Source organism: Mesorhizobium temperatum, assembly GCF_002284575.1.
Taxonomy (GTDB): domain Bacteria; phylum Pseudomonadota; class Alphaproteobacteria; order Rhizobiales; family Rhizobiaceae; genus Mesorhizobium; species Mesorhizobium temperatum.
In genome coordinates this window covers 1-113270 of sequence record NZ_NPKJ01000057.1, presented here as the reverse complement: position 1 = coordinate 113270, position 113270 = coordinate 1, and the positions used below count along the sequence as shown (strand labels likewise).

Annotated in this window: 103 protein-coding genes, 23 pseudogenes and 1 riboswitch; of the genes and pseudogenes, 34 read left to right on the top strand and 92 right to left on the bottom strand. The window is 59.8% G+C overall.

Annotation, left to right across the window (positions count from 1 at the left end):
• Positions 1–332: 332 nt before the first annotated feature.
• From CIT26_RS20580 to CIT26_RS20390, 38 genes and pseudogenes are all read right to left on the bottom strand, one after another.
• Complete coding sequence (locus CIT26_RS20580) at positions 333–1718, bottom strand: CapA family protein (protein ID WP_167391484.1); 1386 nt, start codon at positions 1716–1718, stop codon at positions 333–335.
• A 145-nt stretch (positions 1719–1863) separates the two neighbouring features.
• A pseudogene (locus CIT26_RS37780) lies at positions 1864–2049 on the bottom strand (M20/M25/M40 family metallo-hydrolase); the annotation flags it as partial.
• Between the two features lies 1 nt (position 2050).
• Positions 2051–2233, bottom strand: a pseudogene (locus tag CIT26_RS20570) (pyridoxal-phosphate dependent enzyme); the annotation flags it as partial.
• A 266-nt stretch (positions 2234–2499) separates the two neighbouring features.
• Positions 2500–2679: pseudogene (locus CIT26_RS20560) on the bottom strand (exopolysaccharide production repressor protein); the annotation flags it as partial.
• Positions 2680–2707: 28 nt separating this feature from the next.
• A complete protein-coding gene (gene fdxB / locus CIT26_RS20555; protein ID WP_095494277.1) occupies positions 2708–3025 on the bottom strand; it encodes a ferredoxin III, nif-specific in 318 nt (105 codons plus the stop codon).
• On the bottom strand, positions 3022–3225 hold the full coding sequence (locus CIT26_RS20550; protein WP_095494304.1) for a CCE_0567 family metalloprotein: 204 nt from the start codon (positions 3223–3225) through the stop codon (positions 3022–3024). The genes fdxB and CIT26_RS20550 overlap by 4 nt, the downstream gene beginning before the upstream one ends.
• Positions 3209–3709 (bottom strand): NifX-associated nitrogen fixation protein, encoded by a 501-nt coding sequence (locus tag CIT26_RS20545; RefSeq protein WP_245319492.1) that lies wholly within the window; start codon positions 3707–3709, stop codon positions 3209–3211. Before CIT26_RS20545 ends, CIT26_RS20550 begins: the two co-directional genes overlap by 17 nt.
• Positions 3710–4032: 323 nt before the next feature.
• On the bottom strand, positions 4033–5220 hold the full coding sequence (locus tag CIT26_RS20540) for a TlpA disulfide reductase family protein (RefSeq protein WP_095494276.1): 1188 nt from the start codon (positions 5218–5220) through the stop codon (positions 4033–4035).
• A 536-nt stretch (positions 5221–5756) separates the two neighbouring features.
• Positions 5757–5897 (bottom strand): FixH family protein, encoded by a 141-nt coding sequence (locus CIT26_RS38535; RefSeq protein WP_342587025.1) that lies wholly within the window; start codon positions 5895–5897, stop codon positions 5757–5759.
• Between the two features lie 669 nt (positions 5898–6566).
• Positions 6567–7454: a universal stress protein gene (locus tag CIT26_RS20530; RefSeq protein WP_095494274.1), complete on the bottom strand. Its 888-nt coding sequence runs from the start codon at positions 7452–7454 to the stop codon at positions 6567–6569.
• A gap of 105 nt (positions 7455–7559) precedes the next feature.
• Positions 7560–8345 (bottom strand): response regulator transcription factor, encoded by a 786-nt coding sequence (locus CIT26_RS20525; RefSeq protein WP_095494273.1) that lies wholly within the window; start codon positions 8343–8345, stop codon positions 7560–7562.
• Between the two features lie 27 nt (positions 8346–8372).
• A complete protein-coding gene (locus tag CIT26_RS20520; RefSeq protein WP_095494272.1) occupies positions 8373–8852 on the bottom strand; it encodes a NifX-associated nitrogen fixation protein in 480 nt (159 codons plus the stop codon).
• Positions 8853–8869: 17 nt separating this feature from the next.
• On the bottom strand, positions 8870–9367 hold the full coding sequence (gene nifX / locus CIT26_RS20515; RefSeq protein ID WP_095494271.1) for a nitrogen fixation protein NifX: 498 nt from the start codon (positions 9365–9367) through the stop codon (positions 8870–8872).
• Positions 9333–10715 (bottom strand): nitrogenase iron-molybdenum cofactor biosynthesis protein NifN, encoded by a 1383-nt coding sequence (gene nifN, locus CIT26_RS20510; RefSeq protein ID WP_095494270.1) that lies wholly within the window; start codon positions 10713–10715, stop codon positions 9333–9335. Before nifN ends, nifX begins: the two co-directional genes overlap by 35 nt.
• A 9-nt stretch (positions 10716–10724) precedes the next feature.
• Positions 10725–12215, bottom strand: a complete 1491-nt coding sequence (nifE, locus tag CIT26_RS20505) for a nitrogenase iron-molybdenum cofactor biosynthesis protein NifE (RefSeq protein WP_095494269.1) — start codon at positions 12213–12215, stop codon at positions 10725–10727.
• 62 nt (positions 12216–12277) lie between these two features.
• Entirely contained in the window at positions 12278–13819 is a 1542-nt protein-coding gene (gene nifK, locus CIT26_RS20500; RefSeq protein WP_095494303.1) for a nitrogenase molybdenum-iron protein subunit beta, read from the bottom strand.
• A gap of 133 nt (positions 13820–13952) precedes the next feature.
• Entirely contained in the window at positions 13953–15455 is a 1503-nt protein-coding gene (gene nifD, locus CIT26_RS20495) for a nitrogenase molybdenum-iron protein alpha chain (protein WP_095494268.1), read from the bottom strand.
• Between the two features lie 98 nt (positions 15456–15553).
• Complete coding sequence (nifH, locus tag CIT26_RS20490) at positions 15554–16447, bottom strand: nitrogenase iron protein (RefSeq protein WP_095494267.1); 894 nt, start codon at positions 16445–16447, stop codon at positions 15554–15556.
• Positions 16448–17101: 654 nt separating this feature from the next.
• A pseudogene (locus CIT26_RS20485) lies at positions 17102–18151 on the bottom strand (plasmid partitioning protein); the annotation flags it as partial.
• Positions 18152–18162: 11 nt separating this feature from the next.
• Entirely contained in the window at positions 18163–19848 is a 1686-nt protein-coding gene (locus CIT26_RS20480; protein WP_095494266.1) for an enoyl-CoA hydratase-related protein, read from the bottom strand.
• Between the two features lie 9 nt (positions 19849–19857).
• Positions 19858–20907: a hydrogenase expression/formation protein HypE gene (gene hypE / locus CIT26_RS20475; RefSeq protein ID WP_167391483.1), complete on the bottom strand. Its 1050-nt coding sequence runs from the start codon at positions 20905–20907 to the stop codon at positions 19858–19860.
• Complete coding sequence (hypD, locus tag CIT26_RS20470; protein ID WP_095494265.1) at positions 20904–22061, bottom strand: hydrogenase formation protein HypD; 1158 nt, start codon at positions 22059–22061, stop codon at positions 20904–20906. Before hypD ends, hypE begins: the two co-directional genes overlap by 4 nt.
• A complete protein-coding gene (locus tag CIT26_RS20465) occupies positions 22058–22288 on the bottom strand; it encodes a HypC/HybG/HupF family hydrogenase formation chaperone (RefSeq protein ID WP_095494264.1) in 231 nt (76 codons plus the stop codon). The genes hypD and CIT26_RS20465 overlap by 4 nt, the downstream gene beginning before the upstream one ends.
• The gene (gene hypF, locus CIT26_RS20460) at positions 22279–24555 is read right to left on the bottom strand and encodes a carbamoyltransferase HypF (protein ID WP_095494263.1); all 2277 of its coding nucleotides are present in this window, start codon (positions 24553–24555) and stop codon (positions 22279–22281) included. The genes CIT26_RS20465 and hypF overlap by 10 nt, the downstream gene beginning before the upstream one ends.
• An 18-nt stretch (positions 24556–24573) precedes the next feature.
• Positions 24574–25461 carry a hydrogenase nickel incorporation protein HypB gene (hypB, locus tag CIT26_RS20455; RefSeq protein ID WP_095494262.1) on the bottom strand — a complete coding sequence of 296 codons (888 nt, stop codon included), beginning with the start codon at positions 25459–25461 and terminating at the stop codon, positions 24574–24576.
• Positions 25461–25802 carry a hydrogenase maturation nickel metallochaperone HypA gene (gene hypA / locus CIT26_RS20450; RefSeq protein ID WP_095494301.1) on the bottom strand — a complete coding sequence of 114 codons (342 nt, stop codon included), beginning with the start codon at positions 25800–25802 and terminating at the stop codon, positions 25461–25463. The genes hypB and hypA overlap by 1 nt, the downstream gene beginning before the upstream one ends.
• On the bottom strand, positions 25795–26904 hold the full coding sequence (locus CIT26_RS20445; protein ID WP_095494261.1) for a nickel-dependent hydrogenase large subunit: 1110 nt from the start codon (positions 26902–26904) through the stop codon (positions 25795–25797). The genes hypA and CIT26_RS20445 overlap by 8 nt, the downstream gene beginning before the upstream one ends.
• Complete coding sequence (gene hybE / locus CIT26_RS20440) at positions 26901–27425, bottom strand: [NiFe]-hydrogenase assembly chaperone HybE (protein ID WP_095494260.1); 525 nt, start codon at positions 27423–27425, stop codon at positions 26901–26903. Before hybE ends, CIT26_RS20445 begins: the two co-directional genes overlap by 4 nt.
• The gene (locus CIT26_RS20435; RefSeq protein ID WP_095494259.1) at positions 27415–27630 is read right to left on the bottom strand and encodes a rubredoxin; all 216 of its coding nucleotides are present in this window, start codon (positions 27628–27630) and stop codon (positions 27415–27417) included. The genes hybE and CIT26_RS20435 overlap by 11 nt, the downstream gene beginning before the upstream one ends.
• Positions 27627–28475, bottom strand: a complete 849-nt coding sequence (locus CIT26_RS20430; protein WP_095494258.1) for a hydrogenase expression/formation protein — start codon at positions 28473–28475, stop codon at positions 27627–27629. The genes CIT26_RS20435 and CIT26_RS20430 overlap by 4 nt, the downstream gene beginning before the upstream one ends.
• Complete coding sequence (locus tag CIT26_RS20425) at positions 28472–28921, bottom strand: thioredoxin domain-containing protein (protein ID WP_095494257.1); 450 nt, start codon at positions 28919–28921, stop codon at positions 28472–28474. The genes CIT26_RS20430 and CIT26_RS20425 overlap by 4 nt, the downstream gene beginning before the upstream one ends.
• Positions 28922–29086: 165 nt before the next feature.
• The gene (locus tag CIT26_RS20420) at positions 29087–29383 is read right to left on the bottom strand and encodes a HypC/HybG/HupF family hydrogenase formation chaperone (protein WP_095494256.1); all 297 of its coding nucleotides are present in this window, start codon (positions 29381–29383) and stop codon (positions 29087–29089) included.
• Between the two features lie 97 nt (positions 29384–29480).
• Entirely contained in the window at positions 29481–30050 is a 570-nt protein-coding gene (gene hupE / locus CIT26_RS20415; RefSeq protein WP_095494255.1) for a nickel permease HupE, read from the bottom strand.
• 10 nt (positions 30051–30060) lie between these two features.
• Entirely contained in the window at positions 30061–30669 is a 609-nt protein-coding gene (locus CIT26_RS20410; RefSeq protein WP_095494254.1) for a HyaD/HybD family hydrogenase maturation endopeptidase, read from the bottom strand.
• Complete coding sequence (gene cybH / locus CIT26_RS20405; RefSeq protein WP_095494253.1) at positions 30670–31392, bottom strand: Ni/Fe-hydrogenase, b-type cytochrome subunit; 723 nt, start codon at positions 31390–31392, stop codon at positions 30670–30672.
• A gap of 12 nt (positions 31393–31404) precedes the next feature.
• Positions 31405–33195 carry a nickel-dependent hydrogenase large subunit gene (locus tag CIT26_RS20400; protein ID WP_095494252.1) on the bottom strand — a complete coding sequence of 597 codons (1791 nt, stop codon included), beginning with the start codon at positions 33193–33195 and terminating at the stop codon, positions 31405–31407.
• Positions 33196–33219: 24 nt separating this feature from the next.
• Positions 33220–34305, bottom strand: a complete 1086-nt coding sequence (locus CIT26_RS20395) for a hydrogenase small subunit (protein ID WP_095494251.1) — start codon at positions 34303–34305, stop codon at positions 33220–33222.
• Between the two features lie 250 nt (positions 34306–34555).
• Positions 34556–34711 (bottom strand): annotated as a pseudogene (locus CIT26_RS20390) (nickel-dependent hydrogenase large subunit); the annotation flags it as partial.
• Positions 34712–34746: 35 nt separating this feature from the next.
• Between CIT26_RS20390 and CIT26_RS20385 the strand changes: the two are divergent.
• Positions 34747–34944, top strand: a complete 198-nt coding sequence (locus tag CIT26_RS20385; protein ID WP_167391482.1) for a transposase — start codon at positions 34747–34749, stop codon at positions 34942–34944.
• Here the strand turns inward: CIT26_RS20385 and CIT26_RS38320 are convergent.
• The 4 genes and pseudogenes from CIT26_RS38320 to CIT26_RS20370 form a co-directional block, all read right to left on the bottom strand.
• Complete coding sequence (locus tag CIT26_RS38320) at positions 34929–35063, bottom strand: hypothetical protein (protein ID WP_280951121.1); 135 nt, start codon at positions 35061–35063, stop codon at positions 34929–34931. The two genes, CIT26_RS20385 and CIT26_RS38320, sit on opposite strands and share 16 nt — an antisense overlap.
• Before the next feature lie 294 nt (positions 35064–35357).
• Positions 35358–35714: pseudogene (locus CIT26_RS20380) on the bottom strand (IS6 family transposase); the annotation flags it as partial.
• 198 nt (positions 35715–35912) lie between these two features.
• Positions 35913–36527, bottom strand: coding sequence for a 4'-phosphopantetheinyl transferase family protein (locus CIT26_RS20375; protein WP_095494249.1), 615 nt, complete (start codon positions 36525–36527; stop codon positions 35913–35915).
• Between the two features lie 127 nt (positions 36528–36654).
• On the bottom strand, positions 36655–37140 hold the full coding sequence (locus CIT26_RS20370; RefSeq protein ID WP_095494248.1) for an HIT family protein: 486 nt from the start codon (positions 37138–37140) through the stop codon (positions 36655–36657).
• A 257-nt stretch (positions 37141–37397) separates the two neighbouring features.
• Between CIT26_RS20370 and CIT26_RS20365 the strand changes: the two genes are divergently transcribed.
• The 9 genes and pseudogenes from CIT26_RS20365 (at position 37398) to CIT26_RS37765 (ending at position 45899) form a co-directional block, all read left to right on the top strand.
• A complete protein-coding gene (locus tag CIT26_RS20365; protein WP_095494247.1) occupies positions 37398–38375 on the top strand; it encodes a Bug family tripartite tricarboxylate transporter substrate binding protein in 978 nt (325 codons plus the stop codon).
• Between the two features lies 1 nt (position 38376).
• The gene (locus CIT26_RS20360) at positions 38377–38892 is read left to right on the top strand and encodes a tripartite tricarboxylate transporter TctB family protein (RefSeq protein ID WP_095494246.1); all 516 of its coding nucleotides are present in this window, start codon (positions 38377–38379) and stop codon (positions 38890–38892) included.
• Complete coding sequence (locus CIT26_RS20355) at positions 38885–40402, top strand: tripartite tricarboxylate transporter permease (protein ID WP_095494245.1); 1518 nt, start codon at positions 38885–38887, stop codon at positions 40400–40402. Before CIT26_RS20360 ends, CIT26_RS20355 begins: the two co-directional genes overlap by 8 nt.
• Positions 40403–41320 (top strand): LysR family transcriptional regulator, encoded by a 918-nt coding sequence (locus CIT26_RS20350; RefSeq protein ID WP_095494244.1) that lies wholly within the window; start codon positions 40403–40405, stop codon positions 41318–41320.
• A 157-nt stretch (positions 41321–41477) separates the two neighbouring features.
• Positions 41478–42671: a CaiB/BaiF CoA transferase family protein gene (locus CIT26_RS20345; RefSeq protein WP_095494243.1), complete on the top strand. Its 1194-nt coding sequence runs from the start codon at positions 41478–41480 to the stop codon at positions 42669–42671.
• A complete protein-coding gene (locus CIT26_RS20340; RefSeq protein ID WP_095494242.1) occupies positions 42668–43447 on the top strand; it encodes a citryl-CoA lyase in 780 nt (259 codons plus the stop codon). Before CIT26_RS20345 ends, CIT26_RS20340 begins: the two co-directional genes overlap by 4 nt.
• Positions 43448–43464: 17 nt before the next feature.
• Entirely contained in the window at positions 43465–44337 is an 873-nt protein-coding gene (locus CIT26_RS20335) for a phosphonopyruvate hydrolase (RefSeq protein WP_095494241.1), read from the top strand.
• Positions 44338–44509: 172 nt separating this feature from the next.
• A pseudogene (locus CIT26_RS37770) lies at positions 44510–45070 on the top strand (Na/Pi symporter); the annotation flags it as partial.
• A 67-nt stretch (positions 45071–45137) separates the two neighbouring features.
• A complete protein-coding gene (locus tag CIT26_RS37765; protein ID WP_245319491.1) occupies positions 45138–45899 on the top strand; it encodes a PhoU domain-containing protein in 762 nt (253 codons plus the stop codon).
• On the opposite strand, the gene CIT26_RS20320 is transcribed toward CIT26_RS37765, so the two are convergent.
• The 5 genes from CIT26_RS20320 to CIT26_RS20300 all read right to left on the bottom strand — a co-directional run bounded on the left by CIT26_RS20320 (position 45874) and on the right by CIT26_RS20300 (position 50160).
• Positions 45874–46707, bottom strand: coding sequence for a class I SAM-dependent methyltransferase (locus CIT26_RS20320; protein WP_095494239.1), 834 nt, complete (start codon positions 46705–46707; stop codon positions 45874–45876). The two genes, CIT26_RS37765 and CIT26_RS20320, sit on opposite strands and share 26 nt — an antisense overlap.
• A 48-nt stretch (positions 46708–46755) precedes the next feature.
• Positions 46756–48357, bottom strand: coding sequence for a homocitrate synthase/isopropylmalate synthase family protein (locus tag CIT26_RS20315; RefSeq protein ID WP_095494238.1), 1602 nt, complete (start codon positions 48355–48357; stop codon positions 46756–46758).
• Complete coding sequence (locus tag CIT26_RS20310) at positions 48341–48583, bottom strand: hypothetical protein (RefSeq protein ID WP_095494237.1); 243 nt, start codon at positions 48581–48583, stop codon at positions 48341–48343. The genes CIT26_RS20315 and CIT26_RS20310 overlap by 17 nt, the downstream gene beginning before the upstream one ends.
• A 57-nt stretch (positions 48584–48640) precedes the next feature.
• On the bottom strand, positions 48641–49474 hold the full coding sequence (aepX, locus tag CIT26_RS20305) for a phosphoenolpyruvate mutase (RefSeq protein WP_245319499.1): 834 nt from the start codon (positions 49472–49474) through the stop codon (positions 48641–48643).
• 461 nt (positions 49475–49935) lie between these two features.
• A complete protein-coding gene (locus tag CIT26_RS20300) occupies positions 49936–50160 on the bottom strand; it encodes a hypothetical protein (RefSeq protein WP_143747878.1) in 225 nt (74 codons plus the stop codon).
• 114 nt (positions 50161–50274) lie between these two features.
• On the opposite strand from CIT26_RS20300, the gene CIT26_RS20295 reads away from it, so the two are divergent.
• On the top strand, positions 50275–50718 hold the full coding sequence (locus tag CIT26_RS20295; protein WP_095494235.1) for a Fur family transcriptional regulator: 444 nt from the start codon (positions 50275–50277) through the stop codon (positions 50716–50718).
• 95 nt (positions 50719–50813) lie between these two features.
• Here the strand turns inward: CIT26_RS20295 and CIT26_RS20290 are convergent, their stop codons facing one another.
• The 5 genes and pseudogenes from CIT26_RS20290 to CIT26_RS20270 all read right to left on the bottom strand — a co-directional run bounded on the left by CIT26_RS20290 (position 50814) and on the right by CIT26_RS20270 (position 54797).
• Entirely contained in the window at positions 50814–51659 is an 846-nt protein-coding gene (locus CIT26_RS20290; RefSeq protein ID WP_095494234.1) for a metal ABC transporter permease, read from the bottom strand.
• Positions 51656–52504, bottom strand: a pseudogene (locus tag CIT26_RS20285) (metal ABC transporter permease). Before CIT26_RS20285 ends, CIT26_RS20290 begins: the two are co-directional and overlap by 4 nt.
• Complete coding sequence (locus CIT26_RS20280; protein ID WP_095494233.1) at positions 52501–53409, bottom strand: manganese/iron ABC transporter ATP-binding protein; 909 nt, start codon at positions 53407–53409, stop codon at positions 52501–52503. Before CIT26_RS20280 ends, CIT26_RS20285 begins: the two are co-directional and overlap by 4 nt.
• Positions 53406–54326 (bottom strand): metal ABC transporter substrate-binding protein, encoded by a 921-nt coding sequence (locus tag CIT26_RS20275; RefSeq protein ID WP_095494232.1) that lies wholly within the window; start codon positions 54324–54326, stop codon positions 53406–53408. The genes CIT26_RS20280 and CIT26_RS20275 overlap by 4 nt, the downstream gene beginning before the upstream one ends.
• 120 nt (positions 54327–54446) lie before the next feature.
• A complete protein-coding gene (locus CIT26_RS20270; protein WP_095494231.1) occupies positions 54447–54797 on the bottom strand; it encodes a hypothetical protein in 351 nt (116 codons plus the stop codon).
• 142 nt (positions 54798–54939) lie between these two features.
• Between CIT26_RS20270 and CIT26_RS37760 the strand changes: the two genes are divergently transcribed.
• Both CIT26_RS37760 and CIT26_RS20260 read left to right on the top strand, forming a co-directional pair.
• Positions 54940–55131, top strand: coding sequence for a hypothetical protein (locus CIT26_RS37760; protein ID WP_095494230.1), 192 nt, complete (start codon positions 54940–54942; stop codon positions 55129–55131).
• Between the two features lie 333 nt (positions 55132–55464).
• A complete protein-coding gene (locus tag CIT26_RS20260; RefSeq protein ID WP_095494229.1) occupies positions 55465–55941 on the top strand; it encodes a Ros/MucR family transcriptional regulator in 477 nt (158 codons plus the stop codon).
• A gap of 42 nt (positions 55942–55983) precedes the next feature.
• Here the strand turns inward: CIT26_RS20260 and CIT26_RS37755 are convergent, their stop codons facing one another.
• A complete protein-coding gene (locus CIT26_RS37755) occupies positions 55984–56268 on the bottom strand; it encodes a site-specific integrase (protein ID WP_245319490.1) in 285 nt (94 codons plus the stop codon).
• Between the two features lie 411 nt (positions 56269–56679).
• Positions 56680–56886 carry a DUF4158 domain-containing protein gene (locus tag CIT26_RS20250; RefSeq protein WP_095494228.1) on the bottom strand — a complete coding sequence of 69 codons (207 nt, stop codon included), beginning with the start codon at positions 56884–56886 and terminating at the stop codon, positions 56680–56682.
• Between the two features lie 109 nt (positions 56887–56995).
• On the opposite strand from CIT26_RS20250, the gene CIT26_RS20245 reads away from it, so the two are divergent.
• Positions 56996–57523 (top strand): transcriptional regulator, encoded by a 528-nt coding sequence (locus CIT26_RS20245; RefSeq protein WP_095494227.1) that lies wholly within the window; start codon positions 56996–56998, stop codon positions 57521–57523.
• A 61-nt stretch (positions 57524–57584) separates the two neighbouring features.
• The gene (locus CIT26_RS20240) at positions 57585–57959 is read left to right on the top strand and encodes a hypothetical protein (RefSeq protein WP_143747877.1); all 375 of its coding nucleotides are present in this window, start codon (positions 57585–57587) and stop codon (positions 57957–57959) included.
• 88 nt (positions 57960–58047) lie between these two features.
• On the opposite strand, the gene CIT26_RS37115 is transcribed toward CIT26_RS20240, so the two are convergent.
• The 5 genes from CIT26_RS37115 to CIT26_RS20215 form a co-directional block, all read right to left on the bottom strand.
• The gene (locus CIT26_RS37115; protein WP_206072786.1) at positions 58048–58788 is read right to left on the bottom strand and encodes a phage tail tape measure protein; all 741 of its coding nucleotides are present in this window, start codon (positions 58786–58788) and stop codon (positions 58048–58050) included.
• 226 nt (positions 58789–59014) lie between these two features.
• Positions 59015–59467: an Arm DNA-binding domain-containing protein gene (locus CIT26_RS37750; protein ID WP_095494225.1), complete on the bottom strand. Its 453-nt coding sequence runs from the start codon at positions 59465–59467 to the stop codon at positions 59015–59017.
• Positions 59468–59775: 308 nt separating this feature from the next.
• Positions 59776–59964: a hypothetical protein gene (locus tag CIT26_RS20225; RefSeq protein ID WP_095494224.1), complete on the bottom strand. Its 189-nt coding sequence runs from the start codon at positions 59962–59964 to the stop codon at positions 59776–59778.
• A gap of 97 nt (positions 59965–60061) precedes the next feature.
• Positions 60062–60550 carry an NAD-dependent epimerase/dehydratase family protein gene (locus CIT26_RS20220; protein WP_095494223.1) on the bottom strand — a complete coding sequence of 163 codons (489 nt, stop codon included), beginning with the start codon at positions 60548–60550 and terminating at the stop codon, positions 60062–60064.
• 237 nt (positions 60551–60787) lie between these two features.
• Positions 60788–61357, bottom strand: coding sequence for a cysteine hydrolase family protein (locus CIT26_RS20215; protein WP_245319489.1), 570 nt, complete (start codon positions 61355–61357; stop codon positions 60788–60790).
• Positions 61358–61751: 394 nt separating this feature from the next.
• A riboswitch (cobalamin riboswitch) is annotated at positions 61752–61988 on the top strand.
• Positions 61989–62068: 80 nt separating this feature from the next.
• Between CIT26_RS20215 and metE the strand changes: the two are divergent.
• Positions 62069–64393, top strand: a pseudogene (gene metE, locus CIT26_RS20210) (5-methyltetrahydropteroyltriglutamate--homocysteine S-methyltransferase); the annotation flags it as partial.
• A gap of 426 nt (positions 64394–64819) precedes the next feature.
• Positions 64820–65844 (top strand): annotated as a pseudogene (locus tag CIT26_RS20205) (IS110 family RNA-guided transposase).
• 383 nt (positions 65845–66227) lie between these two features.
• Here CIT26_RS20205 and CIT26_RS38875 read toward each other — a convergent pair.
• From CIT26_RS38875 to CIT26_RS20170, 7 genes and pseudogenes are all read right to left on the bottom strand, one after another.
• Positions 66228–66413, bottom strand: a pseudogene (locus CIT26_RS38875) (helix-turn-helix domain-containing protein); the annotation flags it as partial.
• 12 nt (positions 66414–66425) lie between these two features.
• Positions 66426–66662, bottom strand: a complete 237-nt coding sequence (locus tag CIT26_RS20195; RefSeq protein WP_095494220.1) for a helix-turn-helix domain-containing protein — start codon at positions 66660–66662, stop codon at positions 66426–66428.
• Complete coding sequence (locus tag CIT26_RS38870; protein ID WP_167391480.1) at positions 66662–67183, bottom strand: AraC family transcriptional regulator; 522 nt, start codon at positions 67181–67183, stop codon at positions 66662–66664. The genes CIT26_RS20195 and CIT26_RS38870 overlap by 1 nt, the downstream gene beginning before the upstream one ends.
• 159 nt (positions 67184–67342) lie before the next feature.
• A complete protein-coding gene (locus tag CIT26_RS20185) occupies positions 67343–68035 on the bottom strand; it encodes a corrinoid protein (RefSeq protein ID WP_095494218.1) in 693 nt (230 codons plus the stop codon).
• Positions 68036–68318: 283 nt separating this feature from the next.
• The gene (locus tag CIT26_RS20180) at positions 68319–69968 is read right to left on the bottom strand and encodes an ABC transporter substrate-binding protein (protein ID WP_095494217.1); all 1650 of its coding nucleotides are present in this window, start codon (positions 69966–69968) and stop codon (positions 68319–68321) included.
• Between the two features lie 78 nt (positions 69969–70046).
• Entirely contained in the window at positions 70047–71171 is a 1125-nt protein-coding gene (gene gcvT, locus CIT26_RS20175) for a glycine cleavage system aminomethyltransferase GcvT (protein WP_167391479.1), read from the bottom strand.
• 35 nt (positions 71172–71206) lie between these two features.
• Positions 71207–72811, bottom strand: coding sequence for a phytoene desaturase family protein (locus CIT26_RS20170; protein WP_095494215.1), 1605 nt, complete (start codon positions 72809–72811; stop codon positions 71207–71209).
• Between the two features lie 278 nt (positions 72812–73089).
• Here CIT26_RS20170 and CIT26_RS20165 point away from each other — a divergent pair, with 278 nt between their 5' ends.
• Positions 73090–74034 carry a LysR substrate-binding domain-containing protein gene (locus CIT26_RS20165; RefSeq protein ID WP_095494214.1) on the top strand — a complete coding sequence of 315 codons (945 nt, stop codon included), beginning with the start codon at positions 73090–73092 and terminating at the stop codon, positions 74032–74034.
• On the opposite strand, the gene CIT26_RS38865 is transcribed toward CIT26_RS20165, so the two are convergent.
• The 8 genes and pseudogenes from CIT26_RS38865 to CIT26_RS38855 form a co-directional block, all read right to left on the bottom strand.
• Entirely contained in the window at positions 74007–74384 is a 378-nt protein-coding gene (locus tag CIT26_RS38865) for an aminotransferase class III-fold pyridoxal phosphate-dependent enzyme (RefSeq protein ID WP_425350363.1), read from the bottom strand. The genes CIT26_RS20165 and CIT26_RS38865 overlap by 28 nt on opposite strands.
• A gap of 139 nt (positions 74385–74523) precedes the next feature.
• The gene (locus CIT26_RS38860; RefSeq protein WP_425350362.1) at positions 74524–74886 is read right to left on the bottom strand and encodes an aminotransferase class III-fold pyridoxal phosphate-dependent enzyme; all 363 of its coding nucleotides are present in this window, start codon (positions 74884–74886) and stop codon (positions 74524–74526) included.
• Between the two features lie 176 nt (positions 74887–75062).
• On the bottom strand, positions 75063–77519 hold the full coding sequence (locus tag CIT26_RS20155; protein ID WP_167391487.1) for a GcvT family protein: 2457 nt from the start codon (positions 77517–77519) through the stop codon (positions 75063–75065).
• Between the two features lie 194 nt (positions 77520–77713).
• Entirely contained in the window at positions 77714–78634 is a 921-nt protein-coding gene (locus CIT26_RS20150) for a beta-keto acid cleavage family enzyme (RefSeq protein ID WP_095494212.1), read from the bottom strand.
• A 136-nt stretch (positions 78635–78770) separates the two neighbouring features.
• Entirely contained in the window at positions 78771–80246 is a 1476-nt protein-coding gene (locus CIT26_RS20145) for a carnitine 3-dehydrogenase (RefSeq protein ID WP_095494211.1), read from the bottom strand.
• A gap of 1 nt (position 80247) precedes the next feature.
• Complete coding sequence (locus tag CIT26_RS20140) at positions 80248–82380, bottom strand: acetate--CoA ligase family protein (protein WP_167391478.1); 2133 nt, start codon at positions 82378–82380, stop codon at positions 80248–80250.
• Between the two features lies 1 nt (position 82381).
• On the bottom strand, positions 82382–83200 hold the full coding sequence (locus CIT26_RS20135) for an enoyl-CoA hydratase-related protein (RefSeq protein ID WP_095494209.1): 819 nt from the start codon (positions 83198–83200) through the stop codon (positions 82382–82384).
• A gap of 551 nt (positions 83201–83751) precedes the next feature.
• Positions 83752–83840: pseudogene (locus tag CIT26_RS38855) on the bottom strand (integrase); the annotation flags it as partial.
• 83 nt (positions 83841–83923) lie between these two features.
• Here CIT26_RS38855 and CIT26_RS20130 point away from each other — a divergent pair.
• Positions 83924–84168 (top strand): annotated as a pseudogene (locus tag CIT26_RS20130) (transposase); the annotation flags it as partial.
• Positions 84169–84472: 304 nt separating this feature from the next.
• Here the strand turns inward: CIT26_RS20130 and CIT26_RS38850 are convergent.
• The 3 genes and pseudogenes from CIT26_RS38850 to CIT26_RS20120 form a co-directional block, all read right to left on the bottom strand.
• A pseudogene (locus CIT26_RS38850) lies at positions 84473–84756 on the bottom strand (ISL3 family transposase); the annotation flags it as partial.
• Between the two features lie 236 nt (positions 84757–84992).
• Positions 84993–85177, bottom strand: a pseudogene (locus CIT26_RS38845) (hypothetical protein); the annotation flags it as partial.
• Between the two features lie 72 nt (positions 85178–85249).
• The gene (locus CIT26_RS20120) at positions 85250–85957 is read right to left on the bottom strand and encodes a class I SAM-dependent DNA methyltransferase (protein WP_095494208.1); all 708 of its coding nucleotides are present in this window, start codon (positions 85955–85957) and stop codon (positions 85250–85252) included.
• Between the two features lie 621 nt (positions 85958–86578).
• On the opposite strand from CIT26_RS20120, the pseudogene CIT26_RS20115 reads away from it, so the two are divergent.
• The 4 genes and pseudogenes from CIT26_RS20115 to CIT26_RS38840 form a co-directional block, all read left to right on the top strand.
• Positions 86579–86853: pseudogene (locus CIT26_RS20115) on the top strand (aminotransferase class III-fold pyridoxal phosphate-dependent enzyme); the annotation flags it as partial.
• Positions 86850–87040 (top strand): annotated as a pseudogene (locus CIT26_RS37740) (N-acetyltransferase); the annotation flags it as partial. The pseudogenes CIT26_RS20115 and CIT26_RS37740, both read left to right, overlap by 4 nt.
• Positions 87041–87042: 2 nt before the next feature.
• Entirely contained in the window at positions 87043–88074 is a 1032-nt protein-coding gene (locus CIT26_RS20105; RefSeq protein WP_095494207.1) for a histone deacetylase family protein, read from the top strand.
• An 80-nt stretch (positions 88075–88154) separates the two neighbouring features.
• A pseudogene (locus CIT26_RS38840) lies at positions 88155–88587 on the top strand (IS110 family RNA-guided transposase); the annotation flags it as partial.
• Positions 88588–88806: 219 nt separating this feature from the next.
• On the opposite strand, the gene CIT26_RS20095 reads toward CIT26_RS38840, so the two are convergent.
• Entirely contained in the window at positions 88807–89751 is a 945-nt protein-coding gene (locus CIT26_RS20095; protein ID WP_095494206.1) for a 3-hydroxyacyl-CoA dehydrogenase family protein, read from the bottom strand.
• 243 nt (positions 89752–89994) lie between these two features.
• On the opposite strand from CIT26_RS20095, the gene CIT26_RS20090 reads away from it, so the two are divergent.
• Positions 89995–90462: a hypothetical protein gene (locus CIT26_RS20090; protein WP_095494205.1), complete on the top strand. Its 468-nt coding sequence runs from the start codon at positions 89995–89997 to the stop codon at positions 90460–90462.
• A gap of 375 nt (positions 90463–90837) precedes the next feature.
• On the opposite strand, the gene CIT26_RS20085 is transcribed toward CIT26_RS20090, so the two are convergent.
• The 3 genes and pseudogenes from CIT26_RS20085 to CIT26_RS20075 form a co-directional block, all read right to left on the bottom strand.
• A complete protein-coding gene (locus CIT26_RS20085) occupies positions 90838–92115 on the bottom strand; it encodes a KamA family radical SAM protein (RefSeq protein ID WP_095494204.1) in 1278 nt (425 codons plus the stop codon).
• The gene (locus CIT26_RS38315; RefSeq protein ID WP_280951120.1) at positions 92112–92243 is read right to left on the bottom strand and encodes a hypothetical protein; all 132 of its coding nucleotides are present in this window, start codon (positions 92241–92243) and stop codon (positions 92112–92114) included. The genes CIT26_RS20085 and CIT26_RS38315 overlap by 4 nt, the downstream gene beginning before the upstream one ends.
• Positions 92244–93301: 1058 nt before the next feature.
• Positions 93302–94004: pseudogene (locus CIT26_RS20075) on the bottom strand (IS21 family transposase); the annotation flags it as partial.
• Positions 94005–94185: 181 nt separating this feature from the next.
• On the opposite strand from CIT26_RS20075, the pseudogene CIT26_RS20070 reads away from it, so the two are divergent.
• Positions 94186–94356 (top strand): annotated as a pseudogene (locus CIT26_RS20070) (MucR family transcriptional regulator); the annotation flags it as partial.
• Between the two features lie 70 nt (positions 94357–94426).
• Positions 94427–94925: pseudogene (locus CIT26_RS20065) on the top strand (peptide deformylase).
• 739 nt (positions 94926–95664) lie between these two features.
• Here the strand turns inward: CIT26_RS20065 and CIT26_RS20055 are convergent.
• Positions 95665–97377 carry a phospholipase D-like domain-containing protein gene (locus CIT26_RS20055; protein ID WP_095494201.1) on the bottom strand — a complete coding sequence of 571 codons (1713 nt, stop codon included), beginning with the start codon at positions 97375–97377 and terminating at the stop codon, positions 95665–95667.
• Positions 97378–98100: 723 nt separating this feature from the next.
• Between CIT26_RS20055 and CIT26_RS20050 the strand changes: the two genes are divergently transcribed.
• The 3 genes from CIT26_RS20050 to CIT26_RS20040 all read left to right on the top strand — a co-directional run bounded on the left by CIT26_RS20050 (position 98101) and on the right by CIT26_RS20040 (position 101226).
• Complete coding sequence (locus CIT26_RS20050; protein ID WP_167391477.1) at positions 98101–98520, top strand: NUDIX hydrolase; 420 nt, start codon at positions 98101–98103, stop codon at positions 98518–98520.
• A 69-nt stretch (positions 98521–98589) separates the two neighbouring features.
• Entirely contained in the window at positions 98590–99462 is an 873-nt protein-coding gene (locus tag CIT26_RS20045; protein ID WP_095494199.1) for a hypothetical protein, read from the top strand.
• A 171-nt stretch (positions 99463–99633) separates the two neighbouring features.
• Entirely contained in the window at positions 99634–101226 is a 1593-nt protein-coding gene (locus CIT26_RS20040; protein WP_095494297.1) for a DUF2235 domain-containing protein, read from the top strand.
• Positions 101227–101308: 82 nt separating this feature from the next.
• Here the strand turns inward: CIT26_RS20040 and CIT26_RS20035 are convergent, their stop codons facing one another.
• Positions 101309–101611 (bottom strand): hypothetical protein, encoded by a 303-nt coding sequence (locus tag CIT26_RS20035; protein ID WP_095494198.1) that lies wholly within the window; start codon positions 101609–101611, stop codon positions 101309–101311.
• 95 nt (positions 101612–101706) lie between these two features.
• On the opposite strand from CIT26_RS20035, the gene CIT26_RS20030 reads away from it, so the two are divergent.
• Together CIT26_RS20030 and CIT26_RS20025 are read left to right on the top strand one after the other, a co-directional pair.
• The gene (locus CIT26_RS20030; protein ID WP_143747876.1) at positions 101707–102333 is read left to right on the top strand and encodes a tetratricopeptide repeat protein; all 627 of its coding nucleotides are present in this window, start codon (positions 101707–101709) and stop codon (positions 102331–102333) included.
• Between the two features lie 110 nt (positions 102334–102443).
• Positions 102444–102990 (top strand): annotated as a pseudogene (locus tag CIT26_RS20025) (recombinase family protein).
• A gap of 73 nt (positions 102991–103063) precedes the next feature.
• Here the strand turns inward: CIT26_RS20025 and CIT26_RS36680 are convergent.
• Complete coding sequence (locus CIT26_RS36680) at positions 103064–103672, bottom strand: hypothetical protein (protein WP_167391471.1); 609 nt, start codon at positions 103670–103672, stop codon at positions 103064–103066.
• Positions 103673–104065: 393 nt separating this feature from the next.
• Between CIT26_RS36680 and CIT26_RS20010 the strand changes: the two genes are divergently transcribed.
• Positions 104066–104806 (top strand): NYN domain-containing protein, encoded by a 741-nt coding sequence (locus tag CIT26_RS20010; RefSeq protein ID WP_095494196.1) that lies wholly within the window; start codon positions 104066–104068, stop codon positions 104804–104806.
• Positions 104807–104885: 79 nt separating this feature from the next.
• Positions 104886–105377: a hypothetical protein gene (locus CIT26_RS20005; RefSeq protein ID WP_143747875.1), complete on the top strand. Its 492-nt coding sequence runs from the start codon at positions 104886–104888 to the stop codon at positions 105375–105377.
• A 30-nt stretch (positions 105378–105407) separates the two neighbouring features.
• On the opposite strand, the pseudogene CIT26_RS20000 reads toward CIT26_RS20005, so the two are convergent.
• From CIT26_RS20000 to CIT26_RS19975, 6 genes and pseudogenes are all read right to left on the bottom strand, one after another.
• Positions 105408–105632, bottom strand: a pseudogene (locus CIT26_RS20000) (DDE-type integrase/transposase/recombinase); the annotation flags it as partial.
• 139 nt (positions 105633–105771) lie between these two features.
• Complete coding sequence (locus CIT26_RS19995; protein WP_095494194.1) at positions 105772–108084, bottom strand: S9 family peptidase; 2313 nt, start codon at positions 108082–108084, stop codon at positions 105772–105774.
• Between the two features lie 353 nt (positions 108085–108437).
• On the bottom strand, positions 108438–108809 hold the full coding sequence (locus tag CIT26_RS19990) for a hypothetical protein (RefSeq protein WP_342587026.1): 372 nt from the start codon (positions 108807–108809) through the stop codon (positions 108438–108440).
• Entirely contained in the window at positions 108794–109153 is a 360-nt protein-coding gene (locus CIT26_RS19985; protein ID WP_167391476.1) for a transposase, read from the bottom strand. Before CIT26_RS19985 ends, CIT26_RS19990 begins: the two co-directional genes overlap by 16 nt.
• Before the next feature lie 115 nt (positions 109154–109268).
• Positions 109269–109556, bottom strand: coding sequence for a transposase (locus CIT26_RS38980; RefSeq protein ID WP_167391475.1), 288 nt, complete (start codon positions 109554–109556; stop codon positions 109269–109271).
• Between the two features lie 212 nt (positions 109557–109768).
• On the bottom strand, positions 109769–110386 hold the full coding sequence (locus CIT26_RS19975) for a methyltransferase domain-containing protein (protein ID WP_095494190.1): 618 nt from the start codon (positions 110384–110386) through the stop codon (positions 109769–109771).
• Positions 110387–110519: 133 nt separating this feature from the next.
• Between CIT26_RS19975 and CIT26_RS37730 the strand changes: the two genes are divergently transcribed.
• Positions 110520–110774, top strand: a complete 255-nt coding sequence (locus CIT26_RS37730; protein ID WP_245319487.1) for a hypothetical protein — start codon at positions 110520–110522, stop codon at positions 110772–110774.
• 40 nt (positions 110775–110814) lie between these two features.
• Here the strand turns inward: CIT26_RS37730 and CIT26_RS36670 are convergent, their stop codons facing one another.
• On the bottom strand, positions 110815–111063 hold the full coding sequence (locus CIT26_RS36670; protein ID WP_167391474.1) for a hypothetical protein: 249 nt from the start codon (positions 111061–111063) through the stop codon (positions 110815–110817).
• 550 nt (positions 111064–111613) lie between these two features.
• On the bottom strand, positions 111614–112993 hold the full coding sequence (locus tag CIT26_RS36665) for an AAA family ATPase (protein ID WP_167391473.1): 1380 nt from the start codon (positions 112991–112993) through the stop codon (positions 111614–111616).
• Positions 112994–113270 lie beyond the last annotated feature (277 nt).

The following is a 113270-nucleotide window of genomic DNA, read 5'->3' as shown; positions in this document are numbered from 1 at the left end:
ATATCGAGGTACCGCTCCAACCCCGCAGTTCCGGCTGACCCTCAACTCCTGCACGCTCAGCGCTGGCGCAACGCGCCGCATGCTGCCATGTTCCATGGCAGTCACGCGAACGTCAGGTTTCACAAAACAGATACCCCAATTATTTGCCGGTCAGTGGTTCAGGATCGATTGCTTGATCCGAACCGTTTGGCCGCACGCCCAAGCCGCCGCGATGGGCACCTCCGTTGCGCAACGGAGGTGATGAAGCGCGATGTACCATTTGGATACGGTGCCTGCCGCTTTCTCAACCCGTTGATCGCGAACGTGCGGCAATTACTCCGAGCCGAACCAGATTACTGTGGCGAGATAGGCTGCAATCTGATCACTCCAACGCCGTTGTCGATGGTAATTTCGGTCCCAAATGGCTTCGAGAGCTTCTGAAGACGCTCCAGAATAGTTCTTCCCTGAGCCGCCGAAGCAAGCCGCGGGACACCCCGATTGGCAAACCTCTTTGAGAAACCGAGCTCGATCGGATAGAGCCGCAATTCAGCAAGCTGGTTCTGCTCAAATCGGCTGACGGTGACAACGCTCTCGAAGAAGAGCGTGTCGACCGAGTCGCCGTTTGAGGCGATTGTCACCTCGGCATCCGTGTCGACTCGTGGGTCCTTACCGTAGACCTCGAACATGTCAGCCCCCACGGGCGACCGCAGGTCGTCCAAAAAGAAATTCCCCAAGCTATAAAAGATCGGCCGGCCCTTGTAGATCTCGATGCCGCGCAACTGATGCGGTCCGTGCCCGACATATGCGTCTGCTCCAGAATCGATGAGCTGATACGCAAACGACTGTTCGTAGTTAGCTGGCTCCTGGCTCCAATTCCCGGGCTGGTGACAATGGCTAGCTGCGATGCAGAAATCGGAGAACTGCTTACCCCGGCGAATGTTTCGTAGAATGTCGGTGACATCGCGCGGGTTGGGCTCATAGCTGTAACCGACCTTGTCGCCCGTTTCATATGTCACACCTCCATGGTAGGGATCCGGAGTGAATTCGACGCGTTTTGGATCCTGGCGGCTTGGATCCGGAGCGGGCACCGCGTTGCGTAGCTGCTTCAAGCTCTCGAGCATCTCCGGCGAGACCACGATGCTAACAGCTAAACGAAGGGCGTTGAGTCCTGGTCTGCCTGGCGCTTCCCCAGCGGGATCGCACGCACGAGACATAGGGGTGTACCTTGCAGCAAATGACACCAACGCCACGCGACCGCGTGCGGTCTCCAGAAAGCGGGCGGCGCCGGCTTGTGCGAGATTCTCGCCTGCACCTGCATGAACGATACCGTTCTCATCGAGCAGTCGGCTCGTCTCGCGCATGCCTTCAAGGCCCCAGTCAAGGGTATGATTGTTCGCGCGACTGACAATGTTGAATCCCATCGCCTTCAGGTCTGGTCCGATCTCTGGTGGGCTGGCAAGATATGCACCGCCGTACTCGGCCTGCGGACTTCCCTTGAACGATCGGATATCGAAGATGTTGGTTTCCATGTTGCCGAACGTGACATCAGCCTCATGGAGGATCGCGACGATGTCGCTGAAGCCGGGATGATGGCCTTTGGTCAGTGACCGCGACACAATGAGGTCGCCGACTGCAACCATCGTGAAGCCCTCTGCAACGTTCGTCGCAATCGAACCGACCTTATCAAAGCCACCCTGCCTGGCTGGATCATCGTCGGCTACGTGTGAATTACTTTCCATAACATTCTCCATATGCTGATAGTGTTGTTATTAGGCAGACGAGCCACTAGACAGTTCAGCGCTGAAATGTCCGGAAAACTCATCATCACAGGCTGGACTGCATGCTTATCTTTGAGACGGGCAGGCTGTATTGATCCAGGTCTCACTAAGTCGAATCAAGCTCATGGAGCAATGCAGCACCAGTACGAATTCCGCTATAGAAACAGCTGAGTTCCAAATTTTCGTTTGGTGCGTGGTTTGCTTCGTCGTGGTTTGCATAGGGCGTGACGAAGGCGGGGATTCCGAGAATTTTGGTCAACACATAGCCCGGCAGGCTGCCGAAGCCGGCTGGTCGCGTCGGGGATGATGTACTCGAGCTTGCGGAGCTTGTTTCCGCCAAACGCGAGACCGGAGTTGCAGTCCTCGCGTTTGGCGTAGATTTCCACCTTTCCTCCTAAGTGCTTGCCGAGGCGGTCGAGCTTCTCGATAGGCGTGGGTCCAAAGGTGAGCGGATAGCGTTCGAACTTTTCCAGCATGTTCTCTCCGACAACACGTGATCGAGTTGAAACCAGCTACGCACCGGTCATTCCAAGGGCGTGTTTGAGTTGAAGCGAGCTGCGTGCTCGGACGCTGCAGAAGAACCCAATCATTATATCAAGCGCCTTGTCGTCGAGACCAAGCAACCCGCATGCCGGCGTGCTGCAATAGGCAACCAACGCCCATGGAATCGAAAACTGTATCTCCCGGATTAGAACGACCGGAATGCGGTCGCCCACCGACCATATCAAGCACAGTATTGCCCCGCTCTGCTCGACCGCCAGATCAGAAAGAGCACGCTTGCGAAATAGGCCAACTGAAGGAGCAGCGAACAAGCCAGCGTCGTGACCACTACTAGACGAATGGAATGAGAAGCGAAGTAGACAGTCAGCGCGTTGCTGCACAGGGCCAACCACAGGACGCGATGAAAGAGTCTAAAGGGCAATGCCGTTCTCCTGGTTTGTCCCATCAGATCATGCTGCGACATGGTCGGCCGCAACATGGGTTTGGCAGTTCTTGGGGCAGACGCGGGCGCAGGCTCCGCAGCCAATGCAGCGGCCGGCATGATCGACGACCATGATCATGCGATTGAGCTCGCCGTCGAAATCGTCGTCTTCGCCGTCGCAGGCGCCGAGGATTTCACCCGCATCATCGACGCCGTGAAGGTGCATGACCTCGCGCGAGCAGACCTTGAAACAGCGCCCGCAGCCGATACAAGTCCTGGCATCTATAGCGGTCAGATATTCCGGCATCCATATGGAGCCGTCGCGGGTGGTGAATGTGCTCCTCATCGTAAATTCTTCATTGCAGCGAGCTCTCTCTTGGCACCATCCAACTCGGCAAAAACGGCGTACGCTTTCTCGGCAACTTCCTCTAACTCAGTCCATTGGACCGGGAGATCCTCTGCAAGGTCGCGCAATTTCATCTTGGCAACTGCCGCGCGCAGCTGAAGCTTTCGGACTTTCTTCCCCATCTCATCTAGGTTTGACATGAATCCTTCCTCGAATGGTTTCATCACGCCCGCGCCACGTCGGGATAGGCCGCAAGGCCGCAGCCGCATCGTCGACCAGTTTCGTACCGGCCTCCGCGAGTTTCCGGAACGTCTCGAAGCCGAACCGGTGGACGTCTCGACAGAACGACCAACCGCCCGACCGCGAAAAGCATGCGCCCGAAGGCCTCATGGGTTTCACTGGCGAGGTCATCAGGCCGGTGCGCTCCTCGATCGCGAGCCCGACGGCGGTGTAAAACATGTCAAGCCTCCACAGCACGTCCGGATCGGGATCGCCGATGACCGGGATCGCACGGCGCTGTTCCTTCGTGATGATGAAATCGGCCAGCAGCTCGGCGTCCGATTTGACCTCCCACGACCCGTAGGAATCCTGAGCACGGATCAGCCGCACGAGGCATTTGACGAACGGGGTGGCAAGGGCCGCCTCGTCCTCGTTGACAGCAGGGCCAACCGCGGCTTCAGACATTTCGCCTTCTCCTCATCGGTCCTCTTCCTCGAAGGACGATTTCTGTTTTCGGGTGCGCCTACTTCGGGCACACTTGCGCAGCCGACGTCCGGCTCGGGGCGGCCGATTCCACGCAATTGATGTCCCTGTGGCCGACCTTGAGCGCGTCCTCGACTGCGAGGTCTTCCACCGCGGCCAGAATTCGCGTCGAACATCACGTCTGCCGCGATGCGGCCGGAGGTCATCGCAAAATTCGAGCCTCGAAGCCGCTGCAAACGATCCACCAGGTGCGGCATGGACCCTGCTTGCTGCGGCCACGCATGGGGAAATGGACGAAATGGCCATTAAACAATTCCGACAATCACCTTCTTAAGTTTCCTTCTCGGCCGTCTACGCTTTGGCCCCGTCGGGAAATTGTTTTGCGGAGCCGCACACAGAGCGTCGTAACAGACCTTCTCACCCTTGTAGTTGGCCAGGGCCTGCAGCAAATCCGGTAGACGGCGCTGTTTCAGTCCGTCCGAGATGGTCGGACCGTCCAGCGACTTCAGTGCCAGCTCGACCAACTCGATTGCGCGATCTTTGTTGCCACTCTCATGATAGTACCGAGCAACTGCCGGATAAGACCAGAACTTAGGGCCGTCGCCTTGCGGGGGATTCAGTGCCAGGATGTGTTCGGAGAGCTCCTTGCCCATCGCAAAGCGCTCAGAACGCGGGAGATGGGAGTTGTCCATTCCGGGATCGAAGAGTTGGTTCAGGGCCATAACCAACCAATGCTCGGCCTCGAACTTTTTGCGGATCGCGTCCCGAACTAATTGGCCCATAACCGGCAAGCCGGTCTGCATGTCGCGTATTTTGTGAAGCAGTAGATTCGCATGAACCTCCCGGAAGTCCAAAATGTCAGGCATCAAGGCGACGCCCTCTTCGACAGCCGAGAGCGCCGCCGTCCAATCCTCGGCCTGCATCGCCGGCCGAAGTTTGGCGTATATCGGGTTGGTCAGCGTTAGTTCGCGCGCTTTGCGTTGGTGACTGGCAATCCGCTCCATATCGGCGGCTTTCGCTTCATCGCTAGTGCGCCAGCTGCCGTTAAGCACTTTCGGCAAAACCTCATCGAGTTGCATCGGATGACCGACAAAGGCGATGTGGCCGTCTCGGTCGACCACGAACGAGGCCGGAATCCCGATAGAAAAGCTGGGTTCCCTCCAAAGCTTGTTCATTTCGCCTGTGTGGTCGAACGCGATCCGATAGTTCAGATTCGAGCACTTTTCGGTCAACCACGCATCCAACTTGCTTCGGGCATCATCGGCCGTTGGAGCGTTTTCATCAGCCGCGACGCCGACGACCTCAAGTCCGCTGTCCTTGTATGTCTCCTGCAGCTGCACCAGATGGGGCATCGCCGCCACACATGGTCCGCACCAGGTTGCCCAAAATTCGACGATGTACACTTTGCCGGGCTGGAAGTTCGTGAGGGGCTCGCCACGCAGCCAGTCCTCCACTTTAATCGAAGGAGCCGGGGACTCCATCTGCAATACCATGTTGCTCTCCAAAGCTATTGCCAAACGGCTTTATGCGCGAGCTTGTTTCCCCTTAGAGACGGGGCACGAGGGTTCAAGGAAAGGAGAGCATCGCTCGTCTCGCGCGTCAGCGTGCGGTCAGCCTTCACTCAGTGTTGCCGTATCTCACGCAAAGGCCGTGCCAGCGCCCTCATCGCGCAATAAGCGCATGATTGCGCTTTGAAAAACCTCCATCTGCCCAAGATGGACGGTTGTATTGAACCCGACATGTTTTCTGCCGCTGTCAGGTTTTGGACACGCATCACGCCTTCGCGCCGCCAAAAAGCATGGCCAGGGACGACCCGGCAGGTATTCGGGTCGAGGAACGAGCAGATGGACATCATGACTGCGTTGGCTGCCGCCAGGCTCGTCATCATCGTCCGCTTCACGCCACCTGGCTTGAGCTTCTTGCCGTTCTGGTCCCTCAGGCGGTAGCGGATCTCGCCATTTGCGATTGCAAGGGGCCGCTCCGTCCGAGCGCCGCCTGTGCCCTGCCCTCTTCCCTTGCGATTGAATTCCTAGCTGGCGACACAGGAGTTCTTCATGACGAAGCCGGTCCAGCTGCGGCTCGCGAATACCGCCATCCTCAGATTGACGATGATCGTGGCGAAAAAGGCCAGGATGAGTGCCGGCATGTACCGGCCGGCGAACTCCGGCATTCCTGCTGTGTGTCGTTATCTTCTGTGTCCCCTGTGCACAGGCGCTACAGGGACCGCCTGATGCGAATGTGAGCGTTGTCGGAATTGACCAGCCCGAAAACCGCCCGGTCGCCACGCGGGTCGGGCCGGACCGACTGAAAAACGCTGAAGATGCGGCCGTTCTCGCCGCTACCCGGCTACCATCCCAGGCGATGACAACGTGATTGATGCCATCGATTCCCGGACGCCGGCAAGAGCACGACCGTCCCGACTCGAAGTTGAGGGCGTCGGCCGCGGCACGGTCATTGCGTTGTTCAGCTGCCGGCCAGTAGTCGGGAGAGATCGTGATAGCGCGCATACGATGCCGCGACGGATCCGAACTCGGCCTGCCGCGCTGAACGACTGTCCTTCTCGACCTGACGCCGTCCTGCGAAGCCATGGTTTTGGTTTTATTGAGGAGCGCCTCTAGCTCTGCGCGGCCGGTCTTCGCGTTGCGGATCATCTCGGGCGAGCAGCCCCCGAGAGCGCGCTAGACAGGTCCGGGATGGTCTCGGCGACGGCGCGTGCACATTGGCTCCGAAGAGCTTCGCGAAATTTCCCGCGTTCGCCGCGACATTTCCCCAATTGGCATCAGGATCGGTGACCCAGGGGAGTAGAGCTTCGGACAGCTCGGTGCTTCCCTGGAACCAGTCAGCGAGCCAAAAACAGCGGCAATGGCGGCTTCCCAACTATCCATCTCGTGACACCGCCGAAGAGCCGCTCACGCAGCCGGCGGCTGCCATAAGCGCCCATGACGATCATGTCTGCGGACGTGTCGATTGCGTGCTGCGCGAGCACCGTGGCCACCGGTTTGCCAGCGCTCGGCAGCCGGTCAACCGACACCCGAGCACCGTGCCGAGTGAGATAGGCAGCGATGTCGGCTCCCGGCTCGGCGCCGTATCCGTTGCAGGTCGCCTCCGGATCGACTAGTGCGACACGAACTTCGTCAGCACCGGATAGCAGATCCAGCGCTTCCCGAACCGCACGGGACGCCTCGACTCGCGAATCCCAGCCGACCAGCACGCGCCGCGGCGACAGTGTCGCCTCAGCGCCCTTTGGTACGACAAGCACCGGCTTTCCCGTGTCGAACAAGCTGCCGTTGATAACAAGAGGTCCGAGATTATTGTCGTTGAGAAGTGCGGTGCCGACGATCGTCAGGTCGGTGCAGTGCGCCCGCTGTCGCACCGCGTCACCAACGTTGGCCTGATCGCAGTAATCGGTATCGACGTCATAGCAAAGCGACGTGGCTCTCAGCAGTTTCTGGATTTCCCTGGATGTTTTTTCCAGACGGGCCATGTCCTGCGAAAATCTCTCGATCTGCCTAAAACGTTTGTCCAGCCTGGCAATGGCCTGTGCGCGTTGTCCAGGCCACTCGGGGATGCCATCGCCGAGCGACGGAGACGACATAACGAGCGGCGGAGGCGACATAATCAATACGGAAAGATACGCGCCGACCTCGGCACACAAGCCGGCAGCTGTCCTGACGTCCTGATCGGAGTGGTCAGAACCCGTGACACAGAGTACGCTTTTAAAACCCATCTGACTGCTTCTCTCTGAGTATGTCGTGCCTGGAGGCGCGTTTCGAAGCCGCAAGAGTTGTGCCACTCCTCATCTCCGTCGTGCTCAGGGCCACCGGTTCGCTATTCAGCCGTCCGGCTTCTCGAGCGAATAGCCGGCGGACCTGACGGTCCGAATGACGCTGCCGGGCGAGGCCGTCTTCAGCGCCTTTCTGATCCGGCTGATATGGACGTCGACGGTGCGTGCACCGATATGGATATTGTCCGGCCAGGCAGCGGCGATCAGCTCGTCTCGGCTGAAGACCTTGCCGGGCGCCTCAAGAAAATGCCGCAGTATGTTGAACTCGATCGGTCCGAGATGAATGTCGTGGCCATTACCGCGAACTCGGTGGGCATCGGGCTTCATCTCAAGGCTGCCGCAGCGGAGCCAGCCGCCGTCTGCGATCTCGTTTGAACCCGGCTTCGGCAGCGCCAGCTTCGTCCGTAGACAGTCAAGCAGCTTGGCCGGCGCGATCGGCCGCACAAAGCTCTCGTCGATGCCTGCCTTCAAGAGATCGAGGTGCTGGTTCTCGGCGCCGGGCGCGATCAGGGCAATAATGGGCAGTCCGCCGGTCCGGGGCTCCCGCTTGAGCCGGGCGCAGATTGCGGACCCGGTTATGCTCGTTGGCCCGCAGTCCAGCACAACGGCCCGGAAGTCCCGTTCGTCGGCCATTGCAAGTGCTTCCTTGGCGCCGCCTGCCGGCTCACTCGTGAAGCCGTCCACCTCCAGAATGTGACTAAGGAACAGATAGAACTCGGCATCTTGCGAACAGATCAGGATCAGTGGCTTCATCAGCGCTACCCCAAGAACCAGATCGGCCTCGACCGCCTCGGTTGAGTGGGCTGGCCATCGCAGCTCCTCAAGTCCTGACATGATCCCCTTGCCGGAAAATCGGTTTCATCACGCCCGTGCCAAGTCGGGGTAGGCTTCGATAGCCGCGAGCGCATCGTCGACCAGTTTGGTACCGGCCTCGGCGAGTTTCCGGTACGTCTCGAAGCCGAAGCGGTGGACATCGCGCAGGGTCTTCGACAGAACCACCAACCGCCCGGACGTGAACAGCACCCGCCCGAAGCCCTCATGGCTCATCTCCATCATCGGCGATGCCATGAGGCCGGAGCGCTCCTCGATCGCAAGCCCGACGGCGGTGTAAAACATGTCGAGCCTCCACAGCACGTCCGGATCGGGATCGCCGATGATCGGGATTGCACGGCGCTGTTGCCTGGTGATGATGAAGTCAGCCAGAAGCTCGGCATCCGGTTTGCCTTCCCATGATCCGTAGGAATCCTGAGCACGGATCAGCCGCACGAGGCATTTGACGAACGGGGTGGCAAGGGCCGCCTCGTCCTCGGCGACAGCAGGGCTAGCCGCGGCGTCAGACATTTGGCCTTCTCCTCATTTCAGTCCTCGTCCTCGAAGGACGGTTTCTTCTCGGCGACGCCTGCCTCCGCCAGCACCTTGCGCAGCCAGGGGGGAGGACACGTCCTGAGCATCATCTGCGTGCGCAACAGCACCTCTTGGATGCTTTGGGGCTGCGGCACCTTGATCGGATGGATTTTCGCCGAAACAACCTTGGCTGCCGAAGGTCCGCCGATCGCCAGACAAAACAGCAGATGGCAGCCCTTCAGCGCCTCCACCTTCGGCGTGATGCGGTCATCGCCCTCAGTGCGATGCTTCCCGCGCTCGTCGGAAACGTCGTCGAAGGCCACGGCTTCCACGAGATTCCATTCCTCGCGCGTCACGTCGTAGACAGCAAAGCGTCTGGCCGACCCGAAATGGGCATTGAGGTCCTTCATGTCTTGGGTAGCGATCGCCACGCGCAATGCGCCTGCTCGTCGTTCTGGCATCGGTGCGTGAACCTCGTCAGTGACGAGTGAGAGGCGACGAACGGGGCCCATCTGGCGTTTCTCGCTTGCGGAGGGGATCAAGTTCTTCAGGTGTCGGCGCCTGCCGGTAAGCCTGGAAAATGTTGGCAACCTCGAAGACCAGGTCGCGGGTGCCCTGATAGAGGATTGTGAGCTTGTGCTGGCTGCCAAGCCGGTCGAAGATCGGGAAGCCGACGCGCATGAGCGGAATGCCAAGGCGCTGCGCCGCTTGGCGGCCGTGGGAATGAGTGACGAGAAGATCGGCGCTCGCCGCAAGAGTCTCCAGATCGCCGAGATCACCGATCTGAACCGACTCCGCCGGTACTTTTTCCAGAATTTTCGACATATCGGTCGTGGCGACTGCCGCCGCGATTTCGGAGCCCATGCCGGTGAAGAAGGTCGCGAGTTGGTAAAGTTGGTCTGGTTCAGCAGCAATCGCAATTTTCTTGCCTCCGAAATGAAAATGTCCGTCGAGCAACGCATCCTGCAATTGCGCCCGGCGACGGCGCACCCCGGCCGGCACCGACGCACCCGAAATCGCGGACAGCAGCGAGACGAAACTGTCAGCGTCCTTCAATCCGGTCAGCGACTGGAACAGGACGTAAGGCACGCCGGTCACCTTCTGCAGCACCTCGGCCGGGCGGCGCATATGCTCGCCGATGGCGATGCAGTGCTCGGCCGTGCCAAGCTCGCGGATGTCCTCGACGCTGGTGCCGCCATAGGTGGTCGTGACCCAGCGGTCGGGCACCGTACCGTCGAGCGAGCCGGAGACGTCCGGCAAAATCACCGGCTTGAGCCCAAAGCTTTCAACCATCTCACGCAAATGCTCGATGTCAGCCACAGTGAGGTTCCAGCCGGGCAGGATTGCGATCTTCTTCGACTGCCGCACCTGCTCGCCGGGCCGTGTAATGCCTTCGATCATCGCGGTGACAGCCTTGGCCCAGCCCTCTTCGATCGCGCCGTCGAAATCCGGCGTGTTGGCCAGCACGATCTCCGTACCCGCGATTTCTTCTACGCGCTTCAGCTTGATGTCGGCGATGTCTCCTGCGGAATCTTCGCCACGGGTTTCCACGAGCGCCGTCGTGCAGACCCCAATCAGCTTTGGCTTCGTGCGGGTCTTGAGGTTGAGGATCGCCTCTTCCAGATTGTCGGCCCCGCCGAGGATCGTCGAAAGCTCGTCCATCGCCGTTGTCTGCAGGGGGATCGCTTCCTTGAAATGCCGCACGAAGAGCACGAGCGCGAAGCTGGTGCAGCCCTGGCTGCCGTGGAACAGCGGCATCGCACCGTCGACCCCAAGAAAGGCGAAGGCAGCGCCCAGCGGTTGCGAGGTTTTCAGCGGATTGACCGCCGCCGATTTGGTCTGGGGAAGGATGCGCGCCATCGGCTTTCCTCAACACTCGCCGAAGTCGTCGGCCGTCTTGCCGGCGAATTTCTTCAAAGTGTGCACGGTCGCCGTCTCGCTCGTTGTGCTCGGCGGTTCGTCCTTCACGGCAGGCTGGCAATCCCACGGTGCCGGCTCGCGCACCTGGCGCCAGATCGGGTTGTGAAGGGCGAGGTCGATCTGGCGTACGAGTTCCACCATGCCGTCATAGCCGGCATAAGGATGTTGGCGTTCCTGGTTGATGTCGAGCCAGGGTGTCTTGGCCTTCAGCGCGATGAATTGCGTGCGCCCGCCCGACAGCATGATATCGGCCTTGTGTTCTGAGAGCATGGCGTAAAGGTCGCGCGCTGCCATCTGCTCGAACATGTGGTTGTCGTCCTTCAGGATCTGCTTGATGCGCTCCTTGTCTTCGACTGTGGATTTCTTGACCGAGGTGCCGACGATCTCCATGCCGATCTCCATCAGAGCATGGACGACCGACCAGGACTTCACACCGCCTGTATTGAGCAGCACGCGCTTGCCTTGAAGCCGCCGCCGGTAAACCTGGAGCTTGTTCCATGCAATCGCCTCTTCCTCTACGATCAGCGTCTCTGTGCGGTCGAGGATCTCCGGATCGGCGCCCTTCCTCACGAGCAGCTCAGCGATATTCCGGAGTGCTTCCGAGGTGTCGGTGATGCCGTAGAAGGAGCCTTCGAAGAACGGGATGTCCCAGCGCTCCTCCATCTTGCGGGCTAGATTGATAAGCGCGGTCGAGCACACCATCATAGCCGCCCGGGCGCGGTGCGCGGAAGCAACGTCGAGGTAACGCGCGTCGCCCGGAATGCAGGCGCGCACCCGGATCCCGAGCCGATCAAGGAGCGGCTTCACCAGCCAGAATTCGCCGGAGAGGTTGAATTCGCCAAGGATGTTGATGTCGTACGGCCCGGCATCGTCGGGGTCGACGGTACCGATGACATGGTCGAGCAACGCCTCGCCGGCGAGCTTGTTGCCGAGGTTCTTGGAGCCGACCAAGCCCGGCGCGTTGATCGGCACCACGGCCAAGCCGAATTTTTCCTCCGCGCGTTTGCAGACGGCCTCGATGTCGTCGCCGATCAGGGCTGTCACGCAGGTCGAATAGACGAAGACCGCCGGCGGGGCATATGTTTCCTTGATCTCGCGGATCGCCTTGAAGAGCTTCCGCTCCCCCTGCCCCATCACCACGTCGAGTTCGGTGAGGTCGGTCGTGAAGCTCGTGCGCCACAGCGTTGCTCTGGAGGATGCGGCGCCGCGGTTGTCCCAGGAATTGCCCTCGCAGGCGAGCGGCGCATGGACCAGGTGTGCAACGTCGGTGATCGGCTGCAGCACGATCTTGGCGCCGTCGAAGGCGCAGCCGCCGGCTGCCGCCCCCGGCGTCAGCGGCTTCGAACAGCCCTCTTTGCGCGCCTTGGCATCCTTGCCGCGGTTCTTATCGCAGGCGGGCTCGTTGAAGACATCCTGGATTTTGGCGCTGGGCGAGGACATTACGTCGGTCTCCAAAGACCATTGGGGGACGGATGGCGTCGGCGAAAAGCCGGCCGCCGCTGTTAGCGGGTGAGGTCATAAGAATAGTCCGTCACGCCCGTCTCGCTTGTCTCGCGATCGAGCTTGTCGAAGATCTTGTCGAGGATCGTCGTCAGCACGCGCAGCCCGCCTTGGTAGCCCATGAGCGCAAAGCGATGGTGATGGTGCCGGTCGAAGATCGGAAACATCAGCCGGATCAGTGGCGTGCCGGTGTCGCGCTCCAGATACTTGCCATAGGAATTGCCGATCAGCAGGTCCACCGGCTCGGTGAAGAGCAGCGAACGCATCGCCCACAGGTCCTTGCCCGCCCAGACTTGAGCGTCCTTGCCGAAGGGCGAGGATGCAAGCAGTTCCTTCAACTCGGCTTCCCACGCGGCGGTGCCGTTGGTGGCGAGGCAATGGGTCGGCTCGCCGCCGGTCTCCATGACGAAGCGGGCCATGGCGTAGACGAAGTCCGGATCGCCGTAGATCGCGTATTTCTTGCCATGCAGCCAGGACTGGCTGTCCGCCATGGCGTCAATCAGTCGGCCGCGCTCCAGGCGGATTGTCTCGGGGATTTCCTTGCCGGAGATCGCCGAGAGCTCCATCAGGAATTCGTCGGTCGCCTGGACGCCGAGCGGGTAATGGAACGAGGCCGTCGCCTGCCCGACTTGCTCGCAATATTCCAGCGTTTTGCGGGTGTTGTAGTACTGCAGCGAAAGTGTCGCCTCGGCGTTGAGTGCCTTCTTCACGTCTTCGATCTTCGTGCCGCCATCGTACATGCGGTATTCGCCGTCCGACGGGGTGTCGAACTGGTCTGAGGCGTCCTGGATGAAAGTGTAGGATACGCCCATCAGGTCAAGGAGGCGTTTGAGCTCCCGGTTGTTGCCGACGCAGAAGCCGTCGAAACCCGGAATGATGTTGATGGTTCCCCCGGCTTGCGTGCGCTCCTGGCCTTTCCAGAAATGCTCCAAAATACCTTTGACCATGCCGTCATATCCGTCGACGTGGCTGCCGACGAAGGCCGGCGTGTGGGCAAAGGGCACGTCGAAGTCGCGCGGGACCGAGTTTTCGTCCTTGGCGTTCTCGATGAAGCTGTGCAGGTCGTCGCCAATGACCTCCGCCATACAAGTGGTCGAGACAGCGATCATCTTCGGGTCGTAGAGTTGGTACGTGTTGGCGAGCCCATCGACCATGTTCTTCAGGCCGCCAAATACTGCCGCATCCTCGGTCATCGAGGAGGAAACCGCCGAAGCAGGCTCCTTGAAATGGCGCGACAGGTGCGAGCGGTAATAGGCCACGCAGCCCTGGCTGCCGTGGACGAAGGACATGGTTCGCTCGAAGCCTGCGGCCGCGAACACCGCACCGAGCGGCTGGCAGGCCTTGGCGGGGTTCACGACAAGCGCTTCGCGGGCGAGGTTCTTTTCGCGGTATTCCCACGTCTTGGTGAATTCGCGTTGATCGGTAACGATCTCATCCGGGTGCGGACATTCGAAATTCAGCTTCTTTTCGGCAAGCATCTGCCTGTATTCCGGCTCACGGAACAGGGGGGCGTGGTCGAGAACTTTGTCAGCCGACTGCGGCATGGTGGTTACCTCTTTCATCTGGCCGCGCCATACGGCAGCTCAGGGACGTCGAGACGTTTTCAAGTCTCCCGCGGATCACGCGGCCGCGGGCCTTCGTTCGTCGTCTCCCTGGGGAGACGGGCTATGGCGGTGTCTATTCGGCAGCCATCGCTCGCCCACGGCTCGGGCTTGTTTTCCAGGGGGCCTGATATAGACCCCAGACCGGATTGTTGATGGCAAGGTCCACGTCGCGGGCGAAAATGGCGAAGCCGTCATAGCCGTGGTACGGTCCTGAATAATCCCAGGAATGCATCTGACGGAACGGTATGCCCATCTTCTGCACCGGGTATTTTTCCTTGATGCCCGAGCCGACGAGGTTAGGGCGAACCCCCTCGATGAACTTCTCCAACTCGTAACCGGTCACGTCATCATAGATCAGCGTGCCATTCTTCACGTAATGGCCCGTGCGCTGATAATCATCGTTGTGGGCGAACTCATAGCCGGTGCCGACGATCACCATGCCGAGGTCCTCGTAGGCGGTGATGACGTGGCGGGGGCGCAGGCCGCCAACGTAAAGCATGACGGTATTGCCTTCGAGGCGCGGCCGGTACTTGGCAATGACCGCATCAACAAGCGGTCTGTACTTGGCGATGACCTTCTCGGTCTTCTCCTCGATTTCGGGCCCAAAATGCTTGGCTATCTTGCGCAGAGAGGCTTCGATCTGGGAGGGGCCGAAGAAATTGTACTCCATCCAGGCGACGCCATACTTTTCCTCCATGTGCCGGCAGATGTAGTTCATCGACCTGTAGCAATGGATGAGGTTGAGCTTGGCCTTCGGCGCGCGCTCTATCTCGGCGAGTGTCGCGTCGCCCGACCAGTTGCCGACCACGCGCAGCCCTATCTCCTCGAGCAGGATGCGCGAGGCCCAGGCGTCGCCGCCGATATTGTAGTCACCGATCACGTTGACGTCGTACGGGCCGGCCTCGAACTCCACGTCCTTCTTCTCGAAGACCCAGTCGCGGATCGAGTCGTTGGCGATGTGATGGCCGAGTGATTGCGAGACGCCGCGGAAACCCTCGCAGCGCACTGGCACGATCGTCTTTTCGTGCTCCTTGGCCTTGTTACGGGAAACTGCTTCGGTGTCGTCGCCAATCAGGCCGATCGGGCATTCGGATTGCACGGTGATGCCATTGTTCAGCGGAAACAGTTCCTCAATCTCGTCGATGATCTGTTCCAGCTTCTTGTCGCCGCCGAAAACAATGTCCTTCTCCTGGAAATCGGAGGTGAACTGCATTGTCCCGAACGTGTCGATGCCCGTCGTGCCGACGTAGTAGTTGCGGCGCTGCGACCAGGAATATTGTCCGCAGCCGACCGGGCCGTGCGAGATATGGACCATATCCTTGACCGGGCCCCACACCACGCCCTTTGAGCCGGCATAGGCGCAGCCGCGAATCGTCATCACGCCGGGAATGGACTTGATGTTCGATTTGACGTCGCATTCGGAAAGGACCTCGCCTTCTTCGCCAGCCTCGTCCTCGCTCTTTGCGACGCTGAGGTGCTTTTTGCGGCGCTTCGCCGCCTTGTCGGGATATTGCGACAGCACCTCCTCGATAAGCTTCGCATGGAGAGCACCGTCATTCTCGTATTCCAGGCTCATGGGACCCCTTTCAAGGTTCGGGTGACGCCTCACCGACGAGGCGCCGTTCTTTGAAAGGCGCGCCAAGTCAAGGCCACGCCTCATGTCGGCAGCGCTCGTTACTGTGCGGCCGCCTTCGCCGCTTCCTTGGCCTGAAGCTCGGCAAGCATCTGCTCGTCGGTCTTCATGATGCCGAAGTCGAGCAGCATGTCCTCCAGCTCCTCCATGGTGATCGGGGTCGGGATGGTGCCCTGGCCCGAATTGGCATGGATCTTCTCGGCCAGCGCCCGGTATTCCCCGGCTTGCTTGGAGTCCGGCGCATACTGGATCACTGACATCTTCCTGAGTTCGGCGTGCTGGACGATGTTGTCGCGCGGCACGAAGTGGATGAGCTTGGAATTGAGCCTGGAAGCTAGCGCTTCGGCGAGGTCGAGCTCGCGGTCGGTTTGGCGCTCGTTGCAGATCAGGCCGCCGAGCCGCACGCCGCCCGAATGGGCATACTTCAGGATGCCCTTGGCGATGTTGTTGGCGGCATAGAGCGCCATCATCTCGCCGGACATGACAATGTAGATTTCCTGGGCCTTGCCCTCGCGGATCGGCATCGCGAAGCCGCCGCACACCACGTCCCCGAGCACGTCGTAGGAGACATAGTCGACATCGTCATAGGCGCCGTTCTCTTCGAGGAAGTTGATCGAGGTGATGACGCCGCGGCCGGCGCAGCCGACACCCGGCTCGGGGCCGCCGGATTCCACGCACTTGATGCCTTTATAGCCGACCTTGAGCACGTCCTGGAGTTCGAGGTCTTCGACCGAACCTTCCTGTGCCGCGAGGTGCAGGACCGTATCCTGCGCTTTCGAGTTCAGGATCAGGCGGGTGGAGTCGGCTTTGGGATCGCAGCCGACGATGAGGATCCTCTGCCCGAGGTCGACAAGGGCGGCGAGCGTATTTTGGGAGGTGGTGGACTTGCCGATGCCGCCCTTGCCGTAAAAGGCGATCTGACGCAGACCTGACATGTAGCTTTCCTTCCTTCGTTCCATCGATCGCGGCTGCCCGCGACATGAATGCCGGTCGGCAGCTCTCGCCGCCTCACACCAAAGGGTTTCAAGACTCATGCCAACTTGGCTGATCGGGTCGAAGAAAAATTTTGTTATTGTTTTTCAGCTATTTAGCCTGAGAGCAAACAAGTGATTGTCGGAACAAGCCCGTGTAGCGGACGCGACAAAGGCAACAGAAAGTGTCGGATGGCGCTGCTCGAGAAGCTACAGCTTGACCTCGGTAACCGGAGCAAGTTGGGACAGCGAGTCTAAGGCGACTTTCGTCGAGAGACCTGCTGCAGAGACCTCGGTCCATGCGTACCTGTGTATCGTTCTAGGCTGCTATTGATCCTGCGCGGTTCGGCGGCCGCAACATGGACACACAAGTCCATCGCCTTCGGCGGGGCCACAAGCACAACCCTGTGGCCCGTGGGAGAATTTGGCCAATCGCAAGCTCGGGCGAAATCAGCGAGCGGTGGCACAGAGCACGGGCAAATCACGGCGTCGATTGCGATTCCGACTCCATGAACTTATTCGCACCGTCGGCGAACCCCGCAACCTGCACCAAATGCGCCGAAGAATCCCAGATGTTGTCGCGTTCCAGACATAAAGTTGGCATGCGCATTGCCGCGCCGTGTCCTTCACCTTCTGGCGGGCAAGACCGGCGTATCCTTGCAAGAGGACTCCCGCGCCGGACGCGTCAGGCACGCGAGGTCCTCCTCCGTGCCCATGTTCGGGACGAACCCATCGGCGCCGATACTGTCGCCGGCGATCCGGGCGACGATGCCGGAGTCGGAAGGGTTCTCGCGGCACGACAGCACGTCGATCAGAACCGAGCGCGCCGCCTGCTGCAGCGTCTCGCGATCGAAGCCGAGCTTGCCGTCCTCGCCGATCAGCCGCACGGCATGACGTTCCATCCGGGCAAAGCCATAGACGTCATCCGAGGATCCCGAAGCGATGGTGACGTGGCGTCCGGCGAAGGCTAGCACCAGCAGCGCCAGCAAGATGTCGTCCTCGATCGGGGCACGCGCGAGTGCATCGTGCAGGGTGTCAGTGCGAAAATCGCCGATCATCGCCTGACCGGCGCGCGTCACATCTGGACGGGGCTTCGCCACGACGATTGGTTCGGCTGCGTCCCCGGCTGCGGCGCCCTTGGCTTTAGCTTCTTGGCCTCGGCATCCGATAGGCGACTGTCTGCACGCGCCCCTCGCGATCGAGATAGATCGCCGTGTAATCGGATTTCGACGGCTTGCCGTAGACCCGTTCGGCCTTTGGCGGCAGCTTTATCTCGCCCCAGTTGGTGGTCTCGGCGATGATGCCCTTCTTCGGCAGGTTGTCCGCCATCCACTCCTGCTGTGCGCCGAGATAGGCCTCGACATTGGTGGTGTAGCGGCTGTCCTCGTCGGCCGGCGCGAACAGGTCCTCGACCCACTCGATCCGTTTGGCCTGCGCGAGATCGCCGAATCTGTCGTGGCGCGCATACATGCGGGTCTTCTGCAGGCTCTGGGCTACACTCCACCACGAGACTTGCGGATCGCCCTTCGACGGCTTGTGCTTCTTCCAGACCTCCTTCTGCTCCTCGAGCGAAGCTGCTGCGATGGTGCGCAGTTGGCGCTCGTCGGGCATGTCACCCTTGGCCATGTGATCGAGCACCGCCGGAAGCACGTTGGCGAGAAGGCGCAGCAGCGGGTTCGTCATCGCATGGTGCTCCTACGGTCCGAATGGTCGGCGTTCGCGCGGTGGACAGCGAGCGTGACGGGCGTACGGGACTTGGGCGTCTTGCGGATAAAATTGTAGCGCGCCACGTGATAGCTCGGGTCGAAGCCGTAGAAATTGCGCCGCATCCGCCGCAGTTCCTCTTCCCGATAGGCGGCAAGCGGTTTCTCGGCCTCGTCGCCAGCGCGGCGCGCCCGTTTGGCAGCAATCCGCCGGGCAAGATCGGGAGAGGCCGCGAGTTCGGCGGCAGCGCGGAGCAGTTGCCAATCGGCGGATTCTACATTTCCCGGCAGGCGCCGGGTGGCGAGCCCCAGTTCAAGCGCCTCGTCGACCCCCATGGGCAGCCTTGCCTGGGTCACGCGGCGGGCTCGGTCCTCGCCGACCCGAGCCGGCAGCAGATAGGTCCAGTATTCCGAGCCGTAGAGATTGCCCATGTCCTTGTAGTGCGGATTGAGGATGACGCCCTCGCGCATCCAGACTTCGTCGGCGGCAAGCGACAGGAAGACGCCGCCAGCCCCGGCATTGCCGAGCACCGCGGCAATAACCAGACGGTCATCGGTCTCGATGATCTCGCACACCAAGTCGTTCATCGCGTTTATATTGCGCCAGGATTCGTCGGCGGCGCTGTCGGCGCCCTCGATGATGCCGAGATGGATGCCGTTCGACCAGCAATCCGCGTCGCCCCGCAGCACAAGAACCGGAAGCGAGCGTGCCTTGGCCCTCGTGATCGCCTCGCGCAAGGTATCGCAATCTTCCGACGACATCGCGCCGTTGTGGAAGCGGAATTCGAGAAGTCCGACGCCGTTCTCCTCCCGGTAACGGCAAGGTTTGGGTCCTTCGATGATGGGCAGATCGCTTGCTTCGGCACCGAGCAGCCGGAGCGCCGGCAGTTTCAGCGAGCGGAAATCCGGTCGCCGGAGATGGCCGATCCACAGCGCCCCCTCACGGAAGGCCATGGCGAGAGCGTGCTGCGAACGGCCGATGAGCGCGCCGGCAGGCCCCGGAACTCCTTCCGCACGCTCGGCGTCAAACACCAGGAAAGTCTGTCCGGCGATCGTCAGCGGAGCGCCGGGATCTCCGTCCGACGCCCGGATGATGCGTAGCGCTTCCTCGGCCGAGTGTCGGGTCGGGTCGAGAATACGGTCGGACCTCCGGCAGGCGGGTCGCTCCCACCCCCTGCCCCAGTTCGCCGGCAGCGCCGCCCCTTCCCTGCGCTCGATGCGGCCGATCGCTTCGAAGACGCAGGCTACGGCAGCCTGGGTCACTTCATGTCGGTAGAGGCTCGACTTCCGAGTGGGGCGCATCGGAAATTCCGCCCAAGCCCAGACAGGCCCCGCATCCATCTCCTCCCGAGCCTCGATCAGTGTGACGCCCCAGGTCGCTTCGCCGTCGAGGATCGCCCAGTCGAGGGCGCTCGGGCCGCGATCGCCACGGATGCCCGGATGGACGATCAGGCAGAGCGTTCCGCGCCAGACATCGGCCGGGATCGGCCGCTTGAGGAAGGGCGCGATCACGAGGTCGGGCGAAAAGAGAGCGACCGCCTCGCGAGTGAAGTCGTCATGGACGTCGAGCTCGACCGTCACTTCGTGACCAGCCCGTCTCAGTTCAACATGCAAGCGCTGGGAGAGCGAGTTGAAATTGTGGCAGAGAAGCAGGATGCGCATCGGCCTCTCTTAGCAGATCCGGGGCAGTTGTTCGCCCGACAGCCAGTCGACAATCCGGCCGCCGCACGAGGTCGTCATCTGGACAAAGCAGTTGTCGTCGGCCACGACGTGGCCGACCAGCGCCGCCTCACTGCCAAGCGGATGGGCGCGCATCGTCGCGAGCACGGCGTCAGCGCCCTCCGGCGCCACGACTGCCACCAGTTTCCCCTCATTGGCGACATTGAGCGGATCGAGGCCGAGGAACTCGCAGGCTGCAGCCACTTCCGGTTTGAGCGGGATCTTGTCTTCGTCGATGCGGAAGCCGACCCGAGACTGGCTGGCGATCTCGTTCAGCGTCGCGGCGATGCCGCCGCGCGTCGGATCGCGCATTAGCCGGATATGCGCCCCGCCAGCCGCGACCATGTCTGCTACCAGCCCGTGCAGGGCCGCGCTGTCGGAGACGATGTCGGTGTCGAATTCCAGGTTCTCGCGTTTCGACATCACGGCGACGCCATGGTCTCCGATCGAGCCGGAAATGATCACCGCATCGCCGGGCCGGGCGGCGTCCGACCGGAGATCGAGCCCGTCCGGAACCATGCCGACGCCGGCGGTCGAGATGAAGACGCCGTCGGCCTTGCCGCGCTCGACGACCTTGGTGTCGCCGGTGATGATCGGCACGCCGGCCTCGCGCGAGGCGGCGCCCATGCTCTGGGCGATGCGCTCGAGATAGGCGAACGGAAAACCTTCCTCGATGATGAAGCTCGCCGACAGATAGAGCGGTACCGCGCCCGCCATGGCGATGTCGTTGATCGTGCCGTGCACGGCGAGGGTGCCGATATTGCCGCCGGGGAAGAAAAGCGGCGAAACGACGTAGCCGTCCGTGGTCATCACCATCCGCCCGCCAGGCACCGAAAAGGCCGACTGGTCGTTGCCGGCCCTCAGCCAGTCATTGTCGAAAGCCTTGTGGAAAATGCCCTCGATCAACTGGCCCATGGCGCGCCCGCCGGCCCCGTGCGAGAGGTCGACACGGCCGTTCGCGACATCGAGCTTGCGCCTGTAGGCCTTGATCATCATGTTCATGCGACCGCCCTCCCCACATCCACCTGCCGCGCCTGCTCGCGGAAGCGGCCATAGGTCCAGTGCGCGGCGCAGGCGCCCTCCGATGACACCATGCAGGAGCCCATCGGCGTATCGGGCGTGCAGACCGTGCCGAACAGCTTGCAGTCGGCCGGCTTCTTGACGCCGCGCAGGATCGCGCCGCATTCGCAGGCCGGGTTGTCCTTCGCGGCGGGCGTCACCATCGAAAAGCGCTTCTCGGCGTCGTAGGCCACATATTGCGGCCGGAGCCGCAGCGCGCCATAGGGCACTTCGCCAAGGCCTCGCCACTCGAAGCTCTCGCGGAATTCGAAGAAATCCGCGACTTCCGCCTGGGCCTTCTCGTTGCCGAACGTTGTTACCGCGCGGATATACTGGTTCTCCACCTCATGCTTGCCGTCATTGACCTGGCGCACCAGCATCAGGATCGCCTGGATGACGTCGAGCGGCTCGAAGCCAGCCACCACCACCGGCTTCTTGAATTCCTCGGCGAAGAACTCGTAGGGTTCGGTGCCGATCACGGTCGAGACATGGGCCGGGCCGATGAAGCCATCGATCTTGATCGTGCCGAGCTTGCGCACATCCGGGCTTTCCAGGATGTTCTGGATCGCCGCCGGCGTCAGCACGTGGTTGCAGAAGATCGAGAAATTGCCGAGCCCCTTGGCGATCGCCGCCTTGAGCGCAAGCGCGGTCGGCGGCGTCGTGGTCTCGAAGCCGATGGCGAAGAACACCACTTCGCGGTCGGGTTCGGCCTCGGCGATCCTGAGCGCATCGAGCGTCGAATAGACCATGCGGATATCGGCGCCGGCCGCCTTGGCCTTCAAGAGGCTCGATCCGTTCGAGCCCGGCACCCGCATTAGGTCGCCATAGGTGCAGAGCGTGATTTCCGGCCGCATGGCGAGCGCGATCGCCGCGTCGATGCGACCGATCGGCAGCACGCAGACGGGACAGCCCGGTCCGTGGATCATCCGCACATTGGCGGGCAGCAGATCCTCGAGGCCGTAGCGGGAAATGGCATACGTATGCCCGCCGCAAAACTCCATGAAATGGTAGGACTGCGCCGGATCGGCGAGCGCGGCAATCTGCCGGGCGATGTCCTTGGCAAGCCTGCCGTCGCGATATTCGTCGATATATTTCATGCCGCATCTCCCATGGCAGCAGCTTGGCGGATGAGGGCGAGCGTCCTTTCCGCCTCCTCCGGATCGATCTTCGCGAGCGCATAGCCGACATGAAGGACGAGATAGTCGCCCGGCCGGACATCGTCGATCAGCGCGGTCGAAACGATCTTCGAGACGCCGTCGAGCGTGACCTTCGCAATGTTGTCGGGCAGTACTTCCTTGACCTGGACCGGTATCGCTAGGCACATGTCCGGCTCTCCTGCGCTGATGCATTCTCGTTCATGATGACCTGCCGCGCATGGGCGGCCTGGCCGAGCGCGATGCCGCCGTCATTGGCCGGCGCGAGACGTGGCAAATAAGGCTTGAGACCGCGGTCCCGAAGCGCTTGCGCAAGTCCGGCCGCAAGGACCCGATTCATCAAGCATCCGCCGCCGAGCGCGACCTGCGGGATGCCGAGGGGTGCCGCTTCCCTCGCAGCCCATTCCGCAAGTCCCGCGATCAGCGTACCGTGAAAGAGATCGGCCGCGTCAGCGCCGCTCGGTCCTTCCCGCGCAAGATGCAGGATGAGCGGCCGGAAATCGAGCACCCCGTCCCGGATTGCATAGCCGTCGCAGAGGCAGCGCGGCGCCCGGACCAGGGCCTCGAGCTCCATCGCCGCCTGCCCTTCATAGCTCTGGACGAGACGAATGGCTGCTATCGCCGCCGCGGCATCGAAGAGCCTGCCGAGGCTGGTTGTCCGGGACGGCTGCAGACCGCGTTCGAACATCGCCGTGAGCTGCGCAACACCCCGATGACCTGGCCAGAGCTGCGACGCGAAATCAATGCATCCGGCCTCCTGCAGGGCTGCGACCCCCATGCGCCAAGGCTCACGCGCCGCGCGGTCGCCACCGGGCAGCGGCAGCGATGCAAGCGCTCCCGCTCGGCGCCAATGACCCCCATCGACGATGAGCATTTCGCCCCCCCAACTCGTGCCATCGGCGCCGAAACCATGGCCATCGAGCGCAAGCCCGAGAACCGGGCCGGAAAGCCGATGCTCTGCCACCACGGCCGCGACATGGGCGACATGATGCTGGACTGCCACGACCGGCAGGCCCAGGCTCTCTGCCATCCGCACCGAACGGAAATCCGGATGCAGGTCCGAGGCCGCGAATTCCGGCTTCACGTCCAGGATCGAACAGAGATGGGTGATCGCCTCGCGCTGGAAACGGATCGCCTCGGCATTGTTGAGGCCGCCTATATGCTGCGAGAGAAAGGCCTCGCGCCCGCGTGTGACGCAGATAGTGTTCTTGAGGTCGGCGCCGGTGGCGATCACCGCAGGTCCATCCTCGCCGAGATCGACGGGCTCGGGCACGAAGCCGCGGGCGCGACGGATGAACGCGGGGGCGCCATCGATGACCTGCATGACGGAGTCGTCGGCGCGGACGGTGATGTCCCGATCATGGGTGACGATCAGATCTGCAATCGCGGCAAGGCGGCGCTCGGCGTCGGCGTTGTCGGCCACAAGGGGCTCACCGCCGGGATTGGCGCTGGTCGCGACCAGCGCTGCAGGTCGGTGCGGCGAATCGCAGGCGAGTTCGTCGAGCAGCACATGATGCAGTGGAGCATAGGCGAGCATCAGCCCAATCCGCGCGAGGCCGGGCGCGATGAGGTTGGAGAGCGCACCGGCACGTGCCTCGACCAACACGATCGGGCTCGCGGGCGAGGCCAGCAAGGCTTCTTCGGCTTCGCTCAGTCGTGCGAACTGCCGCGCCGCCTCGATGCCGGCGACCATGACGGCAAACGGCTTCTGGTCACGAGCCTTGCGCAGCCGGAGGAAATCGATCGCTGTATCGTTGCGGGCGTCGCAGAGCAGGTGGAAACCGCCAATGCCCTTGAGCGCGACGATGGCGCCGCCTTCGAGCCGCGCCGCAATCTCCGCGATCGAATGGCTGAGACTCGGGCCGCAATCGGGGCAGGCGACCGGCTCGGCATGGAAGCGCCGGTTCTCCGGATCGATATAGTCCGAGGCACAGGCCCGGCACATCGGAAACGATGCCATCGAGGTCTGCGTCCGGTCATAGGGCAGCGCGCGAGTGATGGTGAAGCGCGGGCCGCAATGGGTGCAGTTGACGAAGGGATAACCGAAGAAGCGGCTCGCGGGATCGGTCAGCTCACACCGGCATTCGGCGCAGGTCGCGGCATCCGCGCCGATCCGGGTCGCGCTCTTGCCGCCAAGGCTCTCGAGGATCTCGAACCGCTCGCCACCGGCTGGCGAGAGTTCGAGCACGTGGATCGAGTCGATGCGGGCTAGCGGCGGCGCCTGGGTCCGGATCGCGTCGGGAAAGCGGCCCGCATCCGGACCCTCGATCTCTATCAGCACGCCGGCACTGTCGTTCAGCACGAAGCCAGAAAGCCGCATAGTCCGCGCGATCCTGTAGGCGAAGGGCCGGAACCCGACGCCCTGCACGGCGCCGCGCACCCGGAGCCTGAGCCGCCGGATCGGGATTTCGATCGGTCGTGCGAGCGCCCTCGCCATGATTCATGCCACCTTCGGTCACGCGGACCGGTGGGCGGCGGATGCCTCGAGCCAGGTATAGAAGGCTTCCATGCCCTCTCCCGTGCGGGCGGAGACCGTCAGCGTCTGGAGGCGCGGATTGACGCGCAGGGCGTTGGCGATGCAGAGGCCGACATTGAAATCGAGATGCGGCAGCAGGTCGGCCTTGTTGAGGATCATCAGGTCGGCGGCGGCGAACATGTTGGGATATTTGAGCGGCTTGTCCTCACCTTCGGTGACTGACAGCACCACAACCTTGTGGGCCTCGCCGAGATCGAAGGCGGCGGGACAGACGAGGTTGCCGACATTCTCGATGAAGAGCGCAGAGCCTGGTTCGAGCGCGAGATCCTCAGCCGCGTGGCCCACCATGTGGGCGTCGAGGTGGCAGCCCTTGCCCGTGTTGATCTGGATGGCGCGGGCGCCGGTCTCGCGGATCCGAGCCGCGTCGTTCGAGGTCTGCTGGTCACCTTCGATAACCGAGATCGTGAGGCGGTCCTTTAGGTCACTGATCGTGCGGACCAGCAGGCTGGTCTTGCCCGAGCCGGGGCTGGAGACGAAGTTGAGCGCAAAGATGCCCTGGCGCTCAAGATATCGCCGGTTCTCTTCCGCATAGGCGTCGTTCTTGGAGAGGATGTCTCTCTCCACCTGGATGATCCGCTCCTGGCTCATGCCTGGCACATTGACGCCGGCGATCCCCTTGCCATAATGGACGCTGCAGTCCGCGGCATGGTGATGATCATGCCCGCCATCGCCATGGTGGTGGTGGTGGTGGTCGTGGTCATGGTCGTGGTCATGATCGTGATGATGGTCATGGCTGTGACGGTGCCCGCCCTCCTCGTGCTTGTGACCCTCGATGGAAGAAGTCCCGCAACCGCATACCGTGCACATCAGCTCACCTCCATATCCCTGATCTTCAATTCGTCGCCTGCCGTCATCTGGACCCGATGCCGTCCGCAGTCCGGGCAGGCGCCGAACCGCTCCTCCAAGGCGACCGTCTTGCCGCAGTCGAGACACCAGCCCTCGCCGGCAATGCGGTTGATCTCGAGCGTCGCCTCGTCCGCAATCGTGCCGTGTCGCACGGCCTCATAACAGAACATCAGCGCGTCCGGCTCGACGTTGCTCAGCACGCCGACATCGAGCCGGACCGACTTGACGCGTGTCGCGCCGTTCTGCCGCGCCGTGTCGCAGACGATCTCGATCACACTCTCCATCAGCGACATTTCATGCATGTGCGGCCTCGCGAACATTAACCTCCAAGGCCACGCAGGGATCGAACAGGACCGCGAGCCGCGACACCGATCTCACGGCGGCCTCATCGGTCCCGACGGGTGACGACAGCAGTGTCTCGACGAAGGGGCCGGCGGGATGAAAATTCCATTCGGTCGGGGCGAGGATGCGATAGGACGAAAGCCTGCCGTCGCCGCCGATCTCGGCCTGATGATAGAGCCGGCCACGCGCGCATTCCACAGCACCGTAGCCACCGGCGCCCGGCGTGGCCCCGCCGCAGGCAAGTGATGCTTCGTCGTACTTGCCGGTTGCTGCGAGAGCCGTCAGTTGTTTGAGGCAGAGGCTCACGTCGTTGATGCGGGCTAGCAGTCGTTGGACCAGATGGGAAGCCTCCACGTCATCGGCGGCGAGCCGGGCATACGCGCCCGTCTCCGCGACGCGGCCTTGGAGATGAGGCAGGCTTGCATAGCCGGGCTCATGGCAAAGCCGGGCGATGACTTCCGGATCGTCATTGATGGTCAATGGATCGGGCCGCCGGCCATTGAAGACCCGATCGTCGCCTATATCCTGCAACATCGCGGCGCAGGCTGATGCTGGCAAAGGTGTGTCGCCCTGGCTCGGGATGCCGAGCGCGCTGGCCGCCGCAGACAGCCGCGCAGCGGCGGCCGCCAAATGCGCCCTGTCGATTTGCCCGGCCTTGGCCGCGGCGATGATCTCTTGCGAAGCGGCCAGCGCTTCGCGGAGATGTCTACCGGCGGTTGCGCCGAGCGATGCCGGCAAGGGGGATGGCCAATGGAGGATGAGCGCCCGCAATGTTTCGAAAATCCGCTCGGCGAGCAATCCGGCGCCGGAGCCGATCCGTTCGTCCACTTTCATCGCCATATCCGCTGCATTCAGGACGGCGAGCCGCGCCGCTACGGATTGCGCAAAACCGCAGAGCGAATAGACTTGGCCGGCGAGAGGGGGCGCCTCTTCGGGCCTGCGGCCGACGAACATGCGCGTCAGCCCCTGCGGGCGGTTCGCCTTCACCGCGACGGAACAGGCAAGCGCGCGCGACACGGTTACGTCGATCCTTATCGTGCCTGCCCCGAGAAGGGATGTCATTCCGACGCCTCCTCGCACCTGCGGAAATGCCCGCGCAACAGGTCACGCCGGTTGACCGCTGCGGGCGGGGCGGGCGACGGTTCGAGCCTGGCAGGATCAAAGAAGGCCCGGGCCGCTTCCTCCGCTGTTTCGAGGGCAGCCTCCATCGTCGCGAACTCGAAGACCGGCGAAAACAGCGAGCAGGAATCGACACGGCCAATCGCATCGAGTTCACCGGCAATGAACCCGACCTCAACCGCGGGCAGGCCGACACGGAGGGTCGTACCGGCGGCAGCTGGGGCGGAGGAAGGGCCCTGCGGCAGGTCCGCTGCCACGAGATTCATGAACCATGGTGTAGTCACGATGCCGAACGCACGACCGCCGTGAGTCCGAAAACCGGTCGAGGCAATGCCAAGCGCGGGATTGCAGATCGGCACATCGGCCATGGCGGTCGCGTAAATGCGCCGGTAGCAGGCCTCGAGCCGCCGGCCGAGCGCCTGCGCGGGATCGATCTCGGCCCTCTCGGCGACGTCAGCGTCCATCACCTAGCCTCATGAACTTCGATTGCAGCGCATCGCAATTTGGGCAGCGCCAGTCTTCCGGCAGGTCTGCAAACGACGTCCCCGGAGCAATCTGCCAGACCGGGTCACCCTCAGCGGGATCATAGACATGCCAGCAGATACCGCATTCCATCTGGTCGTCGTCCGACACGGTCTCGCGCTTGCCGAAATTCTCGAAGGCGCTCATTTGAAATAGGCCTCCTCGATCTCACGCAGCCTCGCCTCGGAGTCGCGGAAATCATCCTCGGCGGCGATCGCGACCGAGGGAATGTCGCAGATCTCCAACGTATCGAGGATGATCGTGTCCATGGCGTTGTAGAACTGAACCGACCAGACATTGCGCGCGCCGGTCACCACGATGCGGCAGGTGCCATAGCCCCGCGAGGTGAGCTGCACCGGCCCGGCACCCAGCGTTTCCTGCAGGAAGGCCATGTCTTCCGGGCTCATCGGGAAGAGCGAGAAGGTGATGATATGGCCCGGATCACCGTCGCTGTAACGGGCGATGCGATCACCGACCTCGGTCAGCACGGGCATGACGTTCATGGCGCCGGTCGGCGCCGGCCCGTGGCTGATCGACTCCGGCAGCGCCGAGCACGCCTGTTTGACAGCGGCGGGAATGCTCGCGACCTCGACATAGTCGGCAATGAGCCGGCCCTCACCGTCGGTGAAACGGACGCGCCAGACGCCAGCCATCACCGCCTCCTGCATCTGGGCCGTGATGCCGTTCGCCAATGCCGCGACGCCGGCGACCTCGCCCTCGCCGAGAGTCTGGGCGATCAGTTCCTTGTCGTCGTCGGGAAAATCGGTGATGTCGAATAGCCGGCCCGGCCGGTCGGCCTTCTGAACGGCGAGCGCGTCAGCGAGTTCCGGCAGGAGCATCGCCGTCCGCCGACATCGGCGGATCATTTCCTCGGCGCTGCTGGTGGCGAGGAAATTGAGCTTGCGGGCACGCAGCGGCGGCTCGGCGCCGATCGGCATCACCGTCATCGCCGCATCCTCGCCCTCGGGGGCGACCCAGAAGCCGGCCTTCATCGCACGATCTCCTTGCCGGCATGGGTGATCTCGACCTTCGGTCGGCGCGAGGGCACCATGACCGGCGCGTCGGGCGCGAGCCAAGCGCTGATCTTCTCGACATAGTCGGACCAGTCGCGGATCTTGCCCAGCACGCCGACCGGTTGGTCTCGACGAGTCACGGCGAGGCTCGGCATCACAACGACGTTAAAGCGGGCCTTTAGCTTGTCTTCGGCCGTGCGGAGGACCACGGCGCCGCGCAAGCGGCCTTGGAAGGCCTGGAGGATATGCGGGAGGACGACGGCGACGTCATCGGCTTCCGGCCGCTGCGACGGATCGCCGGTGAAGAACAGCACGGCATTATCGGGTTCACCCGCCGCCGGAGCGAGGAAGGCATCGATATTCGTCTCGTCGATGAGGGGCAGGCGCGCCCGCCCGCTCAGGGCACGGACCAGAACAGATGGCATAGTCTCCTCCACAAATCACGATGCAAAACATTCCAAGGAAATGATAAGCAAGCGGCGTGCCAGACTTGGGACAGTTAGATTCCGTTGATCTGAAGACAAATTTCCGCCTTCACAAAGTATCGCGGGCATCTGGATGGAAAGTCCTTCCACTTTGGAAATTTTCTTTCACTCGCTACGCAGGTGCGGCGGCAGTTCCGGCTCGCGCGAGGTGAGATCGGCAAAGAGGGCGTCGAAAGCCCTCCCCTCGACAGCTTCAGCAAGACCCGCGAGTGCGTTGTCGATGGCGCGGGCCTCGTCGGCGTCCAGCACCCGGATGGCGGAGCCGAGATGGGTGAGTAGGTAGGTTCCCGGCGGTTGTGGGCCGACCAGCATGAGGGAGATCGAGGATATCCGGCCATGTCGCTCGCAGTGCGCGACGAACTCATTGCCGGCGACGGCCCGCATGGGAATGCCGATGCACATGATGCTCCTCCTCCGTCGTCCAGATCTTATGAAATCGGGAGCCGCGGGGCGCAGGGTGCCCACACGACTCCCGACCGGCCTCAGCCTTGGGAGAAGTTCAGCCGGCCAGCAGGACTGCACCGGCAAGGGTAAGGGCCACGCCGGCGGTCCGCGCGGCAACGCGCTGGGCGCTGCCGAACCTCAACAAGGCCAGCCCGGTGAGATGCAGGATGACCGTGGCAGCCATGAAGCCCGCCACATAGCCGCCCGCATGCGCCATCGCCGGAAGTTCGGTGCCATGGGCATGGCCATGGAAGAGCGCGCATGTTCCAACCACCGTCGCGGCGACTGACGTTGAAACCTTCACTTCGAAAGCCACCAGCAGACCTAGCAGCGCGACGGTCAGCGCGATCCCGGTTTCCACAGTCGGCAAAGCGAGGCCATAAATGCCCAGGGCGCCCCCGACCGCCATGACCGTCACGAAGGCCAAGGGAACGATCCATCGGGCATTACCGCCCAGCGTCAAGGCCCAGAAGCCGACCGCGACCATCGCCAGGATATGATCGAGACCGCTGAACGGATGGCTGAAGCCGGCAAGCGCGCCGTCGGTGTGAAGGCCGACATGCGCGTGGGCGATGCCCGGTAGCGCCATCGCGACGAGCGTCGCCGCAAACCTACGGAAATTCATGATATCCTCCTCAATAGCGCAATGCGGCCGATTCGGCTCGGCGCTCGTAACGTTCGAAATCGATGTCGTTTTCAAGTAGTGGCGGAACCGCTGCTCCTTCCGGTCGCGCAGTGACGGCGACGCCCCAGTGCCGCAATATTCCTACTGCCGCTTCGATTGCGCGCGGTATGACTGCCTTGACCGGCGTCGTCAGCGGGCCGCCCCAGTCCTGGAGATCTAGCGGCTGGCACCCGATAAGAACCAGCCGATCGGGATAGTGCCCCATGAGGTCAGCGGCGCTCAGCACCTCCTGGAAGCCGGTCTGATGCAGGCTCATCTTCTTGGCGCCAGTAAATTTCGGCACCTCGTCGCCTTCCACGATCTTCATCGTGCCCGGCTCGAGGCCGTAGTCGATGGCGTCGAACACGATCAAACGATCGTGTTCATTGACGAACTGCACGAGATAGAGCCCCTGCGTGCCGCCATCGAGGATGGTGACGTTGTCAGGCACCCAATACGCCTTGTGGAAGGCTTCCACCGCGCGCACGCCGAAGCCTTCATCGGCCCAGAGGATATTGCCGATGCCAAGCACGAGAATCCGCGGGGAAGGCGAAGATGCCAAGGGATTTGGGGCGACCATCTAGTCCTCCCTGTCCTTGAAGAGCCGTTCGCCGGAAATCATCGACGAGATGATGCTCTGGCGGCTCATAATGTCCTCGCGGATCGCCACATAGATGTGAACCATCACGAAGACGAGGATTACCCACATGCCGAGATGGTGGAATGTGTGGATGTCCTGGCTGTTGGGCCAGATCGAGAACACCCAGCCGAAGAGCGCATATTCCCAGCTGTCGCGGCCGGCACCCTCGCTATAGAGCGCAAAGCCGGTGATCACCATGAAGAAGAGCGGCAGGGTGAGCATCAGGAACATGGTGAACTGGGCAAGAGGATTGTGGCCGACATATTTCTTCGGCTGCCGGGCCAAGAACGTGTAGCACCGCACCTCATGCAGCCATTCCTTCCAGAAGCGGCCGCTCCAGAAGGGCACATGGAAGATCTGGCGGGCATAGATATTGCCGACAAAGGCCCAGTAGACCCTGAGGATCAGGAACACGGCAAGGACCTGCCCCGCCGCGAAGTGGATGAAGCGGATATACCCCATCAGGAAATTGGCGCTGGCCTCGCCCGGCACGGAAGGCAGCGGCGAGCCGATGAAATAGCCGGTTAGCGCGAGCGTCAGAATCGAGACGGCGTTGACCCAGTGCCAGATGCGCACCGGGGCTTCGTAAACATAGATGCTCTGGCGCTCGACGGCCTTTTCGCCGTGGGCGTCGGCGGCGGCGAGAGTTTCATGGATAGTCATGACTTATCCTCCTCACCGGACCTGGACCTTGGCCATTTCCTGACCGTCCGGGCTCATGACATGCGTCGAGCATGCTAGGCACGGATCGAAGGAATGGATGGTCCTGAGGATTTCGAGCGGTTGGGTGGGGTCTGACATCGGCGTATCCATCAACGAAGCCTCGAAGGCGCCAATATTTCCTGCCGGATCGCGGGGGCTGCCGTTCCATGTGGTGGGCACGACGCACTGGTAGTTGTCGATCTTGCCGTCCTTGATTTTGATCCAGTGCGCGAGCGCGCCGCGCGGGGCCTCGGTAAAGCCGACGCCCTTGACCTCCTTGGGCCAGGTTTCCGGCTTCCACTTGTCGACATGGGCCGTAGAGAAGTCGCCGGCCTTAATATTGGCGATCAGCTTGTTCCGGAAATAGCGCATCTGGTGGCCGGCCCAGCTCGATTCGAGCGCACGGGCTGCCGTGCGGCCGAGTGTCGAGAAGAGGGCTGAAACCGGAAGGCCGAGATCCTTGAGCACCTTTTCGACCGGGTCCTTGAACTCCGCCTTGTTCTGGGCGTAGCCGACGACCCAGCGGGCGAGCGGCCCGACCTCCATGGCATGGCCGCGCCAGCGCGGCGCCTTGATCCAGGAATATTTAGCGGCCTCGTCGAGCTGCTCGATATTGGTCTTCGTCCCCTTGGCGTTGGGGCCGAGTTCGTAATGTGGCTCGGTAACTCCGTCCCAGGGATGCAGGCCCTTTGTCTCGTCGGGATATTTGTACCAGGAATGGGTGACGAATTCCTGGATCTGCTCGGGATCCTCATGGTCGACCGGCAGCACTTCGGCGAGATTGCCATTGATGATCGCGCCGCGCGGCAGCTTCAGGCTTGCCTCGGAGTAGTCGTTGACGTGCTCGGGTACGTCGCCATAGGCTAGCACGTTCTTGCCCGACAGACCCCCTCCATAGAGCCAGTCCTTGTAGAAGGAGCCGATGGCCATGATGTCGGGAACGTATACCTTGTCGTTGAACTCGATAATCTGGTCGATGATCGAGGTGACCATGTTAAGCCGTTCCATGTTGATCGCGCCGACCGCACCAGTACCGTCGATATAGATCGGACAGTGTACCCCGCCGACCAGCCAGTTTGGATGCGGGTTCTTGCCGCCGAAGATCGTGTGGATCTTGACGATCTCCTTCTGGAAGTCGAGCGCCTCCAGATAATGCGTCACCGCCATGAGATTGGCCTCCGGCGGCAGCTTGTAGGATGCATTGCCCCAATAGCCGTTCTTGAAGGGTCCGAGCTGGCCTGACTCTACGAATTTCTTGAGCCGGGTCTGGATGTCTTTGAAATAGCCTGGAGAGGAAAGCGGCCAGTCGGACACGGACTGCGCGAGCGCCGAGGTCGCCTTCGGATCGGCCGAGATCGAAGAGACCACGTCCACCCAGTCGAGCGCATGAAGATGGTAGAAGTGCACGACATGGTCATGGACCTGCAGCGCCAGCTGCATCAGGTTGCGGATCGAATTGGCATTGTCCGGGATGGTGATGCCGAGCGCATTCTCGACCGCGCGTACAGAGGTTAGCGCATGCGTGCCGGTGCAGACGCCGCAGATGCGCTCCGTGAAGGCCCATGCGTCGCGGGGGTCGCGGTTCTTTAGGATGACTTCGATGCCGCGCCACATGGTGCCGGTCGAGACCGCATTCCGGATGATGTTGTTCTCGTCGACATTGACCTCCACCCGCATATGTCCCTCGATGCGGGTGACGGGATCGACGACGATGCGCTTGCCCGAATTGTCCAGTGTGAAACCGTTTGGTGTTTGAATTGTCACGATGCTGTTCCTCCCCGAGAGTGATTATGATGCGTCGGCTTTTTCGCGCTTGGTGGTCACGCGCTTGAAGGCGGTCACCGCGGCATGGGCGGCGATTGCGCCACCCACGATGCCGGCGGCGGTCATGCCGACCTTGTCGGCGTTGGCCTCGACGCCGAACTGGTGGAGGTTCGTCAGCCGGTCATAGAAGCTGCCGTTGTCCCAGAAGCCGTCTTCCGAGCAGCCGATGCAGCCGTGGCCTGACTGGATCGGGAAGGAAACGCCACCGTTCCAGCGCACGGTAGAGCAGGCATTGTAGGTGGTCGGGCCCTTACAGCCCATCTTGTAGAGACAGGAGCCCTTGCGTGCGCCCTCATCGTCCCACTCCTCGACAAACTGGCCGGCATCGAAATGCGGTCGGCGGTAGCACTTGTCGTGGATGCGCTGCGAATAGAACATCTTGGGCCGGCCCTGCCGGTCGAGTTCCGGCAGCTTGCCGAAGGTCGTGATGAAGGTGACGACCCCGGTCATCACCTCCGCGATCGGGGGACAGCCTGGTACCTTAATGATCGGCTTGTCGAGGATGACCTTGTCGATCGGTGTCGCCTGGGTCGGGTTCGGCTTGGCCGCCTGGACGCAGCCCCAAGAGGCGCAGGCGCCCCAGGCGATAATCGCCATGGCATCCTCGGCCATCCACTTCAGCTTCTTAACGAAGGGTTTGCCGCCGTCGATGCAGAACATGCCGTCCTCGTTGAGCGGCGGATTGCCCTCGACGGCGAGGATGTACTTGCCCTTGTATTTCTCCTTCGTCTCTTTGAGGATCGCCTCCGCTTGATGGCCGGCGGCCGCCATGATCGTATCGTCGTAGTCGAGCGAGATCATCGACAGCACGACGTCTTTGACGAGCGGATGGGCCGAGCGGATGAAGCTCTCCGAACAGCAGGTGCATTCGAGCCCATGCATCCAGATGACGGGAACGCGTTCCTTGGTCTCGAGTGCCTCAGCCATCGCTGTCGCGGCACCCGGGCCGAAACCGAGGCTCGCGGCCGTCAGGCTGCAGAACTTGGTGAAACTGCGCCGGGTGATCCCCTGGCGACGAATGACGTCATATAAGGTTTCGGCAGCTGCCATGTTGCTCCTCCAGCAATTTCATCCCCCATCGCATCGCCCGGATGGACGCCGGGCTCTGTCAGAAATGCTTGCTGCAAGAAGCGGACCAATTTACATCATTTCGACCATTCTCTTGCTACACATTTGAAATGTATGGCGTATTTTTTAAACGGCCGCTCGGTGGGCGGTCGGCATGGCGAAAAGTGGGCCGGAAAGTCGGCTTTCACCGCCGAAAACTGTCTTACCGCCGCCGCGCGGCGCCAACTGCATCTCAATGCGCGGTGCAGTCCATACAGGGATCGAAGGAGCGGATCATATGCTGCAGCACCGCGGACTTCGCGCCCAGTCCACCGGTATCGAGACCGGCAAGCGCCGCTTCGAGCGGCCCCGGAACACCCGCCGCGTCGCGCGGCGAGAAATTCCAAGTGGCAAGCATCTCGGCGCCGAGATCGGCTCATCGCGGTGCTGCACCGCTGGGGCCAGAACGTCAACTATCATCCCACCTCCATCGCATTGTGCCTGGCGGAGGTCTCTCACCCTGACGGCAGGCGCTGGATTTCCTGCCGGCCCGGCTTCTTCCTGCCGGTGCGCGTCCTGTCGCGCCTGTTTAGACGCCTCTTCCTGGAAGAACTACAGGCCGCTTATCAGCGGGCAGACTGAACTTCTTCGGCGAGATCGCCGATCTGACGGAGCCCGCCGCCTTCAGTCGCCGGCTTGCCGAGGTCCGCCGTCGCGAGTGCTGCGGTTGCCGCCGGTTCGCCAACGGGGTTCTGGCGCATGTCTGGACACCCGGCGGCCTAACAGGCTCTGCGCGACCACTACTTCGACGAGCTCGGTTTTCCCCGCCTCTATGTCTCCGCCCAAGCTTAATTCGGTCGAACCGTCGTGGTACGTGACCCGTATGCCCGGTGGTGGGAGGGGCACCGCCGCGAGGCGGCTCCTATCCGATCAATGTCGGATTTCCGACGATGTCAGATTTCCAACAGGATGGCAAATCCGCTAACTCATTGCGTTAATGAAATTCCAAGGTGGTGCCGGGCGGTGCGGTAGACCTTCATTCGCACCACGAGCAGGCCATGGCGCGCAAGAGCCTGACGAAAGAAGCGCTTCGCCGCCGATAGGTCACGGTTTTCGCTGAGGAAGAACTCCACCGTGTCGATGGCGCGATAGAGATACATCCATCGTCCGCGGATCTTGCTGTAAGTCTCATCCATATGCCACCTGCCAGTGACGGATCGCTTGCGCCGGTTGAACCGCTCCAGCAGTTGCGGCGAAAAGTGCACGACCCAGCGATGCACGGTGGAATGATCGACGCTCAGGCCGCGTTCGGCCATCATCTCTTCCCGGTCGCGAAGGCTGAGATTGTAGGCAAGGTACCAGCGCACGCACAGTAGGATGACAGATTGATCGAAATGACGGCCTTTGAACAAGACGGGCTCCTCAGAAACTGAAGTGCCGTCATGCCTGCATCAGCTTATCGAATAGTTTGCGACAGAACCGAGGTGGAAACGGGCGAAAACTCAGCGAGGCTCGCAGCGACGAGCCGTATTAGACTAGGAAGCCGGATATACGTCAGCAGTTGTGACCATCGATCCTGATTCCAGCCGGCCGTTGCAATCGGGCGGTGTTCATACATCCACACACGACTCTAAGTACGCCAAGCCGATCACATTCTTAGAATTATGTATCTCCAGCGGAAAGGTACAATTTGACTTCGTCACGTGGCCTAAGCGAGCGTACATATCAATTTCAACATCCTGAAATTCGAGAAATTTATTATATATCTGAAAATAAGCTTTATATACCGCTTCCTTCAAAACAATGAGATTCCGCTTCTGAAGCAGACGCAAGTCGTACATCCGCTCGCGCGGAGTAGCAATCAATTCGATTAAGTCCTTCGGCAAAGGGTCGTTAGGTTCAATGTCAATGCCAAGCGTTGCGATCCTTTTTTTCTCTACAATGGCGGCTGCTGCTACTGTATTGTGGTGAGCCAATGAGCCAACAATGCCGGCTGGCCAGGTCGGAACACCAGATCGTGTCTTAGCGATAGGCGTCGGTGGAAATCCCATTTGGCCAAGGAGTGTTCGAGCAATTATTCTAGCAGCACCGCTTTGGCGACGGACTTTGGTAACAGGGGGTCCTAGCGCGGCAACTTCTGAAGAGAACGAGGCGGTTTGGTCGCCGTTTTCTATCGGACGAATCCCGATGAGGATGTTCAGTTGATCAGACGGGATAATCTCCACGTATGCTCAACCACATTGCAACGAACTGATGTAGGCTGAGCTAGGGCGACCGCAACATCACATCGTCCATGACGGAAAGCGTCTAGACGAAGCTATTGCTGCTCGATCGCAGTCAAGGAATATGCAGCTAACCAATATGATCCCGCAATTGGCTGACCATTGATTGGTAGTCTTCGTCGGGTAGCACGATTTTACCAGCGTTCTGGAAAATCCGTGCGTGCCCCGGTCGGTCCACCAAAAAACGCGGCTTTATATGGCAGTGCAAATGCGGGACGACATTGCCCTGGATTTCGAGATTGATTTTGATGGGCGAGAGAACGCGTTGAAGCGCCTGGCTTGCATCAGCGATATCATCGACGAATTGGCCGCGGACTTCCTTCTCCAACTCGAACAGTTCGACCGCATGGCTGCTCAGGACAAGAATGCTATAGCCTCTGATATACTGATTTTGGCCGAGTATCCACCGTGACACCCTGAGGTCGGCGACCTTGTGCCCTTCCAAACTTACGGCCGTGTCGGCCTCAAGCAGAGTGCATAGTTCACACGCTGCGCCTGTAACACGGTCGTGCCACTTCTGGTCGAGTTTCCATTCTGCCTGTCTGTCGTCGGTCATTTGGCTTCAATGCCCGTTTCGGCGGCGGTATCGCCTCGGCCAACATCCCTACAGATGCAGCGACAAAGTAGTCGATCAAAATTTCCTTGTCCCGTCATCAGAGAAGCCGACAGACTAACCGCTTCACATGCACCACTTGTCGAACAACAAGTTTATTTTCATGGGCCTTGCGACCGGCAGCATTGAGATTGTCATGGGACTGTCAAGCAGATCGCGCAAGGAGGGTGCGCTTGACAGATCAGCAAGGGAGAGAAGACATGATCAATCGACGCAATATGCTTTTGGCGACTGCCGCTGTTTTTGGAACGGCGCTACTGAATGCACCTCGCCAAACTTTCGCTCAGGATTCGGCGTTTGACCGGTTCAGCCTGTTCGTGCCGTCCGGTGTCGGTGGCGGCTGGGACGGTGTGGCTCGGGCAATCGACCAAGTTGGGCGTAAGGCGGGACTGCTCTCGCAAATCACCATCGACAATGTTCCGGGTGCAGGCGGTACGGTCGGCCTGCCACTGTTCATAAATCAACATCGGGGCCGCGATAACTCCCTGATGATTGCAGGCAACGTAATGATGGGAGCCATCATCACGAACAAGACACTCTACGGATTGCAGGATGTTACTCCTGTCGCCAAGTTAACGCAGGAAGCCGATGTAATTGCCGTCGGTGCTTCCAGCCCCTACCAGACAATCGACGACCTGATTGCCGCGCTCAAAAAGAACCCGGGTCTGCCTATTGGGGGAGGGTCCGCTGGTGGAATCGACCACATTATCCTTGGCTTGACTCTGAAGGCGATCGGCGCCGACGTGACCAAGGCCAACTACGTCGCGTTCTCCGAAAAAGCCCAAGCTATTGCCTCGATGATGGGGAACCAGGTTCATGCTGCCTTGAGCGGTTACTCCGAGTATGCCGAACAAATCAGGGCCGGCAATCTGCGCGCGCTGGCGACAACTGGAGAGCTTCCGTTGGAAGGGGCCGGTGTTCCCACGCTCAAACAGATCGGTATTGACGTTGCACTGTCAAGTTGGCGCGGGGTTTTTGCTCCCCCGGACGTTTCAGAAGAACAAGTTGCTAGGTTGGTGGGGCTCATCACGGCGATTCACAACCAACCGGATTGGAAGCAAATACTCAAAGACCGGCAATGGGACGATGCATTTGCTACGGGCTCCGATCTCAAATCAGCCATCGCCAATGATCGTGCGGCTATACAAACGGCGCTGAAGGCAATCGGTCTAGCCTGAGATGCTCACGAAATTTGCGCGGCTACGACGTTCAGGGGCATTACCTGACGTCATCATCGGCCTTGCCATGGTGCTGCTCTCAGTGGCCATGGCAATGGCGATCACGACGATTAGGACGTCCCCGGGATATGCCTACGTTGGGCCCAAGGTGTTTCCGTTCGCGGTAGCCTTGTTCGTTGGCTTAGTGGGCGCGGGTCTCGCGATATCGGCATTTCTTGGCATAGCCGGGAGCGATTCTCCTGCTGTTCCCGACACGTCTACTGAAAAGCCAGGCCCAACCATGGCGTGGGTTGTTGGTGGTCTGATCGCCAATCTGGTTGGACTTGCTTTGCTCGGATTCGTGTTTGCGGCGATCATCCAATACGTCATGACCGCTCGTGGTTTTGGAAGTCGCAGATGGAGGCTCGACGCGGTCTGTGGGCTCGCGCTCGCTTCTTGTGCTTACTTCCTGTTCTCGGAGGTCCTCAAGGTAAACATACCTGCTGGTCCCTTACTGGAGCTGATACATAATGGATAATCTAGTTTCGCTCGCATATGGCTTCAGCCAAGCTATGACGCCCATCAACATCGCGTGGGCGTTCCTGGGTTGTTTCGTGGGTACAGCGATCGGGGTGCTCCCCGGCATCGGGCCCGCATTAACGATAGCGGTTCTATTGCCCATTACATCGCAGGTTCCGGCTAGCGCCGCGTTCATTTTTTTTGCCGGCATTTACTACGGTGCTGGCTATGGCGGCTCGACAACATCGATTCTGCTGAACATTCCGGGCGAAAGCTCAACGGTCATAACAGCAATTGAGGGTCACAAGATGGCTCTCAACGGGCGCGCTGGGCCTGCTTTGGCCACTGCGGCAATAGGGAGCTTCGTTGCCGGTACGATAGGAACAATTGCCCTCACTTTGTTTGGTCCGCTCGTGGCCCAAATCGGCCTTAAGTTCGGGCCGACCGAAATGTTTGCGATCATGATTTTGGCATTCATGACATCGGCTGCGGTTCTCGGCAATTCGATGCTCCGGGGTCTCGGATCGCTCGGCATTGGCTTAAGTTTGGGCATCGTGGGGGTCGATTTGCAGACAGGGCAATCCCGCCTAACCTTCGGCGTCCCAGAGCTTCTCGACGGAATTGACGTAATCATGGTTGCTGTCGCCCTGTTTGCAGTTGCCGAAACACTACACACAGCGTTGCTGTGGCGACCGGACGGAGTGACCGTGATCAAGCCTCAGGGGGCAATGTGGCTAACTCGTCGGGACTGGCAGCGGAGTTGGAAGCCTTGGTTGCGCGGAGCAGCGGTTGGCTTCCCGCTAGGCGCACTACCGCTGGGCGGCGGAGAAATTCCCACCTTTGTATCCTATGCTCTGGAGAAGCGCTTGTCCAAGCGGCCAGACAAATTTGGTCGCGGGGCCATCGAAGGCGTAGCTGGGCCTGAAGCCGCCAACAATGCAGCCGGCGCAGGTGTATTGGTGCCGATGCTAACTCTGGGTCTGCCGACCTCAACAACGGCGGCGCTGTTGCTGACGGCCTTTCAGAACTATGGGATTCAGCCTGGACCATTCTTATTTGCTACTCAAGGACCGCTAATCTGGACCTTGATTGCGAGTCTCTATATCGCCAACGTTATTTTGCTGGTGCTAAATCTGCCACTGATTGGCTTATGGGTGCGAATTCTGCGTATCCCCCCGCATCACTTCCTTGCCGGTGTCTTGATCTTCGTCACGATCGGCGTTTACGGCATCAGCGGTTCGATATTCGACGTTGCGCTTCTCTATCTTATCGGCGGAATCGGTCTTGTCATGCGCCGATATGGATTTCCACCTGCACCCGTCATTATAGGTTTGGTTCTGGGGCCATTGCTGGAGCAATCATTCAGACAATCAATCGCGATTGGCCAAGGTGATCCAGGGGTGTTCCTTTCTCGTCCGATCGCTTGCACTTTGCTGCTAATTGCTCTGATTATTCCTATTCTGATCGGTATCATGTCTCTAATTAATTGGATGAAGCAGCAGCCGGTCGTCGGAGAATCGGGATCCTGAATGCCGAAGAAGGACGCGCGGCTGAGAGCATTTCATACCGTTGTTACGCTCGGCAGCTTTACAAGAGCAGCGGACGCACTTTCGCTGAGTCAGCAGGCAGTGTCGTTCCAAGTCAAATCCCTCGAGGACGAACTTGGAACGCGGCTACTGCAAAGGCAGGGGAAGAACATCGGCCTAACCGAGACCGGGGAGATATTGTTTCGCTACGCCAAACAGATTCTCGATCTATATTCGGCCGCCGAAGACGCCTTGGCCAGGAAAACCGGATCGATCGGAGGATCATTGAGCATCGGGGCGACCGGAAGTATCGCCAAATATTGTCTGCCAAAAGCGATTGGAGAGTTCCGCAAGTCTCATCAATCGGTGACTGTCGCGGTCTCGGTGGCCAACTCGGAGCGGGTCGCCAAGCTTTTGTCTCAGGAGGCAATTGACTTAGGAATCATCAGCGGCGGCTCAGTAGAACTCAATCGCTTCATAGTTGAACCATTCTTCGAGGATGAGCTAGTTTTTGTGGCCGCGAGTAAAAATCCCTTAACGTCAAGAAAATCGTTGTCGTTGCATGAACTCTTGGCTTCCCAATTTATCATCCGCGAAAAAGGCTCAGGTACCAGAAACCTCATGGAAGGATATTTTCGCGATCGTGGCATTGATGTATCGGCACTTTCCGTGTCGACGATGATGGGCAGCACGGACGCTGTCAAAGCGTCCGTGGCGTCTTCAGACGGCATCGCCATGGTTTCCAAGCTATCTCTCGGGGGTCCAGGAAACGAGGATTTGACGATATTGGACGTCGATACCGGTCCCTTTTTTCGCAGTTTCTACATCGTACGGCTGCGCGATAGCTACTTGCGCCGTGTTCTTGATCACTTCGTTAGAGCATTGCGCACGAGCAATTCGTTTCGTTCCCCGGGCCACTAAGCGCGGTCCAATCATGCGGTGAAGCGCAGTTGGCGCGCACTTGGTTGCCATGCACGGATCGACTTTCCCACAATTTACTAGACTGGCCACAAAGACGATGTGTTAGATTTCGTCACCCTGCTCCGCCATTGTTCCTGCCATGAAATAGGAGGAACGCGTGCAAAAAGCAGCACTATCAGGAATAAGAGTTCTCGATTTATCGAGACTTGTTGCGGGGAACATGGCAACCCTGCAACTCGCCGACTTTGGCGCAGATGTCATTAAAGTTGAGCAGCCTGGAACTGGCGATCCACTTCGCCAGTGGCGGAAAAGCAATCTTGACCTGTGGTGGCGGGAATATGGTCGAAACAAGCGCAGCCTGTCTTTGAATCTGAAGTCACCGCGTGGCCGGACGCTTCTGCTCAAGCTCGTCGCGCAGTCGGATGTGCTCGTCGAGAACTTCATTCCCGGAAAGCTTAAAGGGATCGGGCTCTCGTACGATATTCTTCTTGAGACCAATCCCAAGCTCGTGATCCTCAGCATAACCGCCTGGGGACACAATGGCCCGTACCGGGATAAGCCTGGGTTCGGTACTCTCGTCGAGGCGATGAGCGGTTTTGCTTCCATGCTCGGCTTTCCAGACCGCCCACCAACCCTTCCACCCATTCCAATCGCCGACATGATCACCGGCCTTTATGGGGCGTTGGCTTGCATGACTGCCCTTCGCCACCGGGATGCGACAGGCGCGGGGCAGGTCATCGACCTGTCGCTGTTAGAAGCAATGTATTCTGTGTTGGGGCCGGTCGCGGCAGAGTACGAGAGAACAGGCAAGTATCCCAAAAGGAATGGAAACCGTTCGCCAAATTCCGCGCCGCGCAACAGCTACAAGACATCCGACGACAAATGGATTGCTCTTTCGGCTTCTACGCCGCTGATGACTGAGAAACTGTTCAAATCCGTCGGGTTGGAGGATGTGCTGCAGGACGAACGCTTTAGCACGAATGAGGCGCGAGTCCGAAATGGGGATGAGACCGACGCGATCGTGGCTGATGCGCTGCGAAAGTTCACTTTGTCCGATCTGATGGCGCTCTTCGACGAAACTGGAGTTGCCGGAGCACCAATTTACGAAGTTCCGCAATTCGTGGAGGATCCGCATGTTAAGGAGCGCGGTATCTTAATCGAGGTGGATGATCCGGAACTGGGATCATATAGGATGCATGCTCCACTGCCTCGCTTCAGCAGTTCCCCCGGCGCAATTCGCTTCCCCGGTGCTCGGCTCGGCGAGCACAATCAAGAGATATTGTCTTCCCTACTGAGTCTGGAGGAGGCTGATATCCACGAATTGCAAACAGCCGGAGTTATCGGATCATGAGCCGATCTCCCTTTGCATCCCCTGAGCTTTGGCCAACTGCGATCACGACTTTCGACCATGATGACATCTTCATCCGTGGTAAAAAGGTCGAAGACTTAATGGGACATGGCAGTTTCGGTGACATTGCCTTCCTGCTTCTGAGCGGCCGAATGCCGTCTTCCGCCGAGTCAATGGTCTGGAACGCGGTGATGATCGCGTCGTGTGATCACGGACCAACCTCGCCATCGACTTTCGCGGCAAGGGTCGTTGCAAGCGGTAACCGCCGAGCACCGGAGGCTGGCGTCGCCGCCGGAATTCTCGCTATCGGTGATGCTCATGGCGGGGCTGGTGAGGAGGCCATGACCTACATTCGCGAGGCGTTGGCGGTCAAAACGATCGAAGGTCTATCTAGCACTGCGGCCGCCGAGAAAATCGTAAATCGATACCGGGAGGCCGGGCGACGTCTGCCTGGCATGGGACATCGATTTCACGCCGTGGACCCTCGAACCAAGCGTCTTTGGGACCTTGCCCAACAGTGCGGCGTAGCGAGCGGGGGAACCGCCATGATGGCTGAAATACAACTGGCGCTCTCAGCCTCGGTCGGTCGCGATATGCCCGTAAACGTGGACGGGGCAATTGCGGCTGCCCTTGTAGACCTGGGTTTCGACCCTCCAATTGGACGCATGGCTTTTATTCTTGGAAGAGCTGCGGGCATTGCGTCGCACGTCCTTGAAGAACTTGCACGAGAAAAGCCGATGCGCTTCCGCTTCGACTTCTCCTATGACGGCCCTCAGTAATAGGTGGTGAACCGCAAATGGCAAAACTTTCCGCTTTGCGTGATGCGCTCGAGCAAAAGTCCCTCGTAAGAACAATGGCAGCCCACTCACCGCTGTCCGCTGTGCTGGCAGAGGAGGCTGGCTTCGATGCACTTTGGGCCTCCGGCTTCGAGCTCTCTGCGCTCTACGGCTTGGCCGATGTCAGCCTGATATCGATGACGCAGCACCTCGCCATGGTGCGGGCGATGGGTGAGCAATCGTCGCTGCCGATTATCGCCGATATCGATACCGGCTTTGGCAACGCCATCAACGTGATCTATGCCATCCAGCAGTATGAACGTGCCGGTGCTGCCGCCGTCGTCATCGAGGACAAGACCTTTCCGAAAGTGACTAGTCTCGTAGCCGACGGTCGCCAAGATTTGCTAAGGCTAGAGGAATTCCAGGGCAAGATTCGCGCAGCGCTCGCAACTCGGTCTGATCCTGACTTTCTGGTCATCGCTCGCACTGAGGCGCTGATCGCAGGACTTGGCGAGGAAGAGGCACTAAAGCGCGCCGCGGCTTATGAGGCGGCAGGCGCTGATATGATCCTTGTTCACTCCAAGCAGAAGACGCCGGACGAAATGGAGAGCTTCGTCCGCGCCTGGAGTGGGAAGGCGCCGATCGTAATCGTGCCGACAGCCTATCCGGAGATGAACGAGGAACGCATCAAGGCACTCGGTAAGATCGCCATCGTGATCTACGGCAATCACGCTATCCGTGCGTCGATCACGGCAATGAAGGACGCATTTGCCCGCATCCTGAAGGATCGCGGTATCCACAACGTCAACCGGGACATCGTCTCGGTAGAGGAGGTGTTCCGCCTGCAGAAGATGGATCAGGTCAAGGCCGACGAGAAGCGCTTCCTGGCCTGACACTGTTTGCGCCGAGCTGAAGTCTTCGAGAACCCTGCAATCGCTGTTCCCGTTGATGGCGCCGAGCCAGGCGGTCGTCAACTCGGCTCCATCTTAGGATCGTAACGATGCTTGACCTGATTGGCGCTGTCGCACTGCTTCTGTGGGGCCTTCGGATGGTGAAGATACCGGCATGAGTCGGGCGTTTGGCGCCCGTCTGCGCCGCCGGATCGCGGTCGGCACACGCAACCGGCTGATGGCTTGTGGCGTCGGCTTTGCCACTATGGCCCTGCAGAGCAGCACCGCCACTGCACTGATGACGGCGTCGTTTGCCGGCAGTGGCTTTATGAACTCGGCCATGGCCCAGGCCATCATGCTGGGCGCCAATATTGGTACCAGCTTGGTCATGCGGATTCTAGCCTTCGACATTCACGGGCTGGCGCCTCTGCTGATCGCCGCCGGTGTCGGTATGTTCACCGTCAGCGAAGCCAAGCCGCAAAAGGGGATCGCGCGGGCCGTGCTTGGTCTTGGCCTGATGCTCCTGTCCCTCCACCTTCTCGGACAATCGACCGAACCGATGGAAATGTCGGAAGTGCTGCGCGCCCTGATGGCATCGCTTGATGCGGTGCCAGTGTTGGGCGCCATTGTCGCTGCCGTGCTGGCGATCGCGTCATTGTCGAGTCTTGCATTTGTCATTCTCGTCATGTCGCTGGCCGCGAGGGGGACTATCGAGCCCAGTCTCGGCGTCGTTCTGGTTCTCGGCGCCAATAGCGGCGGCGCCATTCCTCCGCTGTTGGCAACGCTTGGTGATGGGCCGGCGTGTGACCGTCGGCAATCTCGCCGTCCGGCTGTTCGGCTGCGCGATCGTATTGCCCTTCTCCGATCAGGCGGCTTCAGCACTGTGCGGCTTCGCCTACAACCCGGCGCAACTCGTTGTCGACGCGCACATCGCGTTCAACTTGCTGCTCGCTGCGATCATGCTGCCGCTGCTCGATGCCTTTTCTTGGGCGATGCGCCGGCTGTTGCCGGAAGCGCCGATTCAGGGCGACGGTCCTCGCCATCTCGATCAGGCAAGTCTCGGCAATCCGGCAATGGCGCTTGCCGGTGCAGTCCGAGAGACGCTGCACATCGGCGACAGCGTGACCAGCATGCTGCAAATGAATTTGGAAGCGCTGCGCCGGAACGATACCAAGCTCTGCTCCGATATTGCTGCGATGGACGACGAGGTCGATCGCCTGAACGAACAGATCAAGCTCTATCTGTCCGAACTCAATCGGACCACCCTCGAAGGGGGAGACGAAAGACGTTCGGCCGAGATCGTCTCCTACGCCCATCAACCACGCAGACGGCGGTCTGTTCCATTGAGACATCCAGGGCTGCATACTCCGTCATGGCAGTTCTCCTTCTTGCGCTGCGGCGCTGACCGATTTCATCGACATGATCCGGTTGGGGCACTGCCGCCCGGAATGCGAGAGGCACCACCCGCGATTACGCTAAGTGGTGTAGCTGACGGCTGTGAGAGAATTTGTCGGTGTCATCTGAGTTTCTCGCTCGGCGCTACGGTTCTTTCGTTGCCACGATGAAAGTGTAGTCGCCGCAGCGAGAGGGATAATTTTCGATGACCTTCGCAATTTTTCCTGTGGCGATGTCGTTCTCGAGGCGTCGGCACCCCTCCGCAACACCGTCGCGGGGGGCTGCGTTACGAAAGCGTGTAATGCCGTGGCGAACGTCGGGGCTTAGATAGACCTCCGGTTGATGTTTCCCGCCGTAGAGAAAGTAGTCGATCATGTCTTCGGGAATGAGCCAAGTATCTACCTCGACGCGGCTGAACCCGGCTTGCCTGAGAGCATGAACGATCCTGGTAATCGGCGGCATCAGACTCTCGTTTGCGCGCATCAATTCCGGGAAGTATCCGTTGAGCCAGAAAGTATCGGTTTGAGATCGTTCCGTGGTGAAGATCACGAACGTTCCTTCCGGCTGAAGCACCCGAAACATCTCCTTCGCCGCGGCATCGAGATCGCGGAAGTGATGTACCGCTAGGCAGGAAATACCGCCTGCGAATTCTTCATCTTCAAAGGGCATTGCCTCAGCAGTTCCCAGAACAAAGTCCGCGTCAGGAGCTTTCGTCCTTGCGACCTCTAGCATCGCCCGAGAGAGGTCGAAACCAGTCATCCTCAGTCCGCGCTTCGAGAAGGCGGCGAGATAGTTTCCTGTCCCGCAACCAACATCGACGTAGCGGCCCTGAGGCGCTGGTCGGAGATGGTGCAAAAAGCTGTCGACGAGCCGCCCATCCGCGCATCTCGTAGAATCATATCCGCGGGCAACAACATCATAGGGAGCGGCGCTTTCATGCTCTGCGCGGTCGGCGAGCGATATGATCGTCCCCGTCATGAACTTCCTCCTTTCTCGAAAGCGTGCTCGGTTTCGCGCGTGATCGCGCTAGGCTGCCGCTTGTGGCCCAACATCATGGACTGCTTTTTTGTAAATTTCCTTCAGTCGACCTGACCGTATCTCACCGCCGATTTTCACTGACTCCGCCCGCACCATTTCAAGACAGGGCGCCAAAGCGGCGTTGACGACGTGAACGCCTTCCGCTTCGAGGACATGCTTGATCACGGAGCGCCCGGAATGCTTTCCGACGACATAACGCCGAGTGCCGCCAACTTCTTCAGGCTGTAACGGCTCAAACGTTTCCGCGTCCTTGAGCATGCCCTTCGCGTGAATGCCGGATTCATGGGCGAAGACATTGTTGCCCACAATTGGCTGCCAGACGGGCAGAGGCTGCTTTGTCGCCGTGCTGACAAGGTGTGCAACCTCGGTCAGCATCGTCGTGTCGAGGCCGAGATCGATGTCATAGAGCTTCTTCAGGGCCATCGTCATCTGCGCCAAGTCGGGCATACCGGCGCGCTCGCCTATCCCGTTTATGCAGACGTGAAAGTATGTTGCTCCCGCCTCGAGCCCAGCGAGGGTGTTGGCAATCGAGAGGCCGAAATCGTTGTGGCAATGGCATTGGGTCGGTATCGGGCTGACTTTCCGGACGGCACGAACTCTCGCCGCATACTTTTCCGGAGTCATTATCCCGATCGTATCAGACAACCGGAGGCGGTTGGCGCCGGCCTCCGTGACCGCCACAGCGTATTCCTGGAGGAACGGAAGCTCCGTTCGGCCGACATCTTCGGCGCTGATTGAAACGAAGACGCCTTTGTCCTTTGCAAACTTGATCAGGTCCGTCGCCTGCTGGATCAGCCATTGGCGATCGCGGCCGAGACAGCCGGCGAGATGCTTGTTTGATGTCGGAAGTCCGATATGAACCGCTGCGAAACCGAGATCGATAGTCCTTTCGATGTCTTCGCGAACGCCACGATTCCAACCGACCAGGAGAGCTTCATCCTTCCGCTCAAGCATCTCCATCAATGTGGCAACTTCGTCACCGCCCATTGCCGGTATCCCAGGCTCGATAAATTTAACGCCCAGCCGCAGCAGCATTGAAAAGATTTCAAGTTTCTGTTGCTTGGAAAATGCGCTACCCGGTGTTTGCTCACCGTCACGGAGAGTAGTGTCTTCGAGGACTACAGCATGCTTGATCATTTCAGGTTCCCTCCTGCTCTCGCGACGAAGAAACTGCAAAAGGCGTGCCAAGGGCGCAGAAATTGCGTCAGAAAAAATATTCTGCGGGTTATGCAATGGCTTCAATGAAAGTGGCAGCCACAGCGCCGTGTCGCGGATTTCACAAAACCGACAGGGTTGTCGGACGTCGGACGGTTTTCCAGGGGATGGCGCGTGAACCGGTGTGCTATGCGAGATCTCGTTCGCGCCGGCAAGAGGCGTCGTGCGGCTGGTTTCGATCACGTGATGGGCATAGATCGCACCAAAGCTGGGACCCAGGGCATCAAAACGTGCGCCGCCGTAAAGGCCGAACTGATAGCTATCAGCCTCAGCCGAGGCGGCACTTGCCGCAGAACTGATGCTGCTATTGGCATAACCGACCAGCAGGCCCAGCCGCCAATTGTCGGCAAGTGCGGCGTCAATACCGGTAAACAAGTCCGCCTATGTTGCGGTCGATGCCCTCGGCGTTGCCATCGCCGTCCTGGTTGCGCCACGAACCGTAAGCCTCACCCCACCAGGCAAGTGCTGGTACTGCGGTTCGCTTCTCGTCCGGCACAACCGCGCCAAGCGCATGCTGTGCGGCATCGGCGGCAACCTTGGCGGCGGTGCGCGCGGCCGCGGTTCCCGGGGATTTGAACAAGCTTGTCCGTTGCGCCAGCATTGGCGCCTCCTGCGTTCGCAAATTGCACTTTCAAAACGGCCGACCGTTTCCGGTCAGCTATGCGGCGCCGTTTCCGGCCTTCGGCCGCAGGTAACGTGTTTCAGCGGCAGCGAGCTCGTCATAAGCCATCAATTCGAAGAGTTCCTCCAGCGGGGCGATATCGGGCTCGATGCCGACTATGCCTCCCTCGCGAATGATGCGGTTGCAGATATCGCGCATCGCTGCGATCGCAGCACGCATATTGTGGTTTGCCCAAATCACGGTCGAAATGCCTGCAGCGCGATATTCGGCGACCGGCGTGCTGAAGTATTTCGTTGGCACGATCACGACGGGAAGGCGGTTGTGCCAGGATCGGGCAAATGCCAGGATCTCGGTCGGATCGGATTTGCGCGAATGGATGAGAATCGCGTCGGCGCCAGCTTCGGCATAGGCATGCGCGCGTTCAAGTGCCTCGTCCTGACCGTGGCCGGCAATCAGGGCTTCGATCCGCGCCACCAACACGAAGTCGGGGTCGGGGACGGTGTCCTTGACGGCACTTAAGCGGCCGCAGAACTCTTCGATGTCGGCGAGCGGATGACGACCGCCGATGAAGGAATTCATTTTCGGAAAGGCCTTGTCCTCGATACAGATGCCGCTTGCACCACGCTTGCGCAGGCGGCCGGCGACAAGGCGAGCGTTGTTGAAATTGCCGAAGCCGCTGTCGCCGTCGACGAGAATGGGAGTCCTGGCGGCGTAAGCCATGCGTTCCACCACATCGGCCACTTCGCTCCAGGATGCCTCGTTGGCATCGCGATAGCCGAGGCTCGACGAGATCGACAGGCCCGAGGCCCAAAGCCCCTTGAAACCGGCCCTTTTGGCAATGGCTGCGGAGAGCGCATCATGGGCTTCCATGAGGAAGGACGGGCTGTCATGGATGCGAATGAGGTCACGAAGGGTAGTTACGCCTTCGCTTGCTTTGCCGCCCGGATTCCGCAAGCGATGCCCCTTTTCCGATAGTACGCGGATCCGACGCAGACCTGACATGCTGCCTCCCTTCGTTCCATTGATCGCGATATCACCCCCGACATGAATATTGGTCGGCAGCTCCTGCCGCCTCGCTACGATGGTTTTCAAAACTCGTGCCAATTTTGGCTGATCGAACCGAAGAAGAAATTTTGGCGTTGCTTTTCAGCTATTTAGCCTGAGGCGCAACAAGAGATTGGCTAAACAACCCTGTGTAGCGAAGCCGACAGGAGGTATCCCGGATGGCGTTAAAAGAGACGACATCGTAACGTCATCGCGCATCGGGCATGTTGATGGCCAATGGGCTTGCGTGGCTTCGTTGATATGCTGCTCTCGATTAACCGCAGTGTCTAGCGTCGAACCGCGATGACCTGCTCGCCTCGGTACGGGCACTGAGCTATTCGGCGGAGTATTTTATGATGCTCGTCGCGCCACGCCTCAAACCATTCAAGGTTGGCATCTAGCTGCTGCAGCGCGATATCTTGCGCCGGACCGGCAAGTCGCGACCCGAGCGCCATCGGCGCGTTCATCCGTAATCCCATCGGCGCGTCCAGTCGCGCGACCTTGTTCACCAAGCCATACCTCTTAGGCAATTATTGCAATTGCGTCGCAACTGGGCTACGGCTGCGCCCATAGACTTCGACGCCCATTGCGAGCGTCGACACCGGGAGAGCCACGGGTCAGATTGTATGAATACTCCCGCGATCATAGACATTGCTCGGATTTGTAAGGAACACGGGCTTCGCCTGACGGCACCTCGCAAGGTCATCATGCAGGTTTTATTGAAATCGACTGACCATCCCGATGCCGTTGAACTGCATCGACGCGTGCGCAAAATCGACCCGGGCATTGCGATTGCAACGGTGTACCGTACCGTGAACATGCTCCGGGACAAGGGTGTACTTGAGCGTCATACATTCGCCGATGGACGTGCCCGGTACGAAACGGCTGACCATGAACACCACGATCACCTCGTCCGTGTCGACACCGGCGACGTGATCGAATTCAGATCGGACGAGATCGAACGGCTGCAGGAAGAGATCGCTCGCGCTCACGGTTTCGAGATCGTGAGCCACAGGCTTGAGATTTATGTGAAGCCGCTGAAGAAAGCGGCCAAGCGCAGCCGGCGCTGAGCACCGTCCGGGCGGCCGCGCCTGCTCCCCCAGACGCAAGGTGCAGACTGGCGAGCGGCCCGTGGTTTGGCCGCCAGCAGTTTGGTGACGCAGGATCAGACAGCCTCGCGCGCCTCGACCCTCGCGGTCTTGCGCGTGGCGTGGATGAACGCCAGCACGAAGACGATAGAGAGCAGGAGGACGATGGTCGGCGCCGGCGCACTGTCGATGAAGAAGGACAGATAGACGCCGAGGAACGAGGCGGCGACCGCCATCGCTACCGAAAGGATCAGCATGGTGCTGAACTTCCTCGTCAGCAAGAAGGCGATCGCGCCTGGCGCGATCAGCATGGCTATAGCGAGGATGATGCCGACCGCCTTGAGCGCGCCGACGACGGTAAGCGAGATCAGGCATAGAAGCCCATAATGCAGCAGGTAGACTCGCAGGCCAACCGCGCGGGCATGAGCCGGATCGAAGGCGTGTAGCAGGAAGTCACTCCACTTCACAAAGATGACGCCGGCCGTGATCGCAGCAATGGCCCCCGTCTCGATGATGTCGCTGAGCCCGATGCCCAGCATATCGCCGAACAATATGTGGTCGAGATGCACGTCCGACTGGATTTTTACATAGAGCACGAGACCGAGGCCGAACATGCCGGAGAACACAATCCCCATCACCGTGTCCTGCTTGATCCGGCTGTTGTCCTTGAGAAAGCCTGTGGCGATCGCGCAGAACATGCCAGCGACGAAGGCACCGACAGCGTATGGGAAGCCGACGATGTAGGCGACCACGACGCCGGGAAAGACGGCATGGGAGATGGCGTCGCCCATCAGCGACCAGCCCTTGAGCACGAGCAAGCAGGACAGCAGCGCCGTCGGCACCGCTACCAGGACCGAGATGATCAACGCATTGACCATGAAGCCGAATTGGAAGGGCGTGAGCAGAGTGTCGAGGATGCTCATAGCTCAGCCCCCAGTGCTTCGGCCGCGCGGCGGCGAGCCGCCAGCATGCCGTATTTAGGAGCGAGGAAGAAGGCAACGAGGAAGATCAGCGTCTGCAGCACGACGATGATGCCACCGGTCGCGCCATCGAGGAAATAGCTGGCATAGGCGCCGGCGAAGCTGGTGAGTGCTCCAATTACGACCGCGATGACGAGCCGGAAATCGATCGGTGAGCAGATAGGCCGTAGCGCCCGGCGTCACCACCATGCAGATGACGAGAAAGGCGCCGACCGTCTGCAGTGCAGCGACCGTCGAGGCCGACAGCAGTGTGAAGAACATGATCTTGAGCGCGGTTGGGTTGAGGCCGATCGAGCGCGCATGGCTCTCGTCGAAGAAGACCACCATCAGATCCTTCCACTTCACCAGCAGGACAGCGAGCGAGACGAAGCCGATGATGGCAAGTACGTATCCTCCGGCGTGATGGCAAGGATGTTGCCGAGCACGATGGTCTGGATATTCACGGACATCGGCGACAGCGACACCATGAACAGGCCGAGCCCGAAGAAGGAGGAGAAGATGAGGCCGATGATGGCATCCTCCTTGAGCTTCGTGCGCTGGCTGAGGAAGAGCATCGCCGCAGCGGCAAGTCCGCCGGAAAAGAAGGCTCCGATGGAGAACGGCAGGCCGAGCATGTAGGCGCCGGCCACGCCTGGTACGATCGCATGCGAGAGCGCGTCGCCGATCAGCGACCAGCCCTTGAGCATCAGGTAGCAGGACAGAAAGGCGCAGACTCCGCCGACGAGGGCCGAGACCCACATGGCGTTGAGCATGTATTGGTAGCCGAACGGTTCGAGCAGGACAATCATTCCCCCGGCTCCCGCATCTTGTGCTGCATCGCGCCGTTCTCGCCATAGAAGACCAGCGGTCGCTCATCGTCGGTGATGACGGCGAGGCGGCGTTTGTCGTCGTCATCGTGCAGCCCTGCTCCGCCGAGCACGAAGTGCCTGAGCACTCCACCGAAGGCCTTCTCCAGATTGGCCTGGGTGAAGGTTTCGGGCGTCGGGCCATAGGCCAGCACGGTATTCTTCAGTAGTACGGTGCGGTCACAGAATTCCGGCACGCTGCCGAGATTGTGCGTCGAGACAAGCATCACGCGGCCTTCGGCACGCAAGGAGCGAAGCAGCTCAACGATGGCGTCCTCCGTCTTGACGTCGACGCCGGTGAAAGGCTCGTCGAGCAGGATGACACGGCCATCCTGCGCCAGCGCGCGGGCAAGGAAGACGCGCTTCTTCTGCCCGCCCGAAAGCTCGCCGATCTGGCGCTTGCGGAAGTCACGCATGCCGACACGGGCGAGCGCGGCCGTAACCGCCTCGCGATCGGCTGCCTTTGGGATGCGCATCATACCCATATGACCGTAGCGGCCCATCATGACGACGTCTTCGACCAGCACCGGAAAGTTCCAGTCGACCTCCTCGGCCTGCGGCACATAGGCGACCAGATTCTTCTTGAGCGCGACGGAAGCCGGTTGCCCGAGGATAGAGATTCCGCCCCTCGCCAGCCGCACGAAACCCATGATCGCCTTGAACAGCGTCGACTTGCCGGAGCCGTTGACGCCGACCAGCGCCGTGATCGTGCCGGTCGGGATCTCGAAACTGGCGTCGCGCAGGGCGGTGTGGCCATTGCGGTAGGTCACGGTGGCATGTTTCACAGAAAGTCCCGCCTCCGCATCGCCCGATGCGGAGGCGCGATTCGCCAGGGTAGCAACATTCATTGCGAGAGCCCTTCGGTGAGCCCTCTTTCGATCGTGTCGGAGGTCACGCGCAAGAGATCGATGTAGGTCGGCACCGGACCGTCCGCCTCGCTGAGAGAATCGACATAGAGTACGCCGCCGTAGTGCGCGCCGGTTTCACGCGCAACCTGCCTGGCCGGCTTGTCCGAAACCGTGCTTTCGCTGAAGACTGCGACGATCTTGTTTTCCCTGACCGCGTCGATCACCTTGCGCACCTGCTGCGGCGTCCCCTGCTGGTCGGCGTTGATCGGCCAGAGATAGAGCTCCTTCAGACCGAAATCGCGCGCGAGATAGCTGAAGGCGCCCTCGCTCGACACCAGCCATCGCTTGTCCTGGGGGATCGTGCCGAGTTCTTCGCGGATGGGCGCGATGGCCGCCTCGATCTGCCGTTTGTAGGCCTCAGCATTGGCCTTGTAGATTTCGGCGTTCGCCGGATCGTGTTTGACGAAGGCGTCACGAATGTTGTCGACATAGATCAGCGCGTTGGTCGGCGACATCCATGCGTGCGGGTTGGGTTTGCCGGTATATGGCCCTTCCGCGATCCCCATCGGCTCAACGCCATCGGACACGACGGCGCCCGGCACGTCGTTCAGGTTCTGGAAGAACTTTTCGAACCAGAGTTCGAGGTTGAGCCCGTTCCACAGAATGAGCTGCGCGCCCTGCGCCCGCTGTATATCACCTGGCGTCGGCGCATAATTGTGGATCTCAGCGCCCGGTTTAGTGATCGATTCCACGATTGCCGCGTCACCCACCACGTTCTTCGCCATGTCGGCGATGACGGTGAAGGTCGTCACCGCCTTGAATTTCTCTTGGGCGGCGGCCGGAACCACCGTCAGCGCGGCCGCGAAGGCCGCCCCCACCATTCCGGCCAGAACCGACCGCCTTACCTCGTAAAACATTGATGACCCCTTATTGAGAATGAATTGCAATTGCACCTATAAGGAGCATCCTTCTAATTTGCAAGTGCGACTTACTTGCAGTAATGAATCGGAGGGTACCACTTGTCTGGTGGTCACGATTCATTCTTTCCCGAGGGGATGTGGTTCACACCGCCCGCCTCGAATCAGCCTTCTCCCGGTTGCGCAATTCCTGACATTGTAGGCGTAGGCTGAACCGCGACGACCAACACCGCGTTCGTTGGGCGCGCCGGCCTTGAGGGCGAGTTGTCGCTGCTTCGCTGCCACCAACGCAGCCTCACCCACAAGATAGTCCTCCTGCTTCGTCAGCGTGTACCAGATCAGCATGGCGAGCTTGGGGGCGACGGCGACCGCCGCAACCTGATGGCCGCACTTGTTGCGAATGCGCAGGAAGAAGGCTCTGAGCGGTCCGGGCGCCTTCGCCGTCGTCCGGGCGATCCTGTTCGAATGCAAGCAATTTCTCGCAAAAGGCAGCCGGCGTCCTGGCTACTCCCCCGATCATCCCCGATTTAAATCAAATCCGTCTGTGGATATTGACGATTGCGCGACCCTCACCTCGTAGACGGCTAATGCGGGCGGCTACTGAGAGGGTCATATGACAAGCGATTTTTCCGCCGCCCGAGTGCATTTAGATCGAGCGTATCACTACCTTCGTGGCGATGACCCGATGAGCCGGAGGGGGCGCGAAGCCTTGGACCTGTTAATTGAGGCGGTTGCCGTCGAAGAGTTCAAGCAGCCACACCAAAACGCGGAGGTGCTAATGTTTCCGATTGGGCGCCGCTTCTGAGGCGATCTCCATGGCCGCCACTATGAACCATGGTGAGCAAATCCTCCCAGAGCGCAAAGAAGCCCGCCCGGGCATCAAGGCCGCACGCTCGCGTAGCGAACCCCTTGCGGGTTGATCGGAGAGGTCGGGATTGGACCAAGAAATAGCCGATAGGAGCGGGGTTGGATCCTGCCATGGGAGCCAAGTGCGAATGACCTCGCCCATGGCTCTGCACCGCTCCGCAGGCAGCGAGGATCGTCATCCGCGACTTCCGGTCCTGTACGGCCGGCTAAGTTTCCTGTAGCGAGATCGCGCTGGGGATCGCAAAGAACGAAACATCGTGAGAATTCGCAAATGCCTGAAGAGATTGCCGCGTCCGAAACTGAACTCCTGGAGCTGACCGCGAACATCGTTGCCGCCTATGTCAGCAACAATCCGCTCCCGGTGTCTGAACTCGGCCGCGTGATTGCCGATACCTTTGCCGCAGTCAGCAAGCTGCAGGCAGCACCTGAGCCCCAGCTGGAAGAAAAGCGCGCGCCGGCGGTTCCGATCAAGAAATCGGTGACGCCGGATTTCATCATCTGCCTGGACGACGGCAAGAAGTTCAAATCGCTCAAGCGGCACATTGGCACGCACTATAATCTGACACCGGATGAATACCGCGCAAAGTGGGGCCTGCCCGCTGACTATCCGATGGTTGCTCCGAACTATGCGGCAACGCGTTCTCAGCTGGCGAAGGCGAGCGGCCTGGGAAGAAAGGCGGCAGCGCCTGAGCCAGTTGCTCCGCCGGCGCCGGCGAAGCGCCGCAAGATTGGCCTGAAGATCACCTGAATTCCGGAGACGGTCGCTGGTGTGGTAAGCGTGTTGTGCTTTTCACCGCTGTCCTCGCAATGGCTTCAACCCAGCACGACGTATGACGTCCGTTAGCAGCCAGGTGATCATTTCTGGCGTGTAGCGGGAACTGCCTTGCTCGTGCCAGAACAGGGCGGAGTGAGGAGCCTGCGATGCGCCGACCCGACGCCGTGCAGCCATATAGGTCCGAAGTTCGGCCATTACACTGTCGGGAAGCGGCAGGATCCGGGTCTTGAAGAACTTTGTCTGCCGAACCGTGATGGTGCCGTCGCCGAGATTAACGTCACCAAGATCAAGTTGGGTCAATTCGCCCCGCCGTAGACCCGCGCAATAAGCCAGCAACACATGGTATACATGCTCTCCTGACGAAGTGCAGCCCGCGGCGATGGATAGGAACGGGCAATGTCGAGCATCCGCCGCACGTCGGCAGATGAGTAGATATGGGGCTTTCGCCATTGCCTGGCCACTTCCTTCCGAGGTCTCGGGTCCGGTCGGGACGGGGGAATCGACGGGTCACGGTGCCGTAGGATTTTCGCGAAGGCGCGCTCGAGTTTTCGCGCTCGTACGCATGGTTGCGCGTGCCCTTCGTCGCAGCCCATTGATCGATCATCACGCTCAGCGGCTCGGTTTCCAGTTGCGGGTTCAACTGCAGGAACCGGTCGAACTGCAAGGCGCAAAATCTCGGCGCAATGGCGCCGCCCTGAACGCCCCGAAAAATCATACGCCAAGCTGCTCGGCCAGATACGAAACCGCCTCGTCGGGAGCCTCAGCCGCCGCGCAGAAATATCCGTACGCGGCGAAGAACTTCAGTTGAACCGCCAGTCCAAGCCTCGACCCGGCCGCCTTGACGTTCAAAAAGTCGATGTCGGCAAAAGAGAGGCTCCACTCCCCGGTCAACGCCTCGAGCGAAACACGCAAACCCATACCACTCCCTCCGCCAGTCAATCCCTGAAATCCCTTTATTTTCCGGGCTTTTGGCAGCGATAGGTTAGAAGGGTACTAACCAATCTGCTAACCAGTAGGGGCGACAGCGATGCCATGGGACACTGTGCTGAACGATGAACTGCTAAAATCGCATCCTCATCTGAAAGAGTTTTTGCCCTTCCTCGATACGCACAATGCCGAAAGTCCAAGAGGCGCGGTGATGGTCGCGTGTGCATATCTGGATGAGCAATTGCGGGGCATCATCGACGCATATTTGATCGAAGATTCCGACAAAGCCCTTCTGCTGGACGGCTTCAATGCGCCGCTTGGGTCGTTCTCCGCACGGATCAAAGCCGCGCATTGCCTAGGTCTGCTTTCGGACGTGGAAAGGAACGATTGCGACACGCTGCGCAAAATTCGCAACGAATTCGCTCACAGTCATCGTGTCTCATTCGATGACCGTAAAGTTGCGGACCTATGCAACAATTTGCATCACTCCGCTAAGCCGTATGGCAATGTTGAAGTGAATGCTTTTGGTCTGTTCTCGTCCGCAGCGGTCGGGCTTGCATTGGCGTTGGTCAACCGCTCCCACTATGTCGGTGTTGAGCGTTTGACCAAACGGACGTGGCGGCGCTGATCGTCCATTTCAGCGACTTTGAAAAGCCTTATGCTGCGGTCGCTTCAACGTGAGTCGCGCGATGTCTGCTAAAGAAATTCAAGATGTACTTGACCGTGAAAAGCCATGGTTCGATTTGGCACGAATGGCTCTGACGGCACTGGGATTTGCCATCGCATCGTTTGTCGGTGCAAAGTATGTGGTCACAACGAGCCAATCAGCATTCGATGCGATCATACGTATGCTGCCACTGGTTGGGCTGATAGTTTTTTCGGTGTTCCTGTTCATACGAATTATTGTTGTAGTAAATAGGATTGTTGATATCTATTTTCCGAGGGTTCAATTTGGGGATAGCTCGGCGCTAAAAAAGGCTTTCGGCTTTTTGATACTATTCTTTGTATTGTATTCGTCAAGCGGCATTATCGCCTTGACTGGTGCGGCGTTGAGCCATAAATAGGTCCACGGCGTGGCTCAAAACGAAGCTCTATGCTACATCAATTGTCATGCGAACGACCCATCTTGCGAGTATTGGTTCAACCAACCGATCATTGATTTCTTGGTCGTTTCAACGGTTTGTTCTGCCGCATTTCTAATTTCCGCAACGATGTCTTCACGCTTATTGCACCGCTGATTTGATAAACGTTCGTCACGTCAACATTGTTGTTGTTTACAGGCTGCGGAACCTTCCCGCCGTGCATCTGGACGCCTAGCGAGCCGTCTGGGCCGCGTTGAAGCGGCATGATCGCCTCCGGCCCGGCTTCGCCCATGATACCCGCGCCGTTCGCGAAGGCGAACATCGTCGGGCTTGATACAATCGAATTAGAATGGCCGCTGATACCATCGGCGAACGCGCCGCCCTTGGCCCATAGACCAGCGCCAGCCGCGAACGTGAAGGCGCTTGCACCGCCACCGCCGCCGAACAAGCCGAGAATACTTCCGAGAATGCCACCACCACCGCCACTAGCCGAGTTGACTTGAAACAGCGCGTCCAGAACGTTGTTTAGCAGCTTATCAACGATGCTATCCAACGCGTTCATTGCAGCGTTTTTGAAGCTTTCCCAAAAGCCTTCACCGCTTTTCAATCCGTTGCGAAGATCGGAGACAAAGCCGCCCATTATTTCCCGGCTAAACGCGCCGAATTCTCGCGCTGCATCCGCCGCCTTCTTTTGGCTGGCTTCCAACTCATTCGCCGCTGCGGACGCCTTGGCATAGTTGCCCGCAAGCACGTCGATTTGTGCGGCGAGTTCGGGAGTAACTTCGACACCCGCCCGTTTCGCATCGTTCAAAAGCTGTTGTTCGATCCGGGCTTTTTCTACCGCAAATCCATAATCACTGATCGCCGGGTTAAGCCCGCGTTGCGCTTCGGCTTCCGCATTGAATCAAATTGATACGAGCTTGGATTTGTTCCATGCTTCCTTTGAACAAATCATCCGGCGTTTTCTTCGTTGAAGCGCCCATCCGCGTCGAATGTGCGGCTGCTGCAAAACCGACAGCATATCGTCAACGCTGATTTCATGAGGGCAATGACTGCCCGATCTTCGGAAACACGTAAGTTTCAAGTGTCGCCGTCCACTGCGCCGAGTGTTTGGCATTGCGCCAGTTGGCGCTATGGGTTGCGATGTAGTCGCGAGCCCCGGTTTCAAAAGTGTCGCCTGCTGTGCCTTTCGAGCGGTTCGCGGGTGCCTCGCGCATTGCGAGCGGATCGATCCCGGCTTTCACTTTGTCGCGATATTCGAGCGCGACCATCTCTAGCTCTTTCAGCTTGCGTTCGCCGATAGGGACCGCATGGGCTTCCACGGTCATAACGCGGCGCTTCGCGTTGACGGTGTAGCGGATAACCCATGACGCCTTTCCGTTCTTTGCCAGCGCAAAGCACAAGCCGTTGCCGTGCGACCAGAGATTGGGTTTGCCCACCCTAATGCGGTTGCGGAGTTCGCGGTTAAGATCGTCTATTTTGCGTGCCATTTGCGGAGCGGTCCTTTGATTAGATGGGCGATGGCCATACTAACCGTTAGAAGCCGTCCGACAGATCAGTTGAATAGCTGTGGTTAAGCAAAAACCAGCGATATCAACAGGTTGGCTTCTAGCGACTAGTCACGACTAGGCCAACTTAAGGTCACTCCCTCTTCCAAGAGTGAATTCTCAAGCGCCGACGCCATACCGGTCAATCCGTTCCGGCAACGTTCCACAATTTGGCCAAAATCGCAGCTGCGGGCCGATTAGGCCATAAAGGAGTTCGGTGGAGGCGCGACGGCCGCGAAGACACGCCGGGCTCAAGACAGTTTTTCCAGCGAGTTCGCCTCAAGCGGGGTCCAGTCGTCTTCCGCCAGAGCACCGCGGCTTTCGAGCGAGCGCAGAGCCTCGGCGAAACGCTGCTCCAGCGGCGCACCCGGAGACCAGCCATAGGCATTCATGAACTGACTCGGGTCGACCGCGCAGTCGACATCCCGGAGGGAAACCACTCCCTTGGTTTTCTGTCGCCAGCCGCCGTGCCGACGCAGTGCATCTCGACCTTTCGGGCCGCGACGCGCGCCAGAAGCGCGGTCAGTTCGGCCGATGTCACCAATTCAGGATCGGCGAGATTGTAGGCGGCGAAGGCCGGCGTTGCCGCGTCCTGGGCCTAGCCAGCCACGTCGTGATGGCCGTGCCCAGATCGTCTTCGTGCAGGAACTGATACAGCGCACTGCCGGAGCCGGGCACCAGAACCGGGCGCCCGTGCCATATGCGTCGGAAAAACCAGCTTTCGCGATCGAGATCGTTGTTGGGGCCGCATATGTAAGGTGGGCAGAATGCCGCGCAGACGTGAAAGCCCGCAGTTGATATCTCTTCAACCTCGACCTTGCCGCGCCCGTATTCGGCCCATGCCGAGCCGCCACCTATCGCGTCGATTTCCCGAGCCGGGGTCGCCGCGCCGTCGGCATAAACCGCGGCGCTCGAGATCACTGCCGCCTGCTTGACCCGGCCCGCCAGGGCCGACACCATAATGCCGGCCTGCTCACTGGTATAGGCGTTGGTGTCGACCAGACAGTCGAAGCACTTGCCGTCCACAGCGGTAGCGACAGCTTTGGCGTCGTTGCGGTCGGCGGTCAGCTGTTCGACATGTCCAGCGGGCGGTTACCACGATTAAGCACGCTAACCGCCTGCCCCTCGGACAGCAAGGCGCGCACCACCGCGTGTCCGACGAAGCCAGACCCCCCCTATGACAAGCGCCCTCATGCCTTGTATTCCTCCAGGGTCGACATCGGGCCGGCAAGCGTGCGGCGGACAAGCGTCGTTTCGGCGATCTCACTGCCCATTCGGACTGAGAGCCTCAATGATCTTAGGAACAGTCGCCACCGTGGCAATTTTTCCATTCATGTAATCCAGTGAGACGCGCGCGTGCTCTTCGTCGTAGGAGCCGATGCATTCCTCTGCCAAGACGACGCGGAAGTCCCGTTGATAGGCGTCTATCGCGGCCATTCGGATACAGGCGTGAGTGTTGACGCCGCACAGAACCAATTCACCAACACCAAATTCCGCTAGGAGCTCCTCAAGTTCTGTCTTGAAGAACGCGCTGTAGCGTTTTTTGATGATTGTCGCGTCCTTTGGATGCCAATCAAGCCCGGCGTGAAGCTGGGCACCTCTCGTGCCCTCAATGGCAATAGCGACGCGTTTATCGCGCATTTCAAGAAATGCGTCGCTGAGATCGGGGCGGAACGCCTGTCGTATCCAGATCACTGGGAGATGTGACCTTCTGAAGGCACTTACTAGCCTATTGGTATTCTGAACCAGTCGGCTGACTTTGTCCGTATCCCAGCGGTCAAGATGGTCATTGAGCAGGTCGATGATGACGAGACAGCGTATGATCATCGCCATGCTATACGGAACACCGAATGCAGGTTTGTGACACTGGGCGGATTACCACTTTCCACAAACGCACAACGCTGAGCCAGCAGAGTTTCGAGGCGCAGGCGAAGTTACTGCATGGGTCCCGTGGACTCCTATGCGGTCACCGATCACGAGAGCGATCGCAGAGGATGCGATGCTGTTCATGAGTACCAAAGACTAAGGAGCAAATAGCCTAGAGCGGGAAATTGATTGCAAAGCCACGTGAGCGCGATGCAACAGAACTTTCAAATAAATTCACAAATCTTTGCCACAGGAAAATGCTGACAATGATACGCTCATCGGCAAAGTCTGAGGTCAGGCACGGCTAAGAGCTTACACCAATTTACACCATTTACGCTCAGACCGCCGCACACAGCATGCAACGGAGGGTAGCAGCATTGGCAATAAAAACGCTTAACCTGCTTGACGGCAATTCAAGGACAATCCGCAGGGCAGACCGCCGGCCTCAGTAGGTTCGTTGTTCCCGCTTCTCAGGGTAGCGAGTGGAGCCGTTCGGAGCCGCGTGTCGTACCGCAGTCACTGAGGTAAATAGCCTTGGGAAGACGGGCACAGGTGACGATCCGTGAGCCAGGAGACCTGCCATGGCGACAAGGTCCACAGGCGGCGGCCGCGGCAACTGGCGTTGTGCCTGCTTGCCACGTCTGCCTTGCATCCACGCCTTAATCATCGGGGTATGGTATGTCTATCTTGCAGAAAGTTCCTGTTGCAACGCTCGGCATGCCGCGTATCGGCCGTCGTCGAGAATTGAAGCGCGCGCTCGAAAGCTACTGGTCGCAAAAATCTGCCGCTGATGACCTTTTCGAAACGGCGCGGGCGCTGCGGGAAGCGAACTGGATCGAGCAATGCGACCGTGGCGTAACCATAATTCCCTCAAACGACTTTTCCCTCTACGATCATGTGCTGGACACAGCGGTAATGGTCGGTGCCGTGCCGGAACATTATGGCTGGAGCGAGGGGGATGTTCCCATCCCCCTCGATACTTATTTCGCTATGGCGCGAGGCCACCAAGGCGAAGCTGCGGATAGCGCGACGGCAGGCGTGGATCATGCGGTGAGAGCGATGGAGATGACGAAGTGGTTCGACACCAACTATCACTACATCGTTCCAGAGCTCGCTGATGACCAGGCCTTTGCCCTTTCCTCGGCGAAGCCGGTGGACCATTTTCTCGAAGCTAGGGCGCTGGGCATCCGTACGCGCCCGGTGATTCTTGGCCCAATTACCTTCCTCAAGCTTTCCAAGTCGTCAGCCCGAGGCTTCAACCCTATTGCTCTGCTTCCGAAGTTGCTGTCGGTCTACGAGAAACTTCTGCGGCGCCTGAAGCTCGCAGGTGCCGACTGGGTCCAAATCGATGAACCAGCGCTCGTTGTTGACCTGCTTCCAAATGAGCAGGCCGCCTTCGAATTTGCCTATGATCGGCTCTCCAAAGCTGCGCCCGATCTCAAGATCATGCTGGCTACTTATTTCGGTGCATTGGGCGACAATCTCGGGACCGCCCTTTCGCTGCCGATAGCGGGATTGCACATCGATCTTGCGTGCGCTCCCGAGCAACTGGAGCTGGTCGACCGACTTGCGCCGAAGGGCCTGGTGCTGTCGCTCGGTGTGATTGACGGCCGTAACGTCTGGCGCGCGAACCTCTCTGCCATTCTCGGCCGGGTTAAGCCTATCGTCGCGGATTGGCCGCTGGACCGAGTGGAGGTCGCTCCGTCTTGCTCCCTTTTGCATGTTCCGGTCGACCTCGAGCTGGAAACCGCACTTGATCAGGACATAAAGTCCTGGCTCGCATTCGCGACGCAAAAGATGGAAGAACTGACCGTACTCGCCAGCGCGTTGTCCGAAGGTCGAGATATGGTTGCGGCGGAGCTGAGGTCCGTGGACGACGCAGCTGTGGCCCGCGCGACCTCACCGAAGGTGCATGATCCTCTGGTCGAGAGAAAGCTTGCCGGCATCGCCGACTGCATGAAGCAGCGAAAGAGCGCTTTTGCCGAACGCACCCGGTTTCAAATCGAAAAGCTTCGCCTGCCACCTTTCCCGACGACGACCATCGGCTCCTTCCCGCAAACTCAAGAGGTGCGCGATGCGCGGGCGGCTCACGCCAAGGGACGACTTAGCTACCTCGCCTATGAATTGTTCCTGAGGAAGGAGATTGAAGAGGCAATAGGATGGCAAGAGGAAATCGGTCTCGACGTGCTGGTCCATGGCGAATTTGAACGCAACGACATGGTGCAATATTTTGCGGAGCAGCTTTCTGGTTTCGTGTTCACCCAGCACGCATGGGTGCAGAGTTACGGGTCGCGCTATGTGAGGCCGCCGATCATATTCGGCGACGTGTCGCGGCCCAATCCGATGACGGTGAAGTGGTGGGAATTCGCCCAATCGTTGACGAAGAGACCGGTGAAGGGGATGCTCACCGGACCGGTGACCATCCTCAACTGGTCTTTCGTGCGCGACGACCTTCCGCGCTCCGTAGTCTGCCGTCAGATTGCTTTGGCAATACGCGAGGAGGTGCTCGACCTTGAAAAGGCGGGCGCCCAAATAATCCAGATCGACGAAGCTGCACTGCGCGAGCGGTTGCCGCTGCGCAAATCCAACTGGGAATCCTATCTGGATTGGGCCGTCCAGTGCTTCCGTCTCGCTTCGACGGCTGTGGACGATGCGACGCAGATCCACACCCATATGTGCTATTCCGAGTTCAATGAGATCATAAATGCGATCGTGGATATGGATGCCGACGTGATCTCTATCGAGGCTTCCCGATCGCAGATGGAACTGCTCGACGCCTTTCAGGGCTTCGACTATCCCAACGAGATCGGGCCGGGAATATATGACGTCCACTCGCCGCGCGTGCCAGGATCCGACGAAATGGCGAGCTTGCTTTCGCTCGCTCGAGAGCGCCTTTCCGACCATCAGATTTGGGTCAATCCGGATTGCGGGTTGAAGACACGTCAGTGGGAGGAGGTTCGCCCTGCGTTGATCAATATGGTCGAAGCCGCGCGAAATCTGAGAAGCCTACGACGGCCAACAGCCACGAAGAACGGTCCGAAGGGGAGATCGAACAGCGTGCTAAGGCCGCGCGAAGCCACGAATGCGCATACCGCAGCCAGATCTCGCAAAGCCTGAATGCGCCGCTATCGCGCCGGTCACGGATTTCACCGCCCTCGTGGAAGAACACCGGGCGCTTAGTTGTGCGCAGCCTCGCCCTTTGATGCTGGGCCCGGCTATGTGGTCGTGAGCTCGTATTTCATCCTAATGGCGGGGCAGCCACCCTTCCTACGCATCACAACTGCGCCGGTGTTCCCCCCGATTACATGGGGTAATCGCGGGAGCGAGTTGCCCAAGTCTTAGCTATGGAAGTGGGTGGCTGTTCCCCGACAGGATGGAAATACGGGCTCACGATTCGCACCGGGCCCAGGCATCTCAGGGAGAACAGCCATGGAAGACTATATCGGCCTCGATGTTTCGATGAAGAGACAGCGGTTTCCATTCGACGTTACGGCAAGCGCGTCCGGCGTGGGAGGTGCGCCTCTGATCCAAAGGTCATTGCCGAGCTTGTCCGCAAGCGGGCGCCGGCCGCAAAGCGCGTCGTGTTCGAAACCGGCCCCTTATCCGTGTGGTTCTATCATGCGCTCCGCGCAGAGGGATTGCCTGCGATCTGCATCGATGCGCGCCATGCAAAAGCAGCGCTCGACGTGGCTGCGAACAAAACCGACGCGAATGATGCGGACGGTTTAGCGCATCTTGGGGAGGTGGGGTTCTTTCGTGAAGTGCGGGTGAAAGGCTTCGACAGCATGCTGACGCGCACGCTCGTTGCGGCGCGCACCAGGCTGGTCAGGATCACGACCGAACTCTCAAACCAGATCCGGGGGCTCATGAAGACATTCGGACTGCTTGTTCCCGCCGGCAAAGGAAGCACGTTCGAGAAGAATGTCCGCAATCTCCTTGTCGACCAGGACGGGCTCGCTCCTATCGTATTGCCGATGCTGGAAGCTTGGCGCAGCATGCGCGTTCGGGCCGCTGAACTCGGGCGTCAGCTTGTCGCTGGTGCGCGTCAAAGCCGAGCGTGTCAGATTCTCATGTCGATCCCCGGTGTCGGCGCGATCACCGCGACTTCGTTCGTGACTGCCATTGAGGAGCCGGACAACTTCAAGAAATCCCGCTCCGTCGGCGCCTGGCTTGGCCTGACGACCCGACGACACCAATCGGGAGAGGTCGACTATGATGGCCACATATCCCGACGGGGTGATTGTCATTTGCGAGGGCTTCTCTACGAAGCTGCGACGGTCATCCTGACCCGCAGCTGCGCCGACAGCAGCCTGCCAACATGGGGTCTAAAACTCCGGGAGAGGATCGGCTTCAAACGAGCCGCCGTTGCCGTAGCCCGCAAACTGGCGGTGACAATGCATGCGATGCTCAAGACCGGAGAGCTCTTCGACCGGACCGCCGGAGCGACAGCATGACAACTTGCGATAGCGTTCAGTCTCTGGGCGAGCTGAGACGTCCCTGCCGGGACGTGGGCAGAGCCATTCCGCTAGATGGGTCGCACCGCTGGCTCAGCTGAGTGCGTCGAATACATTGAAGGCTCCCCCGCGAAGCTCCATCATGCGGCAACCGATGTTGACCGCGAAGACAACCCTGCATCCGGCACACGCGTCTTAAGACGTGCAAGATACTTGACGTCAGCATTGCGATTAGACAACCCTATCTAATCGAAAGCCGGCGAAGAGTTCACCGGATGGCTGCGTAGTCCTCGACCTCACGATAGAATTTGCTCAGGGGAGATTGGAAACATTTCGCCCAAAAGCGGACGGGCCCGATCGAGACCTTCACTGATAGACCGCGATCAGTTTCTGTAGGCGCTGGGGTTGATGTCGAATACAGCGCGGAAGCACTTCGAAAAATGTGATGCCGAAACGAAGCCGCACGCGATCGCGATCTCCACCATCGGCAACTCAGTTTGCTCGATTAGGCGCTTGGCGCGGGCGAGCCTCACATGGAGATAATAGCGCCTCGGAGAGGACGACACTGAGTGCTTGAAAAGTCATTCAATCTGGCGCTGTGAGCGGCCAACGCGCTTAGCGATGTCGCGGAGAGGGAGCGGATTTTCAACGTGCTCCTCCATGATACAGATCACTTCCGCCAGTGCTTTGCCGATGCCGGTCGCATCAGCGCTTAAGGTCCATTGTCTGTCTGAAGCCGAGCGCCAGTGCGAGGCGATCGTATGTCTACAAACCGCCAATGCGGCCTCTTCGCCGAGATGTTCGCCGATCAACTCCATCACGAAGTCGAAGGACGCGAACTCCCTGCACAGGTAGCGAGACGAGCATTTCGAACAAAGAGTCGGTCAGTCACCTGAACGTGACTAAACGTTTCAGAGAGGGCGGCGCGCTTGTCCCAATGGATCGTGCACGCCGTATCGTCGAGCATGCCGCTTTCCGCCAATAGCCAAGTCGCGGTGCCTAGCGCGGCTATTGGAACGCCGTGTCTTCCGCACAGGCGAAGAACACGGAGCAGAGAAGCCGACGTCTGCTTCTCCACTCGATCGCCGGCGCAAACGATCACCATGTTTGGGCGCTTGCCGGCGTGCAGGCTTTGCCCCGTGCTCGCGAAGTCCGTGCTGGCCGACAGGGAGAGGCCACTGGCGCACTCGACTGGATTGCCATCCAGGCTCGCGATGGCCCACTCGAAGGAGGCCCGGCCGGAGACTGAGTCCGCAAGCCGGAGGGGATCTACAAAAGATGAAAGGGTGAGTTGCGAGAATCCGGGAAGCGCCAGGATGACCAGTCGATACGCCTCCACATCCGCCCCCTTGGCACTCGCCCAGGGTCCCGACGAACGTCGCGAGCTCGATCCACCGCCAAAAATGGTGCATTCATTCGGTCATATCCTCCCTAACGGGTCCTCGACATGCGCTGGCCGATCTATCGGCTTGCGCGGCCGAGACTGGCGGCGCAGCCGTCAGTTGGCAGTGTCATGCTTGCGCTTCATGAAGTCCTTGGCGGTTTCGACCGCCACGGCAGCGTCGCGGCAATAGGCGTCGGCGCCGACTGCCTTGCCGAACTCCTCGTTGAGCGGCGCGCCGCCAACCAGCACGACATAGTAGTCGCGGATGCCCTTTTCCTTCATCGTGTCGATGACGACCTTCATATAGGGCATGGTGGTGATCAAAAGCGCCGACATGCCGATGATGTCGGGCTGGTGCTTTTCGATGGCGTTGAGGTATTTTTCGACCGCATTGTTGATGCCGAGGTCGATGACGTCGAAGCCGGCACCTTCCATCATCATCCCGACGAGGTTCTTGCCGATGTCGTGGATGTCGCCCTTGACGGTGCCGATCACCATCTTGCCCTGCTTCGGCGCGACGGTGGCGGCAAGCAGCGGGCGCAGGATCCCGATGCCGGCCTTCATGGCGTTGGCCGACAGCAGCACTTCCGGCACGAAGAGAATGCCGTCTCCGAAACCCTCGCCGACGATGCGCATGCCTTCGACCAGCGCTTCGGTCAGCACCGTGTAGGGCTGCCAGCCGCGATCGAGAAGGATCCGGGTGCCTTCCTCGATCTCTTCCTTCAGACCGTCATAAAGGTCGTCGTGCATCTGCTGCACGAGTTCGTCGTCGGAAAGCTTAGAAAGGATGACGTTTTCGCCGGACATGATGGGGTCGTGCCGCACAACTTGACGAAAGGTCGGTACCGCCGCGTGGCGGGTACCGACTAGACTAGGCTTCCGGTGAGCCTTGGGAGTTGATCCGGCGACGGGCTGGCCTTGCGCCCGACAATCTTGGTGAATGCCTGCTTGTATCGAACCTGGAGGATGTCGCATCCCCAGGAACCTCCTCTAGTTGTCGGACGCAAGACGCGGCAATTGCGAAGCCGCGGTATGCCCGCTCCGAACGCTATGCCGATGCCAGAAGGGATCGGCTGCCGTATGAGCTTGCCTATGCGTCCAGCCAGACGTTTTGAAGATCGATCTCGTAGGTCTGGTGCATGCCGTAGTTCTTCAGCTTCTTGCTCATATGGCAGTAAAGCTTCTGCCAGTACGGCTGGATTATGATACCGGAATCCTGCAGGATCTGCTCGACGTCCTTCATGACCTCCTTACGCTTGCCGGGGTCGCTGATCGAAAGAGCCTCTTTCAACTTGGCGTCGAACTCGGGATTGGCGTACCCGGTCTCGTTCCAGGCTTCGCCCGAGCGATAAGCCAGAGCGAGCGTCTGGACTGCCAGCGGACGCATGTACCAAATCGTGAGCGAATAAGGATATTTCGACCAGTCGTTCCAGAACGTCGAGCCAGGCAATACCGTTCGCTTCACCTTGATGCCGGCTTCCCGTAGCTGACCGGCAATCGCATCCCCTGTGGCCTTCTGCCAGTCGTCCTCGATGGTGATCAGTTCGTGCTCGTAATCGGCCTGTCCGGCTTTCGCCATCAGCTTCTTGGCGCCGGCGGCGTCACGTGCCTTTTTTGGAAGCGGGAAATACTCGGGCTGAATCGGACTGACGTGGTGATTCTCCCCGACCGTGCCGCGACCGTTGTAGCCGAGCTGCAGCACGGCGTTATTGTCGACCGCCATCTGCAGGGCGTTGCGCACTCTTTTGTCGTCATACGGTTTGTGCGCGACGTTAGTGCGCGCAACAACAGTGGTCGCCGTCGCCACCTCGGACTTGACCAAGCCCATCTTGTCGAGTGCATCGATATAGTCGGACGGGGTCTCGTAATCCAAATCGATTTCGCCGGAGTCGAACGCCGAGATCGTTGCGGTGAAATCCTGGCCGTAGTCGATGAACTGTACGCCGTCGAGCGGCGCTTCTCCACCCCACCATTTGCCATTCTCGCGTCGCTTGACGACCGCTTTCTGGCCGACATCGTAGGAAACAAGTTCGAATGGTCCCGTACCGATCGGCTTCTTGACCGGATCGGCGCCGTCCTTGTCGAAGTTGCGATGCACGACGAGAGCCGGGTAGTCCGTGAAGCCAGGGATGATTGCGATGTCTGGCTCGTTCAGCTTCAGCTTGACCGTGTGATCATCGACCTTCGTGATCGCGCCATCCTTCGCCCTGCCCGTCTTGTCGTCGATCAGAGAGCCCATGCGCGCTGCCATGGAGTTGCCGGCAACCCCCTTTTCGCACCACCGGGTGATGTTGAAGACGACGTCGGCGGCGTTGAAGGCATCGCCGTTGTTCCAGGTCACTCCCTTGCGTACGTGCAGCACGTACTCGGTGGCATCGTGGTTCACGTCCCAGCTCTCGAGCAGAACCGGCTCGAAGGTGAACTGACGCGTATAGCGGACGAGAGGCTCCAGCCAACAGCGGGAGACGTTCGCCATCTCTCCCCAATCGTACGTGCGCGGGTCCTTCTGCCCCTTGACGGACATAGCCACGCGCAGGGTTCCGCCCTTCTTCGGCTCTCCAGCGAAGGCCGGCTGCGGCAAAGCAAGGCCCGCCATGCCGTAGGCCATGCCGGCCGATGCGCCGAACACGCTCGCGATTGCAAGGAACTCGCGCCGGTCCATCCGGCCCTCGCGAGCGTCCTTGGCCATTTCTTCGACGGACGCAGGAACGCGCCCGCCATTCGACGTAAAGTATTTCATGCACTCCTCCTGTTCTTGTTCCCATTCACAGTCCAAAACGTAGGCTCCGTGAGGCGAGGTTGTCGCCTCACTGATTTCTTAGGATCTGGCCCGAGTCCTATTCGGGTCGTAGAGCGCCTCGCTGCGAAGGACAGCTTTGCTGGCGCCCGCCTTGGCTTCGACAACCACCTGCTGCCCGTCATTGGCCAGTTCCGAAATGACGTATCCTTGCGCCAAGGCCTTCCTGACGGTGAAGCCTTTGGCGACCGATGTGACCGTGCCGGCTTTCCTGCCATCGACCGTGATGTCGGCACCAACTTCCAGCGGCACATCAAGGTCGGCGGTCTCGACCAGCATGAGGCGTCTGGGCGGCCCCTGCTCCATCTGGCGCGCGATGACGTGGCGGCCGATGAAATCGGGCTTGTCAAGGCGGACAGTCCATTCGAGGCCCGCTTCGACAGGGGTATTGCCCGTCGAAAGATCAAGACCATACAGGGGAAACTTCTTTTCCATCCTGAGGGTAGCGAGCGAGCCCAGTCCGCAAGGCTTCACGCCCAGGTCGGCTCCGTCCTCGATAAGGCGGTCCCAGAGGTGCTCGGCGTACTCAGAGGGATAGAACAACTCGTAGCCGAGCTCGCCCGAGTAGCCGGTGCGGGAGATCATCACGTCGGGTACACCCGCCAGGTCGCCCATGACGAACCTGAAGTACTTCACCTTGGACGCTGAGAGATCGGCGTCGGTGAGCCTTGAAAGAAGCGCCCGGGATTTCGGGCCCTGCACCGACATGTACGCAAAGCGAGCGCCATAATTGATGACCTCGACCCGAAGTTCGCCAGCCACCTCGCGTATCCAAGCTTCGACCGACACGAACCGCGACGGCGTGGGACAAACCCTGAATGTGTCGTCTGCCATACGGTAGACCAACAGGTCGTCGATCATCCCGCCCTCGGCGTTGCAGAGCGAGGTGTAGACAACGCCTGACGGTCCGACGCGCCCGATGTCGTTGACGCACAGCTTCTGCATCACGTTGAGTGCGTCCGGTCCGGTCACTTCCAGGAAGTACTGCGAGTAGACGTCGAAGAGACCGACGTTTTCTCGAGCGGCTATGTGCTCTGCTTCAATGGACCCGAAGTGCAAGGCGGCTGCGAAGCCGATGCGGTCCACGAACTCCGCGCCAAGGGCCGCGTGCTTGTGATAATAGGGCGTGCGGCGGATCATCGCCATCTGGTCTGTCCTTCTAAATGTTGGTGGGCGCGCGCTCATCGCATCCGCTTCCCTTGGTCCTTAAGAATTTCCCGCGCTGCGTTGTGGCCAGGAATGCCGGATACGCCGCCTCCTGGATGAGTGCTCGAGCCGCACTGATAGAGTCCGCGGATCGGCGACCTGTAGTCGGAGTAGTGAGCGGCCGGCCGCTTGAAGAAGAGTTGGTCAGGTGCGAGTTCGCCATGGAAGATGTGGCCGGAGGGTAGGTTGACCCGGCGTTCGATCTCGTCGGGCGTGAGCACATCCATGGCGATGACGTCGTCCGAGAAGCCTGGCGCAAAGCGGTCCATGGTGGCCATCACGTTCTTGACGAGGTTCGGCCTCTCAGCTTCCCAGTTGGACGACTTCAGGTCGCATGCGGCGTGCCCACCGAAGACGTTGAGAACGTGCTTCCCTGCAGGAGCAAGGGTGTCGTCGACCACCGTGGGGGCAACAGGCGTCAGGAACGGCTCGGTGGAATACCAGCCGTCCTTGGCATCTGTGTACGAGCGGTCCAAATATTCGACGTCGGGCGCGATGTGCACGTATGTCGGGTAGGTGAAGCTGCCGAGAGCCCCGTCCGCGATCGCCTTGTCGAGGGCCCGGTACTGCGGGAGGCGTTCGCACGCGATGTTGATTTTGAAAGCGGAGGAGCGCGTCCGATAATTGCGTATGTCGCGCACGAATTCCGACGGCAGCTCTTTTGAGTCCACCAGCTTCAGGAACGTGACCGGGGCCGCGGCATTCGAGACGACAATCTTCGACCGGTATTCACGACCGTTGCGCAGGGCAACGCCGACGCTTCTGCCATTCTCGACGATGATCCGCTCTACATCGGCCTCAGTCTCGATCTGGAGACCCTTCGTACGGCCATAGGAAGCGATGGAATGGGTAATCGTACCCATCCCTCCCTTGATGAATCCCCAGCCACCAGCGCCTTCGTGCTCGCCCATGATGTGGTGAATGATCACGTAGGCCGACCCGGGTGTACGCGGGCTGACGAACGTTCCAATCGAGGCATAGTACGCGAGGACCGCCCGGATGCGACTGTCGTCGAACCATTCCCGCAGGAAGTCGTCCGCACTCATGGTGAGCAAGTCGACGAGACGATAGAAGCGATCGCCGATCTTGCGGTACTTCCAGGCGAACGAGGCCAAGTTCTTGAGCGACTTAAAGTCAGCCCGCGACGGGTCTGGCGGAACGTCGAACAGAAGCTTGCGCACCACGTTGGCGGCTTCGCTTATGTAGCGGTCAAATTCCGGATAGATCTCTGCGTCGTGGCGGTTGAAACGACCGAACTGTCCCTGCGTCTTCCTCACGTTGTCGGAGAAGACGATGTAGTCATTGTCCAGCGGCGAGTACATATCCGAGCAAGGCAGCACTTGGAGCCCATGCTTGGCGAGCTCGAGGTCGCGGATGATCCTCGGGTGCAATAGGCTCATCAGGTAGGAGAAAGTCGAGGCCCGATAACCTGGATGGAACTCCTCGGTTACGGCTGCTCCGCCCACCACAGAGCGTCGCTCGAGGACTTTAACCTTCAGTCCGTTACGGGCCAGGTAGGCGCCGCAGACCAGTCCGTTGTGCCCGCCTCCAATGACGATCGCGTCGTAAGTCTCTGACATTCAAGTCTCGCTTGGGGCTTGGGCTAGGTTCGCGCGCAGGACTGCTTCACGCTCCGTGTCGATCGGCGTCGCGGCAGGGTTGTTCAGGGTCATGACCCCATGATGCCGGATTAGATTTGACTTCGGGACGAGTGGACATGGCGACATGCGACGACCTTGACACCTGATATAACGGGCCTTCATGTGATGAAGTTACCTCGGTGAAGTCAGGCCCCAAAATATGCGCTATTGAGGCCGAGCGATATGCGCATCCCATTCATGGCACATGAGAGCAGCTCATGAAGTATTGGCGACATGTCCCCCCGTTGCGCGTGATGCTCGCCGTAGAGGCAACAGCCCGTCTGGAGAGCCTCTCCAAGGCGGCAAATGAGCTCAACGTGACCCAGTCAGCCATTAGCCACCTCATCACGCAGGCGGAAGAATTTTTGTCAGTCAGGTTGTTTGATAGACAAAGCAGGCCCGTACGCGTCACGATTGAGGGGAGGCGCTATGTAAATGCCCTTGTAGCCGGTCTTGATATCATCTCCCTCGAGGGCGAGACGCTTCAGCGGGGTCACAATGCGGATAGTCTTACCGTCTCATGTAACCTCGCCTATGCGAACTTCTGGCTGCTGCCTCGCCTGAAGGAATTCCACGAGAGCCACCCTGAGATCACGGTGAACATGGTGACGGCGTATCAGGGGTTGCCCGAACTCTCTGAAAGGATCGACATTTCAGTCCGGTTCGGGAGGGGAAACTGGCCCGATTGCGACGCCGAATTGCTGCTGTCGGAGTTGATCACTCCGGTCGCAAGCCCGGTCTATCTGGCACGCTCGGCCACCATCGAGACTCCGCGCGATCTGACTCACCACCGTTTGTTGCACGCAAGGGCGGACGACAAGACATGGTTCGACTGGGAGCAATGGTTTGCCCACTATGGCGTCAAGACCCACCCGCTGCCTGGGCCGCATTTTGACAATCATTTGACCATGATGCAGGCCGCACTCGCAGGCGAAGGCATCGCGCTTGGATGGATTGGCACTGCAACCGAGTTTGTTCGGGCCGGCCAACTGTTTGAGCTGTTCAATGACAAGATTCAAGCCGACGGCGGGATCTATCTGGTCTGGCGCAAGAACGTTCCGCTGTCGGCCGCGGCCAAGACTTTCGCCAGATGGATGCTTGCTTCGCGAGATGCCAGCTTACGTGACCTAAAGGGTCACAGCCCTACAACCGCAGTCGATTGAGGGACGTGATCAATAGAGGTTACGCCCTCGTTTTTAGGCTTCCCACGTCCTGCAGCGAGCTCTCGACGGATTCCCGCGATCCCGATCGGGTTGCCGCCGTAGGTCCCGCCGAGTCCACCGGGATTGGGGGCCATCCATGATCTCGGCTCTTCCGGTAACCGCCGCAATAGAGAAGCCAGTCCCCAAGCCATTGGCCGTCGTAGTGATGTCAGTCGGACGCGATGGTGCTCCATCGCGAAGAGCTTGCCCGTGCGAGCAAAGCCGATCTGCACTTCGTCGGCGATCCAAAGAATACCGTGTTGGTCGGCAATATCGCGCAATGAACGCAGCCACACGCTTTGGATCGACATCCACCTTGAACAGATTGTCGAGGATTGAAAGCGAGTCCTCAACGGTCGTGCCATGAAGCCCGATCGGGAAAGGAACGAGAAATACATCCGGCATCAGCGCCGAAGCCAGCCTTGTAGGGGACAACCTTCCCGGTCAGCGTCATGCCATGAAGGTGCGACCGTCGAACGCGACGGTAAAAGCGATCACGGCGGTTCGTGGCCGCACACGATCTTGACCGTGTTCTCGACGCCTCGGCCCCATGGTCACAACGATCGACTTCTTCTTGAAATCGCCTGGAACCGAACTGTTGAGGCGTTCTACCCGGCCGACATTGTTCTCATAGGGCACGATCTGATGGCACGTGTGAGTGAAGCGATCCAGTCGGTCTTTGACCGCAGCGATCACGTTGGGATGGCCGGTGTTGACCACGGCGATGCCGGCGGCGAAGTCGATACATCGTCGCCCCCCAACATCCCAGATTTCAGCGTTTTCAGCGTCGGCGGCGTAGACCTGCGTCGTCATTCCAACGCCACGCGATATCGCGTCCGCTCTGCGCGAAAACATCCTCATTAAATATCTTTGTACCTTTTACTACGTGCTGCGGCTGTTCCGGCTTACCCGCGGAAACCTCGCAGTCGCGCCCGATATTTGCCCATTACTGACGCCGCCATTGCCGGCGCCGCATGAGTGCTCGACGGCTAGCCCCGCACTCTCGCATTTTGCGGATCGTACCAAGGCCCAAACTGAAGTTCGATCGGGTAGCGCTTCATTGCAATCTCGACCTCCCATTTGCCGTTGGCGAGCCAGTCCCTGGTCACTCCATCAGCATTTCTCACGTAACCAAGGCCAAGCGACGCGCCGACGCGGTGACCGTAGGCTCCGGACGTCACCGACCCGATGATGGCGCCGTCGCGGACTAGCGGCTCGTTGTGATACAGCATCGGCATGTCAGGCCCGCCCGCCAGTTTCACTTGCACCAGCCGACGTCTGATCGTGCCTTCAGCTCGTTGCTTCACCAGCGCGTCACGGCCCAAGAAGCCGCTGGGCTTGTCCAAGGCCACGGCAAAGCCAAGGCCGCCGTTGTAAGGTGTGTCCTCCTCGCCGATGTCGTGTCCCCAATGGCGGTAGCCTTTTTCCATCCGCAAGGAGTTCAAGGCGAAGAAGCCGCCGGGCCTAAGACCGAAGTCATTTCCAGCCTCGACAATCTTTTCATAGACATGGGCAGCGAACTCCGTTTCCGGATAGAGCTCGTAGCCGAGCTCGCCCACGAATGTCAGCCGGCTTGCGCGCACGCGAGCATAGCCAAGGTCGATCTCGCGGCTCGTGCCGAAAGGAAAGCCTTCGTTGCTGAAATCGTCAGGCGAGACGCGCGCCATCAACTTCCGCGCCTTCGGGCCCATGACGGCAAGCATCGGAAGGCCGGAGGTAATGTCGACGATGTGGACGCGCGCGCCGTTCGGCAGGTGCCGTTTGAACCAGGCGAGGTCCCGACGCTGCGAGACTGCCACGGTGACGACCAGGAACGCGTCGTCCGCCAGACGCGTTACCGTGACGTCCGCTTCGATGCCGCCGATCTCGTTGAGCCACTGCGTGTAGACCACGCGGCCGACCTCGACGTCGCACTCGGCGGCGCAAATCCAGTTCATCGTCTTGAGCGCGTCCGGACCTTCGACACGGTATTTGACGAAGCAGCTATGGTCGAAAATCGTCACGCTCTCAGCAGTGCTCTGGCACTCCGCGCGAACATTCGCGAACCAGCTCGGGCGATAGTAGGAATATTCGATGTTCGCGACTTCCTGGGCGGTACCGAAGAAGCCAGGCCGCTCCCAGCCCGCCGCTTCGGTCATGAAGGCACCGGCCGCGACCAGGCGATCATGGAAGGGCGACCGCCGCACGCCCCGTGCGGACACGAACTGCCGGCTCGGCCAGTGCATGTCGAAGTTGAGACCGAGGGTCTCGACCGTGCGGTCCTCCAGATATTTCCGATTTCGCTGGAAGCTCTGTGTGCGCCGCACGTCGACGTCGATCAACTCCACTGGCGGCCTGCCGTCGCGTATCCAGGATGCCAGCGATTTGCCTACGCCGCCGGAAGACAGGATACCAAGCGAATTGAAGCCGGTAGCGCAGTACAGTCCGGAGACTTCAGCTGTCTCGCCGAGCAAATAGCGGCCGTCGGTCGTAAAGCTTTCGGGGCCGTTGAAAAATAGTTGCATGCCAGTATTCGCCAGCAGCGGCACGCGATTGGTCGCGGCCTCCAGGTGTGGCGAGATATGATCGATGTCCTCCGGAAGGGCGTCAAAGTTAAAGTCCCTTGAGATCCCCTGTTGCCCCCAGGGCTTCGCCACAGGTTCGAAAAACCCGACGAGAAGCTTGCCGGCGTCCTCCTTGTAGTAGGTCCACTCGTCGCCGAGGAACATCACTGGAAGATTGCGTGGCAGGTCAGGAATGGCCTCGGTGACGACATAGAAATGCTCGGCGGCGTGGAGCGGGACCGTTACGCCGATCTCGGCGGCCAGATCGCGCGACCACATACCGCCACAGATCACGACAGTGCGAGCTTCGATCTTGCCTTGCTCTGTCATGACGCCGGCAGCCCGGCCGTTCTCGACAAGGATACGAGTCACCGGCAGGTTCTCTATTACCCGAACCCCGCCCGTTCGAGCGCCTTTCGCATAAGCCATTGTGACGTCGGCCGGATTGACCTGACCATCGTGAGGGAACCAGAATCCTCCGACAATGCCCTCCATGTTGACGGGAGCCCATCGCTCTTTGATTTCACCTGACGTAACCGCCTCGACCGGAAGGCCGAAGTTGCGCCCCATGGAAGCGCCCCTGGCCAGTTCCTCGTACCGCGCGGGCGTGGTCGCGATCCGGAGCGACCCGTTTCGTTTGAAGCCGGTGGCCTGGCCAGTTTCGTCTTCGAGGTGAGTGAAGAGTTCACCCGTGTACTTCGCCAGCTCGGTCATGCGCTGCGTCGCCCGTAGCTGCGTGACTAACCCAGCGGCGTGCCAGGTCGTTCCGCACGTAAGCTGGCGGCGTTCGCAGAGCACTACGTCTGTGATGCCTACTTTGACCAGGTGATAGGCGATCGAGCAGCCCGCTACACCGCCGCCGACGATAAGGACATCAGCCTTCGAGGGTATGTTCATATCCAGTGCCTTTGAGATTGCTGCCCTGCCCGCGGGTACGCCGGGCGAGCGAAGTGGATTTCAGATGATTGAGCCGGCGTTCATCCGACAGCCGGCAGACGACACGGTTGGCATCCTCGAAAAGCGGGAATGCAATGACGGAAGCAACTCCCACCCTGTTCTCATTCCTATCGTTCGGCACTTCCCTGCCGCTCCCTTTTTCAGCCTGCTGACTTGGGGTTCTGCTTGACGAGTTTTAGTCTGCTTCTCACTTCGCCGGGCCCCAGCAGGCGGACGCCCATGGCCGTGATCAGTTCCACCGCACGAGCGACAAGTTCGGCGTTGGTCGCAAGCCGCCCCTTTTCAAGGTAAAGATTGTCCTCAAGCCCGACCCGGACATTGCCGCCGGCAAGGATCGCTGCCGCCACATAGGCCATCTGGTCGCGGCCGAGCGAGAACGCGGACCAGGTGCAGTCACGCGGGGCGTTGTTCACCATCGCCATCAGCGTGTTAAGGTCATTGGGCGCCCCCCAGGGCACCCCCATGCAGAACTGGATAAGTGCGGGCGATTTCAGCACGCCCTCGGCCAGAATCTGCTTTGCAAACCACAGATGGCCAGTGTCGAAGACCTCAATCTCGGCCTGCACCCCGTGCTCAGAAATGACAGCCCCCATATCCCTCAGGATCCCAGGGGTATTGACCATGATCAGTCCGGCATCGCCAAAGTTCATTGAGCCGCAATCGATGGTGCAGATTTCCGGGCGGCATTCGACGATATGCGCGAGCCTCGCGCTGACGCCGATCAGGTCGGTGCCCTCAACCTCGATCGGCAAGGGTTCTTCATTCGGCCCCAGAAACAGATCCCCGCCCATGCCGCAGGTGAGATTCAATATAAGGTCGACATCGGCGCTGCGGATGCGGTCCGTCACTTCCCGGTACAGCGACAGGTCGCGTGACGGCTTGCCGCTCTCAGGATCGCGGACGTGACAATGCACGATCGCGGCTCCCTTGCGTGCGGCGGCGATCGCGTCGTCGGCGATCTCCTTCGGACTGCGCGGCACGTGGCGCGACTTGTCCTGCGTATTTCCCGAACCGGTGACTGCGCAGGTAACGAAGACTTCTCGGCTCATGTCCAACGGCATCTGGCGTAACTCCTCCAACGTCACAACTGCGCGAAAGGCCATGCCTGCGCTTCGCACACTGATCTCCGCCCCGTTGCGGCCTTCGGGCAGAAGCTTCTTCCCCTGCCCTGAGAAAGGACGCGTCCTGCTTTCGCGACTAGCCCTGGCTCGATCGCGCTCGTTCGGCCTTCGCCTTGCGCAGATCGCGGATGGCCGTCCCGGCCTCCTCGGGCCGCGGCAGATGCGCATGGGCTTCCTCAAGGCTCTTCAGCGCGCCAGCCACATGGGGGAGTGGCTCCCGGACCGCGCGGGTGGTGAGATCGACATGCAGGATCATCATCTCGACCGTCGCGGCGAGTTTCTCGTCCGGCCCATAGAAACGGTGGAACAGATGGGTTTTCTTTCCGGTACCGTAGAGTACCTGCGTGCGGACGGTGATCTCATCACCCTCGTGCAGCTCGACCAAATAGCGGACATGCGTCTCCGCGGTAAAATGGCTTCGGCCGGCCGCGATGTATTCGGCGGTGACGCCGCAGCTTTCCGTCAGTGCATCCGCCGCATTCGAGGCAATCTCGATATAGTGCGTCTCATTTATATGGCCATTCGCTTCCGTCCAGCTGGACGGAATGACGCGCCTGGCAGTAACGGGAAGGGAACCGTCCTGTTGAAGGTGCAGCTGCGCCTCGTGGGCGCGTACCGTGCCCCCCGCCCCCACCCGCCGGGGCTTGAGCGCCCGGATCAGTGCGACCAGGCTGGCATCGCGTGTGCGCTCCATTTCTCGAATGCTGCGCCCCGCGGACTGAGCGTCGGATTGATCAGCGATACGGTCGATCAACGCTGTGTCGAGATCGGGTACGTCCATCAAATGGCTCAGCGGCTCGGCCAGCGAGGGGCCGAATTGCGCGAAGAAGTGTCGCATCCCGGCCTCTCCGCCAGACAATCGATAGGTCTCGAACTGGCCCATCTGCGCGCAGCGCAAGCCAAAGCCGTAAAGAATTGCCTCATCGATCTGGGCGGTGGTGGCGACACCATCCTTGATCATCCATAGCGCTTCTCGCCACATTGCCTCCTGCAGCCGATTGCCAATGAAACCGTCAATCTCGCGGTCAAGCACCAGCGGATACATGCCGATGCCTTGCAGTATCCCCGCCGTGCGCGCCTTAAGCGCCGGCGGCGTCAGGTCGGACCCCACCACCTCGACGAGAGGCAGGAGGTAAACCGGATTGAAGGGATGAGCGACGATTAGGCGTGCGGGCTGGCTACACAGCTCCTGAAGCTTGCTTGGCCTGATCGCTGACGTTGAAGAGGCGAGAATGGCCTCGTTGCCGAGGTACGGTTCGATCGCGGCATAAGTGGAGCGCTTGACCTCCAGCCGTTCGGGCACACTTTCTTGCACCCAATCGGCTCCCGTCACAGCCTCGGTAATCCTCCGGGCGAAATCGAGCCTACCGACCGGAGGCAAAGGGCGATCGTATAGGGCGGGCAGACTGGAACGAGCATGAGCCAGCACTTCCCGCATGCAACGTTCTGCATCAGGGGCTGGGTCGAAAATGCTGACGTCATGACCGTTCAGCATGAATCGGGCAGCCCAGCCCGCACCGATGACCCCACAACCAATGATCGCGACCTTCATCTTAGGCCACTTTGCGTGCGAGATCGGCTGCCGGCACGATCAGCGCATCGACTGCCATGGCCCCCTTGGCCGTTACGACGATCGGATTGACGTCGGCCTCGTTCATTGCGTCACCCAGGACGGCACACATGACCGAGAAACTGCTGAGAGCCCTGGCGGCAGCGACTTTATCGACAGGTTCGTTTCCACGTATCCCATCTAGCAAGCGTGAGATAGGAAGCCGGTCAATTAGGTCGAGCGCGCGACTCTCGTTGAATGGAGCAAGGGCAAATTGTTGCCCGCCGAAATGTTCAACGAGGGTACCTCCGGCTGATACCATGACCAGAGGACCGAAGTCGGGATCCTTCACGCAGCCAAAGGCGAGCTCGATGCCTCGCGGCGCCATATTCTGGATGATTGCGCGCGGCCCAAGGGTTGCGCCAAGGCGGCCGTAAGACTGCTCGAGCTCCCTCTCGTCCCGTATGCTGAGGAGGACGCCGCCGACGTCACTCTTGTGCTCGACGCCTTCGGCGGCGGTTTTCAGGGCAATTGGATAGCCCAATCGTTTCGCAGCCGCCTTAAGCCCGTCCAACGTGTCGTGAACTTCGTTGTCGACAACAGGAACGCCAAAGCTAGACAGAAGCGCTAACGCCTCATGTTCATCGATAGGCTTAGGAAGCGACAAACGAGCCTGCCACGAAGCCACGACACCTTCCGAATCTTTCGGGAAAGGGTCAGCGGCCTCGCCCCGTCGCTCAGACCATTCCTGGAGCTTGGATATCGCATTCAACGTCTCGCCGATGCCGTTGATGCAGGGAATCCCCCGATCGATGAGCCTGGCCCCAAGCAAGAAGTTGTTCGCGCGGCCGAAGCTTGAATAAAAAAAGCACGGCTTGCTTGTGCGCAGGGGCAGGCAGAGGGCAAGGTCAAGGAGCTTCTCTTCGTAGACGTAGTCGTCCCTGAGATCGGCTTCCAAACCAACCATCGAAACCTCTTCAGCATCGGAAAGAATCGTGAGCACTTCCTCGAACGGCTTGCTGAAGTCCTCAGTGAGGTCCGCTGCGCAGTCCAAGGGATTTGAGGGCTCAAGATGCTGCGGCAAGACCTGACGTAGGCCGTGAACGGTCCGGTTCGAGAACCTGGCAAGCCGCGCACCCGACTCGGCCGCCAGATCGATGGCGAGTTCGCGCAGACCGCCGGAATCTGTTACCAGCGCGGCGCCACCTGGTCCAGGCAAGCGTCCCGTCGAGCACAGCGACGCAACGTTCATCAATTCATCGATGGACTGCACGCTGATCGCGCCGCAATCTTCGAGCACGGCCTCGTAGGCGGCTTTGGAGCCCGCCAAGGCTCCAGTATGCGACCGTGCCATTCGTGCACTTTCCTCGGTGCGGCCGACTTTGCAGACGACCACAGGGATGCCTCGCTGGCGAGCATGTTTCAGGCTGCTTTGGAACCCGGCGGGATTCCGGGCTGTCTCCATAAAGATGGCGATGACCTTCGTGCTCTCCCGAGTCACCGCGTAATCGATGTATTCGTCAATTGTCGCGCCGATTTCCTGACCGGGCGATACCAGCAGATCGAACCGGTATCGGGGGTCATTCATCGCTAGCGTCGTGAAGACGGATCCGGAGTGGGCAATGAGGGTTATTCCGCCCGGCTTGAGATGTGACGCGCCGTAGAAGCTTGCAACGCAGCCAGACGGGACATTGATCAATCCCATCCCAGCGCCGCCGCAGACCGCGATCCCGTGTTCGCGGGCGATGTCCTTGAGGCGCGATAGCAGCGGTGCTCCGTCCGTGGCCTTGCCGTTGCAGGCGTCGAAAATGACCGCCGATTTGGCTCCGCTTCCGATGGCGTCCACCAACGACTGCTCCAGATTGCGCCCACCCACCCCAAGGATCGCGAGATCAGGAGCCTCGTCGAGATCGCCGAGGCTCGCCCGACATGGCCGCCCAAGCACGCTTTCGTAGCGGGGGTTGATGAAATCGATGCGGCCGGAGAAATTGGCGCTGGTGACCGCTTGGGCGAGCCGCAGCCCGAATGAATTGGCCCGCTCGGAGACCCCGACAACGGCGATCGATCGAGCATCCAGCATTGGCGCAAGTCTGTGCGCCGCGTTCAACATGCCTTGAGCAGGATAGTTGGCAAGCATATCAATTCCCGCTGAACTTGGCCGGCCGCTTCTCGGCAAAAGCAACTGCGCCCTCATCGAAGTCTTCGGATTTGAGCATGCGCTCATAGTGCGGAAGGCCGCTCTTGCCCGTCCATGCAAGCCTGCTCATCTCATGGGCTGCTTCGACTGACAGATGGGCGGTGGCGCGCATGAACTCTTTCAGTGCCTTGGCAACCAGGGGAGCTCCCGAAGCGATGTCCTTCGCGATCTCGATCGCGTGCTCCAGAATGCGTTCGCGAGGAACGACATCACGAACCAGGCCCCAATGTTTGGCTTCATAGGCGGAGAGGCGTCGGCCCGTCAGCATGAGATCGATAGCGACGTTGTACGGTACTCTGCGGTGCAGCTTTTGGATTGCACCTCCGTCAGGCAGGAAACCCCGCTGCATCTCAGGCAGCGCGAAATAGGCCTCCTCCGAGGCCAAGATGATGTCGGCGCCGAGCGCCAGCTCGAAACCGCCGCCCACGGCAGCGCCGTTAACGGCCGCAATCACTGGCTTGGTCAGGTCGAAGAACTCCGGCAAGCCACCAATGCCGCCAGGTCCGAGGTCGAAACCCTTTTCCTCGTCGCGCCCGTCACCACGCGCGACCGCTTTAAGGTCCCAGCCAGCACTGAAAATCCGCTTCTGGTTTTCTTCGCCGACTACAATCCCCGCTCGGAGATCGTCATCGTCGTTAAGCTGCTTGAAGGCGTGATGGAGTTCATACGAGAAGGCCGTGTCGATGGCATTTGCAGGTGGCCGATTCATCGTGACGACCATGATGCCAGAGTCGATCTCGACCTTAAGTTGGGATGACATGGGGCTCGTTCCAGGGTTCATCGTTCAGTGCGGTCGCCTACGGTAGGTCGATTCAGCCTGGGCGGATATGAGCAAACTTTTCATGGGCTCATGAGTTTTGCTCATAATGCATAGGGCCGCGCTCCTCCCGTTCACGCGCTTGCCAGGCTCGAAAGCTTTTCGAACACGGCGGAGCCGAACATGACTTTTTCGGCTATCAGCCATTCTCTTTGCTCTTGCCAATGAACGCTCGCAACATGTAGGAGCCGGCAAGGTTGTGTATGTCGACGGGCACACTGCTGCTGCCCGCACGTGTTCCTTCTCTCATCGGTACGGGCTAAACTTCTCCGACTTGTCGCTTGCCGCCCAGCTCAAGCACTTCATGAATTTCCTTCATGCCACGGGGAGTGCTTAGCGCAGTTGAAAAACTGGCGAACCGGCAAGCTCCAATTCTTGTCGTTCGGTCAAGCGAGGACATAGGTGCGCAAGATCGCGCTCAACACCCAGCGCTCGTATCTGCAACAGGTGTCGCTGTTCCGCCGCTATTCCGGGAAGTCGCCGGACCTACTCGGGCGCAGCGCCGCGATGGCGGCGTGGATCGAACCGACGCCAGCTTCTTCTCGTTGGTCAGATAGACCTGATAGGTCCGAATGTCCTCGCGCTTTCTCTCCAGTGTGACGCTGGAAAGGGTCTGGGCGCCTTCCGGCGCTATGTGGAGAAGACTGCGGCATCTTGGTCAATGGCCCGGTTGTGGCCGCCTACCAAGCGATGCGCGGCGTTGCGTTCATGACAGCGATCACCTTTGTCGTCGAAATCGGCGATGTCAGGCGCTTTGATAATCCCCGTCAGTTGATGGCGTATCTCGGTCTCGTGCCGTCGAAAAAGCTCAACGGGCGAACGGGTCAAGCGCGGCGGGATCACCAAGGCGGGCAACACAAGGGCCAGGAATGCCCATAGAAGGCGCTTGGACATATCGCTTCCCCGGGCGGGAAGAACAGTCGGTTGATGACGACGGCCCGCGACCATCTGGGCAAGGCCGACACCATGACAATTGCCGCTATCGAGACCGGCGTGCCTATATCGTTGTGGCGGAAGATACTTTCTGGTCGTACGACGACAAGCGAAGCGACCTGACGATCAGCTGAATGTAATCGGCATCGATGATTGGGCGTGGCGTAGAAATCATCTCTAGGGGAGCATCATTTGTGATATGGAGAGGCGGCGGATCGTGACACTATTCCGCCACCGCGAAACCGCCAATCTCGTCTTGGTCTTGCCAATCAGCAACGACACCATCATCAGCCGCCTGCCGAAGCCGGCGGCCGGCCTGCCACCCAGTGCCAACCCAAGATGATGAACGATACACTGGACAAAACGTTGGGCGTCATCTGAAGCGCGATCTTCTTGCTCGCAAGTCGGCAACCATCCTCACGTATCGGCTGTGGACGCGGCTCGACGATCGCCACATAGCGGGCAACCCCGCCCGGCTGCGGAACGCGCCGAAACCAAGATCACTCCCTCGTCCTCGGCGGTACTCTCGACGATCAATCCAGCCGGATCAGTGACGACAAACGCAGATTGCTCGCCCCGCAGAAAACAGACCCACGTCGCTACGCAAAATCATCAAATGTGAGTCAGAGCCAAAATTGCACGCCAGACCACAAGTATGCCAGCCGTGTAAATGCCCTGTGTCCATCTTTGTTGAACAGCTTACGCATGTGCTTTCGTCGTCAGAGCCGGAAAGCACAAATCATGACTAAAGAGCTCGCAAACGAACATAAGAGCTCACCATAGCGCGCCCTCGGAGCCGGCCGCGGCCAAAGCCCGTGATGACTTCGTCCGCAATTGACAAGATGTAGGGCTCCTTCACAAAAGACGGAATAGCTTCCCAAATACCCCGCGGGAAGTGGGGGCGAGGAGAATATGCGGGAGCGGAAGGTCCATGTGGTTGTGATAGAAGCTTATTCGCGTCTTCGAGCCGGACAGGACGCTACAGCCGACCGGTTTCGCTCTCAATACCGAAGTCGAACATTTCGTTTGGATCGGGGCCGGAGATTGGCCGTGGCGTCGTCACCGTCGCTCCTCTATTGGCATGCAGGCACAATGGGTCATGCGGAAAATCCAGTAGTGAGCCCTGTCCTCCTTGATGAGTATGCCGTCTTTGAGACAGTGTTCCAGCGCAAAAACGCCCGCATCCTGCAGATGCCGCACCTCGTCTTCAAAGGCAGTTGCCTCTGCATAGATCTTGCGAGTGCTTGCGATGACGAACCCGCTCGGACGCGTGACGCGGGCCAATTCGCGCAGCCCATCTGGCCGGACGTGCCCTTGCGTGAAGACTCCGCAGCTTACTGTGATGTCATAGCTTGCATTGGGGTAGTCGGAGAGCGGCCCGTTTAGATTGACATCGCCTCGGACATGTCGATAGACGCAGGTCCGCCGGGCCTTTTTCGCCATCGTCTCGGAGAGATCAAACCCGTCGATCAACCGGAAGCCGAGGCGTTCCAGCTGCACGCCGACGAGGCCCGTTCCGCAGCCGGCGTCCAGGATTGAGATGGCTGCTCGCTCCCTGCCCAAATAGGCCGTCTGCATAGCGCCCGCCAGTTCCGCGACGATCTTCGGCCCGCAATACCCCTCGCGGCTTACATCCAAATCGTAGTCACTGGCCCAGGCGCGATAATACCGGGCCAAGCGGCCGGCGTCGCCGTCGAGTTCATAGCAAGCCTGGATGCGCTGTCGTGCGGCTTGCTCTGCAGCGCTCGTTTGATCGGGAATGCTCATGACAGTTCCTCCGTGTACGGACATATGGCGATAAGTGAGGCGCACGGCGCTCCCTCCGGTCTCCCCAGCAGACACGCGGCTTTACTTTGAAAGAGAGGCATCACGTTGACCCAACTATGCTCACCTCTGGTCTACTTCGTCAACAATATATATATCAACATTTTTCGACTTATTGTTAAAGTTACATAAAAACATGTAATTTTGTTTCTACTTCGAATTCACGCATTCGTATAACAAGAAATATTTCTCGGAGATTATCCTGCATCTTGCAACGAATCTTTCTAAGAATTTCGCAAACTGACAGGCCGTGTCCGTATATCCTGCACAGAGTGGGCCGCGATCAAGAGCGGTCGGCGTTATCGGAGCCAAAGGAGGTGTGCGAGTTCGACGGGAAGGTGCGAAACGGTTACCACCCGAATGGGATAGTGCTTGCTGCGCAATGGACTGCCGATCTTCTCTAGGTTCAGGTCGGCGGGTGAGTCGAAGATTCGATGAGCAGCCAGAATCCGCGCTTCAACTTCGTCAATGACCAATCGGCAAGGCGATCCCCGAGCGCATCAGCATCAAGAGAACCATCATCACCACTGCCTGGAACGGCACGCTATCTCGGAAAGTCCTGACATGCCGAAACTGAAAATGCAGCCCTCGACCCACGCCGAAGCGCGGCCGCCGTCGCATCTGTTCTATCTCTCCGGCCTCCGCCGTCCGCTCGTCGACCGCGCGGAAGGCATCTATTTCTGGACCAGGGACGACCGGCGTTTCATCGACGGATCGAGCGGGCCGATGGTCGCCAATATCGGCCACTCCAACTGCAACGTCCTCGACGCCATGAAGCGGCAAATGCACAAGACGACCTTCGCCTTCCGGCTCCATTTGAGAACGAGCCGGCGGAAGAGCGGCGCGGCGCGTGGCCAGGGAGTGCCAGGCAGCGGGCAGCGTCTATCTCAGGCTATCCGTCGACACGGACAATGAGACGGCCAAGGCTTTTTATGAAAGCTCGGCATCGGCTGGTCGAGTTACGAGCAGGTCCAGAAGATCATCAGCAAGGCCTTCTTCGCCTTTGCCGATGCGCCAGAGGAGTGACGATGAAAGCCTTCTACGCCAATGAACAAAAACGCCACGAGCCCAAAGCCTACCTCTCCAGCGGCACAGCCCGGCCCCACCCTGAAAAACCGGAACGGGTCGAGAGATTGTTAGCCGGCGCATCATCAGCCGGTTTGACCGTTGAACGGCCCAAGAATCATGGCCTTGGCCCGATCACTGCCGTGCACACACCCGAATATCTCGACTTCCTCGAACACATTTTCGCGCGCTGGCAGCGCATCGAAGGCGCCTCGGCAGAAGTTATCCCGAATATCCATCCGATCACCCGCAACGGCTCTTACCCCGGTTCGGCGGTCGGCCAGGCCGGCTATCATATGGTCGACACCGTGTGCCCGATCTCGACCGAGACCTGGAACAGCGCGCTCTGGAGCGCCTGGAGCGCAGTCGAAGCCGCCGAAGCCGTGAAAGCGGGGGCGCCTTCGGCCTACGCGCTTTGCAGACCGCCCGGCCACCATGCCTTCGCCGACGTCGCTGGCGGCTTCTGCTTCATCAACAATTCGGCGGTCGCGGCGCTGGCGCTGCGCAGGAGTGCTGCGCGCGTCGCGATCCTCGACGTCGACCTACATCACGGCAACGGCACGCAAGGCATCTTCTACGCAAGGCCCGACGTGCTCACCGTCTCGCTGCATGCCGATCCGGTGTGCTTTTATCCCTTTTTCTGGGGCTACGCCGGCGAGCGCGGCGAAGGCGCCGGCCTCGGCTACAACCTCAACCTGCCGCTGCCACGCAAATCCGGCGATGCGGCATTTTTGGAAGCGCTCGCAACAGCCCTCCGGCGCATTCGCGCCTTCGCACCCGAAGCGCTGGTAGTGGCGCTCGGTCTTGATGCCTTCGAGGGCGATCCTTTCGGCGGCCTGGCGGTGACGACGCTTGGCTTCTCGCGTATCGGCGAGGCTATTGCCGGGCTCAGCCTGCCTACGGTGATCGTGCAGGAAGGCGGCTATCTTTGCGATGCGCTCGGTGACAACCTCACCGCTTTCCTGACCGGCTTCGGCGGTAGGAGAGGCCCTTGATGAGCGGCTCGACACCAACGGTATCGAAGCGCTGGCCCGGCAACAGGACAAAGCGCACGAGAACCCGACGGGTTCTCGACATCGAGGTGCACGTCATCCATTCGACTAGCGTTGCGGGTATCGCGTGAGCATCGCCGTGCGAAGACCGACCGGTTGGACACGGCGATGCTCATGCGCGTATTCCTGGGCTGGCCGCGCAGCGAGCGCGGGCATTGCGGTTGCGATCCCCACGCTCGAGGAAGAAGATGCCAGACGTCCAAGCCGTGAGCGGGAAAGCCTGGTGGGCGAGCGCACGCGGATCATCAACCGCATCAAGGCGGTCCTGGCGTGGCTCGGGATCCGCGGCTTCAACCCCAAATTGCGCAGAGCGGTGGAATGCCTTGACGCGCTGCGTGACAACGCATGGTGTGCCGCTGCCACCCGCCTCGCGCGTCTGGAACAGGCGCCGGTGACGGGGCCACATGCGATGGTGCGTCTGATGCCAGCGTCATCGGCATCGGCGTCGAGACCGCCGACATCGTGTACATCATGTAGATGATGACGGAAACGTTCGAGACCGTTGATCCCGTCACCGACGCCGATTTCGCTGAAGCCCTGACGCGCGATCCGCTGATCGCGTTTCTAACGGCGGGAGCGGACACCGGGGGGTGGCACCCTGAGCCGCAAGGACGGGTGCCGCCTTGCACTCATTTGGCGTATGGTTGCTGCGCGAGCGCGAGCGCTTTATCGGAGTCATGACCCTTGCTGGTCCACTTGCAGCCATCGCATCAGTTCACGGCGCCGTGCTGACAGCAGCGCAGAGCCGTCTCTTTCGATCCAATCGTAAACACCCTTGCCGCTGGGGACTCCGCAATGCCCACCCCGGACCAAAGCCGCAACCTGTTCGGGTGGTTCAGACGAAGTGTCGAGCGACGGCAGCAGGAAACGAGCAAAATGATACATTGTGTCAAGACCGCCCAGATCCGCTGATTCGATTGGTCCGGTCACAGCAAGCCGTCGTCCGATCGAATGCCGGATCACCGAGTCGATTGCTTTGGCCGAAGCAACACCCGCGGCCCAAAGCGCCCAAGCCTCACGAAGTGCTGCAAACTGGATGCGATTGCCGATGAATCCAGGCACTTCGCAATCGATGACGACGGGCTTCTTTCCAACACCGCCAAGAATCGCGCATGTACGCGCGATCACGGCCTTGGTCGTGGCACGGCTGCCACAAACCTCAACGAGCGGAAGCAGTTGGGGCGGATACCAAAAATGCGCGGCGATGACCCGCTTCTTGTGCTCGACGCATTTATCGACGGCACTGGCCGGATGGCCGCTGGAAGTCGCGAGTACGGTATCGGAACGACAGATCCCGTCGAGTTTGGAGAATATGTCGAGCTTGAGTTCCATGTCCTCAGGAACGGCTTCGATTACGAATTCCGCCGCTGCCGCTGCTTGTAACTCGGTTGAAGTTCGGATCCTCGCGACCGCTGCTTTCGCGGATGAAGCGCTCAGCAATTCAGCCTGAACAAATTCGTTGAGGCTCGCGCCAATCCGCTGGAGCGCGCCCTTGAGGCTCTCCTGGCTGCGACCAATGAGACAGACGTCCCAGCCCGCCTTCGCGAACACCTCCGCGATTCCGTGTCCGATCACCCCGTTGCCGATAACGGCCATGCTCCCAAGACCAGCAGCTTTCATTGCCACCCCTTCTCCGTTCGATAACTGAAACTGATTCGAGCTACCTTACGCCTTGCCGAGCGGACGCCCAGCCAGGAAGTGTTCGAGTGATGGTCGAAACGCCTGACGAAGCAGGAGGCGGGCAACTACTTCGCGGTTGACAACAACCTGCGTGCGCATCGGAAGGTCCTATCCCTGCGGCGGCAATGTACACCTTGGCGACCGCCGAGCAGGGACTCGTTGCTTCGGTGGTCGCAGACCTCGATGCGAGGCAAGCGGCCAACCGTTCGCAAGATCAAGCCCCTCGTTTCCGGTGAAACCCAAAGCCCGAAACCAGAGCCTGCCGAGATCGCCGGAGCCGAGAGACTGAGAGCGTTGGCGCCCGAGAAGATCCAAGACACGGCTCCGATCCTCGTTGAGCGGCTTTGGGGCATCCTCAAGGACATCCGGGAGGCGCTTGAGCCGCATTTCGAAGGCAAGAAGGTCGCCAACGGAGCTCTCGTCGGGAAAGTGGAGCATCCAGCACGCAGGGCCGAAGCCGAACTGCAGAGCATGGCGGTCTTTGTCGAACCGAACTCCCAAGAGCGATTGGATCGTACATCCGGCGCGCTTACCGCATGGAAGCCCCTGGAAGGTTTCCCTGGTTCTTTACAAACTCGGCGGCCGCGAGGATTGGCCCGACGCCAGCGAGCTGGGAGCCTGCCTAGGCGTCCTGCACCAGAACGAAAATGAAGCGCTCGCCTGCTCACGGGAGCGACCAGCTGCCGCCCAACGGGGGCACCCGCGACTGCGCCCGGCGGCGCCCAACTCTGGGTAGGATCCTGCACCCGAGCCCGGCGAACCGCAGTCCCGCACATGATCGTAGCTTCCAACTCAGTCTGACAGGAAACCGCTGGTCGCCAAAGGCAAAGGAGTTGCTCCCTGGCGGGGATGGCGAGTCGGCCCGTCGAAGAGGTGGAAGGACATTGGCCAAACAGCACCGCATCGTCGCGCAGCCCTGAGCGCACCGCCAATGACGGACCCTTGGAGGAGTTCGCACGCACTCTGGCCGATCACCGCGCCGATCTGGCTCGAATTAGCTCTATACATGCCGCAGGGTTCGCTCATTCAAACCGCCATCGATTTTACTCGAGCGGCCTCAACCGCATCGCTCAGTATGCGTTTGGCGCGCTGGGGATCTAACCATGCCGCCTGCGCATCTGGTGAGAGAGACTGCAAAGGATCCGGATATGTGAACAGCTGGTCCGGCCGGACAGATGGAGCCTGGTACACAGCAAGCCCTGTTTGTCTGTCATAATGCTCGAAGCTGTGGACGTCACGCTTTCCACCGCCTCCCGGCGTGTCGACAACGAACAACGGAGTGTTATACCCAGCCGTGATCCCGCGTAAGGCCTTTTCTATCTGACATGCTAGCCTTACCGAGCACCGCATGTGCTCGATTCCGTCGACAAGATCACAAGTATACACGTAGTACGGCTGGACATCTAGGTCTGAGAGTTTTTTGACGAGCTGTTTCATAACCTCGGGATCGTCATTGACACCAGCCAGCAGAACCGACTGATTGCGCATCCTTATTCCCCGCTTGAAAAGAAGCTCTGCAGCGGCAATCGTGTAGTCGGTGATTTCTCCAGGATGGTTGAAGTGGGTGTGAAATGAAATCTCTACGCCCTGATTCCGGCCAGCATCGCTAATGTTGACAAGAGCATCAGTCCATTCATGATCGCTTGTGACTTTCATAGGCAGTACAGCAAGGCCTTTCGTCGCGAATCGGATGCGGCGAATTGAGGGGATGGACAGAAGGCCCATGCCGACCGCCAAAAGTCGGGAAGGTTTGAGCCGAAAGCAATCTCCTCCCGACACTACTACGTCAACGATGACTGGGGTCGCACGAAGATATGCCAGGATAGTATCCCAGCGCATCTGGAATGGCGACGCCCTTTTCTTCGAGACCGATTGCGTGTCTAGACCCACGCTGTAACTGCGGGTGCAAAAACGACAATAGACCGGGCAGCGATCCGTTGCGAGTAAAAGTGCCTTGTCCTGATAGCGATGCACCAGTCCATCTACAGGTGAACTTTCTCGTTCGTGTAACGAATCCATTTTTAGTAACGGGTGAGATGGAAGAATTTCGCTTCCAACGGGAATGAATTGCTTGCGGATTGGGTCTTGAAGGAAGTTCGACCAGTCAATCAAGTTCAGCAGATAAGGCGTGATCCGCATCGCCATTGGCGCACGCGCGAGGCCGAGCTGAATGTCTCGCATCAGGCTGCCGTCGGTGTCGACTCCCATCCATTCGCGCAACTGGTCAACGCGAGTAACAGCATGACGCTCTTGCCATGCAGCGTCAGCGAACTCGTGTCTCATCTCATGCGCAATACGGCTCATCGGAACTTCGCCTGAGCTGAAAAGAGGAAAAATGCTGACCTTGTGAGTGGCGCCGCCGGCAATCGGCAGCTTTTCGCGAGGACCTCCGACTTAACGGCGGCAACAGCATAGGCGGTGAGCGCGGTCATGGACGATTCTCCCCGGTCGGTGACGCATTTGCGGATAGCGGAGCATGAACCGTGCCAAAGGAGACAATCTTTTTAAAACAATATGGTAGCCCTAGTACTGCTATTCGCATGTCCGACTTGGTCGGACATGCGACAATGAGAAATGCGTTGACAAACGCGGGAAGTCGCCGTCGCCTGCGGAGGAACCCTATTCGCCATTCTGGGGAAAACCCGCCGACATCCACTGGGTTCTGTCGCGACTCGAGGTTTGGATACGAAGAGCAGTTTGCAGGCGCTCAGGCGCAGCTTGGCTGCCGGTCGGATGAGCTTCGAGAGATCGTGAGCGTACTCGACCTTGAGGGACCCAGAACGCGGCAGCCCTAACCTCCTTGCGAGCCGCATTCGAAGCTTCAAGGGCATCCATCGCATCTGAGATCGGCGACTGCCGCAAGGATGACTAGTTCAAGGGCCTAGAGGAGGACTTCGAGCTTTTCGCATCAAGCCTTGGCGTTGACGTCAGCTGGGAGATGGAGCGGCTGCACGAGTCCTACTCCGAGTACAATGACTACGAAGAGCAGCGGGCCGACCAGATGATGGATGAGTATAAGGATCGCTACCGCGAATCCCGCGCATCCGAGGATAGCGTTCGGGACATGTTCGCCTCGCTGCGCGGCGACCGCGGGGACTTGCAACTGGCCACACCACGCCGGTTACCACTGACTAGGGGCCGAGAGCGCGCGGTCCGGTATGGATTAGTCCGACGAAGATAGCTGCCGTTAAGCCTGTTCACGCGACCCCATCGCCGCGCATCAGAAAACCGCGCACAGTAGAGGACGCGACTGCGACCGCGAACGCCAATTCGACACGTACCACGCAGCTAATCGAGGGGAAACAAACATAATCGAGAGGCAACCAACTGACCTGGACCCGGGAAGGGTGGCTGCTTGTCGGATGGCTGCGTTCTTGATTTGTTCAAGATCCGGTATACACTGCGGTGGCGTAGAGGCGCCCATTGGCCAGGAAGCTTCCCTCAAGCAGGATGGGAACGTGGTAACGGTCACAAACATTGATATGTGGACGAGCGTCGGCTCGAACCACAGCGCCTTGGCGACGCCGGCCTTCAGATTGTCGCAGACGATCGCCTTAGTTACCCCGCCGAAGAAGGTGAGTGCCCGGCACTGACCCTCGATCCAGTCCGGCAGTTTCTGGCTGAAGCTGGCATGGGCGAAGGTGAAGGACGACGCGCCCAGCACCGCAACGAAGATCTGAGCCTGGGCAGATGACGCCAGTATCGGGATCGACGACGGGCACGGTGTGGCCCGCATAGTCGGTCTGCATCACCGCGCCCGCCTCGTGGCGGTTGCGGAACGTTGCGCTGGACCGGCGCTGGAAAGCGCCGAACCGGTCACAAAACCAGGTGTAGCCATAACCATCGGGGTGCGCCGCGCGGTATTCCTGCCACAACAGCGTCAGCGTCACGCCCTTGCGCTTCAGCTCGCGCGAGATCATCGCCCAATCGGGCTCGTCCAGATCCTGCGGTGGCCGGCCAACCCGGCGAAACAGAAGCCGCTCAAGCGATGGGTCATCGTCACAATCCGGCGGCAGCGGCCAGTCCGAGACGCCAGCCTCACGTGCCCGCAACAGATAGGTCGAAACCGAAGTCTTGCTGATCTTCAGCCGTTCCGACACCGCACGCACCGAGAGGCCCTGCTCATGCGTCAGCCGCAGGATTGATCGTATGTCTTTCACTGTCGTTCGTCTCGCTTGCTTCCGTCTTGGCATGGCCCCTCTCAACCCGATGATGAGAGGGCAAAATGCCAGAACGGCGCTCCCGAGAACCGACCGTTATATCCGCCCCGAAAACTGTCCGGGAATTAGCGGAATCACTGTCCCGTAATTACTGAAATCGCTGTCCGCGAATTAGCGGAATGGGTGTCCGCGAATTTCTGAAACACGCAACTGCCGCGCAAAATGGGGTCTGCCTCCCGACTATCCGATGGTTGCGCCGAACTATGCGGCAGCGCGTTCTCAGCTGGCGAAGGCGAGTGGCCTGGGAAGAAAGGCGGCAGCGCCTGAGCCAGTGGCTCCGTCGGCGCCGGCCAAGCGCCGCAAGATTGGGCTGAAGATCACCTGAATTCCGAGACGGTCGCTGGTCGCGGGTATCTCATCTGCGCGGCGATGATCGCTGAGCGAAGGAGTGACATGTGACGGTTCGGTCGATCGTGAGATTTCCCGACCCTCGTCTTCGCGCAGTCGCCGAGCCGGTATCGGTCTTTGATGAGGAGCTACGCTGCCTCGCTGCCGATCTGGCGGATACGATGCGCGCTGCGCCGGGCTTCGGGATCACCGCCCCACATATCGGCATCTTGAAGCGACTGGTCGTGATCGAACTTTCGCCCATAGGAGGGCTCCGGACCTACGTTAATCCCGCAATCGTTTGGGCCTCCCGGAATGATCAGGCACACGGAAGGCAGCGTCTCGATGCCGGGCGTCACCGAGGATCTCGAACGACATGCCCGCGTCCGCGTAAGCTATCAGGATCTCGAAGGCACCGAGCAGATCGAGGACGCCAACGGTCTGCTGGCGGTCTGCCACCAGCATGAGATTGATCAACTCGATGGAATCTTTTGGATTCAAAAGCTCTCGCGCCTGAAGCGGGAACGACTGATCAAACGCTATGAGAAACTGGGGCGAGTTCCATAGCCGGCTGTGCGGTCACGGGCGCAATCAGGTCCTGCGCGTTGACCCTCGTCGCATCGAGGCATGCGCCAACTGTAGACTTCTGATGTTTGCGGGCTGCCTCCTGGAGGAGTACCGCGAATTGCGGTAGGGAAATCCGATCCGCCCGCAGTACCTGCCTGATGAGGGGATCGCGCAATACATTGGTCAAAGTCAGCTCGGAGTGATCCATGACTTTCTTCCTTCAGAGAGAAGGTACGCGGCCTGTATGATGAGCGTATGTCAAAAGACGCGGGGCCAGCCGGCTCGCAGCACCGGGTACGCCACTCCTGATCGTAGGTTTTGGGTCGAAGCGCTCCGGAGCTGGGCCGCGGACCCTCAGTCGGTCAATTGAACAACCCAAGCATCGCGGTCACACGCTGGATTGTGAAATTCGAGTGACTGCGCAGCTTGGCCCGCGTGGGCCGCGGACGAAAATCCTCCCATAGTCGTCGTGTTAAAACTCGACAGCTCGACCCTGCCCCCGTTTTGAAGCTTGTATATCTGCGTTGTTATAACCACCGCGAACGATGCCATTGGTGCCCCATCAGTTGAATGCGTCCCACGTACGGGCGCGGATTAGTCAGTTTCATGACTCACATGCTGCTCTGAAACTCATCGCTTCAAAAGGTCTTAGCCTCGCACATTTCGTTATCGGAACCAGCTGGACCTTCTCCTCAATCCGAGATCGCAGCAGGCCATTCGTCGGAGCATACCGGCCACTCTATGCGAACAGCAGCCGATCTTTGATCTTCCGCGTCACCTCATAGTCTTCCGCCCACCATGGCTTCTCGCCCTTGGTCCGCGGCGGTTTGGCAAGTTGAAGTTTTGTCTTAGCCGTCGCCGCCTTCTTTTGCGCGATTCTGAAATGATAGTGATCGAAGATGCGGATCGCCTCTATCATGTAGGATACAGCAACCCGACGGTCTTTGAAGAGGACCAGGTTTTCTCCGTTCTTGCGATCAGCGGGGTCAGAGAAGTTGTATGAGCCGGTGTAGACACGAGCAGTGGGCTTGTCGAAATCGATCACGATGAACTTATGATGCATCCGAGTCCCCACGTTGCCGGCGGTGGGCTCTTTCTTGAAGGGCTCCGGTAGATTCTCCGCCAGTTCAGCCGGAAAAACAGGCGCGACCTTACCGTCGGGCAATTGTACGTCGATGCCTCCAACTTCCTTGTCGGAAATGCCGTAGACGAAGATTTCCTTGTCCTTGACAACCCTCTTGATCGCCTCGGTTACCGACCCGGGCGTCTGGTGCAAGAAGGCAAGGGAGAAGAATAGAGATGACTTGGTCTCGCCTATGTCGGCGGCGACGTTGTCGAGTAGCGCATTGTCACTGGAGTGCGGAGAGAATGTTACCTTTGCATCAATTCCAGCCAAACCGAGGTCCGCCCATTCCGCAGATGCCAAACCGCCGAAAACTTCGCGATCATCGGATGCCCAATAGCCGTCGAAGGCAAGGAGATAGGACTGGACCGCGGTGGCTCCATCGACCACCAGCGCGTTGTTGGACTGGACGAAGAAGCCCCGCCACGTGAAATTTGTCGAGCCGCAGACGACCTTCTGAAGGTTGGGACCATTGATGACGATCGTCTTGTTGTGCTGCAGGCTGCCCATGTGCTGCCGCTTGACATTGTTAGCACCAGCCGTTTGCGCGAGTCGCTCTGCTGCCTGGTTTTCGCCTGACCCAGACTTTTTATGTTCGGGGCTGTCGTCAATAATGATCATGAGTTTGTTGCCAAGCTTTTCAAGCCGCGAGACCACGTCTGGTTCGCTCAGATCGTACGCCACGACCCGAACCTCTGCTCCTGCGGCAATCGCCTGATCGAGCGCCTCGAGAATCGCGTGACGCGCCTCAAATCCCATCCATGCTAAGGCAGCGATCGCCTTCGGGTGGGTAGGAACAAAACTCAGCCCCTTCGCGGCTGATTTAGGAAGCAGCGTGGAGATTTTTCCAGCAGATTCATAGCGATCGACAAACGCTTGGGAGGACACGAAGCCCCGCGTGTAGGTGATATTCAACTGCCCTGGATAGGTTTCTCGTCGCAACTCAATTGCCGCGTGTTGCTGCTCCCCATAACTCAATTCATCCTGCTTGTTCATAAAGACAGGCGAGACGCGATAAACAAATTCGCCCTTGAGTTCGGCATCGCGTGGGAAATGAACCCAGCGGAACTTCTGAATAGGTGACCTTAGAGTGGACATGCGGTTTGGGTCGACCTTTCCGCCAAGGCCTGGAAACGCGATGCGATTTTTGAGCGCGTAGAACCGGTCACCCCCCGGTTCCTTATACTCAATAGCAAAGCCCACAAATTCCTTTGGGGGCTTACCCTCTTTCCAGTTCATCGCGATTAGGGCCATCCCGTCGCCCCTGTGCAATTTGAGCGAAAAGAGTGCGGCACTGTTCTTGCCACTGACCTGGAATTCACCTGCCATATTCCCCTCCCGAAATGACCCTGCCTTTTCCGTTTTAGGTTCTTGTCTATGGGCACCCGCGAACCTGAAATGCCTCATTGAGAAGCGCAGCCAATGTTATCCCGCCCTGCCGAGCTGACGGTCGAGCATGCCGAGCCTCGACTTGCGGTATTTTGCAATCAGAAAGACCCGCATCCGCAAACCTCCCCCCGTAATCAAACTAGCCGCGACATTATTTCTGTTTTGTGACAGTCCTGAAGCGCCGCTGTGCCGCGCAAACTCTCGGCAGACCTATTTAATACGACAATGTGCATCGATCGATGCCAAAACGCCAGCATAAACAAACGTCAAAATCTGACCTGTTAGCAATAGTCTTATACACACAAATATCGCCGATCTTCACACTTCGTCTCTCGCCCCAACACTGTTATTGTTGAGGCTGGGGGAATCCATGCTCCTTTGTTCAGGGGCCATATCGGTCACCTCCTTCAGTGCGTTCGGCTGTGGAGATACGCAGGTTGGTGAGCGCAATGGCCGAAGACGTCTCGGTCGAAGGACGGATTTGTGCTTCGGCCGGCTCTGTCGCACCGTCGCGTTCGACCCACTAGCCTTTTGGACTACTCCCGCAAGCCCGGCACAGATCTCCATCCTGAGGTGCGAGCCCAAATGACGATACTCCCCGCATCCCCTTGCCGCTTTCTAAAGCTCGGATAAGATCGGACTGAAATGCTCGAGGCCGCCTTAGTGACCGACCGTTCTCCTTCAGAAACCCTTACACATGCCGGCGGCGTAGTCTACCGCTCCCGCGACGGCTCGGTCGAGTTCCTGCTGGTCACTGCGCGCCGTCAGCCGGGCGAGTGGGTGCTGCCTAAGGGTCACATCGAGGAGGGCGAGCAGCCCGATCAGGCGGCGGTGCGCGAGGTTGAGGAAGAGGCCGGCGTGCGCACGCGCGTCGTCCGGCCGCTGGGCGATCTCGAGCTGGTCGTCTACGGCCAGCCCCAGCGCATTGCCTTCTTCCTGATGTTGGCGGCGGGAGATGGAGAAGACCGCGAAGGGCGCCGCTTTGGCTGGTTCGGGCTAGAGGAAGCGCTCAGCCGCATCACCTTTGCGGAATCGCGCGAGCTGATTGCCCGGGCAGCCGGCCTACTGGAGAAGGCGCGCTAGCATGAACGTCACGCCGCGGCGCATTGGTGTGAGGTACCGCGGCGAAGGTTCCGCTGGAGAAGGGCTCGCATGAACATCGGCGAGCTTTTAGTCGAGCTGGTCCTGGCCGGCCTGATCACGCTGGCGGCGCTCTTCTTCCCGGCTTACAGCATGGGGCTGCTCGGTTTCGGGCTTTCGACCGATGCGCTCGCCGTCGCCATCGCGCTTGGCTTCGCGCTCGGCGTCATCATCGACCGCTCGACCGACACCATCCTCGAAGGGTGGCTCGGTCTGGTCAGGCTCAAATTCGCGGAGAAGGTGACGGCAGAGCGCAACGCGCTCGTCGGGAGCGGCTTGGTTCAAGACGTCTTCCCGGAGGACTGGCTTCGGATCCAGATACTCGTCAACGGAAGCGAAGCGGCAGTGCGCGCCATGGAGGCGCTGCGCACTCGCATTCGCGTCGCCCGCAATATGGTCGTTCTGACGCCGGTGCTCACTGTGTCGGCAATCATCGGCGGCTGGCCGCCGGATACCCGTAAGCAAATGGCTAACGCAGAGGCTGCCGTGTTGTTTCCGCTGTTCGAACTCGTGGCGCTCATCTCAGCGGTCGTGATCGCCCGCTGGTGGCTGAAAGCGCCACGCACCTCGACACCCGCGGCTACTGTGCCAAGCCGTGCATCATGGCTTGCTAGCGCCGTGACCGCCTGGTTTGGGTTGCATCTCCTGGCAGCCGCTGCTGCGATCGTGTTCTCGGACGATCAAACCACGGCGGTAGGCGCCACGGCGGCCGGTTTCCTGCTCACCGCGCTAGCGGCGCTTGCCTGGGAGCGCATGACCGTAAGCTTCATGGCCTTGCTGTGGAATCACAGCCGGTTCACGGATCCCAAGAAGTTGGCCGCGCATATGAGTTCCGGCTCCAGGTCGACCCAAGTGCCATCGACCTCTATTCAAGAGATTAGCTGACTCACGGCACTTCGATCTGACAGTGGGTCGGTCTCGCTACATGTGTTCACCTGAACCAGGTGGTCGAGGTTCTCCAAGGGCTCAATGAAGCCAGTGGGTTTGTTCGCGACGATCTGGGATAACTGGGAAGCTGGTTTTACGCTAGGTACTGATTCTGGGAGGCATTTCAGCTTGAGCAAGAATATCGCAGTGTTCTCAGACGGGACTGGCCAGGACGGTGGTGTTCGAGCAGAACAGCGGATGAGCAATGTTTACAAGCTCTATCGGGCCTGTCGTGTCGGTCCGGAGAGTCCGGTCGACCCAGCCCATCAAGTTTCCTTCTATGACCCAGGACTGGGCACGGAAACGACCGCAACAGGGATGACAGATGTCGTCCGGCGGGTCCAGAAGCTGCTTGCGTCCGTTTCGGGCACCGGTATCACCACCAACATTGCGGATTGCTACGAGTTCATCATCAATCACTATCGACCGGGAGATCGTATCTTCCTTTTTGGCTTTAGCAGAGGCGCATACACCGTCAGAGCGGTTGCCAACCTTCTCATGCTTTGCGGCGTACCGAGCTGCATGGGGGATGCTCCTCTTCCTCGATTTCGAAAGGCGACGCGTGATATTGCTGAGGAAGCGGTACGCACCGTGCTTGAGCATGGCGCTGGGCATCCGCGCAAAGACTATGAGGATGAGCGCCTTGAACTTGCGCGCCGATTTCGTGAAAAGTACAGCTCGCATCACGAGACCGGAGAAGTGAACCGCTCAAATGCGGCGCCTCATTTCATCGGCGTATTCGATACGGTGGCGGCGCTGGGCGCAAAGGGACTGCGGCGCGCCATAATCCAAACCGCCCTGTATGCCAGTGTGTTTGGCCTTAGTGCGGTACTGGCGCTGGTGCCCGCTCTGATCATTGCGGCGCTCGCCAGTTTCTGGCTTTCATTCTGGTGGGTATTCGGGACGATTGTAGCGGCCGGAGCGGCTGCAGGCTTGGTAGTGCTCCACCAAAAGCAGCGTCGATCCGTGCGCAAGACCATCCGAGACTTTCCGAACCCGGGTGATGTCCGCAGCCACGTCGCTGAGTGGAAGGGGGACAACTTTGACCGTCTTCTAAGCCGGTTCGTCAACTTTGCTCGATCGGCAAATGCCATTGATGAAACGCGTGAGGATTTCGCGAGGGCCGGGTGGGGGCAAACCGCAACCGCGCCCACAACAATTGACGGCCATGATGTCCTCAAGCAGTGGTGGTTTGCCGGCAATCACTCGGATATTGGCGGAAGTTATCCCGAGAATGAGTCGCGTTTGTCCGACATTGCGCTTCTTTGGATGATCCAAGAAGCGACCGCCATCCCGGATGGACTTGTTATCGGCCCGGTCGTTGTCAAGGGTGCGAGATTCGAACGGTCCATGGAAAGCGGTACGGCACTGCATCTCTTTCCGTCCGCGGATGGCCTCCAGCATTGTGAGGTGGCGGGTATGAAAGATGCGATTGCAAGCCGGGCCCCCACCTGGCCATCGGGGTTGACCGCCAAACTGGGGTACAAAGTCAAGATCCGGGAAATCAATCCGGAAGCTGTCGTCCACCCCTTTGTCGATGCTCGCTTTGAGTTCACCGACGTGCCGCAGTGTGCCGGGCTCTTCCCCTACCGACCTCAGGCTCTGCGCAACCACAAGAAATTTGCGCACTATTACATCGAAGATGGCACGCCCATTTCCTCAACGGACTCTTCTGTTGAAACGACGTCGCTGCTCACCGGTTCGATTGTAGATAGGCCCTGAAGGCTGCCAGGCCCTCGGCGATGTTTTTCCGCCCGAACCCGATCCGTACGCGTATCGCCGTGTCATGAGTTCTATTTTAGAGTTAGCGGACGATCCCTCTGTCGGAAAGTATGTCATCCAGCGCCCGCAGGCTCCAGGTCGCATCCGGAATCCGTTCCGCCATCGCAAGACCGGACACAGCTGTTGCGGTCCTGGCTTGCGAACGCGCCAGAATCGCTCTTGCCCGCATGCGCAGTTCGGCGTCGGGTTGGACATAGGCGACCCCAAAAACCAGCCGGGCGATGTCGGCCTGTTGGGTCATGTCGTAGCGCAACGCGAGTTCGAGCGCCGCAACAGTATATTGCGTGCACTGCTCGTACCACGCATTGGGAGCTGGGACGGTCATCGGCGGTGCCTGGGCTGCGTTGGCAACACGATGGCCGCTGGAATCGATAACTTTGGCATCAACCGGCTTGGCGCCAGCTTCGCTGGTTGCCGCTGTTGGCCGAAGAAGAGGCGGGGTCTGTCGAGGAAGTGCTGGACTACTACCAGAAGGGCGTCGCGGCGGGTGAAGAGGCGCTGGGCCCTGACGGGTTTGAGGAATATGCCGGTCGCTTCTGGGGTTTTCTCGAGACGCGCCCCTACATGCGGGCGCGGGCAGGTCTTGCCGCCGTACTCTGGCGGCTTGGTCAGCATCAGAAGGCCATCGACCATTATCAGGCAATGCGCAAGCTCAATCCGAATGACAATCAGGGCATCCGCTACGTGCTGGCCGGGCATTTGCTGGCGCGCGACGATATCAAGGCCCTGAGGAAGCTTCTCAAACAGCACGAAGACGATGGCGCTGCTGCATGGCTCTACACGCGGGCACTTCTTGCCTTTCGTGAAAACGATCCGGGCGCCGGCAAGCTTGCCGAGGAGGCCTGGCTCGCGAACAGCCATGTGCCTGGCGTCCTTTCCGGCAAGCAGCCTTTGGTTGCTTCCATCGACGGCTATATCACCTTGGGGGGCGAGGATGAGGCAGCTGACCACGTCGAGGAAAACGGCCAGGCCTGGCAGGCCACGCCCGGTGCAGTCGCGTGGCTGGCGGAGGTGACCAGAAAGCTGAAACCACGAAGACGTAACTGACCGCCCGGAACCGATGGCATCCGCCATGAACACGTCGCGACCGGAAAGTCTGTATATTTTGGGCTCGATCTGCGTTAATGAACAGAGCATCGCGCCGGCGAACAGTTTGCATGACCCGCATCGGATACGCCCGCACCTCCACCACTGACCAGAACCTCGCCGCGCAGATCGCCGCGCTCAAGGCCGCCGGCTGCGAGGTCATTCGCGAGGAGCAGAAGAGCGGCTCTACCCTGGAAGGCCGTCCGCAACTCAACACCATTCTCGACTTCATTCATGCTGGCGAGACGCTTGTCGTCACTCGGATCGACCGCCGGGCTCAGATCGCTGCGCGACCTGCAGGTGATCGTGGACAAGCTCAAGACGAAGGGCGCGCATCTCTCCGCGACAGAACAACCTGTCGATACGTCGACCGCCGCCGGTAAGGCCTTCTTTGACATGCTTGGTGTCTTTGCCGAGTTCGAGACCAATCTGCGGCGCGAGCGCCAGGCGGAGGGAATCGCTGCCGCCAAGAAGCGCGGCACATACAAGGGCCGGCCGCCGAAAATCGACCGCGACGCGATCCAGCAAAGGCTTAAACAGGGTCAGGGCCCAACACAAATCGCCCGCGATCTCGGCGTCTCACGCGGTACTGTCTATCAGGTGAGGAAGGGCAAATGATGAAGGGCAGGCTCATAACCCGTCTGACGCCAGCGACATGCGAAGAGATCCAGACCCGCATGCTCGAGGTCTGCTAGAAGATCGCTGAGGACCACGGCCTGGTCATCGAGGGCGCCGGATGGCGCGGCACGGATACCGGCTTCTCCTTCGAGCCCGTGTTCCGGTCAGCATTCCCGCTTCCGACGGCACGGCATTCAATCTCGAAAAAGACAGGTTCGAGTTTCTGGCAGAGCACTTCGGATTGGCCCCTTCGGACTTCGGACGCGAGTTCCGCACCGGAAGCGAACAGTTCCGGACCACCGGCATCGATCCAAAGCGGCCACGCTACCCGATCTCCGCTGAGCGAATTCCCGACCGCAGAGGGTTCGAATTTGCCGCCGAAAATGTCGCCATGCTCCTGCAAGCCAAGGAGAACAAGCCGTGAAGTTCTCTGATTGTTCCGCGAGTTGGCCAAAATCGCAGCTTCGGGCCGATTATAGTGCTTGATCACCACAGGCTCGATCGCCTCGGTGATCTCGGCATAGCTCTTGCGCTCGAAAGGAAACGCGCGCCGCGCCAGTTCTGCCTCGAGTGTGCTGAGCAGCGTCTCGTTGCTGGCCTGGGCTGAAGTCGTCTCGAAGAAGCTGAATTTGCCGGCGAATCCGGCTTCTGCTCCTCCCTCCGCCTTCGCAGCGCATGACACGACTTCCTGCCTTGAGCAGTTCTTGCTCTGCACCCTCGAGCGGCAGCAGCATCATGGCCTCAGACGGGAATTGCCTCTGCAGTCGCTTCGCGTCCGTCCACTCCGCTGTAAGACATAACTCGATTTCGGCTGGCTCCGTCAGAATGACCGGCATGGCCTTGGGATGAATCGGTTTCACGACCTCAGCTCGTAGAGTGTCGTTTCCTTGCGCGTAGTCGAGCCTACTTCATCGCTCATCGTCTCACGCCGTTGCTTCAAATATGAATATGTTCCTAAATGTTCTCATTCCGTATGATAGTCAACGGTGGCTGCTTACGAGACGCCTTCTCGCGGCGCGGGTTCTATTTACATGGGCGTTGCGGCTTTCGCGAGCAACTGGCACAAAGAGTGACGATGGCAACCGATACGACGTCCACTCTTGCCCTGTTGATCGACGGCGACAATGCGTCGCCAAAGATCATCGTCGGCCTCCTGGCCGAGATCGCTAATTATGGCACTGCCAGTGTCAAACGCGTCTACGGAGATTGGACCGGCCCAAATCTCAAAGGGTGGAAAGAATGCTTGCTCGAGCACTCGATCCAGCCGGTCCAGCAATTCGCTTATACGACGGGAAAGAACGCGACCGATGGCGCGATGATTATCGACGGCATGGACCTGCTGTACACTGGCCGATTCTCCGGCTTCTGCATCGTCTCGAGCGATAGCGATTTTGCAAGGTTGGCGGCAAGGATTCGCGAGCAAGGCGTCACAGTCTATGGCTTCGGTGAGCGCAAGACGCCCCGTCCTTTCATTACGGCTTGCGACAAGTTCGTTTATTTCGATGTCCTCAACACATCCGAACAGTCGGCAGCCGCCCCCCTGCCGAAGACAGCAGCCACCAAACCGGCTGCTGCGCAGAGCAAGCTCGATAAGGCAACGCTCGATATGCTGTCAAAAGCGGTCGCAGCCTCGGCCGATGAAGATGGGCGGGCCAACCTTGCTCGCGTCGGGGCACACTTGGCGAAACAGGCCCCAGACTTTGACGCACGCAACTACGGCTTTCCGCGTCTCAGTGATCTCGTCGAGGCCTCCAGCATTGTCGATGTCGAACGCGTCGGAGAGAACCCAAAAGTCATTATGGTAAAGCTCAAATAAGGAAGCTGTCAGTCCGCGCTCACCTGGTCACCAGCGTCTATCTGTCTGGGTCTCTAGAGAGTGGTGACGCGGAGAAGGTTTGGAACGCGATCCGCGTCCTCGACCTCAAAAGCCCTGCTGCTCGTCTCGACGTGACCATCAGTTCCCAGGCGGCTCTGTCACCGAAGCTCTGGATATTGGCCGCTTGCCAACGAGGTTCCCAATCACGATAACCTCAAGTGTCGGGATCAAGCGGGAGCCGACGGCGACGCCGGCAGATTGCGCCAGCGCCTGCATCCTCATTTACTTAGGTGCGACCTATCGCTTCCTTGATCCTGGGAGCCGCATCGGCGTCCACCAATTTTCCTTCCGCGACGCAAGCACCCTGAGCCCTTCTAAGGCAACTTCGATCACACAGCTACTCGCTGCCGACGTGACCGCGTATCTCAGTGATATTCGTGCCGACCCCTCGCTGTTCTCGGTCATGTCTCAGACCTTTCCGGAAGACATTCACTGGATCGACCACGACGAACTCAAGGCGCTACAAGTGGTGAATGAGCACGTCTATGACGGGTTCTGTCGCAAACTCTGAGGTAGGCCGTGAACAGGGAGTTTTGCCTGTCTATGAGGCAGCGAGGATTTCGAACTGCTCGGCGATCGAAGGGTTTGGGTTGTAGGCGTACCTCGCCTGTCGTTGGCGCATCATGTGGATCATCTCGAGGCCGGATAAAATGGTTGTGGCGGTTGCCACCGACTTGAAGCCAAGCATGGATCGGATGCGGCGCTTGATGCGCCGGTGATCCTGCTCGATCCGGTTGTTAAGGTATTGGCTCTGCCGGATGCGGATCGGCTTCAGCGACCGCCGTGACCGATCCCTTGGACGCCTTCGCCGCTAGCGACGGGAGGACTGGATCTGGGGCGGCGCGTCCCTCGACTCGGAGAGACAGGCGCCATCATCGTAACGATTTGTCCTTTTGCAGCTCGATTCATGTGGCGTTCCAGTTGGGTGGGGTCTGACCGAGGATGTTCCGAACGAAGAAGTCCAGGAGTTTGCGCTGGGTATAGGTGCCTGGCGCACCGTGATCGGCACCAGGCACATAGATCATGTCGAAATCTTTTCCTGCCTTGATGAGCCGATCGGCAAGCTGGAACGAGGAGGACGGATCGACATTGTGGTCCAATTCGCCGACCACGATCATCAGCTTGCCCTGCAGCCTGTGAGCATTGTCGACGGCGGAGGATTGCGAATATTCAATGCCGACTGGCCACCCCATCCACTGTTCGTTCCACCATATCTTGTCTATCCGGTTGTCGTAGCAGCCGCTGTTGGCGACCGCGACCTTGTATAAATCGGGATGGAAGAGCAGCGCGCTCACCGCGCTTTGACCGCCGGCGGACGTGCCGAAAATGCCGACGTTGGAGATATCGTACCACGGATACCTCGCGGCCGCCGCCTTGTGCCACAGGATGCGATCGGGAAACCCTGCGTCCTTCAGATTTTTCCAGGCAGAATCATGGAAAGCGCGCGAGCGGTTGTTAGTACCCATGCCGTCGATCTGCGCGACGACGAAACCTAACTGCGTGAGCGGCTCCATCCTCGTTGAGAAGGATTTTGGGACGAAGGAGCCCTGTGGCCCGGCATAGATATTCTCCACCACCGGGTATTTCTTCGTCGGATCGAAGTTGGCTGGCAGGTGGATCACGCCCCAGATATCAGTCTTGCCGTCGCGCCCCTTGGCATGGAAGCTGAGCGGCGGCTGCCAGCCGGCGGCGACGAGCTCGGACATGTCGGCGGTCTCGACCTGCATGAGTTTGGCGTTGTCGCTGGCCCGGTAGAGCACCATGCGCGGCGGCAGATCGATGCGTGACCAGAGATCGACATAATAGCGGCCGTCGGGCGAGAACTCGATATGGTGGTTGGCCGGTTCGGGCGTGAGTGCAGTCAGCCCCTTGCCGTCGAAGCCGATGCGGTAGGCATGGACGAAATAGGGGTCCTCCTCCGGGTTCATCCCGCTCGCCTCGAACCAGATCTGGCGCTTGACCGGATCGATATAGTTGACCCCCCGGACCACCCACTCACCTCGGGTGATCTGGTTCTCGAGCGCGCCCGTCCGGCCGTTGAAAAGATACAAATGCTCGTACCCGTCGCGCTCGGACGCCCAGATGATCTCCTTCCCGTCATCGACATCGTAACGAAAGGTTTTCCCGGTACCGCGCTGGTTCATCACCAGCGGCTGGTAATCAACGAAGGTCTTACTGATCTCATCGATCAGCGAGCGCGCGCGGCCCGTGGCGGCGTCTACCTCGACCAGACGATAGAGCTGATGCCCGCGCTGGTTATATTCGAAGGTGAAGCCGCGGCCGTCCTCCCACCATTGGAGAGAGGAAAGTTCGAAGGGATTCGAAAACAGGGCATTGTCGATCACGATCTGGCGCCGGCCGGCAATGTCGAACAGCGCCGGCTGGGGTAGCGGAAGGACATCACCCGGCTTGAGATAGACCATTGTGGGATATTCAGGTTGAAGCTGGTCCGTCGTCGACGAATTGACATAGTGGATCTCCCGCTTGTAGCCGGGGCGAATGCGGTAGGCCGCGAGGTGGCGCGAGTCTGGGGACCAGCTCAGCGTCGAAAAGACGTAGTAATTGGCTTCCGATCCGTCCCAGCTCAGCGGGACATCCTGCAATCCGTCCTTGCTGCGCAGGAAAACATTGTAGTTCTTGATATAGGCGATCCATTTGCCGTCGGGCGACACGCTCCTCTGGTCGGGGTTATTCTCCGCCAGTGGCGTGTAGTAGTGGCTGAGCTGCTGAAAGTCCGGGGCGTCCACATCCAATGTGGTGCTGGTGCAGGCATAGCTTGCAAGGTCGCAGCTCCACCGGACATGCTCAATCAGGAAATCGAGCCTGCGACCATCGTCGGTCAGTTCGAAACGGTCGAAGGGAAGATCGTCGGCCTGATAGCTCTTATGGCTCGCCCTGTTTAGCGCCGCCGCTAGGCGGGCCTGATCGAAGGCGGGCCGCTTCACACCCGTGGCAGCATCGACCAGCATGACCTGGTGCTCGCCGTGGGTAGTCCGGCGGTAGACGAACGCGTCGGCCCCGGTCAGCCAGAACGGCACTTCGGGGACATTGACAGTTAGCCCGCCATAGCGATCGTTGATCGTGAGTGCCCGCTCGAAATCGGCCGGCGCTACCGGCGGATGCGAAACAATCGAACCGTTCGCCAGCGCCTGAGCAGTTGCCGATTGCGATCCCCCCTGAACGAATAGCGCGAGCATTAAAGCGCCGATCTTGTACATGGCTGTTTGCCTCGTTTGGCTATTGAGTGCCGCATCTTGGGTTTGCCTTCTCAATGACGGTGTGCAGCAGCGTTGAGCGTTTCCTCTGTAGGAGCCCTCCACGCGGGTGCAGCCGAGACCCCAGTCACTATGACCGTGCGCCCTACGCGGAGATCCAGGAACTAGCCGGGTGGACCGATTGCAGAGTTGGTATCCGCGCCAACCAGGGAATTTTCGATGCCCACAATCAGGGAATATTCAACGCCCGATGACACTTGCCGATCACGGCCTCTTCCTTCTTCTGCATCTGGAAGGTCCTGGACATATGCCCCGGCAGAAAGCATTGGGCTAACATTTCGACATTCTCCGCATGACTATCGTCGGTCCGTGACGCGTTTGCGGATGACACCTTGCAATATGCGCGCCAAAGGAAAAACCCGTTTAGATACAAGGCAATCGATCGGACCGGCTATGTCGCATGTCCGACATTCGTCGGGCGTCGGACAATGCCAAGTGATATTGACCTGTTGCACGCCGGGTTGCCAAAAGGCGGCCAGCGTGCACTGCGTACGATTGGCGGCGAGACTGAAGAAGCGCATGCGCCGCATGCCGTAGCATTCCTTGAACACGGCGAAAGGCCGCTCGACCGCCGCCCGCACCTTGGCAATCAGCCGGTTGCGCAGCTTGTGGCGCGGCGGCAACTCGGGGTGATGCTTGTTGGGCCGCCGCATCAGCCGATCCTTGATGTTGGCCTTGGCGAGCCGGGCATGGCGGGCATGTGTGTGGTAGGCCTGATCGCATAGACCGCCTTTTCATCGCCGCTGATCAGTGCGTCGGCTGGCTCGGTGTCGGTGACCGAGGCGTCGCTCACCTCGACACGCCGGATCAAGGTGTGTTCCTGGTCGACGCCGATGTGCATCTTGTAGCCGAAGGTGCTCTTCTTGCCCTTCTTGCCCCAGCGCGCATCTTTGTCGGCCGCCGGCTTGACCGGGCCTTGGCTGCCCGCCTGCAGGAACGTGGCATCGACCAGCGTGCCGAGCTTGACGATCAGGCCCTTCTCTTCCAGCTGACGGTTGATCTCCTCGAACACCTTGTCGATCAGCCGTTCGCGCGTCAGCTCCTCGCGGAANGCTTGACGATCAGGCCCTTCTCTTCCAGCTGACGGTTGATCTCCTCGAACACCTTGTCGATCAGCCGTTCGCGCGTCAGCTCCTCGCGGAAGCGCCACAGTGTCGAATGGTCGGGCGTGCGATCCGAAAGGCTGAAACCGGCAAGCGGCGGAACGACAACCGGTCACGGATCTGCGCCTCAATCGCTGGATCGCTCAGCCCATGCCACATGCCCAGCAAAAGACAGCGCACCAGTGGCTCCGCCGGATAACTGGTGTTGCCGGAGCCGGGACCGCTGAGATGACCCAGCAATGTTCGAATCGTCTCATCCGACGCCGCAAGACCGTCCGCAAGACTCAACTGACCCAGAACACGATCCGCCATCCCCGATCTCCCTGCTGCCACCATCACCACAGAATCACCGTTCGGCTTCTGTGCAAAGACCTCTTTGAGGGGGAGATGGCCGGCAGGCCAGAGGGGGGTCGTCTCGCGTGGAGCGCCAGCCTTCCTGTCGGTGATAAGGAGGTCGCGCCAGGTCGCACGGCCCCCCTCTGTCGCGTTCGGCGACATCTCCCCTCAAGGGGGGAGATTGGCTGTCACCCCGGCTTGCGCGCGAACGCCCAGACCATCAGCGGGTATTCCTCGTCGTTGCTGAGGTCGCGCCACATGCCATAGGAGCGCACCGGCCCGCCGATATGGGCTTTTGCGCAGGCTTTGTTGCCCCAGCTGAACACCTCAATGCCAGCGTCCGGAAAGCCGCCTTCGGCCAGCAGCTGCTTCAGGCCGGCGGGGGTCCAGCGGTTGTAATCGTGCGGCCTGGCATGCACCCTGAACAGGAACGGCGTCGCCACCATCGCCCAGCCTCCGGGCGCGGTCATCGCATGGATGTGCTCGGCCGCGGCCAGCGGCCGCTGCACATGCTCCAGCACCTGGTCGGCGATGACGACGGAATATTGCCTCTCGGTGCGGTCCTTGCAGATGTCGAATTCGGGGAAATCGACTGACGTGTAGTCGGAGCACATCGTCTTCCAATAGCGGTTCCAGCCGGGCGAAACCTCGATCACAGGGGAGGATTTGCGGCCGTCCGCCTCAAGAAACGCGGTGAACGCCTCGATCTGCCTGATGCGCAGCCAGTTACGGGAGTCGTAGCCGAGCAGCCGCTTTGCAGCCTGTTTGCTTCGTCTCTTCAAGGCACCGGGTAGGCTTTCCGTCATTGTCACATCGATCTCCTTAACGGCCCGCCGCGCCTGGCTTGAATAGCGAATTCGACCTGCCCGTCAATGACATCCGGGCTTCGAGCAAAGCGACACCTTCAACTGGCGGCGCTACGAGGGCGACCTTTATGGCGTGTCGCCGATCATCGAGGCGCTGACGACGGTGCGCGAGGAAAACGCCGTGCGCCGTTCCGGCCTCCGGGCGCTGCAGCAGATCACCGATCCGGCGACCGCGTCGAAGGCTCGGCTGGACTTGTGCCGGGTGCTCAATCCCGGCGAGTGGCCTTCCAGAATCCCTGAGGTGCCCTTACAACCCTTTCTAAACGGAGTTCACATCAATCGCGGTAGGCAAATGAGATTGAGAAGCACCGGACAAGGAAGCACATAGCGAAGGTGCGTTCGACGAGCCGGGTACTTGCGCCGGTCCCTCACTCCCACTCGAACCTCTGTTGGGTCGAGGCGCAATTCGCGCGTATTTCGAAGCGGATGCTCGGCGCATCGCCCTTACCGACGCGCGGCTCAAGCGCAACGCCACAGCCGCCATCAAGGAACTCGACGCGCAGTTGACGCATCACGCTGACCGCCTCCCAGATCTCGTTCTGGAAGTCGGCAAAGGCCCCGGTTTTGGCTGACGTCGCCAGTAACCGCGTTGTGACGGGTCGACGCTTCAGCTTCAACGGAGTATGGCAGATCCGCCCGATGCTTCGGTTCGGGATTCCCCAGATAGGACGACGTCTTGGCACTGAAGAGAACGCCTTCGATTGCGTTCCTCCAGGCCCCCCGCACCTTCGCGCTCACCCCGTCCACGATGACCCGAGAGATTACCGCGAGGTTGATTCCTTCGACCGCCATTATGAAGACGGCGATGGCCGCCAGCACGCCGCGGAACATGCGTGCGAAATGCGGAAGCAGCGCAAAGGGGCCTGTCGCCGGCAACGGCGCGTAGTTTCCAGTGGGCAGATAAGCGTCTCGAAGGGACGAAAGATGACATCCAAAAACGACATGGCGGCTCAAACCCGCTGATCGGAAGAATGGGTGCGGCGGATCGGAGTGGTGCGGGAGTGCTCGCGCCATCCAAACGGCCAGGCGCACTTTCGTCCACACATCATGCGTTCCTGGCCCGCATCGAGCGGACCAGGCATGGCAGAGGGACGCCCTTGGTGCTACATGCGCGCTGATTAGAGCGCAGCATAAAATCAGCGCAACGCGAACTCGGACCGCAGAACTTTAGTCGCAGCAGTCACATTCATCCTCTTCGGGATTTTGTCTTCTTGAGGCTTTCTCGCTGAGGCCGACAAGGCGTCTGTTGAGACGGCTGGACAATGCTCGGGTGTCGCCGAAGACCATCTCCACATCCTCGCGCGAGACGACATCACCGCCATCGCGCGCGAGGCTCCGTTGAGCCAGACGACGGACCATCTCCTTGACATAAGCCGCGCTGCTGTCCTCCGAGCGCGCGACGGCATCCGTTACTGCTCCGTCCTCGAAGACGAGCGCACGACCATACAGCGCGATCAGCCGCTCGCGGCAACCGGCGTCGGGAAGCGGGATCTCAATTGCTTCGTCCACGCGGCCGGGGCGCGAGGCGAGCGCGTCCTCAATGTCCTCCGGCCGGTTCGTCGTCAGGATGAAGAGGATATCTGCATCTGGTTCAAGACCATCCATCTCGTTCAACAGACGGTTGAGGAGGCGTTCGGCTTTTTGGCCATAAGTATTTTCTCGCGACCGGCCCACCAGGTCAACGTCCTCAAGCACGACGATGCTCGGCTGCAGGGTGCGGGCAAGCGCGATGTAGAACCCAATCGCAATTGTCTGCTCAGCCGTAACCAGAACGGTAGTGCGTCCGGGTAGGTTGGCAGAGACATAACGGATGACGTGCGTCTTGCCTGTGCCAGGTGGCCCGTAAAGTAGAACACCTTTTTGCGTCGATTGGCAGAGACGCTTCAACCCCTCTCGGTGTCGATCAAAATCGAAGATGTGAGCATCAAGACACGCCATAGTTGCCTCGGAAAGCACCACGTCATTCCGGGGTACGGCAGGAAGGCGATGAACCCGCATCGAACCCGGCATCCCGGAGTTTCGTGCATCGGGTTCGAAAGAGAGAACCTTGTTGCGGTAGTATCGTGAACTTTCGCCTGCCGCCTGGATCTTGCTAAGAAATTCGCGCGAGAAAGCGGATGCCTGCTCGCCAGGCAGATAAGCGATTTCCACTTGAATCGTTCGCCCGCCAAAGTAGTCAAAAAACTGCGATAGCAAGATCGCGACAGGCTCTTCGCCGATATGGAATAACCATAGGCCATTGTGCAGAGACGCATAAGGCACATCTTCGCCGATATCGATGTCCTGATATTGCAAGGGTGTCAGCGCAAGGACGGCTTCTCCCTCGCGAATGACCATGTCCGACAGCTTCATGGCGTCGAACTCGTGCCGCTGGTGGACGCCGACGAGCTTGGGAGACAGAGGTGCAATCTGATATTCAATCAGGGTTTGAAGATCCGGCAGGAGATATGGAGCAAACTTTCTGCGCGAGCTAGCGAGACCCGTCAAATCATCGTTTTTGAAATGCCGACACAGTGCCTGCCAGGCAAAGGGAACGATATCGGTCATAGCAACATCCTATTGCGAGTTGAGTTGAGCGGAAGATCAATGCGATCCTGCATCATGTGTCGTCACGGCGCCGCTGAGCTCCGCGACGCATTGCTGACGTCCCACTGACAAGATAGTCGAAGCAATTTGCGTGCCGGATTGGCGCTCCGTTTGCGCTACATCGTTTGCCTGCTAACCGGTGGCCCGGCCTTGGCGGCCTTGGTCGCGTCCCTACAGGTGGTGTAGCTCGGCGGTAGCGAAGCCGCTCGCGAGCGCGCCCTCGATAGCGCTGTAGCGA

What these genes read in the sequence shown, in the direction of transcription:
- CIT26_RS20580 (WP_167391484.1), bottom strand. Translation starts at nt 1,718, where the DNA reads ATGGAAAGTAATTCACACGTAGCCGACGATGATCCAGCCAGGCAGGGT.
- fdxB (WP_095494277.1), bottom strand. Translation starts at nt 3,025, where the DNA reads ATGAGGAGCACATTCACCACCCGCGACGGCTCCATATGGATGCCGGAA.
- CIT26_RS20550 (WP_095494304.1), bottom strand. Translation starts at nt 3,225, where the DNA reads ATGTCAAACCTAGATGAGATGGGGAAGAAAGTCCGAAAGCTTCAGCTG.
- CIT26_RS20545 (WP_245319492.1), bottom strand. Translation starts at nt 3,709, where the DNA reads ATGTCTGAAGCCGCGGTTGGCCCTGCTGTCAACGAGGACGAGGCGGCC.
- CIT26_RS20540 (WP_095494276.1), bottom strand. Translation starts at nt 5,220, where the DNA reads ATGGTATTGCAGATGGAGTCCCCGGCTCCTTCGATTAAAGTGGAGGAC.
- CIT26_RS38535 (WP_342587025.1), bottom strand. Translation starts at nt 5,897, where the DNA reads ATGCCGGAGTTCGCCGGCCGGTACATGCCGGCACTCATCCTGGCCTTT.
- CIT26_RS20530 (WP_095494274.1), bottom strand. Translation starts at nt 7,454, where the DNA reads ATGGGTTTTAAAAGCGTACTCTGTGTCACGGGTTCTGACCACTCCGAT.
- CIT26_RS20525 (WP_095494273.1), bottom strand. Translation starts at nt 8,345, where the DNA reads ATGTCAGGACTTGAGGAGCTGCGATGGCCAGCCCACTCAACCGAGGCG.
- CIT26_RS20520 (WP_095494272.1), bottom strand. Translation starts at nt 8,852, where the DNA reads ATGTCTGACGCCGCGGCTAGCCCTGCTGTCGCCGAGGACGAGGCGGCC.
- nifX (WP_095494271.1), bottom strand. Translation starts at nt 9,367, where the DNA reads ATGGGCCCCGTTCGTCGCCTCTCACTCGTCACTGACGAGGTTCACGCA.
- nifN (WP_095494270.1), bottom strand. Translation starts at nt 10,715, where the DNA reads ATGGCGCGCATCCTTCCCCAGACCAAATCGGCGGCGGTCAATCCGCTG.
- nifE (WP_095494269.1), bottom strand. Translation starts at nt 12,215, where the DNA reads ATGTCCTCGCCCAGCGCCAAAATCCAGGATGTCTTCAACGAGCCCGCC.
- nifK (WP_095494303.1), bottom strand. Translation starts at nt 13,819, where the DNA reads ATGCCGCAGTCGGCTGACAAAGTTCTCGACCACGCCCCCCTGTTCCGT.
- nifD (WP_095494268.1), bottom strand. Translation starts at nt 15,455, where the DNA reads ATGAGCCTGGAATACGAGAATGACGGTGCTCTCCATGCGAAGCTTATC.
- nifH (WP_095494267.1), bottom strand. Translation starts at nt 16,447, where the DNA reads ATGTCAGGTCTGCGTCAGATCGCCTTTTACGGCAAGGGCGGCATCGGC.
- CIT26_RS20480 (WP_095494266.1), bottom strand. Translation starts at nt 19,848, where the DNA reads ATGCGCATCCTGCTTCTCTGCCACAATTTCAACTCGCTCTCCCAGCGC.
- hypE (WP_167391483.1), bottom strand. Translation starts at nt 20,907, where the DNA reads ATGAACATGATGATCAAGGCCTACAGGCGCAAGCTCGATGTCGCGAAC.
- hypD (WP_095494265.1), bottom strand. Translation starts at nt 22,061, where the DNA reads ATGAAATATATCGACGAATATCGCGACGGCAGGCTTGCCAAGGACATC.
- CIT26_RS20465 (WP_095494264.1), bottom strand. Translation starts at nt 22,288, where the DNA reads ATGTGCCTAGCGATACCGGTCCAGGTCAAGGAAGTACTGCCCGACAAC.
- hypF (WP_095494263.1), bottom strand. Translation starts at nt 24,555, where the DNA reads ATGGCGAGGGCGCTCGCACGACCGATCGAAATCCCGATCCGGCGGCTC.
- hypB (WP_095494262.1), bottom strand. Translation starts at nt 25,461, where the DNA reads ATGTGCACGGTATGCGGTTGCGGGACTTCTTCCATCGAGGGTCACAAG.
- hypA (WP_095494301.1), bottom strand. Translation starts at nt 25,802, where the DNA reads ATGCATGAAATGTCGCTGATGGAGAGTGTGATCGAGATCGTCTGCGAC.
- CIT26_RS20445 (WP_095494261.1), bottom strand. Translation starts at nt 26,904, where the DNA reads ATGACATCCCTTCTCGGGGCAGGCACGATAAGGATCGACGTAACCGTG.
- hybE (WP_095494260.1), bottom strand. Translation starts at nt 27,425, where the DNA reads ATGGACGCTGACGTCGCCGAGAGGGCCGAGATCGATCCCGCGCAGGCG.
- CIT26_RS20435 (WP_095494259.1), bottom strand. Translation starts at nt 27,630, where the DNA reads ATGAGCGCCTTCGAGAATTTCGGCAAGCGCGAGACCGTGTCGGACGAC.
- CIT26_RS20430 (WP_095494258.1), bottom strand. Translation starts at nt 28,475, where the DNA reads ATGAAGGCCGGCTTCTGGGTCGCCCCCGAGGGCGAGGATGCGGCGATG.
- CIT26_RS20425 (WP_095494257.1), bottom strand. Translation starts at nt 28,921, where the DNA reads ATGCCATCTGTTCTGGTCCGTGCCCTGAGCGGGCGGGCGCGCCTGCCC.
- CIT26_RS20420 (WP_095494256.1), bottom strand. Translation starts at nt 29,383, where the DNA reads ATGTGCATCGGCATTCCCATGCGGGCCGTCGCCGGCAATGAGTTCGTC.
- hupE (WP_095494255.1), bottom strand. Translation starts at nt 30,050, where the DNA reads ATGAATTTCCGTAGGTTTGCGGCGACGCTCGTCGCGATGGCGCTACCG.
- CIT26_RS20410 (WP_095494254.1), bottom strand. Translation starts at nt 30,669, where the DNA reads ATGGTCGCCCCAAATCCCTTGGCATCTTCGCCTTCCCCGCGGATTCTC.
- cybH (WP_095494253.1), bottom strand. Translation starts at nt 31,392, where the DNA reads ATGACTATCCATGAAACTCTCGCCGCCGCCGACGCCCACGGCGAAAAG.
- CIT26_RS20395 (WP_095494251.1), bottom strand. Translation starts at nt 34,305, where the DNA reads ATGGCAGCTGCCGAAACCTTATATGACGTCATTCGTCGCCAGGGGATC.
- CIT26_RS38320 (WP_280951121.1), bottom strand. Translation starts at nt 35,063, where the DNA reads ATGCGCCAGAACCCCGTTGGCGAACCGGCGGCAACCGCAGCACTCGCG.
- CIT26_RS20370 (WP_095494248.1), bottom strand. Translation starts at nt 37,140, where the DNA reads ATGACCGACGACAGACAGGCAGAATGGAAACTCGACCAGAAGTGGCAC.
- CIT26_RS20365 (WP_095494247.1), top strand. Translation starts at nt 37,398, where the DNA reads ATGATCAATCGACGCAATATGCTTTTGGCGACTGCCGCTGTTTTTGGA.
- CIT26_RS20360 (WP_095494246.1), top strand. Translation starts at nt 38,377, where the DNA reads ATGCTCACGAAATTTGCGCGGCTACGACGTTCAGGGGCATTACCTGAC.
- CIT26_RS20355 (WP_095494245.1), top strand. Translation starts at nt 38,885, where the DNA reads ATGGATAATCTAGTTTCGCTCGCATATGGCTTCAGCCAAGCTATGACG.
- CIT26_RS20350 (WP_095494244.1), top strand. Translation starts at nt 40,403, where the DNA reads ATGCCGAAGAAGGACGCGCGGCTGAGAGCATTTCATACCGTTGTTACG.
- CIT26_RS20340 (WP_095494242.1), top strand. Translation starts at nt 42,668, where the DNA reads ATGAGCCGATCTCCCTTTGCATCCCCTGAGCTTTGGCCAACTGCGATC.
- CIT26_RS20335 (WP_095494241.1), top strand. Translation starts at nt 43,465, where the DNA reads ATGGCAAAACTTTCCGCTTTGCGTGATGCGCTCGAGCAAAAGTCCCTC.
- CIT26_RS20320 (WP_095494239.1), bottom strand. Translation starts at nt 46,707, where the DNA reads ATGACGGGGACGATCATATCGCTCGCCGACCGCGCAGAGCATGAAAGC.
- CIT26_RS20310 (WP_095494237.1), bottom strand. Translation starts at nt 48,583, where the DNA reads ATGCTGGCGCAACGGACAAGCTTGTTCAAATCCCCGGGAACCGCGGCC.
- aepX (WP_245319499.1), bottom strand. Translation starts at nt 49,474, where the DNA reads ATGGAAGCCCATGATGCGCTCTCCGCAGCCATTGCCAAAAGGGCCGGT.
- CIT26_RS20295 (WP_095494235.1), top strand. Translation starts at nt 50,275, where the DNA reads ATGAATACTCCCGCGATCATAGACATTGCTCGGATTTGTAAGGAACAC.
- CIT26_RS20290 (WP_095494234.1), bottom strand. Translation starts at nt 51,659, where the DNA reads ATGAGCATCCTCGACACTCTGCTCACGCCCTTCCAATTCGGCTTCATG.
- CIT26_RS20280 (WP_095494233.1), bottom strand. Translation starts at nt 53,409, where the DNA reads ATGAATGTTGCTACCCTGGCGAATCGCGCCTCCGCATCGGGCGATGCG.
- CIT26_RS20275 (WP_095494232.1), bottom strand. Translation starts at nt 54,326, where the DNA reads ATGTTTTACGAGGTAAGGCGGTCGGTTCTGGCCGGAATGGTGGGGGCG.
- CIT26_RS37760 (WP_095494230.1), top strand. Translation starts at nt 54,940, where the DNA reads ATGACAAGCGATTTTTCCGCCGCCCGAGTGCATTTAGATCGAGCGTAT.
- CIT26_RS20260 (WP_095494229.1), top strand. Translation starts at nt 55,465, where the DNA reads ATGCCTGAAGAGATTGCCGCGTCCGAAACTGAACTCCTGGAGCTGACC.
- CIT26_RS20250 (WP_095494228.1), bottom strand. Translation starts at nt 56,886, where the DNA reads ATGGGTTTGCGTGTTTCGCTCGAGGCGTTGACCGGGGAGTGGAGCCTC.
- CIT26_RS20245 (WP_095494227.1), top strand. Translation starts at nt 56,996, where the DNA reads ATGCCATGGGACACTGTGCTGAACGATGAACTGCTAAAATCGCATCCT.
- CIT26_RS20240 (WP_143747877.1), top strand. Translation starts at nt 57,585, where the DNA reads ATGTCTGCTAAAGAAATTCAAGATGTACTTGACCGTGAAAAGCCATGG.
- CIT26_RS37750 (WP_095494225.1), bottom strand. Translation starts at nt 59,467, where the DNA reads ATGGCACGCAAAATAGACGATCTTAACCGCGAACTCCGCAACCGCATT.
- CIT26_RS20215 (WP_245319489.1), bottom strand. Translation starts at nt 61,357, where the DNA reads ATGGCGATGATCATACGCTGTCTCGTCATCATCGACCTGCTCAATGAC.
- CIT26_RS20195 (WP_095494220.1), bottom strand. Translation starts at nt 66,662, where the DNA reads ATGGAGTTGATCGGCGAACATCTCGGCGAAGAGGCCGCATTGGCGGTT.
- CIT26_RS20185 (WP_095494218.1), bottom strand. Translation starts at nt 68,035, where the DNA reads ATGTCCGGCGAAAACGTCATCCTTTCTAAGCTTTCCGACGACGAACTC.
- CIT26_RS20180 (WP_095494217.1), bottom strand. Translation starts at nt 69,968, where the DNA reads ATGAAATACTTTACGTCGAATGGCGGGCGCGTTCCTGCGTCCGTCGAA.
- gcvT (WP_167391479.1), bottom strand. Translation starts at nt 71,171, where the DNA reads ATGGCGATGATCCGCCGCACGCCCTATTATCACAAGCACGCGGCCCTT.
- CIT26_RS20170 (WP_095494215.1), bottom strand. Translation starts at nt 72,811, where the DNA reads ATGTCAGAGACTTACGACGCGATCGTCATTGGAGGCGGGCACAACGGA.
- CIT26_RS20165 (WP_095494214.1), top strand. Translation starts at nt 73,090, where the DNA reads ATGAAGTATTGGCGACATGTCCCCCCGTTGCGCGTGATGCTCGCCGTA.
- CIT26_RS38865 (WP_425350363.1), bottom strand. Translation starts at nt 74,384, where the DNA reads ATGTCGATCCAAAGCGTGTGGCTGCGTTCATTGCGCGATATTGCCGAC.
- CIT26_RS38860 (WP_425350362.1), bottom strand. Translation starts at nt 74,886, where the DNA reads ATGACGACGCAGGTCTACGCCGCCGACGCTGAAAACGCTGAAATCTGG.
- CIT26_RS20150 (WP_095494212.1), bottom strand. Translation starts at nt 78,634, where the DNA reads ATGCCGTTGGACATGAGCCGAGAAGTCTTCGTTACCTGCGCAGTCACC.
- CIT26_RS20145 (WP_095494211.1), bottom strand. Translation starts at nt 80,246, where the DNA reads ATGAAGGTCGCGATCATTGGTTGTGGGGTCATCGGTGCGGGCTGGGCT.
- CIT26_RS20140 (WP_167391478.1), bottom strand. Translation starts at nt 82,380, where the DNA reads ATGCTTGCCAACTATCCTGCTCAAGGCATGTTGAACGCGGCGCACAGA.
- CIT26_RS20135 (WP_095494209.1), bottom strand. Translation starts at nt 83,200, where the DNA reads ATGTCATCCCAACTTAAGGTCGAGATCGACTCTGGCATCATGGTCGTC.
- CIT26_RS20120 (WP_095494208.1), bottom strand. Translation starts at nt 85,957, where the DNA reads ATGAGCATTCCCGATCAAACGAGCGCTGCAGAGCAAGCCGCACGACAG.
- CIT26_RS20105 (WP_095494207.1), top strand. Translation starts at nt 87,043, where the DNA reads ATGAAAGCCTTCTACGCCAATGAACAAAAACGCCACGAGCCCAAAGCC.
- CIT26_RS20095 (WP_095494206.1), bottom strand. Translation starts at nt 89,751, where the DNA reads ATGAAAGCTGCTGGTCTTGGGAGCATGGCCGTTATCGGCAACGGGGTG.
- CIT26_RS20090 (WP_095494205.1), top strand. Translation starts at nt 89,995, where the DNA reads ATGCGAGGCAAGCGGCCAACCGTTCGCAAGATCAAGCCCCTCGTTTCC.
- CIT26_RS20085 (WP_095494204.1), bottom strand. Translation starts at nt 92,115, where the DNA reads ATGAGCCGTATTGCGCATGAGATGAGACACGAGTTCGCTGACGCTGCA.
- CIT26_RS38315 (WP_280951120.1), bottom strand. Translation starts at nt 92,243, where the DNA reads ATGACCGCGCTCACCGCCTATGCTGTTGCCGCCGTTAAGTCGGAGGTC.
- CIT26_RS20055 (WP_095494201.1), bottom strand. Translation starts at nt 97,377, where the DNA reads ATGGCAGGTGAATTCCAGGTCAGTGGCAAGAACAGTGCCGCACTCTTT.
- CIT26_RS20045 (WP_095494199.1), top strand. Translation starts at nt 98,590, where the DNA reads ATGAACATCGGCGAGCTTTTAGTCGAGCTGGTCCTGGCCGGCCTGATC.
- CIT26_RS20035 (WP_095494198.1), bottom strand. Translation starts at nt 101,611, where the DNA reads ATGACCGTCCCAGCTCCCAATGCGTGGTACGAGCAGTGCACGCAATAT.
- CIT26_RS20010 (WP_095494196.1), top strand. Translation starts at nt 104,066, where the DNA reads ATGGCAACCGATACGACGTCCACTCTTGCCCTGTTGATCGACGGCGAC.
- CIT26_RS19995 (WP_095494194.1), bottom strand. Translation starts at nt 108,084, where the DNA reads ATGTACAAGATCGGCGCTTTAATGCTCGCGCTATTCGTTCAGGGGGGA.
- CIT26_RS38980 (WP_167391475.1), bottom strand. Translation starts at nt 109,556, where the DNA reads ATGGCGGATCGTGTTCTGGGTCAGTTGAGTCTTGCGGACGGTCTTGCG.
- CIT26_RS19975 (WP_095494190.1), bottom strand. Translation starts at nt 110,386, where the DNA reads ATGACGGAAAGCCTACCCGGTGCCTTGAAGAGACGAAGCAAACAGGCT.
- CIT26_RS36665 (WP_167391473.1), bottom strand. Translation starts at nt 112,993, where the DNA reads ATGACCGATATCGTTCCCTTTGCCTGGCAGGCACTGTGTCGGCATTTC.